Below are 89362 nucleotides of genomic sequence, written 5' to 3' on the forward strand. Positions count from 1 at the left end.
GGTTTTCCGCAAATGTAGATCCCTGGAGGACTCTCTTTCCCTCATTACGAAGGTTTTCCGCAAATGTAGATCCCTGGAGTACTCTCTTTCCCTCATTCCGCCGGTTCATTCCGCCGGTTTTCCGTTAAATGTAGATCCCTGGAGTACTCTCTTTCTCTCATTCCGCCGGTTTTCCGCCAGCTTCTAGGATCTAATACACTGCCTGCCCGTTCTGCCAGACCGATCGCCCGCCGACAACCGTCTCTTCGATCTGAATCTGTCCATCCTTCATGCGAAACAGTGTCAGGTTCGCTTGGGCTCCCGGCTGCAAACGGCCTAACTCCTCCCAGCCCATCGCATCCGCAGGGCGCTTCGTCACCGCGTCGATTGCCTCAGCCAAGCTGACGCCGGCGAGCCTGACAGCGTTCTCGATGCCACACACCAATGGCTGCGCCGAGCCTGCCAGGATACGCGCATCTGCGGCCGTCTGCAGCCTGCCGTTCTCGAGCAGCTCGACCTGCTGCCCGATCTCGCTCGCGTAGCGGCCCGGCGGCATGCCGCCGAATTTGACGCTGTCGCTCACGAGGATGAACCGGCCCTGCTTCGCCCGGATCATCGACTTTAGCACGGCAGCGCCAAGATGATGCCCGTCGGCGATCAACATCGCCGTCAGCGAGTCGTCTGCCAGCTGCTCCCAAATATAATTGGGATGCCGCGGCAGAACCGGATGCGCTCCGTTGCCGAGGTGCGTCGACATCGCGGCGCCAGCGGCCACTGCCTCCGCCAGCTCCTCCGGCGACGCCAGCGTATGCCCGATGCTGACGCGAACGCCCGCCTCGCGCAGCTGCCGAATGAACGCCGCCGCGCCGACCTTCTCCGGCGCGACCGTGCACAGGGCAATTCGCCCGCCTGCCGCCGCCTGCCAATCGGCGAACTCGGCGTAGTCCGGCTCGCGAATATGCGCGCGTTCATGCGCACCGCGAGGTCCATCTTCGGCCGATAGATACGGCCCTTCCAGATGGATGCCCGGTATCGTCTCGCCGAGCAGCGCATCCTGCTCGCACGCGGCATGGATTGCGCTCATCGCTTGGCGAATCCGCGGAGCGCTGCCCGTAATGACGGTCGGGCAGAAGCTCGTCACGCCGCGGGCGAACAAGGCGCGAGCCACTCCGGCGACATCCTCCGCCGTCGTCGCCTCGCCGTTCAGGTCATACCCGGCGAAGCCGTTCACCTGCAGATCGATCCAACCCGGAGAGATCCAGCAGTCATTATTACTTTCAATCCCGTTTCCGCCTACATTATCTCTTCCGCTAACCCCAACAATCAACCCGTCTTCCACCTCGATATGTACCAGCTCGCCGGTATCATAACGCCTTCCCGTCCACCGCTTCCGCATGCTACTCGCAGGCCGCCAATTCCGTACGCGCAGCCGAGCTGCGGTCCAGATAGAGCGTCCAATTCGGATGCGTGCGCAGCATTGTCGACGGCACATTCGGCGTAATTTCGCTCGAAAGGGTCAGCCGGATCGCCTCCGCTTTTACCGCATGAGGGACGCAGGAGAGAATCACCCTGCTCTTCAAAATCTGCCTCACGCTCATCGTAATCGCATGCGTCGGCACGTCCTCCAAACCTGCGAACCAACCTTCGCCTACCTGCTGCCGCTTGCAGGCTTCGTCAAGCTCCACAACGATGTAAGGCTCCTCCGTATCGAAGTCAGCCGGCGGATCATTGAACGCAATATGCGCATTTTCCCCGATACCAATAAGTGCAAGATCAATCGGCGCTTCGCGGATCGCCTCATTCAGCCCGGCAATCGTCGCACGGAGATCGCCCCTGCCGTCGACGAGGTGGTACGAGCCTAGCTCTACCTGACCGATGAAGCGTTCGAGCAAGTAGGCTTGGAAGCTGGCAGGATGATCGGGCTGAATGCCCGCATACTCATCCAGATGGAACATCTCCACCTTGCGCCAATCGACCGGCTGCGTAACGAACGCCTTGAAGAATTCAAACTGGGACGAGCCCGTAGACAGCAGCAATCTCGCTTTTCCTTGGCGGCTGATTGTCTCCTGAAGCACCGATGCCGCATGCGCCGCAGCTCGCGCGCCTAGCTCCTGTGCATTTTCCAGTACATGAATGTCCATCCTGTTCCCCACCTCATCCAAGTTTTATTAGATCCGCGATGCGGACCGGCTGCCCTTCCCGGATCGACCGATTCGCCGCAAAACCGATGGCGCAAGATAACGCTCCATCCTTGCTAGTCGCCTGCCTGCCATCGGACTCGCCGCCAATGAGCAGTGCGCGAAGCAAGCGCTCATCGGCACCGCCATGCCCGCCGCTTTCCTCAGCCACAGGAACATGGATCACCTGCCCCTGCCTGCCAAACAGCTTGATCGATTTTTCCGTACCACCGCTGCTGCCGCCACTACCGACACCGCTCGGGTCAAACCCTTCCGCATACACCGCTTCCAGTCGCCCCGCAGTACCGGTAATCACCATACGAAAGCCTTCATACGGCGCATAAGCGGTCAGAGAATAACTCATCATCGCGCCTCTGGCATAGCGGGCAGTCAGGCTGACCGTGTCTTCAATGTCGATCTCATCCGCAAACACGCAAGCATCGCGGAAGTACTGATCCACGTCCTCGCAATCTGAATAAAGCTGCTTATAGTTCCCTTTTCCGATATCGATGTGAAATTCGCAGCTCGCAGCATAATCGCAGTTACTGCAGCGGTCCCCTCGTTCCTCACGAGTCGCTCCATAAAACTTCGTCGCTCCGAACGCCTGCACCTGCGCCGGCTCATCCTCCAGCAGCCAATTGATGATGTCGAAGTGATGCGTCGACTTGTGGACGAGCAGCCCGCCGGAATTCTTCTTGAGCCGATGCCATCTCCGAAAATAATCCGCTCCGTGCTTCGTATCCAGAAACCATTCGAAATGCACATGCGTGATCGTACCAAGCGTCTCTTCGGCAGCCAGCTCTTTCAACTGTCCCATAAAAGGCATATACCGCAGGTTGAACGTCACCGTCACCTGCTTGCCGGTGAGGCGTTCCGTCTCCAGGATCAAGCTGCACTTGTCCTCGTCAATCGTCAGCGGCTTCTCCGAAATGACATCGCAGCCCGCCAATAACGCCTCCGCGATATACGTGTGATGCGTGCTATCAATAGAAGTGACAATGACGACGTCGGGCTTCGCCTCGTCCAGCATCACCGCAAAATTATCATAGACCGGCACGTTCCCGCCCCCGGCCTCGCCGATTCTCGCTTGCAGCAATGCCGCGCGCTTCACATTCGTATCGAACACGCCGACAATCGCAGCCGTATCCGCATAATCCCGGCTCATCGGCACCGCATACATATACGTGCATCGATTTCCCGCGCCCACAATCGCATAGCTCTTCACCTTCGGCCCTTCCCTCCTAGAAAAAGTCCGTCATATATGAGATTCGCCGCGGAATCGCCTGCTCCCAAGCAGCAATTGCCTCCTGCGATCCGGAGAGCAGTCCTTGAACCGCCAACTGCGAAGGCCGCTGACATCCAATCAGCATCGCACCGAACGTCTGAATCGAACAACCAACCGCTCCCGCGCCGCTGACAGCCTGCTCCTCAGCAAGAAGCGCAGCTTCAGCCCGCCCGTCCGCGCCGATTGAGATTTTCCACAAGCCGCTGTTCCATTCCGCATGCTCATCAACAAGCGCAACCTGCAGCACTCCACCACCCGGGCCATCCCCGGAAAAACGATACCGCTCTACGAATGCAGCCACATCAACGACACGGAACATAAAATTCGCCAGCAGCTCATGCTGGAGCTTCGGCTCCGCCATCCCGAACAGGAATGGCTCGTCGCCAGGCGCCGAGAACTTCAGCCGCGACACGATGGAGTCATGGTTCCTGATGAACTGCCAGAGGCCGTTTCGGCTCTCTTGATCGAGATAGACAAGCTCATGCACCGCAAGGTTCCTGTCCTTGATGTCATACAGCATATAGCCCGTCGGCTCGCCGCTGCCCGCTGCATAATAAACCGCCAAACTTCCGAGCTTCCGCCGAAACACATGGTTCAGCCACCAATTCTCGTCCCGCTTCAGCATACCGTTGTACCTTTTGGCATAGCTGTCGTAGACTGCATCTGCCTCTGTCCAGTCCTCCGCTCTGAGCCGCTTTACCTCCCCTGACGCGGCCGGATATTTCGGTGCCGCGCCAAGCTCAAGCGTAAACACGCTCTGCACCGAGAAATACTCCCAGCCGTACTTGCGGTAGAAGCCGTACGCGAAAGGATTCAGCATCGACACGCTCTGCCCGCTCGCCCGCATCTCCGCCAGACTTCTCGCCATCAGCTTCCCTACCATACCCTGCCTGCGCAGCTCCGGATACGAAGCGACATGGGCGATACCGCCCATCGCCATTTCTTCGCCTTGCACATAGATCGCAAGCGGCAGAATAGCTAACTGTGCAGCAAGCTGTTCATCCACGAAATAGCCGAGATAGTGCTCCATGTTCATTTTGGCAAGGCGCTGCTCGATGTCGCTCTCGGCGAACCGGACGGCGAAGGCCGCCTGCGTCAGCTCAAGCGATTGCCGCGCTTCCTCCTGCCTGATCGTTCGAATCATGCTACTCCCCCTTCTGGCCGGCGATGCCTGCACAAGGATTTCTTTATGCCCCCACTATAGCGAATCGGCCCCGTACCTGATACAGGCAGTATTTGATATCGTTCATTTTATTTGCATTACCCAAAAATACTGTGAAGTTATGAAAATAAGACCATTGTTCAAATGCCCGCTATTCTATAAAATTGATGTAAACAGGCTTGAAAACATACCACGACGAAAGGGTTGTTTTCATGAATCGAATTTTATCGCTCCTTGCATTTCCGATTGCCCGCATCAAGTCTCCATCCCTATTCCTATGGCTCCTGATCAGCTACATCACGATTGTCACGCTGCTCGTTTCTTTCATTCTGTACTCTGTCTTCTTCTATCGCGGCCACATCAAAGATGAAGTGATCACTTACAATAACCTCAACTTGAAAAATACGATCGACAGCTACGAGGCCAAAATCAGCCTGATCGAAAATTCCATTCTCTCCTTCTCCATGAACGACAAAATCGCCGCGCTCGATAAGCCGGACTTCGATTATGCCGCAGGCGGCAAGCTAATCGATGAGATGCAGCAGTACCTCGCCAACCAATCGCTCTACCTTGAGAACATGATTATCTACTTCCAGAAAAGCAACGTCACCATAGAGAAATCCCGCGGCGCCGATGCCGATGTCATGTTCCAGCGCTATTACTACAGCAAAGACTACTCGTACGAGTTCTGGAAATCACAGTTTGACAGCCTCTATGTCACTCGAATACTGCCGGCTTCCGACTTTTCGGAGTACGATTATTTGAACAGGAAAGTAAGCACACAGCTCATCCCGATCATAATTAAGAACCAGACGAATCCGTCTGTCCTTATCATCGCGCTCGCGGATGCGCAGAAGATGTTCAACGCGTTCCATCAATCCATTACGAATGAATTCTACATCATGGATGATGTGCAGCGGCCTTTCTTCGCAAGCGGCAAGTCGGATGAGACGTTCCCTGCTTTCGATCGAAACGCCAGCTTCGTGAAGCATGGAAACAATTATTATTTCTATAAGAAAGGCGAGACGAGCAGGCTCACGTATGTCAACGTCATTCCGGACGATACCATCTCGCAGATGAAGTGGAACATTAACTTCGTCCTGCTGCTCGCGCTTGCGGTTGTGATCAGTATTCTCGCTGCGTTCCTGTTCAGCCTGCAATTCAACCGTCCGGTCAAGCAGCTCGTGCAAGCCATTCAGCAGCTGACAACGGGCTTCCCGTGGCAAAAGCAAAAGCATAGCAGCATCAAGGAGTTCGCCATCATTCAGGATAAGGTCCGCCATCTGCTTGATTCGAATTTCGATATTAGCCAGAACCTGGAGGAGAAGAATTCGCTGCTGCGCCACTACGCGTATATTAACCAGCTCAAGAATATCCGGGGCAACACGAGCTATCTGAAAGATTTGATCAAGAGCAACCAGCCGTATCGGGTGGTGCTGTTCACGCTGACCTTCCGCCCGCAGCTGCTCGAGGAAATTGCGGATGACGAGGAACGCGCGACACAGTTCATTAGAGCCTATATCGATAAAATCCTGACAGAGAAGTACCCGGAATCGCTCACTCTCCAGCTCGAGAGCGATCAGCTGCTGTCTGTCATCTACTCGGAGGACTCCGAGCAGGATCTGAATGAAACACTCGAAGCGCTCAAGAATGTGCTCGAGCTTGATCAGGCCTACTGTTTCTCAACGATTGCGGTAAGCTCACGCTTCGAGCAGCCGGAAGAGTTCAAGGTGTCGTTCGAGCAAGTGAAGTCGCTGCAGCTGCACCGGAAGTTTGGCAGCGGCAACCAAGTGCTGTGGGAGAGGTCGGATCTGAAGCTGGCGAATTATTATCTGATGCCTGCGCAGGAGGAAGAGCTGAATGCGAGCTTGACCAGCGGCAATGAAGGACAGATTATGCAGTTCGTGCGAAGAGAGCTTGCGACTTTCCGTAAGAAGGAGGCCGGCGAGCATGAGGTGCGGTGTTTTGCAAGCTGCATCGTAGATAGAGCCAAGCGCGCGTTCATCGTCAATCAGCTCGATACCGAGCTGCTTCAAACGATGGATAACCACCTTGCGCACTGCCATACGTTCGAGGAGCTGGAGCTGTCGTTCGAGGAATGGCTGCCGCGGCTGACGGACCTCATCAGGAGCAAGAAAGAGAAGAAGGATCATATTACAAGCTTCGTATTCGACTATTTGGAGCAGCATTATGCCCACGACATCACGCTGGATATGATGGCGGATAAGCTGAACATTACGCGCAGCTATCTGTCTACATACTTCAGAGAGAAGACAGGCACATACTTCGTCGACTACGTGAATTTGATTCGGGTAAGCCGGGCAAAGGAGCTTCTCTCGCGTTCCGACGTCAAGATTCAAGACGCCGCCGCCCGGGTTGGCTACCAGAACATCAACTCCTTCAACCGGATGTTCAAAAAGTTTACCGGCGTGACGCCGAGCGAGTTCCGCAAGGTGCAGCGAGCTTAAAGAGCGCGCGTGGGAGGCTGACTGAAAACTGAACTGGTTGCCATCCAGGCTGCGAACTGGCTGCGATCAAGCTGCGAACTGGCTGCGATCTGGCTGAGCATGTCGCGAGCTATAATGGATAAATCCACTCATTTGGAGCAGAAATAGTCGATTTGTTTTGCTATATTGGATTTTTCCATTCATCCTCGGCTGAACGGGTCAAAAAGGCCGCAGATCGGCAAAAATGAGTGGATATTCCCAATATAGAGAGCAATTTCGGCTCAATTAGACGTTCTAGGTTGGAAAAATCCACTGTAGCTAAAGACGCCACTTCCCTCTGCTGAACGGTCAACTTAATCCTGGCACCAGAAAACCTTCGTCCCCGGATCGCTATCAACCGAGAACGAAGGTTTTCTCATTTTAAGCCAAATTGATTGCCCGAATCGTCTCGAGCTGAATCTTCGGCCGGCGGTCTTCCGTCAACAGGCCGTTAACTTCCTGCTGCACGTCGGTCACTTGCGTATAGCAATAGCCGCAGATGCCTTCCGTGTCCTTGATTGCTTGCGTGATGCTGCGGAACCGAGCGACGAACGCCTCTTCGCCTTCCACTTGGTTTCCGTAGCCCCAGCCCTTCTCGTCACGGAAAGCGATGCCGCCGAATTCGCTGATGATGATCGGCTGGCCGCGATACGCGTAGCCTTGCGCCATCGCGAACCGTCCGTTGTTGAAGGCAAGCTCATTGCCGGCAATGGCGTCCAGGTTCCGGTAGCGGGCAAGGAACTTCTCGCCGCTTTCTTCGTAATCGTGCAGCGTCAGAATGTCGGAAACGGTGTGCTCCCAGCCGTCGTTGACGATGACCGGACGCATCGGATCGATCGCCTTGGTCAGATGGTAGATCGCCTCCGTGAACTGCTGCTGGCGCTTGTCGGCGAAGACGTTGCCGATGCCCCATGACTCGTTGAACGGCACCCATGTCACGATGCTTGGATGGTTGTACTGCTGCTGCACGATTTCCAGCCACTCGCGAGTGAACCGGTCGACCGCCTCGTCGTTGAATTCGAACGTCGCGGCCGCTTCCGACCAGACGAGCAATCCCTTCACGTCGCACCAGCACAGGAATCGCGCATCCTCGATCTTCTGATGCTTCCGCACGCCGTTGTAGCCCATCGCCATAATCGCGTCGATGTCGGCGATGATCGCCTCTTCCGACGGCGGCGTCAGGTGACTCTCCGCCCAATAGCCCTGGTCGAGAATCAAACGTTGGTAGAGCTGATCGTAGTTCAGCATGATTTTGCCGTTCACGATGGAGATCTTCCTCATGCCGAAATACGAGCCTACGCGGTCGACGACCCGGTCGCCTTGGCGCAGCACAAACTCGACTTCGTACAGCCTCGGGTTGCGCGGGCTCCAATATTCGATCCGCCATTCCCGCTTCTCGCTGATCAGATCCACCGTCGCGGAGAATGCCGAGCGGTCGATCAGCTGCGTCGTCTCTTTGATCAGGACGCCTTCCATGCTAATCGCGGTCGTCAGCCGCAGCGGCTCCGCATCCGAAGCGATCGCCACGCGGTAATCGAAACGAACGGCGTTGGCGTCGACGTCCGGCGTGATTTTCACGTTCTGCACATGATTCGCATCGACGTATTCCAGCCAGACAGTCTGCCAGATGCCTGTCGTCTGTACGTACCAGCAGCCGAAATTCTCCTTGCGCCAGCGCTGCTTGCCTCTCGGCTGCGTGCCGCTCTCGGTGTCTTCCGCTCTGACGACGATCTCATTCGCTTCGCCGGCTGGCTTCAAGAAGGACGTCACATCGAACGAGAATGCAGCATACGCGCCTTCATGGCTGCCCGCATAAGAACCGTTCACCCATACTTTAGCCAGGTAGTCTACCCCTTGGAAATGCAGCAGCACCTGCTTGTCACGCTGTTCCGCTGGGACCTCGAATGTCCGGCGGTACCAGACGTACTGATGGGCGGTCTCATCTGCGATGCCACTTGCTTTGGTCTCGTATGCGAACGGCACCTCGATGCGGAGTCCGCTAGCGAACGCCTCGAACCAGCGCTTCGTTTCCCCTTCATTGGCATCGTCGAACCGGAAATCCCACGAGCCGTTCAGATTCAGCCAATCATTACGTACAAATTGCGGCCGCGGGTAATCCGGGCGATATTTGTTGAGCGTCATTAATTTCACCTTGCCTTTTTATGAAAATGACTGCTTCGATCTAGCGGCTATGGAAGCTATGAAAGCTATGGAATATTCAAGAAGCAGGCGCGACCTGGAACGCGCCGAACCGTGCGCTGCCGCCGACTGACTTCAACCCGACACGGCCGTGCAGGAACGCCGAATCGCTATCATCGACGTAGCGAATCAGCGGCTCCGCGCTGGTACCTGCGTACACAGCTATCGTATTGCCAATCGCCGAGACTTTCAGGTGAAGCTTCTCGCCCGGCTTCGGCAGAACGGTCTTCGCGTCTGCGAGCAGCGCCGTGCTGTAATCGTGCTTCGTCAGATGGACGCCTTGTCCGTCGACGTAAGCGAAGTAGCCGCGCAAGAAATCGTTGCGGTTCTGGTTCAGTTCCATGCCATTCGCCGGCTCGGTCACGCGAACAAGAATGCCCGCCTGTCCGTCTTCTTCCGGCACCGTGACATCGGCTTCAACCGCATAATCGGTATAACCGTCCTCGCCGGTCAGAATCTTGCCGTCTTCGTCCGATGTGACGCGCAGTTGGCCGTCTTTCACCGACCAGATACCTTCATAGCGCGTCCATCCGGGAATGAACTTGACGCTGAAATCATCCTTCTTGGCGACGACAGGGGCGTACGGGGAAGCCGCGAACCAAGCAGCGTCAAGCGTTCCGCGCGTAGTTTCAAGTGTCAATCGGTGATTACCAGCCGCCAGCTTAACATCGTGCGCCGAGACGGTCTGCCAAGTGCCACCTGCGCTCGGCTTGACAGCCAAGTCGCCGGTGACCGGCTTGCCGTCCTCGATCAAGCGGAATGTGGCGCCTTGTTCTCCGGCGGCCACGCGGAAGTCGAAGCTGTATACACCGCTTTCGGCTGCGTTGACCAGGTAGGTCAACGGCTTCGACGACGCATCAAGCTTCGTCACCGCGAGCCCGCCGGCGCCGTCATCCGTCAATCCGTTCGCATTGGCCACTCCGCCCTCATCTTGGAACGCGTTCACGCGACCCGGGAGCGGCGCATACGCCAAGCCGGCCGCACTGCCATCCACGGCATCGCTGAACGCGGCGTAACCGAAGGACGCATCGGCGTTGTCGACGGCGTAGCCGATAGCCCCCGCGCCCGCATCTGCGGGCAGCTCTGCTGCAAGCAGCTTCATGCCTTCCGCGTAGATGACCAGCTTATTGCCGGCTTTCTCTACGCGCAGCGTCTGCAGCTGGGCGAGATCGAGATTACCCGGTACGGATGCCGAGACCTTCATGGCTTCCGCGCCGTCTATCATGTAGCGCGCTTCTAGCTTGCCATCTGCCGCGCTCCAAGTCGCGATTCCGTAATTCTTCTTATCGGCGTACGAGAACACGATGCCTGCCTTTCCTTGCTTGCCGGATAACAGGCGTACGTGATATTCCGCCGTGTAGTTGCCCGCTGTCTCCTCCTTCGAAGCGAGTATCGACATGCCGGATGTGCCTGCACCTTTAGCGGTCAGTCCTTGTCTCCCGTCAATCGCCCACTTCGCGTCACCGACGCTGCTCTTCCAGGCTTTACCCAGCTTCTGACGGTCGAACCGGTCGGCGAATGCAGGCATTGCAGGCGCTGCCTGTTTCGACGATGTAGGACCAGCCACTTGCATCAAATCCCCGTCCCAGACAATGCGGTCGATATTCATATGCCGAAGAGGACCGACGACACCGTGACCCTCGAGATTGTGATACACCATATATTGCGTGTCCAGATCCGGACCCGTGACGATGGAATTATGCCCGAGCCCGACAGTCGCTCCCTCCGTGCGCAGCAGGACGGGATCGTTCGACTGGCTCTGGAAATCCTGCAGCGGCGAAGCACTTACCGCCGCGTCAACGCGATATCCGGCGCTGAACACGTGGTTGCCCGTGTAAGTCAAATAATAGTTGTCATGGCGCTTGAACACGGTCGGACCTTCCGTCCAACCGCCCATGTACGCGCCTGTCTGCGTTTCTTCCGGACCGATTGTCAGCGGATCGGTCATCCGCGCGGCTTGAATGCCCATAGGTCCGGCATAGTAGAAGTACCATTGCCCGTCATCGTCCACGAATGTCGTGCCGTCTATGGTGCGGCCGAAATTATCGGTCGCGACCTTGAAAGGTCCTGTCGGCTTGTCGGCGACAAGCACGTAATGCCCTTGTCCAGCCGGTGAAGTGTACATATAGAACTTGCCGTTCCAATAGCGCACTTCAGGCGCGTAAGCCGCGATCGTAATGGGATCTTCCGTGCATAAGCCTTCGTATTTCCAGTCGACGAGGTCCTCGGACGACCAGACCTTCACGCCCGCGTCGGTATCGCGCGTGCTGACGTACAGATAGTACGTCCCGTTGTAGGCGAATACGAACGGGTCGCCCAATCCGTATTCGCCCCATTCGTCAGGCAGACTGATCGGATTCGTATATGTGCGGACGGTCGATTTCACCGAAGCCTCCGGTTTGCCGTCGTCGTTTCCCGTGCAGCCAGCCGCGCCGAGGCACAGCAGAATCAGCAGCGGTCCTGCCCATTTCATGCGTCCCATGCGGACATCCCTCCGTTCGCCGGGTATTATCTGCCCGCCACGATACGGCGGATCTGTTCCAGCGGCAGCTTTGGCTGCCGGTCATAGGTCAGCAAGCCGTTGATCTCCTGCTCCACGTCAGTCAGCTGCGTGTAGCAGAAGCCTTGAACGAGCGGCGCTTCGCGAATCGGCTCCACGACATTGCGAAGCCTTTCTTCAAAGTCTGCCTCGTCCTTGGCGCCGGAGTAGCCCCATCCTTCCCAATCGCCTTTCTGGAAGGAGATACCGCCGAACTCCGTAACAAGCAGCGGCTGACCTTCATATGGGAAGCCAGGTACGAGAATCCAGCGATTGCCCGGCCTTGCTGCGAGCGCATTGTCGATCGACGAATATCGGTCGGCCAGCACCTCGCGGCGCCATTCGTAGTCATGGATCGTGACGAGATCGGTCTTCACGAGTTCCCAGCCGTCGTTCGAGATAACCGGACGGGTCGGGTCAAGCGACTTGGTCATATGGTACATCGCTAGCGCATGCTGCCGCTGCTGCTCGTCGACGAGAATGTTGACGACGCCCCAGCTTTCGTTGATCGGCACCCAGGCGACGAGGCATGGATGGTTGTAGTCGCGTTCGACCGCTTCAATCCATTCTCGCGTCACGCGGCCGACATATGGCTCGGAGAAATGGTATGCATTCGCCATCTCGCCCCACACGAGCAGGCCGAGCCGGTCCGCCCAGTACAAGTAACGCGGGTCTTCGATCTTCTGATGCTTGCGGGCGCCGTTGAAGCCCATCTCCTTCGTCAGCTCGACATCGCGCTTCAGCGCATCGTCGCTCGGAGCGGTTAAGAGACCCTGCGGAAAATACCCCTGATCAAGCACCAGCCGCATCTCGTACGGCCGGTTGTTCAACAGCACGACGCCGCCCTCGATGGAAATTTTGCGCATGCCGAAATAGCTGTCGACTCGATCGACTTCTGCCCCGTTCACGAGCAGCGTCAGACGCAGGTCATACAGGTTCGGCTTCTCTGGCGTCCACCAGCGGCCAAGGCCGTGATCGTTAAAGTCGTGAAGGCTGATGATGCGAGTCTCCGCGTCGCGCATGACACGGAACGTGTCCTCGGAGATCACCTCGCCATCGAACGAGACGGTCGCGCGCATGGAGACTTCGGCTCCCGGCTGCAGACCTGCAACGAATGCTTGGAGCTTCAATTGATTATGATCAATGTCTGGCGTCAGTCGAATCCGACCGATATGCGCTTCGGCGACAGGCTCCAGCCATACCGTTTGCCAAATGCCAGTTGTGCGTGTATAGAAAATGCCTGCGGACTTCTCTTCCCAGAACTGCTTGCCGCGCGGCAGCGTGACGTCCTTGCTGTAATCGACTGCTTTGACGACGATGATGTTCTCGCCATCGCGCAGCGCTTCCGTAATATCCGCCTTGAACGGCGTGTGACCGCCTTCGTGCGCCAGCACAAACTTTCCGTTCACCCAGACGCGGCAATCGTAATCCACCGCGCCGAAGTGAAGCACGATGCGCTTGCCAGTATAATCGACAGGCAGTACGAACGAACGACGATACCAGACCGTGTCGTGAAACGCCGTGTCCGCGATGCCGCTCAGCTCGCTTTGATAACAGAATGGCACTGCGATACGCGCCGGGAATTCTTGGTCGCCTTCGTGCCAACCCTCTCGTTCCCCAGCATTCGCATCATCGAATGCGAATTCCCATTCGCCGTTCAGATTCAACCATTTCTCGCGGACGAACTGCGGGCGCGGATATTCGTCTCTAAGCTCACTTGCTTGCACCATGTTCTTCCACTCCTTCGAAGCTTATCTATTTATTTTTAAGAGAGTCTTATTTGCTTTTTTTCGTAATGATCCAGACGGTGAACGTCACGACGCCGAGTATGGCCGCTGCCAGCCAGAAGCCTCCCGGCGCGCTGACGAGCACGTTGTTCTGTTGATTGCCCTTCAACGCAAAAATAATGACGTTGCTCATGACCAGATACCAGAGCACATTGCGTCCCATCGTCTCGAAGACGGCGAACGGCGCCGGATAGCGTTCCATCTGCTTGCCGAGCAGATAGTAACCGTAGAGCAGCAAAGCAGGCCCGATGATCCACCATACGGACGGCGGGAATCGTTCCGGTAGCGCTCCGTCATCCGCGATCAAACGCCACAGGAACGCGCCGGATGCGATGGCTGCGCCTGCGAGCACGCGCCAGTCCCAGCCGATGCGGTAACGCGCGAACAAGATACCGACGAGATAATAAGGGAAATATTGCAGCACCGGAAACGAAGCGAAGTCCCGCGTTCCGATGAGCGGTCCGAGCTTCATCGCATGGATGGAGCCGTATGGCATCCAAGTCGTCAGCAAGAGCAGGCCCGCGACCGCGAAACCGAGCCATTGGCGTCCGGAAAGCTTATTAAGAGGAACGAATAGAATAAGACCTGCAATCATGAGATAAGTGAATGACCAGAGAAACTCGGACCAGCCCGGCATATCCTCCAGCAGGAGGATCGGTCTGACCGTTGCCCAGGACAACACTTTGCCGTCGATGAACAACCGGTAAGCAAGTCCCGATACGTAGAAGGCGCCCAGCGTCTTGACTGCAGCCATCAGCATGCGCGGCGCCGCCTTCCGGAACGTCTTCGTATAATAAGCCAGCTCAGATACGTATCCGAAGCTGAATACGAAGCCGGTGAAGGTGATGAGATTAATGACGTCGATTACACGCTGCCCGTTCGGATAGATTTGCTGGTCGCTGAAGAACTGCAGCGTATGGCAGTACACCATCCCCAGCACGAGCAAGCCTTTGAACAGGTCGATCGCCCTCTCCCGCTTGCGCGCGACTTGGACCTCGCTCATCCTTTAATACCGGACAAGCTGACACCTTTGACGATTTGACGCTCGAAAATAAGGAACAGCAGCATGATCGGCAAGGATGCGATCGTGTTGACGACCATCGGCTTGACGTAGTCTTCCGAGTACGAGCTCATCAGTGTCGGAATCCCCATCGGAAGCGTGAACAGGTTGTCGTCCGTGAGCGACAGAAACGGCCAGAGGAAGTTGTTCCAAGACCCGATGAACGTCAGAATCGCCATCGAAGCCAGTGCCGGACGCGTCAGCGGCAGCATGATGCTGGTGAATATGCGCCAAGTTCCGCCCCCGTCGATCTGCACGCTCTCGAGCAGATCATTCGGCACGCCGTCGAAGAAACTCTTGAGCACGATGACCGCGAACGGCGACGCAAGCGCCGGCAAGATCAAGCCTTGGTAGGAATTCAGTAAATTCATGTCCTTGGCTACTTGATAAAGCGGGATGATGATGGCTTCGCCCGGAACGAGCAAGCCTGCCAGGACGAAGAAGAACATGAACGAACGGTAGCGGAACGGTAGCTTCGACAGCACGAAGCCCGCAAGCGCCGCGATGATAACGGTCAAGATCGTCACGACGACGCCGATACCGAAGCTGTTCAGCACCCAGTTCGACAGTTTCGTGGCACTCAGGATTTGATCGTAGACGGCGAACGAATACGGCGGCGTGAACCAGTCCAGCACCGTTACGATCTTCATCCCCTCTTCCTTAATGGACACGACGAGCATCCAGATGACCGGCGCCAGGAACACGAAAGCGAACAGGAGCGATACGACGCGGTATACGTTTTTCATTAGGCGTTCGCCCCTTTCCGGTTGTTAAGCCAGTACTGGAAGATCGAGAGCACGAGCAGAATCGCGAACAGCATGTAAGACATCGTCGCCGCGTAGCCGAGATCGTTCTTCTTGAAGCCCGTCTGGTAGATGAGCTGGATGATCGGACGGGTCTTGTCGAGCGGTCCGCCGCCCGTAATGATATAGATCTGCATAAATACTTTGAACGAAGCGATGATTTGAAGCATCGTGATTGTCTTCGTAATGGGATTCAAGTACGGGAATGTAATCCGGAAGAAAATTTGTCTATCGTTCGCGCCGTCCAATCGGGCGGCCTCGTAAATTTCATCGGGAATATCCTGCATGGCCGACAAATACAGGATGAAGTTGAATCCTACGGTCCACCACAGCGTGATGAGCGCGATGGCGATCCAGGAAAGGTTCGTTTCGTTCAGCCAGAAGATTTCGGAGTTCTCCGGAAGCAAGCGCACCAGATGAAGGACCGAATTGACAAGCCCGGTATAGGGTTGAAACACGAAGAGGCCGAGAAAAGACGCGACCGCTACGGATAGAACGCTAGGCAGGAAGAATACGCTGCGGTATAAGCGCTGCAGCCGGGATTTACGATTGGCGATCATCGCGAGCGCAATAGCCAAGATGACCATGGTAGGCGTCGTCAGCACGACGAAGATGACGGAATGCCAAATGGCTGACCACATCTCATTGTCGTGTATCATGCGGGAATAGTTATCCCAGCCAACGTATTTCATTTTGCGGATAAGCGTCCATTTGTAGAACGTCATATTCACGCCTTTGATCATCGGCCATATGGTGAACAGGATATAGATAACCAGAAACGGCAGTAGATACAGAAGCGCCTGTACATCCGCCCTCAGCTTGTTCATTCTCATCGTTAACGCCCCTCCTCCCATTTCGCCGCAGAGCTTGCGGCCATGTACGGCCGCAAGCTCCCGGGAAACGTTGCGATATGAACTTTACTATTCGTTCAGCACTTTCTGAACGCCATCTTGCAGTTTGTCCATGGCTGCCGCCGGATCCAGCTTGTTCGCCCACACTTCGTTCAGAATTTTGAACGACGCGTTGTCGCGGATTTGCCAGTTCTTCGTGGATGGCTTGCTGAATTTAACCGTCGAAGCAACGGATGCATAGTCGCTGCGGTAAGGCATCGCTTTGTAGTCCGCGTTCTCAAGAACGGACGGCTTGGACGGAATATGGCCTGCTTTCGCCCAAATTTGACCGTTGGAAGCTACCCAATCCGCGAAGATCATTGCCGCTTTGCGCTTCGCCGGATCTTCGGATTTCGTTACTGGCAGGATAATCGTGTGGGAATCTCCCCATGTTGCTTCTTGGTCGAAAATCTTCGGAATCGGCATTGCGCCGAATTCGAGCCCTTTCGTCGCTTCCCAAGTACCTGTTGCCCATACGCCTGTCATCATGATCGCAGCCGTGCCGCTTTGGAAATTTTTATAGAAGTCCGGATCGTTCTTCTTGATGTAGCCGCCCGTGTAGAGCTTCTGGATGTATCCGGCTGCTTTCGCGCCTTTCTCTTTGTCGACGGCTGCCGATTTCAAATCATCGGATACGATGTCGTTGCCGCCTTGCTGGGAGTACAGCGCCCACCACAGACGGTAAGGATCGTCGTTGGAATTGGAAAGCGCAAACGGCGTTACTTTCGCCGGCAGCTTCGCTTTCAGCGTATCCAGGAATTTCATGAAGCCGTCCGCGGATTGCTCCATTACCGGTTTGCCGTCTTCGCCAAGGAGACCGGCGTCTTTCAGCAGCTTCTTATTGTAGAACATGATGAACGGATGCGTATCGATCGGAGCCGCGTAATGCTTGCCGTCGACGATCGTCGCGTTCAGCAGGTTCTGGTTGTACGACGACCAGTCCACGCCTGCAACTTCAGCCACATCGTCCACTTCCGTTACGACGCCTTGGTCGATCAGGTCTGGCAAGCGAGATGTGTGGGAAATACCGACGTCAGGACCGTTTCCGTTGCCGACCGCGGTAATCAATTTCGTATAATATTCGCCCCATACGAGCTTCGTGTTCTTCACTTGAATGTTCGGATGCGATTTATTGAACTCATCAACCAACGTTTGCATGTTGGCGCCGTCGCCGCCGTCGAACAGCGTCCAGAAGTTCAAGCTGACTTTCTCATCGCTGCCCGCAGAAGCGTTGCCGGCGTCCGCATTGTCCGCCGCGTTCGTTCCGGCGTTGCTGCTGCCGCTATTGTTTGCGCTTTCATTGCTGGCAGTGCCATTGTTTGCATTGCCAGCGTTGTTGCCGCCGCATGCGCTTAGAAGCAGGGAAATCGAGAGCAAAGACGTTGCTGCAAGGGATAATCTTTTGTTCATGGTGGGCCTCCCTATTTGTTTTTATCTCTAGAAACAAAGTGGTAATTTTGTTTTATTACACATTTTTCGTTTCTATATACGTATACTACCTTCGATAATGGCAATTGTCAACGGTTTCATTCTAGTTTTTTGGTTTTTATGCCAATAAAAGAAGCCTTAATTACAGGAATTCTGTAATTAAGGCTCATTTACACCTCGTAAATTCCGATTACTCTGTATGCGATTACTCCATGCCGTAATTAACTTTCATCACAATGCCCTGCTCGTAATCGCCAAACTGCTGGCCGAACAGGTTCACGCCGCCTTTATGAACCGCGTCGTCTTTGACGCCGATCCGGATTCTAACGCTCGGACGCTGCTTGAGGTTCAAGTCCCCGACATTGACCTCGGAAATCTCCTTCATGTCGAGCGTTGTCCGCTCCCCGTCGATGATCCAGGTCTTGAGCAAACCGTATTGCGTCGCTGCGTCGGACCACCAAGCCGGATTGAGCTTGCCCCTGCGGCCGCCGAAATCGCCGGGACTCGTCCACGAACCGATCTCCCGCCCGTTCACCCACAGCGTAATATCGGAAGGCCAATTGTTGTCGTAGTTAGGCGCTTCCGAGCATAGCTCCATGGAAACCTCGAGCGACTTGACCTTTGCGCCTGACGGCAGGTCGAGCGGCAATTGGTACTCAACGTACCCTTTGCGGAACCATATCAACTGCGCGTCGATATGTTTCGGATGATAGAACTGGACCGGCTCGTCCTCGTCGAACAGGAAGCCGCCCGCGCCAGCGATGCCGCAGGTTGGATACACTTCGCAGTCGCTGTAATGGCCGATCGGCATCTCGACGCGGTATTCCGTGGTCTCGCCTTTCGGGAGCGTCTTCGGCATGTTGAAACCGATATGAATATCGTCGTAATTCCGGCTGCACACCTTCATCGCCCCGCGAGTAGCCGGCAGCAATTCAGTGTTGATTAGGCCTGCAGCCTCCAGAACCTTCACGTTATTAGCGACGGTCGACACCGGAAGTTTAAGCGCTTCTGCGATTTCCACCACGTTCAGCTTCTTCGTGCTCAGCAGCTGCAGGACATCGACCCTCGACCGCGTCGACAACGCGTGCGCGACGCTCACCAGCTCGTCCGGATTTTTGAAGCTCAGTTCCAACATGTCTCCGTCCTCCTTTCAATTATTAATCGATTACATGTATCATACATGAAAAAACGTTTTCAATCAAACATTTTGTATTAAAACAAAAATACCAATTAATACTGGTTTTGCATCAAGGACTCTACAAATATCTACTCAAATTATTCAGAATGACCCTATAAGCGTTCGGCCATAAATGGATGCCTTCCACGGTGAATTCCGGCTTCAAATTCCCTGTGTCATCAGTTAAACCTTCGTTCACGTTAATAAAAGAAAATCCATGCTGCTTAGCCAATTGTTCGATTGCTTCATTCGCCTCTAATATATTGGCGTTTGTTCGGGTCGCAAACATCGATTGCTTCTCTGATGGATCAAGTCCGAAGTCCGCTTCCGCATTGATTGGATAATAGGCCATCACGAATACTTCGCACAGCGGTAATCGCGACTTAATCTGATTCAGAATGTTATCGTAATTCATTAGCAGGGCATCTTTGCTATATCCGTTCTCTCCACTGCCTCCGATATCATTCGAGCCGATATTGATAAACAGCTTGCTTGGCTCCAAATCAAAGATGCAGATATCCATCGATTGCAGCAGATCAGAGGTCGTCGTACCCCCAATTCCGCGATTATAGATGACGCGATCTAATCCTAGGTTTGAAGTCAACTGCATCTCATAAATCGGGAATCCTTCCATTAGCGAGGATCCTACAAATAAGATTTGCCCTTTTTTGACGTGCTGGTTCAGCATGCGGTATTCATTCAGCTTGAGATGGTTCATAACGATCACTCCTGTTTTAGATGACATTCCTCGTCCATTTTCTACCTTTCACTCGCATAATTCGTTCGAGAGAACCTCTCATTGAGGCACTTTTACCTATGGGAAACAAAAGAGGCCATGATTACACTCTAGTTGCAATTCATTTTCCTATTCTTCTCTTCGAAAGGAGACCGGTCATTTGAGAATGAAAGGTTTATTGTGGAAGGTAACAGGATCTTCATTGTCCCTTCTCCTGCTGGCTGCCAACCTCGTAACGGCGGCACCTGCGGAAAAACATTCCTATCTAGTAGGAATCGTTCACGGCGCCTCTCAGAATGAATTGTCTGCACCCGGAATCGAGATGAAAGAACAATGGGACAAGCTGGACGCTGTTCGGATCGAGGCATCCCCCGCCGCCGCTCAAGGCTTGTCGCACAACCCGAATGTTACGTATGTGGAAGATGACCGGATCGTTCATGCAATGAAAGCAGCCGTCAAATCGACAAGCTACACCGACTCCACTTACACTTGGGGCTTGCAGGCGATTAACGCGCAATCGGCTTGGAACATGGGCGCAGCAGGACGGAACATCAAGGTCTGCGCATTGGATACCGGCATCGATTATGGCCATCCGGAATTTGTAAGCAATGGCATCTCGGTCATCAAGGCCAGCAAAAACTTTGTAAAAGACGGCCATCCGGACGCAACCGACGGTTATGGTCACGGCACGCATGTGGCGGGAACGATCGTCGGACAAACCAGCAGCAGCGGAAGCCGGATCGGTGTTGCGCCCAGCATTGACCTGTATGTTGCAAGGGTGCTAGGCGACGATGGAACCGGCGCAACGAGCGGGATTATCAACGGACTGAATTGGTGTCAGCAAAATGGCGCTAAAATTGCCAGCCTTTCGTTAGGAAGCGATCGAGGTTCCAAAACGGAACAAAAAGCGTTTGATCAAGCTTATCAGAACGGAATGCTCAGCATCGCAGCCAGCGGTAACGATAGCGGCCCGATCGGCTATCCTGCGAAATACAGCTCCGTTGTAGCCGTGGGAGCCATTGACAGCAGCCTTAATCTTGCTTCGTTCTCCAATTTCGGTGCAGAGCAGGAAGTGGTGGCGCCCGGTGTCGGCACACTCTCGAGCGTGCCGCGCGGAACGGGAATGAACCCTTCGGCTTCGGAAGACGGAACCGTCTATAAAAGCGGTGCCGTCGAATATTCCTCTTACGGCAACGTAACCGGTCCGCTTGTTGAGTGCGGTTTGGCAGACACGGCAACTTCTTGCGTCAGCAAGCCGGCAACCGGCTCATGGATTGCTCTAATCAATCGAGGATCGAATGCCTTCTCCGACAAGATTGCGAATGCGAAAGCTCAGGGAGCCTCGGCAGCTATCATCGCCAACAACGATACGGCAAATGCCGATGATGCAGGCAGCTTCACGCTGGGCGGTGCCGGCAATTGGATACCGACCATTTCCGTCTCGTATAACAACGGTATAGCGATTCGGAATAATGGACTAGCTTCAGGAAATGTCACAGTTAGCAAGTGGGACTATGCTTATTACGAAGGAACTTCAATGGCGACACCGCATGTCTCGGCAGTAGCCGCGCTTGCATGGTCCGTAAATCCGAATTTGACCAACAAACAAATCCGCTCCATACTGCAGCAATCCGCCAAGGATCTCGGGAAGGCCGGATGGGACAGCAGCTTCGGATACGGCCTTGTACAGGCAGACGCCGCGGTTCAGTTGGCTATAGGAAATTAATCGCTCGTTAAAGACTTCCGCGGCATTTTCCAGAAACCTATTTCTTTTCCATTTTATTTTATATCTAACCTCAACTAGGAACACAAGCAAATTGTTCAGTAAACAAACCAGGCTGCCGTCTTGATAGACGACAGCCTGCAGTTCCAGCAAGATCGCTAACAGTTGTTCCGGTAATCATCAGATCAAAGGTGACACTGATTGATCCAATTGTGTTATTGAGGAATCCAACAAAACAATTCGTCTCAATAAAGCTAGTACCCAACGGCACAAAATGTCCCCACTCTAAAAGAAGTAAACGATCTGGATAGGTTGCAAGAACCGTCGGGTCATTCGATGCATTTGAATCTAATGCTCTCGTATAATTCAATACAGATTTAATTGTGGACATCATTCGCCTCCTTCCTTCTAATAGAGTTTATGACCGATAACAGATTTTGCTTGGACTACCCTCTGCATAACACGCCCTCGCTTGGGTAAAGCCACGCCAATTCCATCTGACCCCAGGCTTCTTTTACTTCAGGCCTTCCCCGAACTTCCAAATTCAAAAAAATCATCTGCTAATAACTTAGAAAGCTCCATTGTCGAATTCCGAACCTCTGGGGTCAATAGTTTTTCTTCAAGTCTGAACAAGTCACTTCTGATGGATTCAAGGTTCATACTTCATCTCTTCTCTCGGAAATCGGTTCTTCTCAGCCCATTGTCGTTGCTGATTCACTTTTCTTTATTAATGTCATGGAAATCAAGCAAACAAAATATCCAACAAGGCAACCAACCATGTTCAGAATTACATCATCAATATCCGTTGACCCTAAATTGGTTACATCCTGGATCACTTCAATAGTTACAATAATGCCAAGAGATAAACACATCGTTAGAAGAAACGTAGGTCTTCTCAATATGAGTGGAACCAACAAACCCATTGGTACAAATAAAATAATATTGGCAATCAAAGCAATTGACGCTGGATGGTCGAACCCAAAACGCGATATGAGTCCCAAGATGAGATGATCGTCCGAAATGGTACTAGCTGTACATGCCAATAACCCTCTGCTTTTTGTGATTTCACGTTTTCGATTCTATCCATAACTCTGTGAACACTTCCAAAGTATTTAACGACTACAAAGTTAACTAGACCAACTAGATAAATTGCAAAAATATACTTTGCTTTGATGGCTTTCAACAATCTATTCATGTCTAGCTCCTATCGTGGCAATCTGTAAACGACCTATGTCTAGAATATAAATATAAGAATATATATCAATCCGACTGCAAGCTTTAAAAGCGAAATTATATATTCTTTAGATCCTTTCAAATACCTCCATTCCATAAACGTGTGCTGTCCCATACTGACTATAAAAAGTGCTAACCAGAACCACTTGAGCGCATTGATATTCGTTGTATCCAAAACAAAGAAGAACACAATGAATGAAATGATTGCAAGTAATCCTTTTACCCACCTATTCACACTTTTACCGTTCGTATCTGAGATCTTATTCGGTTCCTTTACAAGGAGATATTTCTTAACTATGAGTTCAAGTATGATTAAAAGCAGTAGTAATAATGACATTGATAATACTGTAGATTGAATATTTGGAATCGAATAGGTCATTAATGTCACCGCCTTTCAATTGCGATTCTTCTTCCCGTCCACCAGTGTATTTCATATACGCTTCCATAGACTGGAAAGTTGCGATAGCCTGCCAATTGCGTCAGCAGCCTCTAGCATCAACCTCTCAGCAAGAAGGTATAATTAGGAACAGGCTAAACCAGTTGGATCTACAAATCGAACTCAACTCTATTAGGAGGATAACAATGAAAATATCAGGTATTATTCCGCAGCTGCGAACGATGAATCTCGAGGGCTCGATACTGTTCTATACTACGCAATTAGGATTGGAGCTCGCATTCCGCCATGAAGATTTCTATGCAGGCATTCGTGCAGGCACTCAACTCTTCCATCTCAAGTACGTTTGTGAAGAGGATCCCTCAATCGCATACACGAGAGAAGGCGAGCATTTCCATCTCTACCTGCAAACAGACGATGCCGCTGCCTTGGCCGAGGCGTTGAAAGCCCGCGGAGTCAATCTGACTGAGGAAGTGCACGAGACACTATGGAATACAAAAGAGTTTGTAATTGAGGACGACCAGGGGCACACGATTTATTTCGGCGAGGCACTCTAGAGTAAGCGAATGTCAGGAGGAACGCCGCGCGTAACCTATCGTTCGAACTGGGAAATGGCAACATTTACTCCTTAAACTGCGTTCCCGCCTTTGTTAAAGTGGATAAGACTCGCGAAGATCAAGACAGGAGCTTTAATAGACATGAACGCTTTCTCCAAATCCATCATCGGCCTGCTCGGCGTAACGTCGATCGCAGGGGCGATTTTCGGATATAAAGAATATCAGCATAATCGACAATGGGAACAGCAGCAGTATCATAGCGCCATTTATTGGGTTCAAATGCAATCGATGCACTTGCGTGACTTCGATTACTCTCTCGCGGAGGCGCTCGCAGCCAGCTCTCCTACCAAGCGGCAAGAGGCGATTGAGGGAGCGATTGAGGACGCAGGCCTCATCATTCAAGATGCTTCTAGCGCATCCGCTACGATGAACCTTCAAGGGTTGTACTGGCCCGCTTACGAAACATTTTCCGTCGACAGCAGTCGATACTTAGCCTATCCCTTGAGCGAGAAAGGGCCGACGCTTAATTCAGATCAATTAGAGCAAATTCTGCGGATGCGGAAATTCGCACGCACGGCAATGCCATACGTTGATCGGATGAAAGCGAATGGCGTATCCCTCGCGGAGATCCAGCAAATATCGGCCGAGATGGACGCGGCGCTCGCCAAGCTTGATGGGATTTCCATTTACGGCAATAAAGCCTTCAACGAATTCCGATACAATCTGAATCCTTACATACCGACGAAGCCGGGGCCGGTATTTAGCGGCGAGCCGACCTATAAGGCAACAGACTTGGCTGCAAAAGCCAAAATCTTCATGGGCGAGGCATGGAACAAAGGGCCAGGTAACCAAAGCGTCCACATGGTCTCAGGCGGTAGCGGGCCGGAATTCGGCGAGGTCATGGATTTCACGTTAGTGAATACCAATAAGGAAAAAAACAGCCCGTACACCGTGACGCTCAGCAAAAGCGGACATGTCATTCGCGTGACGCGCAGTGGAACGGAGAGTGGATCCTCCCCGCATGCGATGGACTTGCAACAAGGCATTGCGCTTGCCAACGAATGGATGAAACGTTGGTCCGATGATCACCTAACACTCATAATGAATAATCAATCGGATACCTCGATTGGGCTCGTTTATATCCCGGTCCGAGAGGAAGTGCCAATTCCCCAGATGCAGGTCGTATGGCGGTTCGACCCGCGCACAGGCGAACTAATCAGCTTCGATGCATCCGGTTATTTTAGCGATTACAATAAAAGCTTCCCGCTTCATCCGAAGTTGACCGCGAAGCAAGCTACCGCAGCGCTCAGTCCGAACTTACGCGCCACCGGCTCTCCCAAGCTCGAGATTCATGAGGGTAAGCTCGTGTACGAAATCCCCGTGACTGGCGTAGAAGGAGTTAAACTCATTTACGTCAACGCACTTAAAGGTAGCATCGAAAGGATCGCTTATAACCCGTAATCTATGAAAATAGGCAGTCCCCGCGAGCATTCTTCCTGGGGCTGCTTGTTTTTTTGTTGGCCGAGATGTTCTGTCCGAGAATAGCCAAACGCAAAAAAAGCCGCACTCTGGCGGCTTTTTCCAAACACATATGAAATCAAAGCTTCTCTTATGGCTTATCCCACCCAAATAATGCCTTCTCAAACTTCGTCCTATTCAATAAATAGACAATTGCAAAGAAGAACGGTATTGACGCTAACGACGGGCGAATAATACCATCCGCTGTCCATAAAAGGTCACACAGCATAAATATCAACAGATTCGTCGTAATATATTTTCGGAGTAGTTCCATTGTGGTATCCCTCATACAATGTGATTTATCACTATTGTATTCAGCACAAAAATCAATGGTGATGCTGTCAAGGCTTTAGTGATGTGCGAGTTCGAAGTTCTGCCACGATAAATAAACACATAAAATCGCTAGTGCAAAGAAAATAACAAGTGGTTCTCTTAAGAATTGCCTATACATAAATTTAATTCGTTGCAAGACAGCATCAACCTTCAAATAGGGCAGTCGATTAACGACTGCCCTCTCCGCTTTCATTTCCGACTTAGTCCTTCTTCGCTCTCGGCGCGCTTACGAAGTTGATCGACTTGTGCGTGCCGTCGCAGAACGGCTTGTTGCCCGATGCTCCGCACCGACATAGCGAGAACGATTCTTTGTGCTCGAACGGGTTGCCTTCTGCATCCACTAGCTCGACTTGTCCTGTTACCCGAAGTGATCCGTTGTCGTTCACTTTAATCGTCACTTTGTTTTCTTCCATGAGCTCTCCTCCTATGTATTAAAGATAATACAAGTATATCCAGTGATTGCTGGAAAAAGACGAGTCGGCTTAGAGCATGGTTTGTACTGTTAATCCGAGAGCAATTTAGGTAAGATGCCGTTGTATAGCACAAGTTGTGGTGACTATTCAATTAAATGCCCGTTAGCGGAATAGGCCGCCGAAAATCATCGGCAGCCTGCTTATTTTAAAAGAATATCTCAAAGAAAAACAAAACATCCTTTAAATGTTCCGTCCAGAACTAACCTTATTACGACCTGCTTATAACGGTTCTAAATCACCAAATGCTTGCTTCTTCAATAATTCGTAGAGTTCTCTTATATTGAGAATGTTTAAACGAATGCTTTGTTCAGTAATATAGTAATCATCAATCATATCGTGGGGTACTGCTTCGATTATTTCGACTTCCTGACTTTCTGCATTGTAAGCAAATATTATTTTTCGAGTATCCTTTTCTGTATCACTCGCCATTGAACACCACTCCTCGGAGCTCGGATAGTGTAATTTATTCAAGTAAGGTAATTTTAAGACACATTTTAACTCTCGTACCCGTTAGGATAATGAAACTGCCGATCCTTGATTCGAAATGAACATAGCGTTCTATAGCTGAACAGGCCTATGCTTATTTAGATTTATCAGTCTGATTTGTTCTTCTTTTTTGAACTAAATATTCTCTTGATAAAGGTAATAATCAAATCAATAAGAGCATTCATGAAAGAAGCTATAATCATGATTAATGAAAATACAATAATTAAATAATCTCTTGGTTCGGGAAGTGAACCTAAAACTGCTATTTCGATGATTGGAAGTAATAAAAGAGTGCTCCCACGCTATACAGTTCTAATGCTTGCTTTTCCATTTGTTGACCCCCAGTCACTCAATATCCCTTGGAACTTTATATTATATAAATTGAGCAAACGTGCCCGTTCGGAACTGCCCGTTAAATCACTTTTCACTTTAATACAGCCCTAAAAAAAAACTGCTCCAACCTCCATGCTCTCTGGGGAGGACTGATGGCATATGAAGATATTTCCCCTTTTTGAAAAGTCAACTAAATTGACGTTCTGTCACGTAACTTTATCTTGCCACCCACGTCATATACTCAAGGGGGGATTCACCTTTGAAAAAACGATTACTATTCGTAACACTCAGTCTTGTATTGGCAGCTTGCGGAAGTAAAGAACATCCAAATTCTTCTTCACACGCAGACAATCTCTTGATTCATACCATTGATCCGACCATCGCACAATTAAAGGACTCTGTAGGCGAACCTAGCACGCTGCAGACCTCGTCCATGCTTCCTCTTGATCGCGCTTTAACCGCCGCTGCTGATGATTATGGACCCAGAACCGGAAAATGGTTCGAGGGGGACAATGGATTTAACATCCTGACTTCTACCGTTTACGGGGAAGTGAAGGCCGGATCAGATATCGGAACAGGAATAAGCAAGATTCCGGAGGGTCGTTCCGTACGTTTCCAAATCACGAGCCGTGACAGTAAGGGCAAACGATTGAAGCTGATTATGCAAGAGATTGCCACTAGCACCAGTCTCGTAGATGGTCGGTTCGATTTTATTTACAAGTTGCCTGAACAACCGAACTCGAACTATATCCTTAGTATCGAAATTCTCAACACTAATGATGTTGTTGAAGACACTTTTCTATGTCCGGTCTATGTGCCGGCTCATGAATTGAACGCTCGCCTTACAGTTAAACCACCGGAAACTGCTGCCGATCAGACCGAACTAACCCTATATAATGCCGGTCCGACTAATTTGTATTTCGGTTATGGTTACTCCATTTACCACAAAGAGCCCGATGGTTGGACGCTCGTTCCTGATGACAGCGCTGTAGAAGCTATAGGGCTTCAGGCAAAACCGGGAGAAACATTCGTTGAGAAGGTTATGTTTCCCCGGAAGCTTGAGGCCGGACAATACCGACTCGTTAAGAGGCTTAATGGCTATATGACCGATTTGACAGCTACATTGGCTGCTGATTTCAAAGTTAGGTAAATAATTATGAAAAAGAAGCAGTTGCCGGCGGCAAACTGCTCCTTGGTCACGGACGGCCCATAACTTAATCCAATCCAGGTATCTTAACGATTTGATGATGTTTCAGCCCTAAATAAGAGTAAGTCAGACGTACATGGTTTGGATTTTGAATCGTCTTTTCTATAATTTCTACATTGTAATCAATATCGACTCCTTGGCTGTTTGTTGACCAAGAGTCAGAGCTAGTATATACTCTGTGACTTGGAATGATTTGTGTCTCGAAAGGTTTCCCTGAAATAGTCATTTCGTCGATTTTTAACCCTTTGTAATCCAGTAACTCTATTTTTAATAATTTCACTGGTTTATCACTTGTATTAACAAGTCTAAAGTTGTAATTCTGCTGAGTATTCAACAAATCCGATGCTGCAGATTCTACTGTTTCTTTAGATGCATCAATCATAAATGGATCAAACACTCGATTATTGACATAATTATATGAATACACACCAATTATGATTAAGATAACGACGATACCAACGAATTTTTTCATAGTCTATCTACCCGTTTCCTTTTAATAATTCTTCCAAAATTCATACAGTAAAGCAGTGATTATCTTCTGTTCCTCTTCGTTAGTTCAGTTACTCTTTTGGAGCTTTCTCCAACAATATGATCTCTTTTGCTGTGAAATTTCTTTTCTTCTGGAAATTGATTGATTTTGACGAAATAATACGGACTTTATCTCCAGCTGAAAAATCATCCATTTGGATGGTGTTTCCTTGATTGCTTTTGAGTTCAGTTGTTGCATCTACATGGATGCTGCATAAATATCCAATATCATTGACCTCGGTTTTCCCCCGATTAACTGCATCAGAACAATTTACAATGAACTCGTTGTTTCTAATTGAATCAATCGTATCGTCAAAAGACTTTATTCCGGGACTGCGGTGCAGTTCGTACAAAACAAAAATACACAAAGCAAAAAAGATGACCACAACCGAAAGAATCTTAAGTTCCCGATTGACCATTTTTGACCTCCATTGGGTTGCAAACTACCCGTTTAAGCGTACACTTAGTTTTTTTATTTCATTATCCCAAGACACGGTTGCCCCAATAATTTCTGCAACCTGTTGTGCAGGAATATAAGTGATTCCGTCATGCTGTTCCAATACAGTATCCATAAACCGTAATTTCTCATCGCAAACTACGGAGTCAAATCCAACACGATATGTATACTCCAGACCTTTAGATTTCACCGTTACTGCGTCGTCACTCAAGACATATTCAATACCGAACTTATTCATTAATCCTTCGGTCAAGGGGACCATAACCCGGTTATCTTTATTTACATAGGTAATGTCGTTCGGTCCAGCTGCAGCAACCTCTTGAAATCGACACCGCATGAAAACTCTGCATAAGGCGTCCATACTTTAATTACTGCACCTACGTTGCCTTTCTCCACCTTATACGCTTCAAAATATACGTCATTTCCACCGTTTGCACGATTATATCGTACTTCAAGCACCTTACCGAAAAACACATTCGATTCCTGCCTAGGCTCGATCATATATCCTGGAGAATAATCGCATGCCAGTACCCTTTTACTATTCAATATGCATCCACTTAACATGACTACTAATGCAATGAAAATGAGTATAAAATTTCTGAAAGCAAATTTCCCCCATACCCTTCTCACTAATTACCATCTCCCTATAGGCTGCCGATAAATTGATGGAAAAGATCTCCTTTTATAGACGTTGCTTTTGTTGATTTGTTGCGCTTGAAGTTTAATCACAATTCCTTAATGAAAACAAGGAGCACTTGCGAATGGCAAATGCTCCTTGTTTTGTCACGCTATGTATTCGTTAGGTTAATAAATCCCTTTACTTTACATCCTTATCTTGAATTACACCGAACATCCCTGTCATTCCTTCGTGCTTTTTGTAGCCGTATTTGTTATAAAAAGATTCTTTACCTTGTGCTGCAAACAAACCGATAAATGATTTCTCTGGCGCGTTTTCCTTCAAGTAATCTTGAATAGTTTCCATTATTAGTCTGCCTATTCCTTTGTTTTGATGCTCAGGTAAGACTGCTATATCTTGAATGTAAAAATAAATTCTCCCGTCGCCAATTACTCTGCCCATTCCCACTGCTTCGCCTTGGTTCTGGACAACTACACCAAATAGTGACTGGTTTAAAGATTCTTCTGCGACCTCGAAATTCATATAATCTTCCCAACCAACCGCACAACACAGTTTTTTATATTCTGATAACGTTGGAATTCTTTTTAGAATTGAAAGACCATACCCCATAATAACTCTCCTTATGTTGAAATAATGCTGCATTGGGCAGCTCGTTTTCCTCCTAATTACTTAGTTGAAAAAATTCTTTATTATTGTCATTCCAGTTAATTTCCACTTCGATTGGCTTAGTCTCGTCAGTTACAATGCAACCTGCGCAACTACGCTGAATTTCAATAATTCTTTCTTTGTAGTCACTCTCTTTACGTACCACTTTTCCATTAATGGTTTTTCTAAGTTTTTCAGGCCGTTGTCTGTTTCATACTTATAACTAAAGGTGTACTTTCCATTCTCCCTATCTCCTTCAGTGATGTTTGCAGTATATTCGCCTTTCCAACTAACACCCTCACCGATAAGAGAAATTGACTTATCACTACAACCGACCAGCACCAATACCATGAACAGAACAATAACTAATTTGTTCACCAAGTCCTCCTGTGGGATATTTCAATTTATAAAATATACTCCGAATGGTTGTTAAAAGTTGCACAATCCTGCCCGTTACTTCAATAAAAACGGCAGCTGAGTCATTGCCCGCTGCCGTCGTGTTATATTGAGCGATAGTGCTCCTTTAGCTTAACACCCCACGGCAATAAACATTGCGGCATGAAAACATGTGGGAGTCACTCTCCATTTTTCAGTTGAAGCTGAACTATCAAGCTTTCTACCGCTTGAATAAAATCTTGTTTGGTCATTAAGCTATTACCTAGAACGGTATACTGTAGCTCAGTGTCGTCCTGTTGAAGCACGAAAGTAAGAGAACAATGATTCGGTTCGTAAATGACTTCACTACCGCCAATATTGATGATTTCTGCTTGCTCATCAAGATTACTCGTAGACATAGAGCCAGCAGATTCGGTCATATATACACTTAGGACCGGAGAATCCGAATTGTCCTCATCTACATAACTGAATTCGCCCCACTCAACTTGGTCGGTCAGTTTCACTGGTTCAACCAAATAGGCAAGATTCGAGTCAACCGATTTCGCAAACCATTGTTCCAACTGCTCATGCTCAACTTGAGCAATCTTATTATGAATCGTTCCTTTGGAAAACCGGTAAGAAGGAGATATTTTCGCAGGAGGCTTGAATTTCAAAAGAGGCGGGCTCTTCATTTGCTCTATATTGGTGACTACCATATCCTTTTGCAGCGGGAAGTAGTGCCCATCAATTCGATAGGCTTCCGCAATCAGAAAAACTACGGCTTCTCCCAGTTTTAATGAATCTGCGACCTCCGACATTTTGCTCCTGTACTGTGAGAGAATGCTTTCAATTTTACGATCTATTTCCACCCTCTCGCTTGAGGACTGTTTATATTCAAAAGTAGCGTTTTTCTGCGCGTCGTGAAGAATGAACTTAGACAATAAAGCATAGGTATGAGATCCTGAAACAAAGATTAAGCATATGCACAATACAACAATCGAAACAGGGATCGGCCTAAGCCATCGCGATATCCCATAATTCTTTTTCTTACGCAACAATAAACTCATTTTAATCGACTGTACATCCGGCTTTGGAACAGACTCTTTTTTCCATGCTTCTTCAAACTGTTCATAAGTATGAAATGCTGGTTTTTTCATGTTCATGCTCTCCTTGTTCAGACTTAAGCAACTTTTGAAGTTTTCGTCTCGATCGTTCGAACTTCTTCCTGGTGGTTGCGGACGAATAATTAATAATCGCTCCGATTTCTTCAAACGACTTATCCTCTATAATTCGGAGCACCATAATGGAACGCTCCTCGGAAGATAATCCGGATAACAAACGATCAATGTCCAATGACGATTCCACATGAGCCAAAGAAGCATTCTGAAAGAAATCAACATTCCATTCTTGTATGAAAGGTAGTAAGCGGAGCAACCTCCGTTTTTTTAGAATGTTCAAGCAATGGTTATGCGCGATTCGATAGATCCAGTTTGCTTCGGATTGAATATTTTTCTGATTGTTGAGACTCCTCATCGTTTTTACAAAAATATCCTGACAAGCATCCTCCGCATCTTGGCGTTGCCGGAGCATGTGATAACAGTACTTAAAGATAGAATTGTGATATCGATCAATCATGCTCTCTAACCATGTATTGCTGCTGTTGGTTTCCAATTCCTCACCACCTTTTAATCTTTATACTAGTAAAGACAATCAAAGAAATGATAATGTGACCAGAAAACAAAAAAAACCGAAACATTAATCGGTCTTCAGTTCATCATATGGTTGATGCGATATCCATCCATTATACACAGTACATCGTTATTTAAGGTATATTGTTAAACTAATCTGCCCGTTAGCGCAACAGGCCACCGATAAAGGGCAGCCTGTTGTAATATTTTCGTTATCTAGTCTACGAAGTTAGGAATCACTCATATTAGCCTAAACTCTTGAGCCAACTTTTATAGAAATTTAATTGCTCGTCAATGCTTACAAAAGTTAGATCGTTATCACATTCAAAAATATCAACCAAATCACTTGTCTTTGCCTGTCTTCCAAAAGTTAACCTGTAAGCTAAGCGTCCTGCCCCCATGGACAATGCCATTGGCGATGGATAAACATTTAACGCTGCCCCATTACACTTGATTTGTATATGACGTTCCTCCAGGTGTTGTCTGAGCTGCTTCAATGCATCAAAGAAGTTCTCGCTTTTGAAACTTATTTGTTCTTCACCAACTCTTATACTTAACAAAACCTTATCCTCGTCATCTGGTGCCTCTTCATACACTTCTAAGTTCTCCTTAGATTGAGAACCGTCTTTCCAACGGAAATAAACTAACTTCTCTTCTTTGGACAAATAAAACACCTCTTTGATCCTTCAGCCGCTTTCATTGGATGGCTGTTGTAGTTAAACGATCGTGCCCGTTCAATCCACGGTCCTCATCTATAATCCATGAGAGCTCTTTAGAAATAGCAATTGCAACGTTAGAAATGTCGGTTTCTATGATGTCATTACTGTAGTTAGGTAAATCTATCTCAATTAAATTCACTTCTTCAATACCCTCTAGCGTGTCATACGCGTAGTTACCATTTAGTCCAGCTGGAATACCTCTTAGTCTGATACTTTCTCCATGGAGTGCTTTGCAAAATGTTAGATGGCTTACTTTTTGAAAACCCAAAATATTAACTAAGTAATTTTCTAATATTTTTGATTGTACTTTCTCAGTGTAATTCTCAGAATGGATGCTTATATAAGCATACATTAACCTCACCTCACTCCTCCAAATTCGCAATGCATCAGTGGTCTTCCTTCTAAAAGCATTGGCTCATTAACGTAAACTGCCCGTTAAAGGAATAGGCTGGCGAGTCGATAGCAGCCTGTTCCCGTTGCACTATCTTGACTGTTAGCTGTTACAAAAGTATAAATTTATCCCATATCAAATGTACTCCAGCCATTTCTCTTTATTAAATTTGCTGTTTCCTTAAAGTGTGCATATGCTCTTCCGCTGTTCAATTTTCTTAACTTCTCAATAAAGCTATAAGGATATACGAACCTTGTTCTCGGTACCGTAAAGAATTCTATGTACATTGGAATAGCAAATGCATCTCTCCATCCAACACATTTTGTTAATTCAATGCTTCTATTATCCCCTTCATAGGAATCTGAAGCATTTAAATAATTGACCCAATTGTTTCTGCACTCTGCAAAGTCGATATAGATCTCTCTGTCTTGGTCATCCAAATAACTTAACCCATCAGTATTTATTACTTTAATTCTCGAATGATGGAATTCAGGAAATATCATCACCTCTTTTAACAGCCCGTTCTCATTGTTTTATCGCGCCCGTTAGGCAACCAGGAAAGACATGAGCATGTACGGCGGCTAAACAAAAAAGCGTAGAATCCCCCCCAACATACCTTATGGTATTAATATTCCGAGATCGCTAGGTTATTAGATTGTTGATTCTTGAAAAGAATAGCTTTAACATTGGCGGAGTTATCAACGTAGTCAATATGATCACCATAACAATTGAAGTAAAATACTTCTCTAATAATAGCCCTGATTCTAAACCAGCCACCCCAATAATTAATGCCACTTCACCTCTAGATACCATACCTGAACCGATGGCTAGCGATGAGATTAGATCAAATCCGGTTAGGCGCGCTCCAAGTCCACCGCCCAGCATCTTCGTCGCAACCGCAATAACCGTCATGAGCAGTATAAACCAAATGTGATTACCCAAGCCTGTAAAGGTAATGTTTAATCCGATGCTGACAAAAAATACGGGAACAAAGAGTGTGTATGCGATCGGCTCGATTTTCGTTCCGACATCGTGATTGTATGCGGTTTGCGATATGGCTATCCCCCCAGCAAATGCCCCTATGATTCCTGCAACGCCCATCGTTTCTGCAAAATAAGAAAATGCAAAACAGACAATAAGAGCAGCGCTCGTGACAGCTTCACTAATACGGAAAGGTGCAATGAGTTTCATGAAGAAGGGAACGAGAAACCATCCTGCAACGATGATCGCGACTAAAAATAATACCTTCTTAAAGATAAGCACGGCGAGAGATACATCCCCCCCCGGGCCAAGAACACTCATCATCACGGCAAGGAGAACAACTACGATTACATCATCCACAACGGCAGCACCCAGAATTGTCGTGCCCTCTTTGGAGTCTAATCGATTCATCTCTTTTAACGTTTGGACCGATATACTGACCGAGGTCGCACAGAGCAGTAATCCAATGAATAGCGAGTGCGTATTCGATAGTCCGAGTGCAATAGATACGGTATATCCACCGATAAAAGGAAGCATGATCCCTCCAAGTGCCACAGCGAACGACGCCTTCCAATTTTCCCTCAATTTGTCCAAATCCGTTTCTAATCCCGCAATGAACATGAGTAACAGAACGCCGATTTCCGAAAAATGAGAAATAAACGCATCGGGGTGGATCCATCCGAGAATAGCTGGCCCCAAAACAATACCTGCAATCAGCTTACCAAGCACGGCAGGTTGTCCGATCCGAACTGATAAATCACCAGCAACTTTCGTTGACAAGATAATCAGTACCAGATATAGCAGTACTTCCATGTTGAATCACACCTCTTGTTTTTTAGCTTCCTCTTCGATTTCCTTTTTTCAAATAGGAATGCTTGCTGTTGATTATTTCTTTCAGATTGGAACGGAAAAACACATCACGCAATTCTTTCGGTTTAAAGGGGATTAGAGGACTGAAATATGGAACGTTTATGCTTTTAAGCATAACCACATGGATAATCATTACACTGGTGAGTAAAATCACACCTGGCAATCCAAACAATACCGCAGCCAATAAGTGTATATTGTTTAAACCTAAGATGGTTGAGGATATACCACCTCGGCTCTGAAACAAAAAAGTAATCACATACGCTAGAGATACTACAAACAAGCAAAACGGGCTAATTATTTTTAATTTTAATAAGCTTTCCGTAATTAATATCGTAGAAATAAAAGCAAAGAATGTTGTAAGGTTTTTATTAACCTTAAACATACCGTCTGTTAGAATTTTCAACAGCATAGTTAAAATTACTGCACTTATCAATGGTGATACAAGCGCATCCTTAGGATAGAACAACTTATTTATTTTTTCAGAAAACACATTACTTTTATACAACAATATATATGTTGCCGACGCATGAGTAGCAATAAAGAAGGATAAAACCTTAATGAATCTGTTCGAAAAACTCCCGTAAGACGAATAGTACTCTTCGGGCGATTGAAAGAAGCTAACAAATAAAGATGGACAAATAATTGCATGTGGAGTGTTATCCACAAAAACAACGACTTTACCCTCTAAAATAGCACTCGCTGCAATGTCCGGCGCCTCTGTGTAGGAAGTCAAAGGGAATATGGTCATTTTATTCTTCTTGAGTGCTACTTCGACAATTGCAGCCTGTAAAACGTACTTCACGTGTACATCATTTATCCGTTTTTTTACTTCTTTAAGAACTCCCTTATCTACAATATTTCTCATATATGCAATCGAAATAGTCGTAGGCGTTAATGTGCCTTTTTCGATGTTTTCAACCATGAAATTAGGCGTTTTGAGAATGCCTCTCAAGATACTTATATTGGTCGCAGCTTTTTCAGTAAAACCCAAAAGTAATCCCACTGAATTCCTCTCGGTTAGGGCTTCGCCTATAGGACGTTCTTTCCACATCGAAACATCAACAATTGTCATGTTACCTGAGACGTTATTCACAACCACTGCATTACCTTGTATGATCGCCTTTATAGATTCTTTTGTGCTATGAGACAGCAGCATTTTCGCTGTTTTTAGAGCAGCGTTAACATTATGTACAAGTGGCGATATTACATGTTCCTCTAGTCTCTCCGTATTAACCAAACCGTCAATATAAAAAACGGAAGCCTGTATTGCACTGTCTTCTCCAATATTCCTGATTACGATATCGGAACTATTACCTAACGCGTTTTGGATATCTAATGCATTTTTGTGCATGGAAAGCACTCCCAATTAAAATGTAGCCATAGTGTGCCCTCGTTTTGTGCTATCATTCCAAGTTTACTGTAAAGTCATTATTAATGAAATATTATGCACAATGGACGCATAGAGGCAGAAAGGCCTGCCTCTCCATGACGGAGAAGCAGGCCTTCCTTGTTCTTTCTATTGGTTCGTCATAAATCCGGAGTACGTCAGCCAGCGCTTCAGCGCCACGGCTGCTTCAGCACGGGTTGCATTCGTTTCCGGCTCGAACGTACCTTCTTTATTGCCTTCAAGAATGCCAGCACCTGCCGCTTGTGCGACGGCAGCCTGTGCCCAGCTTGCGATGCTGCCTTTGTCTGTAAAGTTAAGCGGTGCGAGTTTACCTTCCGCTTTGCCCGCAAACTTCAGCGCGCCAGCTAGCATAACCGCCATTTCTTCACGCGTAATTGTAGCGTTCGGGGCAAATTGGTCCTTGCTGCGTCCCTTCACAAAACCTGCTTCCACGATAGCGTGAACGGCGCTTGCATACCATTTGTCCGCAGCTACATCCTTGAACGATGTCGTAGTATCCGCCATTTCCAAACCAAGTGCTCTTGCAAGCAATGCCGCAAATTCCGCACGCGTCACCGTACTTCTTGGCGAGAATTTATTTGCGGACACCCCTTTAATAAGCTGTCTGGAAGCGAGCAGTTCAATTTCGTTCTTCGCCCAATGATCGGTCACATCGGCAAACGATTTCGGCGCGATTTGGGCGATACCGTAGAGGCTTGCATGCGGCGCAAGAATGACCGCTTCTAGTTTACCGTTTTTATTCGATACGGTTGCCGGGATGAAGGATAACTCACCCGTGATCGGATCAATCAGCACAGCCATATACGATTTGTCGCTATCTTGACCATCAATTGCAAGTGTTCTTGTCACATACGTGCTGCCAAAGTTCGTCAGTTCTTCGGTTTTGCCGCTCGCGCTAACCGTCACCGTGAAGTTGACAACACTTACTACGTTCATGTTGTGTGCTTTGGCGCTGTCATCAATGCTCATCTGCTGCTCGGCGGTTGGCTTAGACATCGAGATGATGACTTTCATGCCGCTGAGTTCGGAGCCGAGCTTATCCGCCGCACCTTGCAAGTCCGCTGCGCCCAGCGGCAGCTCGAAGCTCGAATTGCTTGCCTCGACGGAAATGACTGCATTTGGATGCGATACCGCAGCAGCAGCAAGTACATCTGACGGCAAATGAGACTCGATGCTGTCCGCCGCTTGATCCAGGTGGATGATGATCGTTTGCTTGCCTTTCTCGTTCTCCTGGAACTTCTCAAATGCCTTGGCAAGATCAACCGCATCAGGCGTTACTGTCACATGCTTCTTGCCGTCCGCTGATGTATCGACATGAATCTGGTCAGCATCAGGCGTTAGAACAACGCTGTCATCGCTCCCTGATACGCCATTATCCGATACAGGCGGAATAGCAGCTTGCGGCGACGCTGACGTCTTCGCTGTAACCACGTCGGAAATCCGTGTTTCCGGACCGCCTGTCACAGCAAGTCTGAAGCCGTAAGACGTACCCGGAGAAAGCCTCACCACTGTAACGGTGCCGCCAGCAAGCGGGAGAGGTTCCTCTGTAACCGAAGCAGTCCATGTCGCACCGTCATCTTTAGATTGCTCCAAGCTTGCACCCGTTGCGCCCGCAGGCATCTTCAGTTTGAATTGAACGATCGTTTCACTAACCTTCGTTAGCGTTAATGGATCTGCTACCCGAAGTAAATTGTTTTCTACAAAGTGCAGATCCGTCTCGTCTACAACGCCGTCTTTATTCAGATCCTCCGGCAAGATTGGTTCATTAGTGGTTCCGAGATGATCATTGATAGCAGCTATATCGGCGGTATCAATCTTACCATCGCCGTTTACATCACCGGCATAGCTAAGCATTTGAGGCATAATGCCATTCTCTCCGACCCATTCGTCATACATCGTTCTTCCCAATCGCACCGACGATTTGCTCGTTAAATATCCTGGAATGTCAACGCGGAATTCGGTCTTGTTCTCGCTGACCGGAATTCGATCGAACGCCACGCTGCCATTCGAGCTAACTTCACCAGGATACGAATGACCGTCGACCGTCGCGGTCACGACAGCTCCGATCGTTGAGTAGTCTTTCTCATAGTTCAATTCGCCATTGCCATCGCTGAAGGTCATAAGCGCCTCTGGGTATACGGAACCTTGAATCATGGAGTGTTTCGGTATCACCTGGTAGCTGTCGATTTGATTGAATACTGGGATTTCGGTTGCCTCTTCCGCCCCAGCTTTCGTGTAATAAAATTTCTCGATATTCTGCTCAATGTTCATTTTATCGAGACCTGTGTAGTTCTCGTCATCGATCAATTTGAACGTCATATCCAGGAAAGGCATATCGCCGTCTAATCCGGCAAACTCATTCCCGGCTACGGAGGCGCCGACGTTCACGATTTTCTTGCCTTGCCACATTTCATCGTCACGAATGACCGGTTCATCAACGGTAACCGTTGCATTCGCGGCATTCGCCAATGCTTGAAAGGCATCGTTGACCTTCACACTCTCAAACTGCATGTATGGGTAGTAGCTCACATCATATTTGCCCGCAACAAGATCTTCGACGTTATTCAGGCTGAGCGTCATCGTAACTTCGTCGCCCAAATACAGTCTGTCCTTGTCATACTCAGGCACGACGTAGGGCGAGCCCGCCTTAATAAAGCCATAGTGCTGGAAATCAGCGACTAGATAGCCGTTCGTCGCCAGATCAATTGGGAATAATGCAAGCGTCATCGGTCTATCCTGCAACGTTTCCGGATCGATCAGATCATCTCTTGTGATGCCGAATTTCACATCACCGTTAGCCTCTACCTTGAACTCGCCATTCGCGTCCACGTTCTGATTCTGATAATAGAGCAGATGGTTGGCGGATTGCGTAATGCCGAGCGGCGCCAGCTTGGCGGTTCCATCGTCATACAGGTTCGCATGAATCCAAATGGCTTCCGTATTGTTGCCATCGAACTCCTCCGTCGTAAACATGGAGTCATCTACTTCATATACGCCAGGCGGCTTGTCAAGGAACGTCAGCTTCGGACGCGTATTATCAATGATAAACATCTGCTCCTTAGTAAAGGTGCGGCCCTGCACGTCTTTCGCAACCATGGCTATGGAATATTCACCTTCTGCAAGAAGTACCGGCTGAGTCGAAATCCGCTGGTTGGCCGGATCCCCGACATACGGGTACATCCATTCTCCTACTTGCAGCCATAGCTCCTGATCGATTTGAGCTTCCGACGCATCTCGCGGCTCTGGATAGAAACTGCCAATCGGCTTGCCATGCTTGTCTTTTACGATCGTTTCGATGGTTTGCATCGGACTGCTCAGCTTGAACATCATAAACTTCTGGCTATCTTGAAACGGATGGGCAACTGCCGGGTATTCCGACATGAATGCCGGATTAATCAGATGCATATACTCGATGCCCGGCTCCACGACACGGATGGCAAAAGGAAGCTGATAATGCTCTTCAGCATTTTCCGCATTGGTAAGGTGAACATAGCCCTCGTACTTACCCTTCGCCGCTGTCTCCGGTATGACGATGTTCACGCTCATCGTGACCGATGAACCCGCTTCAACCATTACGGTGCTTGCTCCATTCACATTCACATCGACATTGTTATCAACTGCGTTTACATTGCCCCCCGCATAATACTCGCTCGATACGGTAAAGGTTTTGTCCGTATCGCTTTTATTCGTAATCGTCATTTCCTTGCTGTCTTCCATGCTCTGGCCTTCATTTGGTGCCAAAGTTCCAAAATTAATAAGGCCTGTCGGGTTGTTGATCGTAATCGGCAGCCCATCCTCATCCAGGCTTCGCGCCGTATTCTTCACTTGGATGGAGACATCGGCATTTATCGCTTCAGTGACGTCAACTTCGCCTGCGCCAACCTGATACACGGAATAGTCGCCATTCAGATCATCTGCCGTATTCATTAGAGCAGCTCTGACATCAAATGGCGTGTAGTCAGGGTGCTTCTGCAAGATAAGAGCGGCAATACCCGCTATATGCGGCGTTGCCATCGAAGTGCCGGAAATACGTGCATACGCATGCGTGTAATCGATGCCTGCTTCTGGACTATGAATATATTCTGGATAAGTGGAGTAGACATTCACACCCGGTCCCACAACGTCGGGTTTAATGTCGTCACTCCCGTTAACCGGGCCTCTTCCACTGAAGTCGGCCAAATGTCCGCCTTCGGTTTCCGTGCCGCCGATGGAGCTGAACGTAATCTTCGGATCCACCATCGCTTTCAGCGATTCTCCAACCGCCTCAGTCGTACGGAACGTCGGAATGAATTCCGAACCATCGCCTACAAACGGAATTTCGCCGTCCGCTACGTTATTCGACATGATCGCAGCAATGGCGCCCGCTTTCGCCGCTTTCGCGATTTTATCGTGAAGGGAGAGCGTCCCGCGCTGAATGAAAGCAACTTTGCCCGTAAGATCTTTGCCCTCAAAGTCAGCTGTATCGCCCAAGCCTACATCGACAAGCGGTAGCTCTGTGTCCAACAGGCTGGCAAGCGGGTTATAGTTGTACGCCATGATCTTCAAGTCACTAAGAGGAACTGAGTTCGATGCGTCAGCAACACTGCCTGACATCGTTGCAATCGTTATAGCGAAATCACTTGCGCCAACCGTAATGGCAAGCGGCGACGTGCCGGGAGAACTCATCGTTTTCTCGTCCGGGCCTGCATTTCCGGCTGCTACTGCGCAGACAACGCCAAGCAGCGTCGCGTTGTTAATCGCAACGGACTCCGGAACGAGCGGGTCATTCACCATTACGCCGAGAGAAAGATTAATGACATCCATGCCGTCTGCGACGGATTTATCGATACCTGCCAATATACCGCTCTCATCGCCGCTTCCGTACGGACCCAGTACGCGGTATACATAGAGATCCGCTTCCGGCGCTACGCCGAGAGCCGGCGCATCCGTCGCACTGTTCTTGGCACGGCCGGCGATTGTTCCCGATACGTGCGTACCATGATACGTATAGTAGGTGCCGTCACCTTGATGTTCATCCATTCCGGACGCTTGCCAATCGGCGTATGTGGTTTCCATCGGATCGGCGTCGTTATCGACTTCGTCCCAGCCTTTGACGGTTGTTGGATCGACTGACTTCGGATCGACGCCTTCCCCTGCGCGGTATCCTTTGTAAGCATCAGTCAAATCCGGGTGATTATAGTCAATCCCGGTATCCAGCACGCCTACTTTAATGCCCTTGCCGGTGATACCGGCCGCATGAAGATCATAAATACCGTTCAGCGGGATCGTATTATCCGCGGAAGGCGCGTCTAACTGCTGCACCGCATCAGTAGGCACCTCCATTTCTTTCGGGTCCAGCTTTACGGTATTATCCTTGTAAATATGCTTCACGACGCCTGACTTCAGCAGGCTCTCGATCTCGTTGCCCGGCAGTGTCATGGCAACGCCATTGAATGCATGACGGTATTCTCTTGTGATTTCAATTTGGCCGACTGAGAAAGGTGTTATCCCCTCGCTGCCATCGTTCTTGCTGGCAAGCTGTTGAACGAATTTCTGAAACGTCTCATGATTATCTTCGGCATTCTCAGCGGCTTCACTCAAAGAGATGCGAACACCTTCAGATGCTTGCTTCAGCACTTCGATTTCGGCAGGCGCTTGCTTGAACTCAACGATGACATTCTCAGGCGCGCCGCTCTTCGTATTTAAGTCTGTCGACAGGATAGGCTGCTCAAGCTTCAATTGCTGAAGCGCTTTCTTCTGATCTAGTGATAATCGGCTAAGTAAACGCCCAGCATCCTCATGCGCGTCCGAGGCGTAAGTATAAACCGGAAGCGATATCGATAGAAGCATACTACCGACGGCCACTTTAGCAACGAATTTGTTCCATTTGCCTTGTTTCATAGCGAGTCTCCTGTCCCCATTAAGGAAAGATTTATTCAGCGGATACTATCCTACAAGAGTACTTGCTAGAATACTAATCAAGAGGCAAATATCGGGAGAACCCCGATGCTTGCCTCTTTCTTATAGGTTGCTTAGTTGATCAGACTCGCTTTTTTAAGCATTCTTTCTACAATGCTTGCGACTTCCGCACGCGTAATGTTGCTCTTCGGATGGATCGACCCGGTTTGATCCCCGGTAATCAAGCCGCATTTCACGTTAATCGCTGCGTAAGTTTTCGCCCAGTCGCTGACGGCGCTGCCATCTTTAATGCTCGCTAGCGATGCATCTGCTTCGCTGACGCTGATCGTGGTGCCGATTCCTGCAAGCTTCATCGCACGCGTCAGCATCACCATCGCTTCTTGCCGCGTTACTCGCTTCGCCGGAGCAAACGCATCTGCCGTTACGCCTGTAACAAGTCCGTAACGTGCCGCAGCCGAGATTGTTTTTGCATACCAGGCAGCTGGACTTACGTCTTTGAATGGACTTGCCGAATCCGCTGCCGGAATGCCTAACGCGTTTACGAGAATGGTCGCAAACTCCGCTCTTGTCATTTCACCTTTCGGATTAAACGCTCCGTCGCCTTGACCTTTCACGATCAATCTGGAAGCCAGGTTCTCAATTGACGCTTTAGCCCAGCCCTGAATGTCGCTGAATGATTTATGACTGTTAACAAGCATGTACATGCTGTTTGTAAGACTGTTGATTCTCGCCACTTGTTTGCCATCCTTCGTCGCGAAGAAGGTTGGAACTTGACGCAATGTTCCATCCGCCTCGACAACAACCGCAGTAACTGCCTCGTTGTCCCCGCCACTCGGAATGACCATGTCGCGCTCCACATAGCCGTTAAACTGGTTAATGACAGTTTCGTGACCGCCTGTTGATGCGATAATCTCGAATACAACAGGAGCCCCAACAAGAACAACGCCATTCCGATTTGCTGCATCTTGGGCTGCTTGCTGCTGTGACGTATCTGGTTTAGCAATATGAAGCTCGACCTTAACATCGCTGAGTTTAACGCCATCTTCGAGCTGTCCATTCAATGCACTTAGCAGCTGCTCTGCACCGATTGTATAAGATGCTTCAGGTGTGGAGATCGTTACGGTAGCTTGCTTATCAACCAATTGCTGTACGAGGTTGCCTGTAAGAATACCGTTTGTAACTTCACTTGCTTTATCCGTGCTGATTGTGATAACAACGCCATTCTCGCTGTTCTTCAATTGTTCTAAGAGCAAACCTTCATCTACGGTAACTGTATTCGTATTTCTGCCGTTCTCAACTGCAGTTGTTTCGTCTACAGGCGCTTGAATCGCTTTGGAACTGTCTTCTCCATTATTGCCGTCACTAGGGACACCTGGAGTTCCGAGACCAGGTGAACCGCCAGATGGTGTACCGCCTGAGTCAGCCGCTTTCACGACAAGCTCAAATTTCTTCGTCAACGGCGCTGCATCATTCTTCGTTGTCGTCGACGTCAACGTGACCGTCTGATCCGTGCCTGCTCGATGAACGCCCCCATCTGTGCCAATGATTGCGGGATTGCTGGATATCCAAGCAATCGTCGTATCGTTCGAACCCTTCGTCGGCAGATACAGATCGGTTGTGACCGCGTTCGGTTCGACGTTGTTCTTCTTAATCAGATTCCATACGATTGATGCCTGCGCCGCTTGAACGGACGCATTGTCATCCGTATCTTCGCTTCTTACGTAGAACCCGAAGGAAGCATATTTGTAGAACTTGCCGATATTGAACAGACCTTGAACGTTGACATATTGGTTCTGAGCAGGTCTTGTTACTTTACCGTCTGCTGCAATGACTTCAGGTGTATACGATTCCCAAGTAACCGAAGCATCACCGACTGTTGATGGCAGGTTAATGTCGTGAGTGACATCCATTTCGCTCTTGTTCTCGCCAAGCAATTGCTTCATCGTCAACGATTTTACCGCTTGAATAAGAGCGGTTCGATCTGCGTAGTACGGGTCCGGTTTTACTGTCAAAGAGAACGTTCTAACCGCGGTGCTGCTTCCTCTAGTCACAGTCGCTTTCAGTACGACAACTGCATCGCCTTCATCGAACAGCGGCTTATAGACACGGCCTGTATTTGTGATATGTGCCGTATCGTCAGAAGACCATGTAATGGTTGAGCCGTTTGCACCGCTCGTTGGAAGCTCAAGCGGCAGCGTGATATCGGCCTGCGATTCGTTTCCACCTTTGATTACGCTCCAATCCAGGAACCCTTTATCTTGATTGACAGCCGATTGATTGCTTGCGAGCTTCGCCGGTACGGTTAACTCGAATGACTTGGTCGCTGTCTCGCTGCCTTTTGTAACGGTTGCCGTCAGCGTAACAGGCGTATCCACAGCCGGTCTTGTTACAACGCCTAAACCACTGATAATCGAAGGTTCATTGCTGCTCCAGCTAATTTGCGTTTGACCAGCTTCATCTCGATATGGCAAGTTCAGGTTCGTCTCAATTGCATTCTCGCTGACGTTCAAGCCTTTAATTTTGTCCCAAGTCAGCGCCTCAGCCGATTGCGCCGCTACGACGGAATCGGGATCTTCCGAAGCGCCAAGACGGTAAACGATCAGATTAAATACAAGTGGATGGTTACCATAGAATAGTTTGCCGTCCATGATGAGATCACCATCAATTCCCAGCACATTCGGTCCAGGCTGGAGATCATCTACATGAATCGTAAACGGATGTACTCCGGCTGGCTGTTCAAAGCCTTCAGGGAACGTGTAATCATCATAATAGATGGTGTTGCCCCACTCTGTGCCAAACAAGTTTCTTATATAATCATTTGAACCCCTTCTCGTGTCTTGCAAAACGGTATAGAAAGGTGCGCCCTCACTGTGAACCGCTCCTGAAATATCCAAAGAGGTTTGATCGGTGAAGAAAGCAGCTGTCCCTGTCGACTGATCGATTACGGTGTCATCAAATGAAACATAAGGGAAGCTCGTATTCTTGATCACGGTAACAGGAACCGTCGTCTGATTACCTAGGAAATCGATCATCGTGACCGAATGCGCGCTTGCTCCTTCGGCTATATCACCTGCATCCTCGTAACCAAGGGGCTGATAAAAGTAATAATATTGGTCCGCTTGCGGATCATAGTGGAGCTGCGTTTTGATGGCGTGATCACCTGTCAGAAGAATTGGATAATAATCCATCACTCCATAATAGGGATATTGACCAACCGTTCCATCATTGCCATATCTGGATGTGATATTTCCGTTTAGATACGGCGAAGTAAACTCCTCATGGAGCGCGCTTTTATCGATACTGCCGTAATCGATGAAAATCGATTCATCATGCGTTGCCAGGTTAGCAGGTACATCCAATATCGGAATGATAGCTTCCGGATCATCGCCTACAGCCAACACGACTTGCTTCTCTGCAAGTTGTGCATGATAGCCAACATGAATGGAGTTTGTATTACCCATGAAATCTGTTGCCGTGATGACAAGGCTATGTTGATCCTCATCTGTAATGACGACCGGATAACGGAACGTATCATCCACATAATCGTTGACTTTACTGCCCATTGCTACAGGGTCTCCACCATCAAGCGAGTATTCGACCTTGAAGCCTCTTCCGTTCTTGATCAGATCCATCACTGTTGCGTTGAGCATAAGCGATACATTGTTCGTATCTGGTACAAAATAAGCTTTCGTAGTTTCGCTGCCGTCTCCATTACCAGTATTGAAAGTGATGGTCGGTGCCGTCGCATCGACATACGTATCGACATTGATATAAGGAAGGTTAGGCTCTAGTCCAGATTGCCCTTCACCTAAGCACACGAAATTCATCGAGTATTTGCCATCCGGCAAGCTATCCGGAATGACGACATGCGCTGATATCGAATACTTTAACCCTGTTCCAAACGGAGTTGGCTCAGGCCATGTGCCGGTATCATCAATCGGAGCTCCGACAATCGTTTTCGAGCCGTCCTCGTTCGTTCTTACGAATTGAACCTGAACATTATCCAAATCTTTACCAAAGGCATCGAAGCTGAGATCGATTGAATCCCCTCTTTTCACATTCGCGTCATAGTACACACTTCTTGGATGATGATTAAAGCTTGCAGTTTGGAAATCAATCCAAACCGCTTTGTTCGAATTATTCACGACGACCGAATACTCTTCGCCATAGTTGCCCACTCTGTCAATCGGCGCAATCGTAATGACATTCAGTCCGTCCCGCAGATCTTTAATCGGCATCTCGAAGGTTCCGTCATCGTTATGCTTCACGTCATCCTTGTAGTTGGTAAACGGCTCTGAACCATTGATCGCATAATAAATGTTCCAGTCACCGCCGCTTTCCCCGTTCGGCGCGTCCGCGTCATCGTCCATCTTAAAGCGCAGCGTGTATTCGCCTGTGCTCGTCTCGTCCGGCTCATTCAGCTCATCGTAGCCGACATGCTTGAGGATATCCAGGCTTGGCGCATGCGTATCTTTATAAGCAGGCATGTAAATGGTTGGCTGCGGCTTCGCATTCGGAGCATCCGCTGTAGCCGTGACGGCGAAATAGTACTGGCCATCCGGCACAGGCACGCCTTCGTTCGTTCCATCCCACATCATTCCCTCTGTTAATGAACCGGGAATGCCGCCGGAGTAAGGATCATTCTTCACAACCCAGTCATTGCTTGTCAAATGGGTGACGAAGTTATGCTCTTTATCGACTACATCGACTTTCACATTACGCGCATCGCGAAGCAGCGCAATAACGGGTACGGGGTACAATGCGTTCTCCGGTGAGAAGGCATAGAACTTGTCCCCTAGCGAACGTTCATAGTTGTTTTGCGGTTCACCATACAGGAATGGGAATCCGTTGTGCATGTCTACAAATGCCATTTGCGTTCCGAGCCCGGAACTACCCCATACGCTATCCGGGCCGGATGGAGCATCAATAATGGCCGGAGCATCCCACTTGCCGTTAAAGCCTGTGTAAGGGACATTCAATGTAGGCAGGCTCGCGTCAGTCGGCGTCAGATACACATAGCCCTCGATGAAGGTATTCTTCATCTCGGATGGATCCACCGTCAAAGTAACGGTCACACGCTGAGTGGATTTCGCCCCTACCGTGATTTTGGACGGACTGAAGCTCAGCTTCGAATGGTCCAAATATCGGCTGCGAATATTGTCGGAGCTGGTATCCAAACTCGCGTGAAGCAAATCCGTCATAACCGTTCCGCTTAGATCATACGTAGCAGCTGTGGTTGTCAGATTAGTAGCGGTGAGCGTAAATGTAGTCTTCGCTCCGATCTCCTTCAGACTCACACGGCCTGTGCCGTCCGGTCCGGAAACAACGACAGGCGTTTGAACCGCAAGGTCAGGCCGAATCATACCTGCGCCTTGGCGTCTCGGTTGATATTCCGTATTGTAATCCGCACGATCTGCAGCATTCTCTTCGTTCACATAATCTCGCTTCGCCGGAATCGACGTATTCATGACCACATTCTTCACGAGTTGAACGAAGCTTCTTGTTCCGGATGGAAAGCCCTTCTTCTTGAAGGCCTGCATCACATCGGCTACCGCTCCCGCTACATACGGAGCTGCCATCGATGTGCCGTCTTCGCTCTCATACGCATTGTGGACATTGGGATCGGATATCCGCACTGAAGATACGATCTTGTGGCCTGGAGCCATAACCTCGGGCTTCAGCAGCAGATCGCTCGTTGTTCCCCATGAAGAGAAATCCGTAGGACTGCCAGGATTGGATGCAGCAAAGGCCGAGCTCGTCTCATCGGTCTCAATGTACATTTGCAGCACTGGTGCTGCTCCTGGTTCCGGTGGAAGATCGATTCCAATATCAATCCCGGAGAACGGACTGATATCAATACCGCCGCCACCTCCAGCTCCACCGCCCATCGATGCAAGTGCCGCTTCTAAAGCTGTGCCCTCCTCGTAACTGATGAAGGAAAACGGAATTTCCATTTGCCCTTGCGGCGTCGGCGGCTTCTTAGTCGCGTCACTATTGTAAACGATGGCGCCAATCGCGCCATGCTCTTTGGCGATTTTCACTTTATCGTTAAAGGTTAACGAACCGCGTTTGATCAATACCACTTTGCCTGTTACGTCAACACCTTCGTAATCCTCGTCATAGCCCAAATGATCGTTCCTCAGACCGACCAGCGAGATGGAATCGTTATCCCATACATCGAGGCCTTTCCAGGCGTCCAGTCCATGTCCTGTAATAAAAGGCGCATCGAAGCTGTAGCTAAACGTAACGTCATGCTGCACAACGATATTGTTCGCTGCCGCTACCGTGAAGGAATCGGGATACACGCCCGGATTGCCGATTTTGTTCAAGTCCGGCGTTTCGCCAAGTCTAATCGAAGCCCCTGATTCGCCTTTATCATCGTAGGCATTGGAAGCATTGCAGGCTGCAACGACAACGACAACACCTGCATCTGTCGCATTGCGAATGGCAATGCCCATCGGATCGTTCGCATCGCGCTTATCAAACGTCGAGGAAGCGCCGAGGCTCATATTGATGACATCCGCCTTCATCGCTGTCGCGTGATCGATCCCTTTGATAATATCCTCGGTCAATGCGCCTGCTTCGGTTTCGGAGAACACTTTCTCCGCAATAAGCTGCGCTTCCGGCGCTACGCCCTGAAGCACATCGCTTGAACCTGCCGCAATTCCGGCCACATGCACGCCGTGCGAGCTTGGCGAGAGATCCGTCTTTTCCATACGCGGAATAATATCCTCGTTCTGATCGGCCCAGTTGTAGCCTCCAACGACTTTGTCCGTAAATGGAGCTTTGTTATTCTTGTACTTCGCTTTCGACATATCATGTGGGGCAGGGAATGCTTCATGACTAGGATCGATACCTGTATCGACGATTGCGATGACCATGCCTTCGCCCTTGTATCCAATCGGCTGTTCGCCGGTTGCAGAACCGTCCCATAGCTTCTTGATCCCCGTCAGATCATGTTGCTCGTTAACTGCTGGAAGGAACATTTGTTGAAGCGTAACTGCTTTAACATTAGGAAGTTTTTTAATCGCGTCTATATCGCTATACTTGATGTCATCAAGACTGAAGCCTTTGAACACGTTCTCATAATCGTGTTTGAAATGCAATGTTGGTCTTGCGCTCTTCGATTTTCCGGTAGACAGCGTACTCATAATTTGATTCTTCGCCGTCTTAATATCCGCAGTAATTGCGGTATGTACGGAATCTTCGACAGCAGTAGCATTAATGCCTGGCTTTGTCGTTGAAGCTGACATCGCTTGCGAAATGGTTTGCCCTTTCAACTCTACGATGACATCGACGATCTCATCCGGCTTGTGCAGCCCGGCGCTCAGCTTCTCTGAAGCCATTACTTTCTCGCTCTGCTTCTTCTCGAAGTCATGCATAGCTGCTTCTTTCAAGCTCTTCTGCGCCTTTGCCTTGAACGCTTCGAGCTGCTCCTGGGTGTACGAGGAACCGCCTTTAACTCCTGCACCGTCAACGTTATGCACTTGAATCCCTGCATGTGGCTTCGGAGCGCTTTCTCCTGCATAAGCTGCTGCGGGTGGCTGCAATGGCGCATCTTCTTCCGCCAACACGAGCGAACCGTTTGACAGAACGAGACAAGAGATCGACAAATACGTCACGACTCGCTTAAGTCTGTTCGAAATTTTCATCCGCTTCTCCCCATTCTCTTTACAATTAGTATTAATTTCATACTTTTTACTAATAGTAATGGAGCAGCCATGCGCGGTAAATCGGGGGAATTCGAGCAGCCAAGCCGCTAGAAATCAATAGTTTGTATGCTATAATTCATGTACTGTACGACATTGAAATCATTTTCCGCGCTCAACTTGGGGGAATTCAATTTTTTTCTAGCAAATACTGGAGGGCCATGGCATGCATGTAGGAAAAATCATCAGATTTTATCGCGAAAAAGCTGGAATGACCCAGGATCAGCTCGGCAGAGGCATCTGCTCCGACACGCATGTCAGCAAGATCGAACGCGGATCGACGGATGTTTCCCCGGAAGTCATCACACTGCTGGCCGATCGGCTCGGCATTCAGATTGAGCTGGAGCTTCAACATTTAGCGGAGATCAAGAAACGGCTGCACGCTTGGCACGAAGCCATCATGCTGCTGCTATATGACGATATGGAAGCCATTAAAGAGGAGCTCGAGAAGGAGAGCCTCATCCAAATTTCGGATTATAAAACCCTCTACAAATTGCTGCAGGGCAGATACTACCTCGTCCATCGGAAGCTCGGCAATGCACATGGAATTATCAAAGAAATGGAACGAACCAAATCAAAGCTGCCTCACTATGAAAGCAACCTACTCTTGCATATTACTGGCATCTATCTCTACTATACACAGGACTATTTCAAAGCGATCGAAACCTTGAACAGGATTAATGAAGAGGAATATAACAATCCAGAGTACTACTATTACCTGGCCATGTCTTACCACTGGCTTGAGTCTCGGATGATGGCCTACTATTACAGCGAGAAAGCACTGCGGCACTTTAAAGATACCCATAACTTCTTAAAGAGCATTGATGCGGAAATGCTCATGCTCCTACAAATCATTTATGACGATAACCGGAATTACCAAGCTATCGCCAGCCGGTTCGAAAATATCATTAAATCCTGCGATCTCTGTCAAGCGCCACAACTGAAACGAATTGCCGTGCACAATCTCGGGTTTCTATACCACGAGAATAAAGCTTATGAGCTAGCCGGCAAGTATTATCAAGAAACAATGGAGCTATCCGAACCAAAGTCAGCGCTCTATCTGCTTTCTTTTGAAGGGTATATCCGGAGTTCCGCTGAGGGGAAGCTGTTAGCCGAAGAAGAGTTGCTGAGTATGGCGCAAGACGGACTGAAGATATCGAGAGAAGCAAGAGATGAAGTTCTTATCGCCAGATTTCATCTCCTCATCTTGTTCATCGAAGAGAAGCAGGAAGACTATTACAACTATCTACGCTTGACTGCTTTGCCCATACTGCGAAAGCAAGGCGATGCCTTCCTCGTACAGCGTTACGAGAAAGAGCTATTCAATTATTATGTGGAGACTAATCAGACTGCCTTGGCGCTTGAGACGGCCAGTTTATTCATCAACAAGGCGAAACCGGCACCGGCGCTGCAAGCAGAATAGTCCCACAGCAAAGAATAAAGGCAAGCTATCGGTGTATACCAACCGATGGCTTGCCTTTTTATTTTTTCGGTGAATTGTGTTTATTCTGTTGGTCGAATTTCCCCCAATACTTCTATGAACTAGATTCATTTATAATTCATTTATTCGACCAGGCAAAGATTTAGTGAGATATTGCTTCTGGAATGGTAAGAAAATTGAGGTAATGGGGTTAAAAATGATCTTAACTCGAAAATCAGCTATCGTAACCGATAGCTCCGCTGCCGTTAATGATGCTGGTCAGCTTCTTCTTGAGATAGAAAGCTTAAGGGAACAGTTGCATACATCGTTTGAACATTTAGGATTGACTTCGCCAATTGTACTTGAAAAGTCTCAGCAACTTGATGAGTTGCTTAATAATTATCATGTATTTCTTAAGCAGCGAAATAATCAGACTCAGACCTACAGCCACGAGTAAAGCTCTTGTTAAGTTCTTAGCAAGTTTGTATGCCCATAGTTCAAATCTTCAAAAATCGGTCTTTGTACTTTGTTTATTTGATCTAGTGAGATAGAATTTATATCCCAAAATTGTAATTTCAACGATTCATTTTGATCGTCCCGGAACTTAATAGTATCCCCATCTTCTGATAAATGATCATTGTAATTTGTCATAGCATTGAATAGAAACATAATGAAAACAACCTTGTTTCCATCCAGTCTCCTCTTTCACCTCTCGGATCATCGTTTCTTTAATAGTTTCACCTGGTTCCATCCCTCCACCCGGCAATCTCCAATCGCCGTAATCAGCTCTGCTGTAGTATTTTAAAAATCTTATTTACATATTATCTCCACACCAAACTTTTTGTTCACCCGTAAGGTCTTAGTCTTACGGCCCTAATTGTAAAGGAGAGTTTAATCGTCATGTTTGCTTCCCATTCTTCAAAGGAAGTGCTGCAATGCATCTTGCTACACAAAGATAACGCTTATCGTTTGGCATATACATACGTCAGAAATCCCGATGACGCGCTGGACATAATTCAAGAGGCCATTCAGAAAGCTTTAGCAGCTTCAAAGTCACTTAAAGATGTGACCCAGTCGAAGAGTTGGTTTTATCGCATCGTTATAAACACTGCGTTAGACTTTTTGAGAAAGCAGAAAAACGTCGTTACGCTAGACGTGGAGACGCTTGAAACCTTTGGGTTAAGCTCACAAGATGCATACAAGGACTTTGATTTGGAGTCAGCGATGAGTTTGCTCCCTCCTCTTTATCGAAGCGTAGTCGTGCTTCGGTACTTCGAAGACATGAAAATTGAAGAAATCGCCCAAGTTTTAAACGAAAATGTCAACACAATCAAGTCGCGATTATACGAAGCTCTTCGAAAATTGCGCTTGTTCATGAACGATGAAAACTTGAATAAGGTGGATGGCAATGGTTAACAAGATGACCGAACTGAAGCGACAATATAGCGAAATACCTGTCCCCGAGGGTCTGGACATTATTGTGGATGAAGCAATTCGCAAGCATCTCCATAAGAAAACGATACGGATTCGATGGATAGCTGCTGCAGCTGCAATTGTGACCTTGTTTATCTCTGCTTTAAACGTGAGTCCCTCATTCGCGAGTGCGTCTTCGAAGTGGCCCGTAATCGGCCCCATCGCTAAAGTACTAACTATCCGCGAGTACAAGGTTGAAGAACCCACTTATAAAGCGCATATTCATGTTCCGGCAATTACCGATCTTGGAGACAAGTCGTTAGAGCAACAGCTGAACGACAAATATTCTGCGGAGAGCAAGCGGCTATACGATGAATTCATGTCCGAGGTCGAGGATTTGAAGAAAGGCGGCGGTGGAGAAGCAGGTGTTGAAAGCGGCTATGTTGTCAAAACCGAAACGGATCGCCTGTTATCCGTCGGACGCTATGTCGCGAATACCGTAGGTTCTTCCTCCACCACATTCAAATACGATACGGTCGACAAAGTGAACCATGTGCTCATCACGCTGCCGAGTCTATTTAAAGACGATCGGTATATCGAGATCATTAGCAACAACATTAAGGAACAAATGTTAGCGAGAATGAAACAAGAGAAGAACGCGTTTTTCTGGGTTTCCGGGAATGGCCAGCCTGAGTCGGACATGAATTTCAGATCAATTGAGAAGGATCAAAATTTCTATATTAATTCTGATAATAAACTGGTCATTTCCTTCGATAAGTACGCTGTCGCTCCAGGATCGATGGGCATAGTCGAATTCGTCATACCGACGGAGCTATTAGTTAACGAACTGGTTAATCAAGAATACGTAAAATAATTCCGTATCAGAGAATTCATCCAAACTTTTTCGCAAGGTGACCCGTCATAGCTATGTGCATCCCACAATAAGCTTACGGAGGTCATTTCCATGAAGAAAAAGACTGTTATCGCTGCAGGGTTAGCCGCAACCATGACATTAGGGCTCGCGGCTGGTGTTTACGCATCTGGGCAATTGACCCAAGTGAAGGCATTCTTAAATCCGTCCGTACACGTTAATGTAGGCGGAAGCCAAGTCGAATTAATAGATCAAGACGGCTCGGCAGTGACGCCTCTCGTTTATAATAACCACACGTATTTGCCCGTTCGCAGCGTAGCTAGACAACTCGGTTATGACGTGTATTGGGAAGGATCCTCACAGACGGCATATTTCACCCCCAAGAGCGAGTATCTCGAGTATCGAGCAGATGAGCGATTGATATTGGACAAATACGGATACTCCTTGCAGATTCCGTCATCGTTTGGCGGCAAGCTTCGACCGACTGTATGGCCGACCGAAACGGTCGCAGACGGAATTAAGTCCGGAGCATTGTCAGCGGGCGCTCTTAGCGCGATCGACTTGCTTTACTTGCCGCAGGATGCAGCCTCCCCTGAGGCACGTGTTCTCGCTACGGTTGAGGTTATTGATCAGGCAAATTGGAGTGCAGAGAGCCACGATGTTAAAGACTCGGTGTTGGGAACTAAAGGCGAGTATGTGTACGTCCTCAGAGATGCGAAGGAGAATCCGTTCGGGGTAGGCACACCGGACAACGCAAGTTACAAGGCAATCGTCGATCATTTGACAGCGAGAGGCTATGATCTGGTCCTCACGCCGGCCGTTTCGGCAAGCGCGGATATCGTATCTAAGCTAGTCGGCTCTTGGACCGAATCGCGCAAAGGAACGGTAATGGAGTTGACTGCAGACGGCGTCTTTTATCGTGCTGGTCAAGCAGTTGGGAACTACTTGATCATTGACTCTTCTCATATCCGTATCGTAGCGGACATGTCTGATAGTACGGTCGAATTCGTTGTAAACGGAGATACATTAGAGTTGGCCGGTCAAACGTTCGCTAGGAATAAATAGAACACAATAACAAGAAGGATGCTCAATCCAAACGGGATCGGCATCCTTCATTTAGTTATTTCATATTTATTAGAGTACTTATTGATGAAAACTGTCCGTTAGCGGAACAGGCTGCCAATTTAGAGTTGGCAGCCTGTTCTTTGTTATGTTTTCGGTTCTCATTCTCCATTAGCTCATTCTTCAGGATTTTCCCAATCCTCATCTAAAACTAATTTGCCTGTCTTATCTCTAATAAAAGCAGTACCTGGTGGAGAATCAAGAAATTGAATAATATCCAAATCATAATTACATATCGTATTGACTTGGTAAACGGCATGATATTTAGGATTACTCATATAATTTTCATCCTCATCACCAGCCATAAACCGCCACCCACTATCTGGATAACTAGAACTCGGTTCTTCTCTGTACATAAACCCAACCTTACTACCATCAACTGTTATCCTGTCAGTTGCAATACATCCTTCTTCAGATTCAATTAATCTTTTTATTTTATCTCCAGGGATTTTGTACTTTTTCTTTTTATTAAACCCAAACATACATTTGCCCCTTTTTATTGCATATCGTTCAACCTCAATAAGATTCGCGATACCTAACACACTATCCTGCCTGTTTTGCGAAATGAAAATGGAGCAGTTGCGGATCTCGAACTGCATATACCTCATCGAACTATCCTGCCCCGTTCAACGAAACACAATAGCTGGCTAGATGCCCAGCTGCCGTCGTGTTGTAATAGGTGATAGTGAGTATCCTATTAGCGCAACCATGTGGTTAACGGTTTATCATCCCAAATTTGTACTTCTATGTACCTCTCAGGTCCATTTTTCCCCTGAGTATTCCATTCCTGGGGTAACCCGAATTCATTAATTACATGATAAATCTCATTTAACGTATACACCTGACCTCGATATTTCTTCCCATCTTGATACCTCATGGTTGGAAACAAGTCTACATACGTAAAACTTAATGTCTATTACTGCATGTGTAATGACACCTGACGGAAAGGAGATTTGTACGTTTCCTACTAAGACAGTCTCTTTGTTGCAGTTAATAGACTAGATAAGAAACCATGGCTGTACGCATGTCGCAATGGAAATGCTACTATTTAATCATTGACGCCAAAAAAATAATAAGTTAAAATCGCAAAGGTAAAATGATAATGATTTTCATTCTTGGTTTTGTATTTATAGCTAAGGTGGGGTAACCAATGCGTTTTATTACAGGAATTATTGCCTTACTTTCGCTTATGCTCGTGTTTCCTCCAGGTGCGTACGCTTCAGGCTCTGGTGTTGAGAATATGACTAAGCTTAATGTCTACATCGAGAGAGCTCTCGATCAAGCGGGCACCGATTTGAAATCTTCTAAAAAATCGTATGATCAGTTCCATGACCAGTGGCTACAGGTGGAAGGTACCATCAAAGCCGATTCAGTGGACGCGTACAAGGACATCGAATCGCAAATGGGACAGGTCGAATACGCCTATATGACCGAAAAGTCTAAAGACGCCAAAACGGCTCTTCAAGGCTTGGAACAAGCGGCCGAAGACTTTATTGCTGGAAAATATGGCAAGTCGACCGATTCGACGGACCAAGATTTGTCGCTCTCCGATTTTATTCATTTGCTGCAGCAGATTAAAGATAACGTACATGCGCAAGATCAACAGCAATCGCTTGAAGCGATCTCGAAGGCTCGGGAAACTTGGCTTAGCGTAGAAGGAATCGTCGTGGCGCAATCGGCTTCCGTCTACAGCAGTTCGGAACGGGACATGGTCGTGATCCAAGCGATGGTCAAGGATCAGAAATTCGACAACGCAGAGAAAACGACTGACGATATGATCGCCTATCTTACACCGCTTAGCCAAAAGTCCGCTTATACGTTCTGGGATGCAGCCATGATTCCGATCCGTGAAGGCTTAGAAGCGTTGCTCGTCGTAGGAGCGCTGCTCTCTTTTGCGAAGAAATCGAATAAAGGGCATGGGAAAGTGTGGATCTTATCCGGTGTCGGCGCCGGTCTTGTTCTTAGCACGATTCTAGCCATCATCATTAAGGTTGTATTCTCATCGGGAGCCTTTGGCCGAAATAATTTCATTATCTCGGGCTGGACAGGAGTTTTCGCTGCAGCCATGCTTCTTTACATGAGCTACTGGCTGCATAGCAACTCCAACATGAATCAATGGAATAGGTTCATCAAATCCAAAACCGAAACAGCGATGAGCACGGGACGGGTAGTCTCTCTCGGCCTTCTATCATTCCTGGCGGTGTTCCGCGAAGGCACCGAAACAGTTCTGTTCATCATCGGCATGATCAATCAAATTAGTGTGCAGCAGCTGCTATTGGGGATGCTGATTGGTTTTGGGTTTTTAGCGGTACTCGCGTTTCTCATGCTCTATGTAGGATTCAAATTGCCGATCCGTCCGTTCTTTATGATCTCGAGCTTGATTGTATTCTACTTATGCATCAAATTTATGGGCCTTGGCATTCACAGCTTGCAGCTTGCGGGGATCGTGCCAGTATCGAACTCGTCAACGCTTCCGAGCATTGATTTTATTGCCTTCTACCCATCTTGGCAAAGCTCGGCACCGCAACTGGTAATCACGTTATTTGCGATCGGATTCTTAATCATGGGCCGTTTGCGCAAGAACAGATCCAAAGCACAAATTGCAGCAACCTAATAAACTATCATTTGGAGGACTTATCAATGAAGCAATTACTAGCTGCACTAATCCTTGTTCTGGCTTTAACACTTTCCGGCTGCGGATCCAACAAAGCGGATGACACTGTCAAGAAGGGCGCGAATGATTTGATCAGCGTTACGGATGATCTTCAGAAGGAAATCGAAGCCGGCAACGAAGCGAAAATCAAAGAACTCGGTCCAAAATTGGAGGACGTTTGGTCTTCTTTCGAGGATAGTGTCAATAAAGACTATGCGGATTACTACGAGAAAATCGAAGAAAGCTTGAATCCGGAAGTTGCCGCATCGAAAGCAAACCCGATCGATATCAAACTCGTTGGAAAATTGAACGAGAGCTTGAATAAAACGCTGACGGAATTAGTGCAAAGCATCAAATAATGTGAAAGTAAATACGGAACGAGCTCCTCAGGCAACGTTATGGAAAAGTAGGATTCAACTTTTCTAATTTCACTTTCATTCGCAGCTGGATCGCATTCTAAAACGAACTAAACTGGGTTTGTGATTTGCGTTTTACGAACAAATTCGTTCATCCTCATAACAAAACCTCCCAAATTTAGCTTCGCTAAATTTGGGAGGTTTTGTCTGCTTCAGTGATATCAAGCAATTAAAGAACTTTATTTTAAACAAGACTCATTTCAGACCCGTCAACAAATTAACTCTAATTCACGACCTCGATATCCAAAGTAGTAATGGATATTTTATGAAAATTAAGAATTTGCAGTAGATCTTCGCATAAAAGTCTTATCTTAACTCATCTGTGTCTTTAGCTTTTCTAACGAACTTTATATCTGCTACAAACTTAATACTACCGTCGCGAGTATAGTTACTTAGTTTAAATGGGTTTATTATCTTTCCCTCCACCATATACCCCCAACTATTTAAAACAACATCAAAATCAAATGCATCAGATACAAGTTCTTCAAAACCACCATCAACACAAACTGTTATTTTAAGAATGTCACCTTTCTTAATATCAATATTTTTCTTATGAAAAATCTTTTTTAAATTTTGCATGCGATGCGTCTCCGTTATTCAATATCAATTGCATTAAAGTACCCGTCCCTCGGTTTTAAGGGTTTATCTCACATATACTCACTCATTCGCAGGATTTCATCACCTTGAATTCATCATGCAGGTGGGGAAAGTTAGAGGCGAGTGCCGTCTGGCCATTATTTGGGTATGCGGGAACAGGAGAATCGCACTAGCCATTCCCTTACGCTTCATTCTACTGCACGCAAACTCTACAAGTGCCCTGGTGTTTACCATCCCATGACTCGACGGGTCTATGCCCTAACATTCCATCGTCATACTTATCCAAGGTGTGGAGACCGATTGCGTTTAGCGGACGGGTCTAAGCCCTTTTCGGGCACGAACTCGGTTCTCAATGCTTTCTTTGTCAAAATCCCGCGAACGAGTCAATATACGTGACGGTTCATCACCTTAGGCTGCTTGTGAAACGAGATAGCTGGCTTTTTCCGGAGAGAGGTTTCAGCCCAATGGACCATACCGATCAGAATTCGTGCCACTTTACCCACAAGCTTGAAGACAGACTGTTGCTTTTTCATGTGTTTTACTTGAACATTATGCTGATGCAATTCTTGAAAGATCGGATTAACTCCGATGAGTTGAATGGTTGCTAAGTATAGATATTTCCTTAGGTTGGAATCCCCTCGTTTGGAGATGACGATCTGCCCTTTCCTTTTTCCCGACGTGCTTTCTGCCAGATTCAGACCGGCATTGCGCAGTAACTGACGCCCATGAGCATACTGTCTTAGGTCACCTGCACCTGCTAAGATGGCCGCGACGAATATTGGACCAAATCCCTTAATGGAACGGAGCTGAACGGCCATGGGGATCTAGATGCTTTTCTATGTCTGCTAACATATCCATAATTCGTTCGAACTCTGTAATTAGACGCACAAAATCTTGCTTTGCTTCGGTTAAGGCTGTTACGTCTCCTACACTCCGCCTAGCTTGCGCAAGGAGCTCAGCAGCCTTTTGTATGCCTGTAGTGCTGCCTGCCCTTTGCATATGTTTTCTCCACATCGAAACGATCTCCGGTGTTGACCGTCCAGCAAGATCCTGCGGCGTAGGCAACTCCTTCAACGTTGCCATAGAACGTTTGCAGGTCCAATCCTTGAATACCAAACTGAACTCCGGGAACCGAATATCCAGCCACTGAATGATTCGATTTTGCAGCCGAACGCTATTGGTAACCCAAAATTCTCGATCACTCATCAGCGTTCGAAGACGCTGGAATACATGTGTCTGTTTGGTATGTTCATAGTAGAAGCCTCGACTTACTACATCTGCTATGACAAGTGCATCTTTTGGGTCGCTCTTCGATTGGCAGTTGTCGCGGTTTTCTTTATTGCGCTTTGTCGTTGCTGGATTGACTAAGACGACTTGCAATCCTTTATGGGTAAGCCAGTTGGCCAAGTTCCACCAATAATGGCCTGTTGGCTCCATACCAATGATTACTTTGCTCATACGATGCTTTTGCTGGAGGTCTTCCATCCACCGGTGCAGCTTTTCAAATCCCTCGATGCTGTTGCTAAACGATACATGTCGATTCGTGAGCACGATTCCACGATAATTCGTAACCTGTGCCACATGTGTTTCTTTGGCCATGTCGATTCCAACGATGAGATGCGAGGTGGTAATTCGTTCAATTCGTTGATTTTGAGCTTCCGATTGTTTAAACTTCATAACAAGAGCGCCTCCTTGATGTGTTGTGGACAAACCCATCATACCGAGGCGCTCCTTTTTTGACAAAGGCCATTTCTTAGCCTTAACAGGAATGTTTATTTGAACGCCGAATCGTCGTTTCCAACTAGCTACTCAACTTGATTAACTAAATTTATTAGTTCATTTTGAGTTAGTTTATTTTCTCCTAATGGCCCCAGATGGCCGTTGGCGTTAATGTAATACACAAAGCGAGCTATAAATCCATTCTCACTTTCCCACCATATCGACTGACTATCCTCATCTTCTTTATAATAGGCAAGTATCCCGTTTTCGAGCTGTATAGACTGCATTTCTTCGCTATCCGATAACGTATCAAGTTTGCCAATAATAACCTTGCTCAAAATGTATCTTATTTCTTGGCCAGTCTGCTTATTTTTATAATGGAATACAAATTGGTGAAGGTTATCAATTTCAATTTCAGTGCGAACCTCATTTACTTCAAACGGGAATTTTGAGGGTTCAGTGAAATCATAAAGCATCGAGTTGGTTCTGACATCCGTCTGCTTAACGCCATTACATCCACTTATTAAACAACAAAGTAGTAAGAAAATAATAAAACGAATTCTAAGCCCCCCTCATGGTTTAGTGCCTATATATTACCGCAAATTGGAACTGTTCTGCCTATTACTTCAATAAAACGGCAGCTGATCATTAAACCAGCTGCCGTCGGTGTTATATTGAGCGATAGTGTCCGTTAGCTAATCAATTTAGCTATCCTTCAACTAATTGATAAAATCTAATGTCGCCTTTTTCTGTTTCAACTATCAGTATGTCATTTCGCTCTTTGACACGGAATATCTTTGTTCCCACTTCCAGTTTATTTGCTGTTCCGTTTTTAAAATCTTTACTAACATTACTTTGGTGACTGATTTCAGTTACTTGTACGTCTTTGGTTAAATTTAACTCGTCTACCCATGACACTCCTGCATTATATATGGTGTCTCTATACATAAAAATATTAGCATTCGAATCCATTCTTAAAACTTCTTGAGCAGTTGGATTTCCAGTTGTAGTATTCACACTCTGCTGTTCTGAAATTTGCTTGATGGGTTCTTTTCCGCAACCAATCAACAAAGAAAAACTACATATTACAACATATATAATATTCCTTTTCACCAAATTGTCCCCCCTTTACATATCCATTAATTGAAATTGAGACGTGGAAATCCTCTTGAATGTTGCAGCCTTTATTCAACTCTCCTGCCCGTTAACGCAACAGGCCGCCGAATACTAAGCCTATTCTTCGTTGTGCTATCGAACCTGGTTAGCTTAAGTACATTGAATTTCATAATCTAAGCTTCAATCAAATCAAACTATACATACTTTATGAAACCCTTCAGACACCGTTGGAATTTCCAGACTATTGTGCATTCTCATTATCGCAGTATCAGAAACTGGCTTATCTCTTAGACTGTTTCTTTTACGGCAAACCTCAATCGGTGTACTTATGTAATAACAAATTTTTTCACAGTTAGAATATCTCTTTAAAGCAGCTACTCTTGTTCCTGATGCAACATTTGTAGCATCAAGTATGACGCTGATTCCCTTTGTTATATTATTAAATGCCCTAGTATATAATTCATTAAATACAATAGGATCAATCTTTTCATCATAACCACCAGGAAATAACTCTTCTTTTAATGCATCCGAAGACAGTATTACCGCAGTTTCTTTAATAGCTAATTCCTTTGCGAATGTAGATTTCCCTGCTCCGGGCAAGCCAACTAACATGATTAACTTAGACATATCATTTCCTCTCTTTCTTTTGTCTTACTTTTAGACACACCTCCTAGTATCAGTGACCCCGCTCCTCTCAATTTGTGAGTATAATAGTTTCACTCTTCTGTCCGTTTGTTGAGCGGATCACTTAGAATCGAAAGCAAGCGATGGACTGCTGTTTATCGGAACAGGCTGCCGTTTTTATGTCGGCAGCCTGTTATCTTTTCTGCTATTGTGTCCCGTTAGTTGAATCGATTATTGCTCAATGCTTCTCATCAAGCACCCAGCTACCACCGGCAAACTGCTCCATGATTCGTTAAACAAAAGTTCCGAGTTACATCCCTTGTCATCGAAACTAGGAGATACAGCTATTCGTGCTTGTCTGAAAGACAAGATAAAGGAACATCCGTTGCTGGATGGCCCTAATTGAACTATCGTTTATAGCTCATGGATAGTAATCACATAGTAACTAGATTCTGCAGTTATCTCAAACCCTACGGAATGATAGAGGTTTAGTGCACGTCTATTTTCAGTCACTACTCCAAGTCGAATTGTAGAACACTTCTGCTCTAGTAAAAGTTTAACTACACCAGCAAGAATTTCACGACCGTATCCTCTACCCTGTTGTGATGTAAGTACACATAAGTCGTGAATAACAGCAGTGTCCTTGTTCACCCAATTGACTCTGATCATCCCAACTGGCGACAGGCTGTCCAAAGCGATGTAAGTCACTCGTTCAGGTTCTATAGTGCGAGCAAAATAGTTCCTAGTCCATGTCTCTGAATCGCCAAAGGCTTGCGATGAACATCTAACCATAAATTCCAAATCTTGATTTTCTGCTAATTGTAAAGTCAAGCCCGAACGACATGATATATCTGCATGTAATTGATTTAGATTCATGGAGAACTCTGACGTTCTAAAGATTGCGCCTATATGCTTTATGAAGTCTATACCTGGCTTCGAATTCGATGGTATACGAAAGCGGCAGGTTTCGATGCCCTGTGTTAACATTTCGGACATCGCACGTTTTAGCAAAGCTTTAAAAACGCCTTGTCGACGAAAGCCCGGATGAACCATCCCGTTAATATTAGCTTCAGTCCCATCGGAAGTATACCAACTTACAAACCCTATTAACTGACGACCGAGAAAACAAAGGTATGCCTCGTCTCCCCCTATAGCTTTAAGGCTTTCTACGCCCACCCTCAAACTAGACCTATCATTCGTCTTGCATAGTTGCTCCAACGTTCGAATTTGATCTATCTGATGATTGGAATAGTCCATCATTTTAATACTTTGATATCCTTGCACTTATTGGTTGCCCTCATTAATAAGGAAATACGCAGTTTATGGACGATTAGGCGCTATCCTTTTAGTTTCTGTCCGCTTGTTCAAGGTTACCATTGAAACCGCCTCCTCGATAATGGTGACTATATTCTTCACTAAATACTGATAAAAGTCAAATGTCTCCAAAGAACTGCCTTTAAACTATTCTGCCCGTTAGCGGAACAACCTGCTGGATCATTTCAGCAGGCTGAGTTATTGAAGTATCGTGTCCCGTTAGAGCTTAATGAACTCTGTTGAATGCCTAATACATGAATACAGTGTTAACTGATGATCGCGATATATTGCTTCAAAAGTACTTTGCATATTTTTTCTTGTTTAATTCTCTTAGATTTGAATAGGTGTATTCCAAAGTAAGATCAAAACTCGTCTTTAAACTAATGTATTGCCCTAATTGATTATTAAAAAAGTAACTAGGCAAATTGTGGATCGCACTAATGTATTCTGATAGTTTCTTCCCTGGATTATTATCTTCTGACGTTCAATGCATTTGAACTAGTAAACTCTGCCTGCAACCTTTATGGCGCTTATCTTGTCGAAGTTATCATAAGACACATGCAGATAGAATGGATATTGACCAGCGACGGTGACAACGAGCCGGCTGTTAGGGTAACCGGTAAAGTTCGGATCGTGGAATCTTACCCATTTGATAAAGTATACAAACGAATTACCAATGGCACCTTTGATGATATCGCTTACTATTTTAAAGCAATGAAGCAGCATCTCATAAGCTTATGCACCATAAACAGGCCTCCGATAAATAAATCGGCAGCCTGTTCTTTTTTGTGCTATGATACCTGCTAACTTCGGTGCTATCGTTTAGAACAACCCCCGGCGAATGAGATTAGCCGTCACGGGGACTTTGTCCACTTCCCTCGACCATACAGACAATTGGCCTATATGGTGGATTTCGTGTGCGATGACATGGCGCATGATTTCTCCATATTTGAAGCTAACGAGCTCCCCCTTTGGAGTTAATTCCGATAGCTCCTTCAACTCCATTTCATTGGTCCACGACATGACAAAAGGACGAACCTCCTCGTGAAACCTAGCGGATAAATCCTTCACTTGCTGCAGGCTGGCATAGGATTCGAACGGCTCCGTGAACTCTGGTTTGCCTTGCAGCACAGATAACCAGCTGAATTCCACATCCGCAATATGAAACAACGTGCGCAAAATGCCTCCGATCCCGCCTATCCGCTCCTTTAGCAGTTCTTCTTCGGACACATCTTGGCACCAAGCGAACCAGTCTTGTCGAACTTGCCAATTATACTCGAATAATTTCAACATGTGCTTTGCCTCCTAATAGACCCTGAATTACGAGGGAGAAATACTATGCGAATAACTCCTGGTTTAACCTTGTTTCACTAAGTTCTCTGCTGTGCGGAAAGCTAGAGCCATAATGGTTAATACGGGGTTAACACCGCCATTGGTTACATGCACAGAGCCATCGCTTACCCAGAGATTATCATATCCATGAACGCGGCCGCTCGGATCGGTGACGGATACGGATGGGTCATTGCCCATGCGCAACGTACCCGATTGGTGCTGCCCGCCACTTAGCCCGTTACCGGCCTTTGTTCGCCAGACCTGACGCGCTCCTGCTGCCCAAAGCCACTTCTCTGCTTGCTCCGCCAGCATGGCAGAAGCTCGAAGCGATTCCGGATGAACGCCTCCGGAGAGCTGTGCAACGGGAGTGCCGTAGCGATCTTTCACCGTGGGAGAGAGCCTTACTCTGGATTCCGAGGTTGGAATTTCTTGGATAGGACCTTGAATCTGGCTTGTCCTCAGATAGGTTTCGCGCATCGTTTCTTTTCCTGCGAATCCCCACCTCGCAGCATCCGGCGCAAGTGCGCGATACCAGTGAACGAGCGGCAGCCTGGTAAATTCGTTAGCAAGCAGCCCTCCACCGATAATGCCCGTTTCGCTGCTATGCTCAAAACGGAATGTAGCAATGCTAACCCCCGGGCCTAGACCTTCTTGAATCGCCTCATCGAATATGCCGTATGCACCGGCATAGACATGTCCTTGAAGATGTCGGCCAACCTGACCATACCGATTGCCGATCCCGTTCGGTTCCGAATCGTTTGCCGAGTTAAGAAGAAGGCGAGCACTCTCAATGGCTCCGGCGGCGACCACCACATGTCCCGCTTTCACATAACGGCGCTCCCTCTTTCCGTCTATTTCCTGCACGAGATGAACTCCCGTGGCACGCTTGCCGCCTTCCGTTTCGATACGCTCTACGAAAGTATCGCGGATCAGCTCGCAATTCCCAGAAGAAATTGCCCTTACCAGCATGGTGTTGTGGCCGCCATTTTTACTATTGGTTGGGCAGGCAAATCCGACACACTGGCCGCATTGCCCGCAGGCTTGGCGATTGTCGCGTTCCACAGAATTAATGAGCAGAGGTACCGGCCCTGCGATCCAGCCTAGTTTCTCCGCTGCTTGAGCCAAGCGATTGGCTTCCCTGGTTCTCGGTAAGGCTGGCATTGGATAAGTATACTTCTTTATGCCTCGCCCCGAGTGGGCGTTCCCATCCCCCGAAACACCGATTTCCCACTCTGCGCGCTCGTAATAAGGTTCGAGGTCTTGATAACGAATCGGCCAATCGCTTAGCGAGCTTCCGTCAGGAATGCCGTAACGCGTTGCCATGCGAAAATCATCCGGATGGAATCGCCATGCCTGTGCACCGTATACCCTCGTTCCGCCACCCACAGTCATTGCGTTATTATGATAGTCACCTTCAAAAGGCGCAGTGATCCGTTCTTCATTCCCCGACAAAAGTATTGTCCGAGGGTTTCCTGCCAATGAAGGACCCGTGTTATGACCATATTTGCTCAAACGGTGGTTCCGTAAGTGATCATTTCCTACTTCTCCGTATCGAAGCCAGCTTCCGCGTTCAATGACGAGCACGTCAAGTCCAGCTTCAGCAAGAACGCCAGCAGCTACGGAACCGCCGGCGCCAGCTCCAATCACGACAACATCATATTGATCACGAAGCTGGTCGAATGACCGCTGTGGCAGATCAAATTCCTCGACTGGCAGCTCCGTTCCCGCTACGGGGCCCGGCCGGAAACCGATCATATCCCATGATTTACTCCCGTGATTTCCTCCAGATTCAGGGCTTCCATAGTACCCTTCGATGACAAGGCTCAATAACGTTTCAAAAACCAGCTTCGGTTGAACAGGCCAGTCCCGAACTCGCCCCTTCTCTACTTCATGAAGCAGACTGTCTTGCTCGACAGCAGACAAATCGGTGAAAGACTGGACACCGCGCTTTGTCGCTTCTGCATTTAGCGCGAGTAGACCCGGCTCCAAGAGATTCGCCCAAGTACCAGGATCTTCGTCTGCGTGTCGCCCCAAGTATGTAAGTACACCGGCTTTTGTCGCTGATGGCCAGGCATCTTCCGGAATCATACGGTCGGAAACCGCTTCCAAAACAGCTTTCAACTCTACAGAAAGAGACTTCTGCCCGCGAGGCTTCATCTATCTACACCACCCAGTGTCTAGTGAATTCTAACTGTTCTATTGTATCATCGAATCGCTTGAGCGACGTGAAAAAGATCTTTCATCTAAAAGGGGGTTACGTCCTCCTGTTCTGGATGCGTTCCACTACCCAATAGCCGTAATAGATCGTTGTCTGTAAAGCTTCATTCTCCCAGCCTGGTGCGTACCGATAGGTTAAAGGCCGAAGACCAAACTGCTCAATTGCAGCCACCGTCTCGGCGAAAGTCCAGAAAAAAATCCGAGTATCGGTCAGTCCTCCAGTTGCATCAATCCAAGGTGCATCATGAAAGGGCAATTCTGCGCGGCGTTCGTTTATAGTGAAGTAAAAACGTCCTCCACCTTCAAGAGCTGCCGATACGTTACCGATGTCATGTACCAGATTCTCGCAAAAGTCGAAGCATCCGTTAGCTACTATCGTGTTGAACTTACCTAGTTCAGCAGGCAATGCCTTACCTTGTGGAAATCGTGGACGAAATATTGACCGGAAGGACGCTTCTGTTGTGCCATGTCGATCATGGAATTGGATAAATCGATCCCGACAACCTCCACTTCAAGTGGCAATGCGTTTGTTAGATGTCCAGGTCCGCAACCAATATCAAGTACACGTTGCCCCGCATGTACGTTTTCTTCTAAAAAAGCCTGTATTATTGTACCGCACCTCCGTCACACCTTATTAGTTTCAGAACTCTCACAACTGCTTTTTCACTTCCTGAATTGTAAATATATTCCTATATTACTTGCATTTAGACGCGCAGACTGGATATAAAGTTGCGTTAAACTGTTCATTCCCTTAACGAAAAGGCCGCCTTCTACATAGACGGCAGCCTGTTGATGAGATGAGAAGCGAAGCTTAATCTCAGTATTAGTGTTTCACCGGTCTCTTCATCGGGTCGAGCCAGCTTTCGACGATGACAGCTCGAAGCTCCGCTTGCAATACATGCAGCAGATCGGGAATGTCAAAAGCGAGCAGCAGCCACGGCACGATAATGCCTGCATCGAACCCGTGCTGCTCCGCTTCCGCGTATGCGCGGAAGCTGGTGAGCAGCCCCGCTGCATGCAGGCTGCGAATCTCGCTGCCGCCGCTGAGCACGGCGGCATACAGGGCAGTGAGGGCATGCTCCTCCTGCCCGAACAAGGTCACTTCCGCCCGTTCGAAGCCGGGCGTCCGTTTCAAGCTGGCGATGGCGGCGAGCACATCCGCCACGCGCATCCCTTGCAGCGACTCGCCCAGCATTCGGGAGTTGTAGCTGCTCGCCAGCTCCGGCTCGAACATGCCGAACGTGCAGCCCGGCTCCAAAGCCGCTGGTCCCGTTCCTCGCGGGTGAACGGTCAGCACGGCATCATAGCCGGAGGACTCCCGGGCATGCTCCATCGCCGCTTCGTTCATACCCCCAATTGCGAGGCAGACCCGCGCCGATTCGCCCTTCCCGGCCGCGCTCCAGTGCTGGAGCTCCGCCGTGATCACCATGCCGTCCTCGGATTCGAACGTGATCGCCCCGTTCTCATCAGGGGCAAGCGGCCACGCCAGCTGCCTATTGCCATCGATCTGCAGCAGATTGCGCAGCTGCTCCCGCACCGCCGCCAAATCCAGCTTCAAGGCCTGCCTAGCTGGCAAGCTCCGCAGCCGCTCCTTCACAACATCAAGCAGCGAGCCGCAGCTGATTCCACCTATACCTACACCTACGCCTACACATACACCTGCACCTGCACCTGCTCCAGCACCTGCAGCATTTCCACTATCTCCCACCAAACAAAGCAGCTTTGCCTCCGAAGGCAGTCGCTCATAATCTACCGCTTTCGCCGGGCTCCATTCCACTTCGAAACTGCGGCAGAAAAACTGCAGCACCTGCTCCCGCATTTCCTTCCAGAAGCCGTGCCCCTGCATGACCACATGCAGCTCCAGCTGCTCTTCCGCTCCAAGCAGCCGGTACAGCTTCTTCGCTTCGACGAATGCATCGCGCACGCCATCGATCGGGAAGAAATCGAACATGGCGGCGCCGATGTGATACGGTTTCGGAGCCGCTGCCGTTACCAGGTCGCTGTGATCGAGTCCACGCGCCATGAAGCCGGGCAAGCATTGTTCCGCGTCCTGCGCCATTATGCGATACAGCATCGAGCGCAGCTCCGTGATGTAGCAGCACGGCGCAACCGCCTTCACGCGGTCGTCGTATGCGCCCATGTATGCCGACATCGTGCCGCCGCCGGAATTGCCGGTCACGCCGATGCGCGTGCCGTCCACCTCCGGCCGTGAGAGCAAATACGTGAGCGCGGCGATACTGTCCTGCATCATATAGGCGCCGAGATGCTCGCCGAGCAGGCTCAGCTTCTGGTCGAGGAAGCAATGTGCCGCGACCGGGTCCAGCCATGCCGCGGCGCCAGCGCCACTCGCACTCGCCGCAGCTCCCGCCTCCGCCACTCGCCGTTCTCCTTGCCCGACCGGATCGAACGTCAGCACGCAGAAGCCGTTCATAACCGCCTCTACGCAGAACGATACATACGACACATACGCCTTCCCTTCGTTCGCATGCCCGCAAAGCAGGAGCAATGCCGGAAGCGCCCCGACGCCGCCATCTCCATGAGAGCCGCTATCCTTCGGATAATAGTAGCTCCCTGTTGCGTAGATACCGGGCAACGTCTCGATACAGACCTTGTCGATCAAGTAGCTGCCTTGATCCAAGGTCCCCGTCACATAACCGCAGCCCCCGCTGAAATCCGTTCCAGTCGGCAGCGGACCAACCGCCGCGCGGAAAGCTTCGCGAATCCGCGCCTGATACGCTTCTGCGCTCGCTTTATCCTCCACCTTACGAAGCGCCGTTTTGCGCCCCACCAGATAATCCGAGTTCCGCTTATCTATATACTGACGGAATGGATGCTGGTGGAACCGTGCAATATCGGGATAATCCTCGATATAAGACAGCTCCCGCCTCCGATTCGCCTGTTCTTCCTGCAAGGAGATTGCTCTCATCATCATAAGCTCCTTTCGCCACACCATAAGAAAAGGAGGAGAGTCTCCTCTCCCCCTCCGTCCTCCCTTATTTCCATTCGCCTAGTTCGCTTGCTTACTCCGACTCACCTATTCCCTTACTTCCATTCACCCTGAATTCCGCTATCCGTCAGCAACTGGTTGACCTGGTCAATGATATCCTGACCGCCCTTGCTCAGATATTCCTGGACCATTTTATCCCAATCATCAACCGATTCCTGGCCAACGATCATCTTCGTCGTATGCTCGGAAACCGCCTGATCCAGCTCGGATACTTTCGCATACAACAGATCGGAGTGAACGCGGTTGACTGGATCCAAGTACGTCTTCGTATTCTTCAGCAGATCAACTGCCGACTGTACGAACGACTTCGTGAACGGATCCTGCAGCACCATTGCCGGCTGCGTATCTTCATCCGTAGGAGCCCAGTAGCGTACGCCCAAATAAGTCTCCGGCATTTCGCTGAACGCACCGTCGATGTCGAGGGCAACGCCGTTTTCCATATTGTAGCCTTTGCCTACCCCGCCGTGCTGCCAATCAAACTCCGGATTTTGATCGTTGCGCTGATCGACCGGAATGAACGTCATGAAATAGTTGATCATTTCGAGAATGCGATTGATTTTGTCCGGATCATCCTTCAAATTCGCGTTCAAGCTGTGCAGCTCATAATAGCCCGGCAAGCCGATAAAGCCTTGCTGCCCGTCGTCCTGCGTAAACGGAGGAATTACTGCGAGCTCTGCCGTTGGGTTCGTTTCTTTCAGCTGCTTGAAGCGCGTTTCGGAAATATCATATGGTTGCTCGTAGTAGATACCGGTCTTGCCAGCGAAGAAGTCTTTACGGGCGTCCGCCGATTTCGTAACCGCCCAGTCCTTGCTGATTGCGCCTTCTTTGTACAAGTCGCGCAGCAGCGTGACTTGCTTCTTGAAGCCTTCGGAGATATTGCCCGGAATGAGCTGGCCTTTATCGTTCTTGTTATACCAGCCGCTGTCCCACTCCGCACCCATCCACGCGCCGTACACAATGGACTTCGCAAGGCCGAGGCCGAGCGTATCGTTCTTGCCGTTCTTGTCCGGATCGTTCTTCGCGAAGGCAATCGCAACCTTCTTCAGCTCGTCATATGTTGTCGGCATCGACAAGCCGAGATTGTCGAGCCAGTCTTTGCGGATGATTGGCTTCTTGCCGTATTTGGCAGGGAAGTAGTTTGGAATCGCGTAGATTTTGCCATCCACCGTAACGGCATCCCATACGCTCTTCGGAATGCTCTTAATCGCATCGTACTTGTCGATATAGTCGTTGAGCGGAAGGAATGCGCCTTGCTTCGCCCATTTCACGAAGTTGGCGTCGACACCTTCCATACCGATCATGTCCGGCAGGTCGCCTGCAGCCATAACGACCGGCAGCTTATTCGCATATTCGTCATACGGCACGAACTGCGATTTCAGATCGACGTTGAACTTATCATTGATCATTTTCGCTCCGTTGCCGTTCGGGTCTGGAAGCGGGCTTGCCCATGTGCCTTGAATGCTGGAAATTTCGAGCTTCTTATCCGGCGTCGTTGTCGCCTGATTATCTGTCGTATTATTCGTTGCTGTATTGGCCGCCGTATCTGTCGTATTCGTGGATGTATTGCTGGAGTCGGTAGTCGTTTGCGTGGAGTTCGAGTTAGCCGTATTGTTCCCGGTATTGTTGTTCGAGCCTCCGCAGCCGGCAAGTCCTGTTACTAGACATACCGCTGCCAACAATGTAACGATTTGCTTCGTTTTCATGTGTAGCCCCTCCCTATTGTCCCTCTTAATGGTATGCCGAAACTGGACGCGATTACAAGACTGCTAGTTAACCCTTTACCGATCCCAGCATCACCCCCTTGGCAAAATGTTTTTGCAGGAACGGATACACGATCAGAATCGGAATCGTAGCCAAAATAATAGCAGCCATTTGGATCGTCTCCGGCGGAGGCAAATGCGCGGATCTCGCAGCTTCACGGGCAGCGCTGGCAAGCGTGTTCGTCGTGTCATCCAGGATGACGATTTGCCGCAGAATGACCTGCACGGTCCATTTTGTCGGATCGTTCAAATAGAGGATCGCTGTAAAATACGTGTTCCACTGGCCAACCGCGTAGAACAGACCGAAAGCGGCGAGCGCAGGCTTGGAGAGCGGAAGAATGACGCGCGTGTAAATTTGCAGATCGTTCGCACCGTCGATAACGGCGGCTTCATGCAGCTCTTCGGGTATGCTCAGGAAGAACTGGCGCATGACGATCAAGTTGAAGGCGCTGATCGCATCCGGAATGATGAGCGACCAGTAAGAATCAATGAGGCCTGTTGCTTTGACGACGAGATAAGTAGGGATCATGCCTGCACCGAAGATGAAGGTAAACAACACGAGGAAGAGATAGAATCGCTGTCCCCACAGCTTTCTGATAAGCGCAAAAGCCATAGTGGAGGTAAGCAGCAGGCTCACGATGGAGCCGACAATGGTAATGAATACGGTGACGCCGATGGAGCGAATGAACTCCTTGGATTCAAAGATGAACCGGTACGCGTCCAGCACCCATCTCTTCGGGAACAGGAGGAGGTCCGTATTCATGAACTCCTGGAAGGAAGAGAACGAAACCGCGGTAATGTAATAGAACGGAAACAGCATCACCAGCGACAGCAGCAGCAGCAGAAACAGGTTGATTCCGTCGGTGATCCGATCCGATAAACTTCGTTTGATCGGCATAGCTAGCCCACTCCTTCCTGATTAGAATACGCCTTCTTCGCCGAACTTCTTGGCAAACCGGTTCACGCCGACGATCAGCACGAGGCCGACAACCCCTTTGAATAGACCGACTGCCGTACCGAAGCTGAAGTCTGACTGCTGAATGCCTTTGAAGTAAACGAAGGTGTCTAGCACGTTGCCGACGTCCATCGTGAACGGGTTCAGCATGAGGAAGATTTGTGTGAAGCCGGAATCCAGCACGCTGCCAAGCCGTAAAATTAAGAGGATAATAATCGTGCCGCGGATGGCAGGAAGCGTAATATGCCATATTTGGCGCCAACGGCTCGCACCGTCCACAATTGCTGCTTCGTAGAGGGTCGGATTCACGCCGGCAAGTGCCGCGAGAAAAATAATCGTGCCCCAACCCGCTTCCTTCCAGATCACCTCGAGCACGATGAGCGGCATGAACCAGCCCGGCTGCTGGAGAAACTGGATGGAATCCATCCCGAAGGCGAGACCCAGCCCTTTGTTGACGATGCCTTCCGTCTTCAGGAAGATCGTCACAATACCGATCACGACAACCCAAGAGAGAAAATGAGGCAAATAGACGACCGATTGAATGAGCCGCTTCAGACGCTGGTTTCTCACTTCATTAAGCATGAGCGCAAGGACGATCGGGATCGGGAAGGCAAACACGATTTGCAGAAAAGATAGCCAGAGCGTGTTGCCGATTACCCTGATCACTTCCGCATCCTCGAAGATTCGCGCAAAATGCTTGAATCCTACCCAGTCGCTGTGCAGGAAGCCTCTGAACGGGCTGTAATCCTCGAAGGCGATAATGTTCCCGAGCATCGGCACGTAGCGGAACCAGATGAAATAGACCAGTCCCGGAATCAATAGAAGAAATCCGTAGCGCTCCCTGTATAACCGGGTGGCCAGCGACCTGCCTTGCGATTTGGCCTTGATATTAGCCGTCTTGCTGGCTTCCACCGATGTTGGTGTTGTAACAGCCATGCAGCTTCCCCCTATTCCTTGATATAGCGGATAAAATGCGGCAGCGCGACTTCCGGCTCTTCTATAGAAGGAACCCAGCGCTTCTCCCATTCGAAAGATAACCAGCCTTCGTAGCCTTGTTCAGCCAGCAGCTGGACACATTCCTTGATCGGCACATCCCCTTCGCCGCACAGCGTGATATCACCGTGCATGTCCGAGCCCCGCGTATCCTTGATATGCGTGTGCTTGATAAAGCGGCCTAATCGTTCGTAAGTGAGTTCAAGCGGCTCGCCGTCTCCGTACTTGTACGGATTGTTAATGTCCCAGAGGACGCCGAATGCGCTGCTGCCTACCTGCTCAATCACAGCAAGCAATGTACGAGAATCCGAGAAGTCGCCGTGCGTCTCCATCAAGACGGTAACACCGGTATCCTCGGCATAGCGGCTTACCTCCCCGATTCCCCTCGCCACCTGAGCAATCGTCTCTTCACGGGCAGCTTCATCCGGAAGCGCATCCCCGAACACCCGGATATAAGGAACGCCGAGCTTCACTGCGAGGTCGATCGCTGCTTTCCCTTCTTCAATAGAAGCATCAAACTTTGCGGGATCGTGGAAGACGCAGGATGTATCGAGACTAATAATTTCGAGGTTATGCATCTTAAGCTGCTGCATGGAGCGTTCCATATTTTCGGGTAAAAAAGGTGTACATCGGTGAACCATCATCTCTTGTTCAATGCCGCGTATTTCGATGCCGTCATACCCGAGCGTCGCAGCTTCATGAAGAATCCGCTCCCAGCTCCAGGTCGGGCACGCCAATGTGGAAAATGCTACTTTCATCCGGCTCGCCTCCGCCCTTCATTCTCTTGTTCATCGCCTTGCCTCTCGCTTGCTGATTCAACTGTACAGGATGCCGCATAGCAAAAGAAATTGGAGCATTTTTCACTCGTTCATCTATTTATCGCTAGCCGTAAAATTCGTGAAGAATTGAAAAAACCGACCAAGCACGTACGGTAAATTCGTGAACCATGCGAAATTGCTACAATTTCACTTTGGGCGGCGCGGGTGCACAATGATTACAGCGGTAAAATCAAAGGAGATGATCTGGTTATGGCGCTCTTGGTGTGGGCTGTGAATGACGGCGAGAAAGTATTGAAGGAAGATCTGGCGAATCCGAATAAAACGGGAAACAGCGTCTGGGACGGCAGCACGATTCGGCTGTTCGGCGCGCGGAACGAGACGGTGGCCTTCCAAGTTATCGTTGAAGCCGGGGATGCGGAAGCGGCTTCGCTCTACGTGGAGATGTCCGGGCTTGTCCATGACGAGCACCAAGATTGCCGGATTGAAAATGACGCTGTCCTCGGCGATGGCGGATCGTATTACATCGGCCGGCGAATTGAAGTGTTCACGCAGCATTACTTGTATGTTTCCCCTGACCTAAGTACAGCGCCTCAATGGTTTTTTGCACAATCTTCCCCTCCTCTTCATCGCTCCGGCTGGATTCCGGATGCCCTTATTCCTGCCCATGCCCGTCCGCGGCTTGGAGGTCAACCTGTACGTGTGGAAGCGAGATCGAACCAAGGGTTCTGGATCGATGTTTATATCCCGCGCGATGAGTCGATGAAGCCCGGGACTTATAGGGGGACAGTTACGGTCCGGAACGGTGAGGCAGTTGCTGCTGAGCTGCCTGTCGAGCTTCAGCTGTATGATTTTGCGCTGCCGGATGAGAACCACTCGCTCTCCTTCGTCTATGCGAACGATGTATCCGAGTACTATCCGGATACGCCGGACATTCGAGACCGTTTACGCCAGATGGCGCATCGCCACCGCTTCGATCTGGTCGGCTCCGATGTACATAATGGGAGATTCGATGCCGAGGCTTTGGAGAAATACGCGCCGTATTTGAACGGTTCCTTCTTCACCAAAGAGAATGGTTATGAGGGACCGGGCGAGCATGTCGGCGAAGGCGTGTTTCCGGTTGGGATGTACGGCGGCAAAGTGCTCGGAAGCGAGCCGGAGGAGATGCAGCGCGAAGCGGACAAGTGGGTGGAATACTTCGAAGCGTTGAACTGGCCGGGCACGTACTTCTGCTATCTGATTGACGAGCCGCTTCCGGCAAAATATGAATGGATTCGCGAGCAAGCGAATATTGTGAAAGGTTCGTCAGGTGCGGGCAAGCGTCTTCCGCTGCTCACGACTCGGCGATATACACCGGAGATTGAGGATGCCATCGATATCTGGTGCGCGCACAAGATCGATCCGGAATCGGTGGAGCATTGCCGAGCGAGCGGCGACAAGCTGTGGTTCTACAACGGGTATCGGCCTTATCACGGCTCGTTGATTCTGGAAGCGGAAGCCGTCGATATGCGGGCAAACTCGTGGCTGCGGTATCGCTACGGCATTGAAGGCTACTTCGTCTGGCACGGCACGCATTGGCGGCATAATCATCAAGGTCCGCGCGGACGCTGGAACCAGAATGTCTTCGGATATGCGGTTACTTTCATGTACGTGGCTAAAGATGAGGCCACCTACTATGGCGATGATGGCGTTCACTTCGGCAACGGCGACGGCATCCTGTTCTATCCTGGGCGAGATCCGTTCTTCCGCGAGCAGGACCGCGGGATTGACGGGCCGATCAGCTCGATTCGCATGAAAAATTTGCGCCGCGGCATTCAGGATTATGAGTATTTATGGCTGGCAGCACAGCGCGGGCATGCAGCGGAAGCGGACGCGATCGCGCTTGAGGCGGTTCCGACCGGCATGCATGAGACGGTTGAAGGCGGCCAGGCATCTTGGTCCTCCTGCGGCAGCAATTGGGATGCGTACCGGAGGAAAGCGGCGGAGCTGGTTGCGGGAGCTAAGGTGGAGCTGGCGCAGGAGTAGGAACTGGAACAGGAGTAGGAACTGGAACAGGAGCAAGCGTAGGCGCAGGAACAAGCGTAGGGAAACGTGTGATATCTGAACGGAGGCGGCGTGGATGCCATTGCCATCGGTTAAGAAAGTGATCGTCGTCGGAGAGCTGAACGTCGATTTGATTTTTGCAGATTCCAACATCGTGCCGGAGCCGAACCGGGAGAAGCTGGTCCGGGATTTCCGGCTTGCGCTTGGCTCGTCTTCCGCGATAGCGGCAGCGGGATTAGCAGGGCTTGGGCTTGAAGTTGCTTTTGTCTCTATTGTGGGAGATGACGAGTTCGGGCACTTTTGCTTAAGGGAGCTGGCGCGGTTAGGCGTTGATGTCTCGCATGTCGTGGTGGACAGCTCGGTCCGAACCGGCGTGACGCTGTCGCTGACCGATGAGCGAGATCGCTCGCTGCTTACGTTTATGGGATCGATTGGTTCTGTCACGCCTTCGATGATTCCGGAGAAGCTGTTCCGCGAGGCATCGCATGTACACTTCGGTTCTTACTTTCTGCAAGATGCGATGCGTCCGCATTGGCTCGAACTGTTCAAGCTGGCGAAGGCTTGCGGCATGACGACCTCCTTCGATGCCGGCTGGGACCCCGCGGAGCATTGGGATCGTGAACGGTTGGCGGCTCTGCTCGCCTATGCCGATTGGTTTATCCCGAGCGAGGAAGAAGCGCTGCAGATCTTCGAGGCTGGCTCGGTTGAGGAGCTGCCGACGCGATTGCCTGCCGGGCGCGGGGCGGTTATTGTGAAATGCGGCAGCGCGGGGTCAGCTGGTGTTTATGCGGATGGGCGTGTGGTGTATTCGCCGCCGTTCACGGTTCAGCCGGTCGATACGACCGGGGCTGGCGACTCGTTCAACGCCGGCTTCATCGCGGCGAAGCTGCGCGGCGAGTCGGATCGCGAAGCGCTCGAATACGCCAACGCTTGCGGCGCGCTGTCGACGCTAGCCATTGGCGGAGCTGGCACGGTTACGCTGGACGGCGTGGCGCGGTTTTGGCCGGAGGGGCGGTGGTTGGCGTGACAGTTGAGGGAAAAGGCGGATCGCCGGACGTGTCGATCGTGTGCGTCTCGCTGAACACCGCTATCGATAAGCGGCTGCTCGTTCCGGGGCTCCAGCTTGGCGCGGTCAATCGTGCGGTTCACGTCGACGCTACCGCAGGCGGCAAGGGATTGAACGTTGCACGTGCGGCGCAGTCGCTTGGCACGGATGTGCTGGCTGTTGGCTTCGCTGGAGGCAGCAACGGGGATTGGATTAGGGGGAAGCTCGATATGATCGGGCTTCCTCATCAGATGGTGCCAATTGCGGGTGAAAGCCGGATTTGCCTCAATATGATTGATGAATATACCAGTCGATCGACTGAAGTGCTCGAGCCGGGACCGGAAATATTGGCTGCGGAAAAGGAGCAGTTCCTTGCGTTGTGGCATTTGTTGTGTAAGCCAGGTCGATGGCTGACACTTTCGGGCAGCTTGCCGCGGGGGCTTGGCGATGGCTTCTATGCGGAGCTTGTTGCATTGGCGCGAGAAGTCGGAGCGTTCGTCGTGCTGGATACGAGCGGCAAGCCGCTGAAGCTCGGCGTTGCAGGCGGACCGCACACGGTGAAGCCGAACGAGGAGGAGTTTCGGCAATGGTGTGGCGCGGATCCGCGTGATCACGCTGCGGTACGGCGTGTGGCCGAGGAGCTCGGCAGCGACTACGGCGTACAGACGCTGCTCGTGTCACTGGGGCGCGAAGGCTGCCTCGCGGCCAAGCCGGACGGCCGTTTATGGCTCGCGGTCCCCCCGGCGGTGGACGCCGTCAACCCGGTCGGCAGCGGCGACTCCTTCGTCGCCGGCTGGACCGTCGCCTGCTCGCGCGGACTCGGCGTGCCGGACGCGCTGCGCTGCGCCGTTGCCGCGGGCACCGTCAACGCGATGTCCCCGGGCACCGGCGAAGTGAGCCGCGACGCAGCGGAGGCGATGGCGTCACGGGTTATCGTGACGGAGCTTTGATAAGAGTTAGGCGAGGACAGCCAGTACGGCTGTCCTTTTTGTATTTTCTCACCTTTCGCCGCTTTTTGCCCCAAAGTAGAGCCTCCAGGTAACTACATTTACTCAAACTGTCGCTTTTCCGCCAATGAAGCGCCCCCAGGTATCTACATTTGCTCAAACTGCTGCTTCTCCACCAATGTAGCGCCTCCAGGTATCTACATTTGCTCAATGTGTCGCTTTTCCACCAATGTAGAGCCTCCAGGTAACTACATTTGCTCAAACTGCTGCTTCTCCACCAATGCAGTCAATCAAACCAGCTACTTTCCCTCTTCCCCTGGGATTTCCACCAATGTAGTCCACTAAACCAGCTACTTTCTCTCTCCCCTCCGAATTTCCACCAATGTAGTCCACCAAACCAGCTACTTTTACTCTTCTCCCCGGAGTATCCCAGAGGGATACACATTGGGATAATTTCGCCGATTTCTGCTAATGAGTATCCCTAGGGGATACTCATCACTGCGTTTTCGCCAATTTCATCGAATGTGTGTCCCTGAGGGATACTCATTGCGACAATTTCGTCGATTTCTGCGTAAGAGTATCCCTGGAGGATACTCATACGCATCAAACCTCCCAAAAACCAGAAAGAGGATCCCCCAAGGATCCTCTTTCCTCTTTCCTCTTTCCTCTTTCCTCTTTTCTCTTTCTCATCTCTACCTCACTCCCCACGCTCGCGCCAATTCAAAATAACGCCGCAAGCGCGGTCCTTATGATTCAGCAGCAACTCATACGCCTGCTTCGCCTCCGTACTCGGCAGCCGGTGCGTGATGAATGGCTCCACGCGGAGTGCTCCGCTCTGAATCATGCCGAGCACCTCGCGGTACAGTTCGCCCGAAGTCGGCAAACCATCGACTCCTTTGAGCGAAGCATGCGCTCCCGTCACACTTACACCCTTCCGATGGATCAAGTCGTACACATTCAGCGTCACGAGCCCCCGCGTCGAGCCTAGCAGGATGACTTGGCCGAGCACGCGGCACAGCTCCAGTGCAGTAATAACCAGCTCCGGCACACCGCTCGCTTCTACAACGATGTCCGCATCCTTGCCACCAGTGATGCGGCGGACATCCACTCGAATATCCTCCGCCCCACCGTCACCGGACAGCACAACATGCTCCACACCAGTCCGCTTCGCCAGCTCCAGCCGCTCCGGCACGACGTCGATTCCGATCGGTATCGCGCCGCGCTGCGCGAACAGCTGGGCCGCCAAGTTGCCGACGAGCCCCATGCCGAGGACGGCAACATAGTCGCCCGGCTTCACGCGGGACAGGAGCACCGACGTCATCGATATTTCGGCGATTCGCCCGAACAGCGCAAGCTCCGGCTGCAGCCCTTCAGGCATCCGCACGACCAAATCTTCCGTCGCTTCCATCACTTCATAATTCGCGTGATGCGCCGCCGTAAAGACATGGTCGCCGCGCGCAAACCCGCTCGCCGCTCCCGCTTCCAACACCTCGCCAACTGTCGCATACCCCGGATAGAATGGGAACTTTGCGAACCGATTCGCCGGATTCGGCAGGTCAATGTGCGTCCCCGTATACAAGGCCAGCTCCGTTCCCGGGCTGATCAGGCTGTAATGCGTTTCTACCAAAACATCACGCTCACCTACCTGCAACGCCGCCCCGTCAACGCTCTCTTCAACCTCGACCGTGAAAGGCTCTGGAAACCGCAGTTTCGTTATAAGCCGCGTCGCCCTCACGTCCGTCACGTCCATCACGTCCGTCACTCCCGACACTTCCGTCGCTTCCGACATCTCCGACATCTCCGACATCTCCGACATCTCCCCTATCCCCCTCCCTCGCACACTGCGCTGCGTAAGCAACCGCGCCGATCAAGCCTGCCGAGTCGCCGAGCGCTGCTTGGAGCACAACCGGCTTTTTCCAATGGACGTACCGGCTGTTGATTTTCTCCCGGACGGGCCCGAGCAGCAGCTCACCCGCCTCCGCAACGCCGCCGCCGATAATGACCGCATCCGGATTGAGCAAGCAAACGGCTGTCAGCAGCTTCGAAGCGAGCACCTCCGAGGCATGGCGAAAAATTCCCTGAGCCGCACCATCTCCCAAACTCGCCGCCTGATAAACGTCATAAGCAGTGGGCTTCCGCCCGAGAGTACTCAGTGAAGTCCCGCCACCTAGAGAGGCTACTGCTTCTGCCGCCATCCGCGCAATCCCCGTTGCCGACACGATGCTTTCCACGCAGCCGCGTTCACCGCATGCGCATAACGCCGACTCCCCGGGAACCGGATCATGTCCGATTTCCCCTGCATAATAATTCCCGCCGCGCACCATCTGCCCATCCACGAAAGTCGCTGCCGCAATCCCCGTGCCGACAGTCAAGCACAGCACATTCCGATAGCCTTGCCCAGCGCCTGCCAGCACTTCGCCAAGCGCATAGATCCGCACGTCATTATCAATAAAAACATGAACGCCAAGCCTGCTGCTCATTTGCTCCGCTAGTGGAACACCGAACCAGCCCAGATTGGAGGCCGCCTCCGCCCTCCCGAGCACCGGATCCACCCAACCGGGCACGCCCATGCCGCAGAGCGCCAAGCCATCCGTACAGCCAGCTTCCTCTGCGAGCCGCACGATTTCCTCATGCAGCAGGTCGAAGAACTCCGCCGGATGATCGGTTTTTCCAGGCAAATGGGGCAGCAGCGTAGGGATCGAACGTTTGCCAAGCAGTCGTCGAGATCGGTCAAAGACGCCAATTACCGTATTTGTTCCGCCAATATCAACGCCAACGTATGCCTGCTTCAGCGAAGCAGAGGGCAGCTGCTCACTCATCCGAACCCCTCCGATAGACGGTTTTGCCTCGAACGACGGTTTGCTGTATATTCAACTCCTGATCGAGAAGCACGAAATCCGCGTCTTTCCCGGATTCCAGCGACCCTTTTGCAGCGGAAACTCCGACTTGTCTTGCCGGTACAACCGTAAGCGAAGGCAGCACCTGCTCAAGCGTCAGTCCCGTAAACGAAATCACATTACGCAGCGCCTGACCCATCGTGAGCGCACTGCCGGCGAGGCTCGAACCGTCCTTCAAAAAGATTTGCCCGCCGTGCATCGTCACATCGCCATAATCCCCATCCGGAAGTCCGGCACAGGTTACCGCGTCTGTAATCATACAGACGTTCAAAGGCCCTCGCGCCTCAAACAGCAATTTCACCACCGCCGGATGAACATGAATGCCATCGCAGATCAATTCGCAAGTCAGTTCTCTCAGAGTCAGACCGGCGCCGGCGAGTCCCGGCTCCCGATGATGAAGCGGGCTCATTCCGTTAAAATGATGCGTCGTATGCCGAAGTCCAGCGCGTACCGCCTCGCGAACCTGGTCATAAGTCGCATTGGAGTGTCCCGCCGACACCGTGATGCCAAGTCCCGTTAACTGGCGGACTGCCTCCATTCCGCCGTCCACCTCGGGAGCTAAAGTCACCAGCCGAATCTGCTGCCTCGCGGCTTCTACAATCTGCTCGATCTCCTGCGCTGACGGCGTTCGGATATCCTCGATACTCTGTGCTCCACGCCGCAGTACATCGATATACGGTCCTTCGAGGTGAATGCCAATCAGCTGCGCTCCGCCTAAATCCCACTCATCGTCAAGAACGATCGAAGAAGCAGCATCGAGTGCATGCAAAATCTGCTCAAGCGGAGCTGTCGTCGTGGTAGCGAGAAAAGAAGTCGTTCCATGCTTGGCATGAAAGCGGCTTATGCCATCCAGGTGCTCCCGCTCGGCAGCCATAACGCTGAAACCGTTGCCGCCGTGAATGTGAACGTCGATGAAGCCGGGCACGAGCAGCAGCCCGCTTGCATCATATACCGGCACATCTGCCGGAACCCCATGCTCCGCGCTATCGCCAATTGCCGCAATTCGCCCATTCTCATCCGTCAAAAGCAAGCCGCGCTCAATAATGCCATGCGGCGTATAAACCGCTGCGTTTGCGTAACAAGCTGCCCTGGTCGTCTCCCTCTCCTTCGCCATTCCAATCGCCTCATCCCTCATATGAATCGTCGAAACTCAGCATCCTCGCATAACGTCCCCCAGCAAACCGAACTAACCCGTCAACCTGCCTCTGCAAGCGCAGCTCTCCTTCCGCCGCCGTTGCCGCGGAATACGGCCGTTCGCCGCCGACGCCAAGATGCTCGCGTTCATGACCGTCATTCGTCGCCATGTTGACTCTATCGCCATGCAAATGGAGCATCATGCTCGTTTCAATAGCAGCGGCATGATCGCTGGCGCGGAGCGGATCGTCCGGCTCCATCAGCGTGTAATCCATAGAAAAGACGACCGGTTCCATGCCATCTTCACGCCCCAGGCGGTAGCACACTTCGTCGATGACATTTTGCTGGATGGACGGATTGTGCCCGGAGATCAGCACGACAAGCCGGAAGCCGCGGCTCAAGTAGTTGCGGCATGCGTTCTCGAGCAGCGCTGCGAACAGCTTGGTGTCGATGGAATAGAACGACCCCGGCAGCGCGTATCCTGCGGTGGCGTCCATGCCGTATCCAATGCCGAACCCCGCATCCCAATGGGCATCCGCTGCAAAATGAATCGCCGGCATCACGACACCGCCCGTCCGCCGAGCCGCCTCCAAACATAACCGCTCGGCCTTCAGCGAATCGACGCCAAGCGGATTATGCCGGCCATGCCACTCGAGCGTGCCGAGCGGCTGGTACGCAACCGGGAATTGCTCCTGAATCGCGAGCAGCTCGCCGGGGCGCAAATACTGAGCACGCACCTCCGCAGGTATCGGTTCCAGCGGAACCTCCCGCTTCACTCGTGCAGCGTCGTAATGCTTTTTCATCCTGCCCGCCCCCATCCCATCTAAGACTCTAAACGTGCTCTAGGTATCTGCTCTTAATGAGTGCGAGCGATTCGTCGCCATCCATCTCCCACACCGCATGATTGAAAATTTCCACCTCAATCGGACCCGAATAACCCGCCGCCTCAACGGCTTGCCGGATACGCCGCAGCTCAATGACGCCATCGCCCATCATGCCGCGTCCCATCAGCAGGTCCGGCGTCGGCACGATCCAATCGGACACATGGTAGCCGGCAATTCTACCAGCGGCTCTGGCAATTTGCTCATATAAAGCAGGGTCCCACCAAACGTGGAACACATCCACGACAACCCCGACCTGCTCCGGCGTATACCGCTCCGCGATATCGTTCGCCTGCGAGAGCAGGTTAATGACCGAGCGCTCCGCCGCATACATCGGATGAAGCGGCTCAATGCCCAGCCTAATGCCATGCGACTCGGCATAAGGAACAAGCTCCGCGATGCCTTCCTCCACCATCAGCCGCGCATCGGCAATGTCTTTGCCTGCGGCGGGGCCGCAGACGAGCACGAGCACATCCGTGCCGAGCTCCGCCGCTTCCTCCACCGCGCGGCGGTTATCGTCCATCCGCTTGCGCCGCTCCTCGGGCGTCGGCGCCGGGAACATGCCGCCCCGGCACAAGCTGGATACGCGCAAGCCGGAATCGCGTATCAGCCGCCGCGCTTCCGCCAAGCTCGGCATTTGCGCCAGCTTATGCCGCCACAGCGCAATCCCTGGTACGCCTGCGCGAAGGCAAGCGTCCGCCGCTTCCGGCAGCGACAGCCGATCCGTCGTAATCTGGTTTAAGCTGAGTCTTTCGTAATTCGTGAGCTCCTGCATACGAATTCCTCCCTTCGCCTTCATTACTCAATGCCAGCGAGCGCAAGCACCTGCTTCATCCGGCGCACCGCCAGCTCTGGCTGAGCAAGCAGTCCCGCCTCGTCTGCCATACGAAACAGCTCGGACAGATGAACGATCGACCGCGCGCCCTCCGCTCCGCCGAGCATGCGGAAGTGATTCTGATGGCCGTTCAAATACGCCATGAAGACGATACCTGTCTTGTACGCATAGGTCGGCCGCTGAAATATATGCCGGGACAGCGGTACCGTAGGCGCGAACAGTGCCTGGTAGCCCGCCAAATCTCCTTCGTCCAGCGCATGTATCGCTGCTGCAGCGACAGGCGCAATCGCGTCGAAGATACCGAGCAGCGCATCGCTGTATCCATATTCGTCGCCGAGTATCAGCTCGGGATAGTTGAAATCATCGCCCGTGTACATCCGCACGCCGCGCGGAAGCTTGCGGCGCATCTGCACTTCTTTGTCCGCGTCGAGGAGCGAAATCTTGATTCCGTCCACCTTATCCCGATTGGCTTCGATAATGCGCAAGCACACGTCCATCGCCGTACCGATATCCCGCGATCCCCAATACCCGGCAAGGGCGGGATCGAACATATCGCCGAGCCAGTGCAGGATGACCGGACGCGATACTTGCCGCAGAATCGTCCCGTACACCTGCTCGTAATCCTCCGGCGACTTCGCAGCGGCTGCGAGCGCGCGGCTCGCCATCAAGATGACTTGACCGCCGCGGCTCTCGATATATTCGCACTGCTCCTCGTAAGCGCGGATGACCTGCTCGATTGTCACAGAAGGTCCAGGCGCCAGTTGATCGGTACCCGCGCCGCAAGCGATGCGACCTCGGGCGTATGCGGCTTCCTTCAGCGACAGGCCGATCAGCTCCTTCGCACGGAGCCAATCGAGCCCCATTCCGCGCTGCGCGGTATCCATCGCTTCAGCGACGGCAAGCCCGAGCGACCATAGATGATGCCTATACGCCATCGTGGCCTGCCAATCCACCGCCGCGCCGAGCAGCGGCTCCGCGGCTGCGAACGGATCGCAGACGACATGCGCGGCGGAGAACGCGATGCGTCCCTTCAGTGGAACAGCCGGCGCTTCAATAGGCGCTCTTCCGCTGAGCGTATATGGCACTAACTCGCCATCAGCGACAGGCAGCCTCAGTTGAATGATTTTGCTCATATTCTTCAAGCCTCCTTACAGCTCGAGCGCCGGAACATCCACCCAGCGCCGCTCCGCCCATGACTGCAGGCCAAGCTCCGCCATCTGCGTGCCCTTCGCGCCTTCAAGCAGATCCCACGGGAATGGGGAGCCGGTAACGACATGCTTCAAGAACAGCTCCCATTGCACCTTGAAGCCGTTCTCGAACAGCTGATTATCCGGTACTTCCTGCCACTGCTCCGTGAACTTGAACGGGTTCGGAATATCGGGATTCCACACCGGCTTCGGCGTGTTGACGCGATGCTGCACTTTGCAATCACGCAGACCAGCGACAGCACTGCCCTCGGTGCCATCCACCTGAATCGTCAGCAGGTCATCCCGTTCGACGCGCACCGCCCAGGAGGAGTTCGCTTGCACGATAATGCCGCCTTCGAGCTGGAATATCGCATAAGCCGCATCATCCGCGGTGCATGCATATCGCTCGCCTTGCTCGTCAACCCGCTCCGGAATATGCGTTGCGCCAAGGCAAGAGACCGCTTTCACTTCGCCGAACAGATTGTCCAGCACATAGCGCCAATGCGCGAACATATCGACGATGATCCCGCCGCCGCCCTCTTTGCGGTAATTCCACGAAGGACGCTGCGCCGCTTGCCAATCCCCTTCGAACACCCAGTAACCGAACTCCATGCGCACCGACAGAATCCGTCCGAAATAACCGGCATCCACCAGCCGCTTCAGCTTAATGAGTCCCGGCAGAAACAGCTTATCCTGCACGACGCCGTTCTTCACGCCCGCTTCTCTCGCCAGCTTCGCGAGCGCAAGCGACTCCTGCAGGCTGTCCGCTGTCGGCTTCTCGCAGTAAATATGTTTACCTGCGGCAATCGCTTGTTTCACGCTCTCCGCGCGCCGAAGGGTAGTTTGCGAATCAAAATAAATCGTATTATGCGGATCCGCCAGGCAAGCCTCGAGATCCGTGCTCCAGCGGGCAACGCCGTGCTTCTCGGCCAATGCCTGCAGCTTATGCGCCTGCCTGCCAACCAGAATCGGGTCAGGCATGATGCTGTCTCCATTCGGAAGCTGAATGCCGCCCTGCCCCCTGATCGCCAGAATCGATCGAATCAAATGCTGGTTCGTGCCCATTCGCCCCGTAACGCCATTCATAATAATGCCGAGTGTATGTACGGTCATCTTAATCAGCCTCCTTATGTTCAGGTGCCGCCGCCAGCCTTCAACATCCCTCAGCCAGCGGCGACACATCAAATCTACTTCTTCACATATTCAAAAGCGCCAATGTCCAGCTTCCCTTTATCCGGCCGCTTCTCGCTTTGCTGATGCAGCACATACTGCTTTTGCAGCAAATCGCTGTACGCACCGTTCAATCCCGCTCCTGCATCAATCAGCGCGGAATCAGCTTTCAGCTTGTAGTTCTGAACGCCAAGCGTCACATCAACGAAGCCCGGGTCCGTCCCCGTCTTCGTGCCGATGTTCTTCGCGGGAACGCGATCCGGCTGATTGAAATCGTAGTAATAGCCTGCCGTGAACCAGTTGTTTCGCAGCTCAATTGTGCCGTCATCATCGGTAATAACCAGCGGCGCCGGGTTCGCGCCGGCATGGTGGAACACATTGTTCCAAGCATCGACATGCTTACCCGGTGCATAGAAGAGCACGGTCCGCTCGATGCGGCCCGGGTCCTTCAAGCCAGGCACGCCGTCTTGTCCATAAACACGCTGCTGACGGTAGGTCACAACCGTGTTGTTCCAGAAATTGAGCCTCCCGTGCCGATCCGGAACGGTCACGCTGTCGCCGCCGAAATTAATAATTTCATCGTCGCCCCATGTATCGAACAGATGGTCATGCTCGATCAACAGATTGCCGTAGACGAACGAGCTGTTATACGTTGGATCAAACACGATGCGAGGCGTATCCTCCGCGTCATCGAGCGCGATTTGCCTGCGTCCGCCTTCAATCCAGTTGTACCGGACAACGGTGCCTGCACCGCGATCCTTCAAGCCGTAGCCTTGCGAGCCTGTCAGCAGATCGCCGTAATGGTTGTTCTCATACACAGTGCCGATCGCCGCGATATAGCTGTTATGCTCGAACATCCGGCCTGCATTGCCGTTGCCGTAGATGTAGTTGCCTTGAATGAGCAGATCCTTCGACGTGTAATCGATGAGTGCTCCTTCCCATACATACATCGAGGATGTCCCAAATATGCCGTTTCCGTTGTCATGAATCGTGTTATTGCGCAGCGTGACATGATCGCCGTTGTCGATCCAGACACCTGCCGCATTGACTGCATAGCTGGCAAGCGCTCCGCTCGCATTGACGTATTTTTTCGAAGCATGCGCATTCATCACTTCGAAGTTTTCGAACGTCACATAAGCCGCCTTCTTGCTGTCCTTGCCGATACGCACGAGCGAACGGTTTGCGTTCGGAATCGGATTGAGCGCGCGCGTCGCCGCCCCGCTGCCGTCAATCTTAGGCAGCTCGCCGCCTGGTCCCGGCACGCCGTGGATGATGATCGGCTGCTCCTTCGTCCCTTCCGCGAATATCCCGATTTTCTCCCGGTAAGGCTCCGGACGGTAGTAGATGTAGACGACGTCCCCAGCCTTAAGCGTCTCCCAGGCAAACTCATTGATGTTCTGATACGTCTTGCCCGGACCGATCTCCACTGTCGCAGGCGCTTCGTTCGCACCGGGCTGCGGCTTCGAAGGCGCCGGCACCCAGTTGTCATAGTTCACGCTGCTTAAGTCGAGCTGGAACTTCAGCTTGTCGTTGTCAGCCAATCCTGCCAGATCGATCGGCTCGCTGAAAACCATCCATGATGCACCGGCACTGCCGGCTACAGAGTACGCGATGCATTTTGAATCCGACACCCCGCAGTTCTTGCCGATGATGCCGTTGATCGTGTAGGTATAGTAAAGGTCGTCCTCGCTCGCAAAACTTAAGAACTGGAACGGACGCTGCGCCTCATTCGTGAACAGCTTCATGCTGCCGAGGCTCATTCGGTCCACGTACAGCACATCCTTCGATTCCGGCCATCCGCCCGTAATCTCGCCGTCCTCGTTCATCGCTGCATCTGCCGGGACCCAGGCAATGCTGCTCAGCTGGCCGCCTTCAAGCAGCGTCCTCAAGACAGACACCGGAATGTCGTACGACTGGAAGCCGTCCTTCATGTCGACGTCGAACGTGAATGAATGTGCCGTGTCCGCAATGTATGTACTGCTCTCCGTATCGACATTGAACAGCGCTTTCAGCTTGAACGGCGCAGCAGCGCCACTCGCCTTCTGCACACTGCCAGCCGCAAGAAGCGCGAACAGCATCGTAAGCATCATCATGACAAGGATGGCTTGCCTCGGTCTAAGTCCATATGCTTGGATCATCTTCGCCCTAACCTCCCATTTTCTCAGATGAACAAATGAACCACCCTAAGGCTAACGGTACAGCAGCAGGTTGCCCGCGGCTACGGTAGCCTTTTGCAGTCCTTCATTGTTCTTCGACTTGTTAAAAATGTGACCGGAATCGCAAAAAAAGAGAAGAACCGAAGGCAATGTCATTAAGTTAACTCAATGACATTGACCGAGAATAGAAATGGAATCCAAAATGGCATGAGGGAAACCCCTGTGCCGTTTGTTTTTTTGGTGCAGTCTGAAAAAAGTGTACAGCAAACAAGCGGATAGACAATCCGCTTAAAAAATGTTCATTCGAACCGATTTATGCTACTCTGTAGACGAAGCTTACAGATGATTTATAGCGTGTTTTGCGCGTATTCTGCTGCCCTGGTCGAATCGGGCGAATCGGCAAAACGTTTCTTCGAATCAGTGCTTCAACATCAGACGGGGGTTCATCGTCTCTTGAGCGCAGGAAATGTCTACAAACATGAACGGCAACC

At 50.1% G+C, this 89362-nt stretch carries 74 protein-coding genes; 15 read left to right on the forward strand and 59 right to left on the reverse strand.

All coding sequences use genetic code 11. The features are described 5' to 3' along the window. Nucleotides 1-190: 190 nt before the first annotated feature. From A8990_RS19880 to A8990_RS19895, 4 genes are read right to left on the reverse strand one after another with little or no spacing between them, the layout of a single operon-like run. On the reverse strand, nucleotides 191-1375 hold the full coding sequence (locus A8990_RS19880; protein ID WP_116190798.1) for an N-acetylglucosamine-6-phosphate deacetylase: 1185 nt from the start codon (nucleotides 1373-1375) through the stop codon (nucleotides 191-193). Nucleotide 1376: 1 nt separating this feature from the next. Continuing rightward, nucleotides 1377-2120: a 6-phosphogluconolactonase gene (locus A8990_RS19885; RefSeq protein ID WP_116190799.1), complete on the reverse strand. Its 744-nt coding sequence runs from the start codon at nucleotides 2118-2120 to the stop codon at nucleotides 1377-1379. A gap of 13 nt (nucleotides 2121-2133) precedes the next feature. Beyond that, nucleotides 2134-3381 carry a Gfo/Idh/MocA family protein gene (locus A8990_RS19890; protein WP_116190800.1) on the reverse strand — a complete coding sequence of 416 codons (1248 nt, stop codon included), beginning with the start codon at nucleotides 3379-3381 and terminating at the stop codon, nucleotides 2134-2136. 16 nt (nucleotides 3382-3397) lie between these two features. Continuing rightward, nucleotides 3398-4585 carry a GNAT family N-acetyltransferase gene (locus A8990_RS19895; protein WP_116190801.1) on the reverse strand — a complete coding sequence of 396 codons (1188 nt, stop codon included), beginning with the start codon at nucleotides 4583-4585 and terminating at the stop codon, nucleotides 3398-3400. Nucleotides 4586-4815: 230 nt separating this feature from the next. Between A8990_RS19895 and A8990_RS19900 the strand changes: the two genes are divergently transcribed. Beyond that, nucleotides 4816-7071, forward strand: a complete 2256-nt coding sequence (locus tag A8990_RS19900) for a helix-turn-helix domain-containing protein (protein ID WP_116190802.1) — start codon at nucleotides 4816-4818, stop codon at nucleotides 7069-7071. 399 nt (nucleotides 7072-7470) lie between these two features. Here A8990_RS19900 and A8990_RS19905 read toward each other — a convergent pair whose 3' ends face one another. The 9 genes from A8990_RS19905 to A8990_RS19945 all read right to left on the reverse strand — a co-directional run bounded on the left by A8990_RS19905 (nucleotide 7471) and on the right by A8990_RS19945 (nucleotide 19690). Continuing rightward, nucleotides 7471-9231 (reverse strand): glycoside hydrolase family 2 protein, encoded by a 1761-nt coding sequence (locus A8990_RS19905; RefSeq protein WP_116190803.1) that lies wholly within the window; start codon nucleotides 9229-9231, stop codon nucleotides 7471-7473. 76 nt (nucleotides 9232-9307) lie between these two features. Continuing rightward, nucleotides 9308-11770 carry a family 43 glycosylhydrolase gene (locus A8990_RS19910; protein WP_116190804.1) on the reverse strand — a complete coding sequence of 821 codons (2463 nt, stop codon included), beginning with the start codon at nucleotides 11768-11770 and terminating at the stop codon, nucleotides 9308-9310. A gap of 26 nt (nucleotides 11771-11796) precedes the next feature. Continuing rightward, the gene (locus tag A8990_RS19915) at nucleotides 11797-13557 is read right to left on the reverse strand and encodes a glycoside hydrolase family 2 protein (RefSeq protein ID WP_116190805.1); all 1761 of its coding nucleotides are present in this window, start codon (nucleotides 13555-13557) and stop codon (nucleotides 11797-11799) included. A 46-nt stretch (nucleotides 13558-13603) separates the two neighbouring features. Next, nucleotides 13604-14617 carry an acyltransferase family protein gene (locus A8990_RS19920; protein ID WP_116190806.1) on the reverse strand — a complete coding sequence of 338 codons (1014 nt, stop codon included), beginning with the start codon at nucleotides 14615-14617 and terminating at the stop codon, nucleotides 13604-13606. Further along, nucleotides 14614-15420 carry a carbohydrate ABC transporter permease gene (locus A8990_RS19925; RefSeq protein ID WP_116190807.1) on the reverse strand — a complete coding sequence of 269 codons (807 nt, stop codon included), beginning with the start codon at nucleotides 15418-15420 and terminating at the stop codon, nucleotides 14614-14616. The genes A8990_RS19920 and A8990_RS19925 overlap by 4 nt, the downstream gene beginning before the upstream one ends. Continuing rightward, nucleotides 15420-16310, reverse strand: coding sequence for a carbohydrate ABC transporter permease (locus tag A8990_RS19930; protein ID WP_116190808.1), 891 nt, complete (start codon nucleotides 16308-16310; stop codon nucleotides 15420-15422). The genes A8990_RS19925 and A8990_RS19930 overlap by 1 nt, the downstream gene beginning before the upstream one ends. Before the next feature lie 87 nt (nucleotides 16311-16397). Beyond that, entirely contained in the window at nucleotides 16398-17777 is a 1380-nt protein-coding gene (locus tag A8990_RS19935; protein WP_116190809.1) for an ABC transporter substrate-binding protein, read from the reverse strand. Between the two features lie 223 nt (nucleotides 17778-18000). Continuing rightward, the gene (locus A8990_RS19940; protein WP_116190810.1) at nucleotides 18001-18930 is read right to left on the reverse strand and encodes an ArsR/SmtB family transcription factor; all 930 of its coding nucleotides are present in this window, start codon (nucleotides 18928-18930) and stop codon (nucleotides 18001-18003) included. Nucleotides 18931-19051: 121 nt separating this feature from the next. Beyond that, nucleotides 19052-19690: a GDSL-type esterase/lipase family protein gene (locus A8990_RS19945; protein WP_220376828.1), complete on the reverse strand. Its 639-nt coding sequence runs from the start codon at nucleotides 19688-19690 to the stop codon at nucleotides 19052-19054. Between the two features lie 184 nt (nucleotides 19691-19874). On the opposite strand from A8990_RS19945, the gene A8990_RS19950 reads away from it, so the two are divergent. Further along, a complete protein-coding gene (locus A8990_RS19950) occupies nucleotides 19875-21434 on the forward strand; it encodes a S8 family serine peptidase (protein WP_116190812.1) in 1560 nt (519 codons plus the stop codon). A 70-nt stretch (nucleotides 21435-21504) separates the two neighbouring features. Here the strand turns inward: A8990_RS19950 and A8990_RS31285 are convergent, their stop codons facing one another. The 3 genes from A8990_RS31285 to A8990_RS32770 all read right to left on the reverse strand — a co-directional run bounded on the left by A8990_RS31285 (nucleotide 21505) and on the right by A8990_RS32770 (nucleotide 23043). Continuing rightward, nucleotides 21505-21822 (reverse strand): hypothetical protein, encoded by a 318-nt coding sequence (locus tag A8990_RS31285; RefSeq protein ID WP_147306838.1) that lies wholly within the window; start codon nucleotides 21820-21822, stop codon nucleotides 21505-21507. A 301-nt stretch (nucleotides 21823-22123) separates the two neighbouring features. Further along, the gene (locus A8990_RS32765; RefSeq protein ID WP_116190813.1) at nucleotides 22124-22474 is read right to left on the reverse strand and encodes a VanZ family protein; all 351 of its coding nucleotides are present in this window, start codon (nucleotides 22472-22474) and stop codon (nucleotides 22124-22126) included. A gap of 191 nt (nucleotides 22475-22665) precedes the next feature. After that, nucleotides 22666-23043 (reverse strand): DUF4181 domain-containing protein, encoded by a 378-nt coding sequence (locus A8990_RS32770; protein ID WP_116190814.1) that lies wholly within the window; start codon nucleotides 23041-23043, stop codon nucleotides 22666-22668. 203 nt (nucleotides 23044-23246) lie between these two features. On the opposite strand from A8990_RS32770, the gene A8990_RS31635 reads away from it, so the two are divergent. Next, the gene (locus A8990_RS31635; protein ID WP_181909682.1) at nucleotides 23247-23615 is read left to right on the forward strand and encodes a VOC family protein; all 369 of its coding nucleotides are present in this window, start codon (nucleotides 23247-23249) and stop codon (nucleotides 23613-23615) included. Nucleotides 23616-23756: 141 nt separating this feature from the next. Beyond that, entirely contained in the window at nucleotides 23757-25076 is a 1320-nt protein-coding gene (locus A8990_RS19975) for a hypothetical protein (RefSeq protein WP_116190816.1), read from the forward strand. Nucleotides 25077-25666: 590 nt separating this feature from the next. Here the strand turns inward: A8990_RS19975 and A8990_RS19985 are convergent. Both A8990_RS19985 and A8990_RS19990 read right to left on the reverse strand, forming a co-directional pair. Next, the gene (locus A8990_RS19985) at nucleotides 25667-25879 is read right to left on the reverse strand and encodes a CDGSH iron-sulfur domain-containing protein (protein ID WP_116190818.1); all 213 of its coding nucleotides are present in this window, start codon (nucleotides 25877-25879) and stop codon (nucleotides 25667-25669) included. Nucleotides 25880-26158: 279 nt separating this feature from the next. After that, a complete protein-coding gene (locus A8990_RS19990) occupies nucleotides 26159-26368 on the reverse strand; it encodes a hypothetical protein (RefSeq protein WP_116190819.1) in 210 nt (69 codons plus the stop codon). Nucleotides 26369-27017: 649 nt separating this feature from the next. Between A8990_RS19990 and A8990_RS19995 the strand changes: the two genes are divergently transcribed. Next, the gene (locus tag A8990_RS19995; RefSeq protein ID WP_116190820.1) at nucleotides 27018-27908 is read left to right on the forward strand and encodes an immunoglobulin-like domain-containing protein; all 891 of its coding nucleotides are present in this window, start codon (nucleotides 27018-27020) and stop codon (nucleotides 27906-27908) included. Between the two features lie 64 nt (nucleotides 27909-27972). Here A8990_RS19995 and A8990_RS20000 read toward each other — a convergent pair whose 3' ends face one another. From A8990_RS20000 to A8990_RS20065, 15 genes are all read right to left on the reverse strand, one after another. Then, a complete protein-coding gene (locus A8990_RS20000) occupies nucleotides 27973-28437 on the reverse strand; it encodes a hypothetical protein (protein ID WP_116190821.1) in 465 nt (154 codons plus the stop codon). An 88-nt stretch (nucleotides 28438-28525) separates the two neighbouring features. Further along, nucleotides 28526-28912 (reverse strand): hypothetical protein, encoded by a 387-nt coding sequence (locus A8990_RS20005; protein ID WP_116190822.1) that lies wholly within the window; start codon nucleotides 28910-28912, stop codon nucleotides 28526-28528. A 24-nt stretch (nucleotides 28913-28936) separates the two neighbouring features. Then, the gene (locus tag A8990_RS20010; protein ID WP_181909683.1) at nucleotides 28937-29203 is read right to left on the reverse strand and encodes a stalk domain-containing protein; all 267 of its coding nucleotides are present in this window, start codon (nucleotides 29201-29203) and stop codon (nucleotides 28937-28939) included. Between the two features lie 26 nt (nucleotides 29204-29229). After that, entirely contained in the window at nucleotides 29230-29496 is a 267-nt protein-coding gene (locus tag A8990_RS31640; protein ID WP_181909684.1) for a hypothetical protein, read from the reverse strand. A gap of 271 nt (nucleotides 29497-29767) precedes the next feature. Further along, entirely contained in the window at nucleotides 29768-30196 is a 429-nt protein-coding gene (locus tag A8990_RS20015) for a GNAT family N-acetyltransferase (RefSeq protein ID WP_116190866.1), read from the reverse strand. Nucleotides 30197-30325: 129 nt separating this feature from the next. Next, a complete protein-coding gene (locus tag A8990_RS20020) occupies nucleotides 30326-30610 on the reverse strand; it encodes a hypothetical protein (RefSeq protein ID WP_245996113.1) in 285 nt (94 codons plus the stop codon). Nucleotides 30611-30807: 197 nt separating this feature from the next. Beyond that, nucleotides 30808-31764 carry a hypothetical protein gene (locus A8990_RS20025; RefSeq protein ID WP_116190824.1) on the reverse strand — a complete coding sequence of 319 codons (957 nt, stop codon included), beginning with the start codon at nucleotides 31762-31764 and terminating at the stop codon, nucleotides 30808-30810. After that, nucleotides 31736-32278, reverse strand: a complete 543-nt coding sequence (locus tag A8990_RS20030; RefSeq protein ID WP_116190825.1) for an RNA polymerase sigma factor — start codon at nucleotides 32276-32278, stop codon at nucleotides 31736-31738. Before A8990_RS20030 ends, A8990_RS20025 begins: the two co-directional genes overlap by 29 nt. A gap of 262 nt (nucleotides 32279-32540) precedes the next feature. Then, on the reverse strand, nucleotides 32541-32960 hold the full coding sequence (locus A8990_RS20035; RefSeq protein ID WP_116190826.1) for a hypothetical protein: 420 nt from the start codon (nucleotides 32958-32960) through the stop codon (nucleotides 32541-32543). 31 nt (nucleotides 32961-32991) lie between these two features. Next, nucleotides 32992-33366 carry a hypothetical protein gene (locus A8990_RS20040; protein ID WP_116190827.1) on the reverse strand — a complete coding sequence of 125 codons (375 nt, stop codon included), beginning with the start codon at nucleotides 33364-33366 and terminating at the stop codon, nucleotides 32992-32994. Between the two features lie 164 nt (nucleotides 33367-33530). After that, nucleotides 33531-33908, reverse strand: coding sequence for a hypothetical protein (locus A8990_RS20045; protein ID WP_116190828.1), 378 nt, complete (start codon nucleotides 33906-33908; stop codon nucleotides 33531-33533). 139 nt (nucleotides 33909-34047) lie between these two features. Continuing rightward, a complete protein-coding gene (locus A8990_RS20050) occupies nucleotides 34048-35199 on the reverse strand; it encodes a cation:proton antiporter (protein ID WP_116190829.1) in 1152 nt (383 codons plus the stop codon). 22 nt (nucleotides 35200-35221) lie between these two features. Beyond that, nucleotides 35222-36607: a spore germination protein gene (locus A8990_RS20055; protein WP_116190830.1), complete on the reverse strand. Its 1386-nt coding sequence runs from the start codon at nucleotides 36605-36607 to the stop codon at nucleotides 35222-35224. 165 nt (nucleotides 36608-36772) lie between these two features. Further along, on the reverse strand, nucleotides 36773-42544 hold the full coding sequence (locus A8990_RS20060; protein ID WP_116190831.1) for a S8 family serine peptidase: 5772 nt from the start codon (nucleotides 42542-42544) through the stop codon (nucleotides 36773-36775). 131 nt (nucleotides 42545-42675) lie between these two features. Beyond that, nucleotides 42676-50214, reverse strand: a complete 7539-nt coding sequence (locus A8990_RS20065; RefSeq protein ID WP_116190832.1) for an immunoglobulin-like domain-containing protein — start codon at nucleotides 50212-50214, stop codon at nucleotides 42676-42678. Nucleotides 50215-50437: 223 nt separating this feature from the next. Here A8990_RS20065 and A8990_RS20070 point away from each other — a divergent pair, with 223 nt between their 5' ends. Both A8990_RS20070 and A8990_RS20075 read left to right on the forward strand, forming a co-directional pair. Beyond that, nucleotides 50438-51694, forward strand: a complete 1257-nt coding sequence (locus A8990_RS20070; RefSeq protein ID WP_116190833.1) for a helix-turn-helix domain-containing protein — start codon at nucleotides 50438-50440, stop codon at nucleotides 51692-51694. A 214-nt stretch (nucleotides 51695-51908) separates the two neighbouring features. After that, nucleotides 51909-52148, forward strand: a complete 240-nt coding sequence (locus tag A8990_RS20075) for an aspartyl-phosphate phosphatase Spo0E family protein (RefSeq protein WP_116190867.1) — start codon at nucleotides 51909-51911, stop codon at nucleotides 52146-52148. 177 nt (nucleotides 52149-52325) lie between these two features. On the opposite strand, the gene A8990_RS32185 is transcribed toward A8990_RS20075, so the two are convergent. Further along, nucleotides 52326-52442: an NUDIX domain-containing protein gene (locus A8990_RS32185; protein WP_245996114.1), complete on the reverse strand. Its 117-nt coding sequence runs from the start codon at nucleotides 52440-52442 to the stop codon at nucleotides 52326-52328. Nucleotides 52443-52591: 149 nt separating this feature from the next. Here A8990_RS32185 and A8990_RS20085 point away from each other — a divergent pair, with 149 nt between their 5' ends. The 3 genes from A8990_RS20085 to A8990_RS20095 all read left to right on the forward strand — a co-directional run bounded on the left by A8990_RS20085 (nucleotide 52592) and on the right by A8990_RS20095 (nucleotide 55040). After that, nucleotides 52592-53107, forward strand: coding sequence for an RNA polymerase sigma factor SigV (locus A8990_RS20085; RefSeq protein WP_116190834.1), 516 nt, complete (start codon nucleotides 52592-52594; stop codon nucleotides 53105-53107). Then, nucleotides 53100-53978 (forward strand): anti-sigma-V factor RsiV, encoded by an 879-nt coding sequence (gene rsiV, locus A8990_RS20090; protein WP_116190835.1) that lies wholly within the window; start codon nucleotides 53100-53102, stop codon nucleotides 53976-53978. The genes A8990_RS20085 and rsiV overlap by 8 nt, the downstream gene beginning before the upstream one ends. Before the next feature lie 90 nt (nucleotides 53979-54068). Then, entirely contained in the window at nucleotides 54069-55040 is a 972-nt protein-coding gene (locus A8990_RS20095) for a stalk domain-containing protein (protein ID WP_116190836.1), read from the forward strand. 173 nt (nucleotides 55041-55213) lie between these two features. On the opposite strand, the gene A8990_RS20100 is transcribed toward A8990_RS20095, so the two are convergent. Next, entirely contained in the window at nucleotides 55214-55579 is a 366-nt protein-coding gene (locus A8990_RS20100; RefSeq protein WP_116190868.1) for a DUF2185 domain-containing protein, read from the reverse strand. Nucleotides 55580-56247: 668 nt separating this feature from the next. Between A8990_RS20100 and A8990_RS20110 the strand changes: the two genes are divergently transcribed. Further along, complete coding sequence (locus tag A8990_RS20110; RefSeq protein WP_116190837.1) at nucleotides 56248-57711, forward strand: FTR1 family iron permease; 1464 nt, start codon at nucleotides 56248-56250, stop codon at nucleotides 57709-57711. A 26-nt stretch (nucleotides 57712-57737) separates the two neighbouring features. Then, complete coding sequence (locus A8990_RS20115) at nucleotides 57738-58109, forward strand: hypothetical protein (protein WP_116190838.1); 372 nt, start codon at nucleotides 57738-57740, stop codon at nucleotides 58107-58109. A gap of 363 nt (nucleotides 58110-58472) precedes the next feature. Here the strand turns inward: A8990_RS20115 and A8990_RS20120 are convergent, their stop codons facing one another. The 16 genes from A8990_RS20120 to A8990_RS20195 form a co-directional block, all read right to left on the reverse strand. Beyond that, nucleotides 58473-58745, reverse strand: coding sequence for a hypothetical protein (locus tag A8990_RS20120; RefSeq protein ID WP_116190839.1), 273 nt, complete (start codon nucleotides 58743-58745; stop codon nucleotides 58473-58475). A gap of 401 nt (nucleotides 58746-59146) precedes the next feature. Continuing rightward, nucleotides 59147-59581 carry an IS110 family transposase gene (locus tag A8990_RS32190; protein WP_245996115.1) on the reverse strand — a complete coding sequence of 145 codons (435 nt, stop codon included), beginning with the start codon at nucleotides 59579-59581 and terminating at the stop codon, nucleotides 59147-59149. Further along, nucleotides 59556-60440: an IS110 family transposase gene (locus tag A8990_RS20125; RefSeq protein WP_245996116.1), complete on the reverse strand. Its 885-nt coding sequence runs from the start codon at nucleotides 60438-60440 to the stop codon at nucleotides 59556-59558. Before A8990_RS20125 ends, A8990_RS32190 begins: the two co-directional genes overlap by 26 nt. Nucleotides 60441-60568: 128 nt before the next feature. After that, the gene (locus A8990_RS20130; protein WP_116190840.1) at nucleotides 60569-60958 is read right to left on the reverse strand and encodes a hypothetical protein; all 390 of its coding nucleotides are present in this window, start codon (nucleotides 60956-60958) and stop codon (nucleotides 60569-60571) included. Nucleotides 60959-61190: 232 nt separating this feature from the next. After that, a complete protein-coding gene (locus tag A8990_RS20135; RefSeq protein WP_116190841.1) occupies nucleotides 61191-61595 on the reverse strand; it encodes a hypothetical protein in 405 nt (134 codons plus the stop codon). A gap of 192 nt (nucleotides 61596-61787) precedes the next feature. Continuing rightward, nucleotides 61788-62225, reverse strand: a complete 438-nt coding sequence (locus A8990_RS20140) for an ATP-binding protein (RefSeq protein WP_116190842.1) — start codon at nucleotides 62223-62225, stop codon at nucleotides 61788-61790. Nucleotides 62226-62636: 411 nt separating this feature from the next. Next, nucleotides 62637-63506, reverse strand: a complete 870-nt coding sequence (locus tag A8990_RS20145) for a GNAT family N-acetyltransferase (protein ID WP_116190843.1) — start codon at nucleotides 63504-63506, stop codon at nucleotides 62637-62639. A gap of 852 nt (nucleotides 63507-64358) precedes the next feature. Then, a complete protein-coding gene (locus tag A8990_RS20155) occupies nucleotides 64359-64829 on the reverse strand; it encodes a DinB family protein (RefSeq protein WP_116190845.1) in 471 nt (156 codons plus the stop codon). A gap of 63 nt (nucleotides 64830-64892) precedes the next feature. Continuing rightward, complete coding sequence (locus tag A8990_RS32510) at nucleotides 64893-67025, reverse strand: GMC family oxidoreductase (RefSeq protein WP_116190846.1); 2133 nt, start codon at nucleotides 67023-67025, stop codon at nucleotides 64893-64895. Between the two features lie 97 nt (nucleotides 67026-67122). Next, nucleotides 67123-67491 carry a class I SAM-dependent methyltransferase gene (locus A8990_RS20165; RefSeq protein WP_116190847.1) on the reverse strand — a complete coding sequence of 123 codons (369 nt, stop codon included), beginning with the start codon at nucleotides 67489-67491 and terminating at the stop codon, nucleotides 67123-67125. Then, on the reverse strand, nucleotides 67476-67694 hold the full coding sequence (locus A8990_RS32775; protein ID WP_116190848.1) for a class I SAM-dependent methyltransferase: 219 nt from the start codon (nucleotides 67692-67694) through the stop codon (nucleotides 67476-67478). The genes A8990_RS20165 and A8990_RS32775 overlap by 16 nt, the downstream gene beginning before the upstream one ends. Before the next feature lie 214 nt (nucleotides 67695-67908). Beyond that, a complete protein-coding gene (locus A8990_RS20175; protein WP_181909685.1) occupies nucleotides 67909-70017 on the reverse strand; it encodes an alpha/beta hydrolase family protein in 2109 nt (702 codons plus the stop codon). A 110-nt stretch (nucleotides 70018-70127) separates the two neighbouring features. Continuing rightward, the gene (locus tag A8990_RS20180) at nucleotides 70128-71795 is read right to left on the reverse strand and encodes an extracellular solute-binding protein (protein ID WP_116190850.1); all 1668 of its coding nucleotides are present in this window, start codon (nucleotides 71793-71795) and stop codon (nucleotides 70128-70130) included. Nucleotides 71796-71862: 67 nt separating this feature from the next. Then, nucleotides 71863-72750 (reverse strand): carbohydrate ABC transporter permease, encoded by an 888-nt coding sequence (locus A8990_RS20185; RefSeq protein ID WP_116190851.1) that lies wholly within the window; start codon nucleotides 72748-72750, stop codon nucleotides 71863-71865. Nucleotides 72751-72771: 21 nt separating this feature from the next. Next, nucleotides 72772-73743, reverse strand: coding sequence for an ABC transporter permease (locus tag A8990_RS20190; protein ID WP_116190852.1), 972 nt, complete (start codon nucleotides 73741-73743; stop codon nucleotides 72772-72774). An 11-nt stretch (nucleotides 73744-73754) separates the two neighbouring features. Continuing rightward, nucleotides 73755-74558, reverse strand: a complete 804-nt coding sequence (locus A8990_RS20195) for a sugar phosphate isomerase/epimerase family protein (protein WP_116190853.1) — start codon at nucleotides 74556-74558, stop codon at nucleotides 73755-73757. 270 nt (nucleotides 74559-74828) lie between these two features. On the opposite strand from A8990_RS20195, the gene A8990_RS20200 reads away from it, so the two are divergent. The 3 genes from A8990_RS20200 to A8990_RS20210 all read left to right on the forward strand — a co-directional run bounded on the left by A8990_RS20200 (nucleotide 74829) and on the right by A8990_RS20210 (nucleotide 78614). Further along, nucleotides 74829-76601, forward strand: coding sequence for a DUF4091 domain-containing protein (locus A8990_RS20200; RefSeq protein WP_116190854.1), 1773 nt, complete (start codon nucleotides 74829-74831; stop codon nucleotides 76599-76601). A gap of 94 nt (nucleotides 76602-76695) precedes the next feature. After that, nucleotides 76696-77646, forward strand: coding sequence for a carbohydrate kinase family protein (locus A8990_RS20205; RefSeq protein WP_116190855.1), 951 nt, complete (start codon nucleotides 76696-76698; stop codon nucleotides 77644-77646). Then, the gene (locus tag A8990_RS20210; RefSeq protein ID WP_181909686.1) at nucleotides 77643-78614 is read left to right on the forward strand and encodes a 1-phosphofructokinase family hexose kinase; all 972 of its coding nucleotides are present in this window, start codon (nucleotides 77643-77645) and stop codon (nucleotides 78612-78614) included. Before A8990_RS20205 ends, A8990_RS20210 begins: the two co-directional genes overlap by 4 nt. 694 nt (nucleotides 78615-79308) lie before the next feature. Here the strand turns inward: A8990_RS20210 and A8990_RS32625 are convergent. The 8 genes from A8990_RS32625 to A8990_RS20250 form a co-directional block, all read right to left on the reverse strand. After that, the gene (locus A8990_RS32625; RefSeq protein WP_342772917.1) at nucleotides 79309-80400 is read right to left on the reverse strand and encodes a zinc-dependent alcohol dehydrogenase; all 1092 of its coding nucleotides are present in this window, start codon (nucleotides 80398-80400) and stop codon (nucleotides 79309-79311) included. After that, nucleotides 80285-81430, reverse strand: coding sequence for an ROK family protein (locus A8990_RS20220; RefSeq protein ID WP_116190858.1), 1146 nt, complete (start codon nucleotides 81428-81430; stop codon nucleotides 80285-80287). The genes A8990_RS32625 and A8990_RS20220 overlap by 116 nt, the downstream gene beginning before the upstream one ends. Continuing rightward, nucleotides 81423-82622, reverse strand: a complete 1200-nt coding sequence (gene nagA / locus A8990_RS20225) for an N-acetylglucosamine-6-phosphate deacetylase (RefSeq protein WP_181909687.1) — start codon at nucleotides 82620-82622, stop codon at nucleotides 81423-81425. The genes A8990_RS20220 and nagA overlap by 8 nt, the downstream gene beginning before the upstream one ends. A 10-nt stretch (nucleotides 82623-82632) precedes the next feature. Then, on the reverse strand, nucleotides 82633-83445 hold the full coding sequence (locus A8990_RS20230) for a creatininase family protein (RefSeq protein WP_181909688.1): 813 nt from the start codon (nucleotides 83443-83445) through the stop codon (nucleotides 82633-82635). A gap of 28 nt (nucleotides 83446-83473) precedes the next feature. Continuing rightward, nucleotides 83474-84298: a sugar phosphate isomerase/epimerase family protein gene (locus tag A8990_RS20235; protein WP_116190861.1), complete on the reverse strand. Its 825-nt coding sequence runs from the start codon at nucleotides 84296-84298 to the stop codon at nucleotides 83474-83476. Nucleotides 84299-84321: 23 nt separating this feature from the next. After that, nucleotides 84322-85491 (reverse strand): dihydrodipicolinate synthase family protein, encoded by a 1170-nt coding sequence (locus A8990_RS20240; RefSeq protein ID WP_116190862.1) that lies wholly within the window; start codon nucleotides 85489-85491, stop codon nucleotides 84322-84324. A gap of 15 nt (nucleotides 85492-85506) precedes the next feature. Further along, nucleotides 85507-86658 (reverse strand): Gfo/Idh/MocA family protein, encoded by a 1152-nt coding sequence (locus tag A8990_RS20245; RefSeq protein ID WP_116190863.1) that lies wholly within the window; start codon nucleotides 86656-86658, stop codon nucleotides 85507-85509. 74 nt (nucleotides 86659-86732) lie between these two features. Beyond that, a complete protein-coding gene (locus A8990_RS20250; RefSeq protein WP_116190864.1) occupies nucleotides 86733-88853 on the reverse strand; it encodes a right-handed parallel beta-helix repeat-containing protein in 2121 nt (706 codons plus the stop codon). Nucleotides 88854-89362 lie beyond the last annotated feature (509 nt).

Source organism: Paenibacillus taihuensis (genome assembly GCF_003386535.1).
GTDB classification, from domain to species: domain Bacteria; phylum Bacillota; class Bacilli; order Paenibacillales; family Paenibacillaceae; genus Paenibacillus_Z; species Paenibacillus_Z taihuensis.

Coding starts and splice junctions, on each gene's coding strand:
- A8990_RS19895 (WP_116190801.1), bottom strand. CDS start 4,585: ATGATTCGAACGATCAGGCAGGAGGAAGCGCGGCAATCGCTTGAGCTG.
- A8990_RS20060 (WP_116190831.1), bottom strand. CDS start 42,544: ATGAAACAAGGCAAATGGAACAAATTCGTTGCTAAAGTGGCCGTCGGT.
- A8990_RS32625 (WP_342772917.1), bottom strand. CDS start 80,400: ATGTCGGAAGCGACGGAAGTGTCGGGAGTGACGGACGTGATGGACGTG.
- A8990_RS20240 (WP_116190862.1), bottom strand. CDS start 85,491: ATGAGCAAAATCATTCAACTGAGGCTGCCTGTCGCTGATGGCGAGTTA.
- A8990_RS19905 (WP_116190803.1), bottom strand. CDS start 9,231: ATGACGCTCAACAAATATCGCCCGGATTACCCGCGGCCGCAATTTGTA.
- A8990_RS20085 (WP_116190834.1), top strand. CDS start 52,592: ATGTTTGCTTCCCATTCTTCAAAGGAAGTGCTGCAATGCATCTTGCTA.
- A8990_RS19900 (WP_116190802.1), top strand. CDS start 4,816: ATGAATCGAATTTTATCGCTCCTTGCATTTCCGATTGCCCGCATCAAG.
- A8990_RS19885 (WP_116190799.1), bottom strand. CDS start 2,120: ATGGACATTCATGTACTGGAAAATGCACAGGAGCTAGGCGCGCGAGCT.
- A8990_RS20125 (WP_245996116.1), bottom strand. CDS start 60,440: ATGAAGTTTAAACAATCGGAAGCTCAAAATCAACGAATTGAACGAATT.
- A8990_RS32190 (WP_245996115.1), bottom strand. CDS start 59,581: ATGGCCGTTCAGCTCCGTTCCATTAAGGGATTTGGTCCAATATTCGTC.
- A8990_RS20195 (WP_116190853.1), bottom strand. CDS start 74,558: ATGAAAGTAGCATTTTCCACATTGGCGTGCCCGACCTGGAGCTGGGAG.
- A8990_RS19990 (WP_116190819.1), bottom strand. CDS start 26,368: ATGGCGAGTGATACAGAAAAGGATACTCGAAAAATAATATTTGCTTAC.
- A8990_RS20220 (WP_116190858.1), bottom strand. CDS start 81,430: ATGAGTGAGCAGCTGCCCTCTGCTTCGCTGAAGCAGGCATACGTTGGC.
- A8990_RS31635 (WP_181909682.1), top strand. CDS start 23,247: ATGAAAATATCAGGTATTATTCCGCAGCTGCGAACGATGAATCTCGAG.
- A8990_RS20095 (WP_116190836.1), top strand. CDS start 54,069: ATGAAGAAAAAGACTGTTATCGCTGCAGGGTTAGCCGCAACCATGACA.
- rsiV (WP_116190835.1), top strand. CDS start 53,100: ATGGTTAACAAGATGACCGAACTGAAGCGACAATATAGCGAAATACCT.
- A8990_RS31285 (WP_147306838.1), bottom strand. CDS start 21,822: ATGTCCACAATTAAATCTGTATTGAATTATACGAGAGCATTAGATTCA.
- A8990_RS20185 (WP_116190851.1), bottom strand. CDS start 72,750: ATGCCGATCAAACGAAGTTTATCGGATCGGATCACCGACGGAATCAAC.
- A8990_RS19930 (WP_116190808.1), bottom strand. CDS start 16,310: ATGAGAATGAACAAGCTGAGGGCGGATGTACAGGCGCTTCTGTATCTA.
- A8990_RS19925 (WP_116190807.1), bottom strand. CDS start 15,420: ATGAAAAACGTATACCGCGTCGTATCGCTCCTGTTCGCTTTCGTGTTC.
- A8990_RS20015 (WP_116190866.1), bottom strand. CDS start 30,196: ATGGGGTATGGTCTTTCAATTCTAAAAAGAATTCCAACGTTATCAGAA.
- A8990_RS20005 (WP_116190822.1), bottom strand. CDS start 28,912: ATGGTCAATCGGGAACTTAAGATTCTTTCGGTTGTGGTCATCTTTTTT.
- A8990_RS20055 (WP_116190830.1), bottom strand. CDS start 36,607: ATGCACAAAAATGCATTAGATATCCAAAACGCGTTAGGTAATAGTTCC.
- A8990_RS32185 (WP_245996114.1), bottom strand. CDS start 52,442: ATGGAACCAGGTGAAACTATTAAAGAAACGATGATCCGAGAGGTGAAA.
- A8990_RS20230 (WP_181909688.1), bottom strand. CDS start 83,445: ATGAAAAAGCATTACGACGCTGCACGAGTGAAGCGGGAGGTTCCGCTG.
- A8990_RS19950 (WP_116190812.1), top strand. CDS start 19,875: ATGAAAGGTTTATTGTGGAAGGTAACAGGATCTTCATTGTCCCTTCTC.
- A8990_RS19975 (WP_116190816.1), top strand. CDS start 23,757: ATGAACGCTTTCTCCAAATCCATCATCGGCCTGCTCGGCGTAACGTCG.
- A8990_RS20040 (WP_116190827.1), bottom strand. CDS start 33,366: ATGTATGCTTATATAAGCATCCATTCTGAGAATTACACTGAGAAAGTA.
- A8990_RS20115 (WP_116190838.1), top strand. CDS start 57,738: ATGAAGCAATTACTAGCTGCACTAATCCTTGTTCTGGCTTTAACACTT.
- nagA (WP_181909687.1), bottom strand. CDS start 82,622: ATGGCGAAGGAGAGGGAGACGACCAGGGCAGCTTGTTACGCAAACGCA.
- A8990_RS20130 (WP_116190840.1), bottom strand. CDS start 60,958: ATGCTTTATGATTTCACTGAACCCTCAAAATTCCCGTTTGAAGTAAAT.
- A8990_RS20205 (WP_116190855.1), top strand. CDS start 76,696: ATGCCATTGCCATCGGTTAAGAAAGTGATCGTCGTCGGAGAGCTGAAC.
- A8990_RS20190 (WP_116190852.1), bottom strand. CDS start 73,743: ATGGCTGTTACAACACCAACATCGGTGGAAGCCAGCAAGACGGCTAAT.
- A8990_RS20065 (WP_116190832.1), bottom strand. CDS start 50,214: ATGAAAATTTCGAACAGACTTAAGCGAGTCGTGACGTATTTGTCGATC.
- A8990_RS20200 (WP_116190854.1), top strand. CDS start 74,829: ATGGCGCTCTTGGTGTGGGCTGTGAATGACGGCGAGAAAGTATTGAAG.
- A8990_RS20250 (WP_116190864.1), bottom strand. CDS start 88,853: ATGATCCAAGCATATGGACTTAGACCGAGGCAAGCCATCCTTGTCATG.
- A8990_RS20050 (WP_116190829.1), bottom strand. CDS start 35,199: ATGGAAGTACTGCTATATCTGGTACTGATTATCTTGTCAACGAAAGTT.
- A8990_RS19910 (WP_116190804.1), bottom strand. CDS start 11,770: ATGGGACGCATGAAATGGGCAGGACCGCTGCTGATTCTGCTGTGCCTC.
- A8990_RS32510 (WP_116190846.1), bottom strand. CDS start 67,025: ATGAAGCCTCGCGGGCAGAAGTCTCTTTCTGTAGAGTTGAAAGCTGTT.
- A8990_RS20110 (WP_116190837.1), top strand. CDS start 56,248: ATGCGTTTTATTACAGGAATTATTGCCTTACTTTCGCTTATGCTCGTG.
- A8990_RS20235 (WP_116190861.1), bottom strand. CDS start 84,298: ATGCAGGAGCTCACGAATTACGAAAGACTCAGCTTAAACCAGATTACG.
- A8990_RS20155 (WP_116190845.1), bottom strand. CDS start 64,829: ATGTTGAAATTATTCGAGTATAATTGGCAAGTTCGACAAGACTGGTTC.
- A8990_RS20180 (WP_116190850.1), bottom strand. CDS start 71,795: ATGAAAACGAAGCAAATCGTTACATTGTTGGCAGCGGTATGTCTAGTA.
- A8990_RS20075 (WP_116190867.1), top strand. CDS start 51,909: ATGATCTTAACTCGAAAATCAGCTATCGTAACCGATAGCTCCGCTGCC.
- A8990_RS19985 (WP_116190818.1), bottom strand. CDS start 25,879: ATGGAAGAAAACAAAGTGACGATTAAAGTGAACGACAACGGATCACTT.
- A8990_RS20175 (WP_181909685.1), bottom strand. CDS start 70,017: ATGATGATGAGAGCAATCTCCTTGCAGGAAGAACAGGCGAATCGGAGG.
- A8990_RS20140 (WP_116190842.1), bottom strand. CDS start 62,225: ATGTCTAAGTTAATCATGTTAGTTGGCTTGCCCGGAGCAGGGAAATCT.
- A8990_RS20100 (WP_116190868.1), bottom strand. CDS start 55,579: ATGTTTGGGTTTAATAAAAAGAAAAAGTACAAAATCCCTGGAGATAAA.
- A8990_RS32770 (WP_116190814.1), bottom strand. CDS start 23,043: ATGACCTATTCGATTCCAAATATTCAATCTACAGTATTATCAATGTCA.
- A8990_RS20070 (WP_116190833.1), top strand. CDS start 50,438: ATGCATGTAGGAAAAATCATCAGATTTTATCGCGAAAAAGCTGGAATG.
- A8990_RS20000 (WP_116190821.1), bottom strand. CDS start 28,437: ATGAAAAAATTCGTTGGTATCGTCGTTATCTTAATCATAATTGGTGTG.
- A8990_RS19915 (WP_116190805.1), bottom strand. CDS start 13,557: ATGGTGCAAGCAAGTGAGCTTAGAGACGAATATCCGCGCCCGCAGTTC.
- A8990_RS19935 (WP_116190809.1), bottom strand. CDS start 17,777: ATGAACAAAAGATTATCCCTTGCAGCAACGTCTTTGCTCTCGATTTCC.
- A8990_RS20120 (WP_116190839.1), bottom strand. CDS start 58,745: ATGCAAAATTTAAAAAAGATTTTTCATAAGAAAAATATTGATATTAAG.
- A8990_RS19940 (WP_116190810.1), bottom strand. CDS start 18,930: ATGTTGGAACTGAGCTTCAAAAATCCGGACGAGCTGGTGAGCGTCGCG.
- A8990_RS20025 (WP_116190824.1), bottom strand. CDS start 31,764: ATGAAAAAACCAGCATTTCATACTTATGAACAGTTTGAAGAAGCATGG.
- A8990_RS20045 (WP_116190828.1), bottom strand. CDS start 33,908: ATGATATTTCCTGAATTCCATCATTCGAGAATTAAAGTAATAAATACT.
- A8990_RS20245 (WP_116190863.1), bottom strand. CDS start 86,658: ATGACCGTACATACACTCGGCATTATTATGAATGGCGTTACGGGGCGA.
- A8990_RS19880 (WP_116190798.1), bottom strand. CDS start 1,375: ATGCGGAAGCGGTGGACGGGAAGGCGTTATGATACCGGCGAGCTGGTA.
- A8990_RS19945 (WP_220376828.1), bottom strand. CDS start 19,690: ATGAACCATCTCAAGCTGAATGAATACCGCATGCTGAACCAGCACGTC.
- A8990_RS19920 (WP_116190806.1), bottom strand. CDS start 14,617: ATGAGCGAGGTCCAAGTCGCGCGCAAGCGGGAGAGGGCGATCGACCTG.